This window comes from Cryptosporangium sp. NPDC051539 (assembly GCF_044454545.1).
Taxonomy (GTDB): domain Bacteria; phylum Actinomycetota; class Actinomycetes; order Mycobacteriales; family Cryptosporangiaceae; genus Cryptosporangium.
Genome location: NZ_JBITDV010000005.1, coordinates 127,338 through 240,050 on the forward strand (window position 1 = coordinate 127,338; position 112,713 = coordinate 240,050).

Consider the following 112,713-nt stretch of genomic DNA (forward strand, 5'->3'; position numbering starts at 1 on the left):
GGGCGGCACGTTCAGCGGGGCGGCACGTTCAGCGGGGCGGCACGTTCAGCGGGGCGGCACGTTCAGCGGGGCGGCACGTTCAGCGGGGCGGCACGTTCAGCGGGGCGGCACGACGGGCCGCCCGGGAGGGAAGGGGGGCGGCCCGGCGGGAGTTCGGCGAGGGTCCGGCTTCAGCGAGTGACGGGCCGGACCGATTAGCTCGCGTGGAACTTCTTCACGATGTCGCTCGGGATACGGCCGCGGTCGGAAACCTTGAATCCGCGCTTCTTGGCCCATTCCCGGATGGCCTGGTTCTGCTCACGATCAGCAGTCGCCGTGGAACCGGTGGAGCGGGTGCGGGTAGCAGCAGCGGCAGCCACCTTCACCGCGGTGGCCCGGCCGGCCTTCCGGGCTGCGCCGACGTAAGGCGCAACCGCGTCCCGAAGCGTCGAGGCGTTCTTCGAAGACAGATCGATTTCGTAAGACACACCGTCCAACGAGAACGAAACCGTCTCTTCTGCGTCCCCTCCGTCGATGTCATCGACGAGAAGCACCTGCACCTTCTGCGCCACGAATTCCTCCCGGATCACCAGAAAACCTGGGTACGGCTAAATACAATCATGGCATCGACCGAATTGCCAATACCCAGTATCGTCAAAACGCTCGGTAACCGAGCGATGCCCTTATACCGGCCGGACGAACGGGAAGAGAATCGTCTCGCGGATGCCACGACCGGTGAACACCTGGAGCAAACGGTCCACGCCCAGGCCCATTCCGCCGGACGGCGGCATCCCGTATTCCAGGGCCCGCAGGAAGTCTTCGTCGAGCTGCATCGCCTCGTCATCACCCTTCGCCGCCAGCGCCGACTGAGCGAGCAGGCGCTCACGCTGAATGACCGGGTCGACCAACTCGGAGTAGGCGGTACCGCGTTCGACCCCGTCGATGTAGAGGTCCCACTTCTCCGCGACGCCGGGCAGCGAACGGTGCTGACGCGTGAGCGGGCTGGTGTCGGTCGGGTAGTCGCGGACGAAGATCGGGCCGGCGAGGCGCTCTTCACAGAGTGCCTCGAACAGCTCCTCGACCAGTTTGCCGTGTACCCAAATAGGATTCACAGCAACACCGTGCTTCTCGGCGTACGTCCGCAGCACCTCGATCGGGGTCTGCGGCGTCACCTCCTCGCCGACGGCCTCGGAGACGAGCGTGAACAGCGACGCGGTCTCCCATTCGCCGCCCAGGTCGACCTCGGTGCCGTCGAAGCGCTCGACGAGCGTCGACCCGAACACCGCGGTCGCCGCCTCCTGGTACAGCTCCCTGGTCAGCCGGGCCATCGTGTCGTAGTTGCCGTAGGCTTCGTACACCTCGAGCATGGTGAATTCCGGCGAGTGTGTGGAATCCGCCCCTTCGTTACGGAAGTTTCTATTGAGTTCGTAAACCTTCTCAATGCCACCGACGACGCAGCGCTTCAAGAAGAGCTCAGGCGCGATCCGTAGGTACACATCGAGATCGAACGCGTTGAAATGCGTGATGAAGGGCCGCGCCGCCGCTCCACCGTGCACGTTCTGCAACATCGGCGTCTCGACCTCGAGGAACTGCCTGCGGTACAGGGAATCCCGCAAAGCACGCACTGCTTCCGTACGCACTTCCACCATCCGGCGCGCCTCGGGCCGAACGATCAGATCCGCATAGCGCTGCCGAATCCGCGTTTCTTCGCTCATCGGCCGGTGCGCCACCGGAAGTGGGCGGAGCGCCTTTGCGGTGAGCACCCAGCGATCTGCCAGCACGCTCAACTCGCCGCGGCGGGAGGTGATCACTTCGCCCTCGACGCCCACGTGGTCACCGAGGTCGACCAGCGCCTTCCAGTTTTCCAGCGATTCCTGACCGACCTGCGCGAGGCTGAGCATCGCCTGCAGTTCGGTTCCGTCGCCCTCACGAAGAGTCGCGAAGCACAGCTTCCCCGTGTTCCGCACAAAAATGACGCGGCCGGTGACCGAAACCCGCTCACCGGTGTGCTCGTCCGGACCGAGTTCCGGGTACCGGTCACGGATCGAGGCCAGCGTCGTCGTCCGCGGGAACCCGACCGGATAGGGCTCGATGCCTTCGGCGAGCATCCGGGCCCGCTTCTCCAACCGGACCCGTACCTGCTCGGGCAGATCGCCGTCGACGTCTTCTGGCGCCTGCTGGTCGGGTCGGGGGTCGGTGGAGTTCTCGGTCACGGCCAAAGCCTATCGAGCCGCTCCGATCTGTTTTGACCGGTGGTTCGCCGTCTCAGCTCCCGGACGCGATGCGCAGGCGCCTGCGCAGGGCCGCGCTCGCCACCGGCCCCAGGTCGTCGGCGACCTCGAGCAGGATTCCGAGCCGGTCGAGCGCGTCCAGGGCACGGTTGCTGCCGGCTGGGTCGACGGCCTCGAACAGCTCCATACCGACGAACGCCGCCGAGACAGCGTGGGCCAGCCCTTCGACGTCGACGACCGATTCGATCGGCGAACCGGCGACGACCCGGCGCAGCACGCTCTCGATCTCGCGCACCCAGAGTCCGATCGCCTCGCTGGTCGCGACGGCCAGGCGTGCGTCGCCCTGGGCACCGGCCAGCATCTGGGCGAGCAGCGTGACGTTGCCGCGCTCACGCTGGTCGGAGTGCAGTTCGCGGCCGAGCGCGAGGAGTTCGCGCAGCGTCCGGACCGAGGCGAAACGGTCTCGGTAGCGTTCGACGTCCTCGGCGGTGGAGACGCGGCAGGCTTCGTTGAGCAGGTCGGCGACGCTGCCGAAGTGGTAGAAGACCAGCGCCTGGTTGACGCCGGCGGTGGCGGCCACCGTCCGCGCGGACGTCCCGGCGATGCCGTTGCGGCGCACCGTCTCGATCGCGCCGTCGATCAGCCGCCGTCGGGTGTCTTCCGCCATGTCTCTCCGTTCGCCGTCTCTCCGTTCGCCGTCTCCCCGCCCGCCGTCCCCGCCCGCCGTCTCCCCGCTCGCCCGGCCCTGTCCGTCCACCCGGTCCGGCGCTGACGGTAGCCCGCGTCCGACCGGGACCGCGCTCGGGCCGAGCCCGGCTCCGCGTGCGGCCAGGTCGACCGGCCTCCGCAGGATCGGCATCCGGCCAGCACCGCGACGCCGATCAGCGCGGCCAGGAACGACAGCAGCAGGGCCGCGCACACCCCACCGGGCTCCGGTACGAGGCAGCCAGCAGCGCCGGCAGCGGCACCCCGAGCACGAGGTACCGCACGAGCGTCACGCGGGCTCCGGCCCGAGCGAATCGAGCAGGTAGTTCTCCGCCGCGCGCACGAACGCGTCCTCCGTCGGGCCGAAGTACCAGGACGGATCGAGGCGGCGCTCGAACTGGATCTCCAGCCGGACGTCCGGTCCGCCGCCGGACCGGCCGGCCCAGGTCAGCGACGCCGCCCGGGCCGACCGCCTGGTCGGGAGTCGGGTAGCCGAGCGCGAGCAGCACCGGCCGGGCCGCGCCGAACCGCGGGCCCGCGCGTCGGTGACCTCAGCGGGCCGCGGCCCGATCGAACGCCAGGCGCAGGCCGATCAGCGTGAGGTTCGGTTCGTGCTTGGTGATCTCCCGGGACTCGCCGATGACCAGCGGCGCGAGCCCGCCGGTCGCCACGACGGCGGTCACTCCACCGAGCTCGTCCACCATCCGCCTGGCGATGCCGTCCACCTGGCCGGCGAACCCGAAGATGATCCCCGACTGCAGCGCCTCGACCGTGTTCTTCCCGATCACCGACCGTGGCCGCACCAGCTCGACCTTCCGCAGCTGGGCGGCCCGCGCGGCCAGGGCGTCCACCGAGATGTCGATGCCCGGCGCCAGAGCGCCACCGAGGAACGCGCCGTCGGCCCCGACGACGTCGAAGTTCGTCGACGTGCCGAAGTCGACGACGACGGCCGGACCGCCGTACAGGTGATACGTGGCGAGCGTGTTCATGATCCGGTCGGAACCGACCTCTTTGGGGTTGTCCATGATGATCGACACCCCGGTCCGGACGCCGGGCTCGACGATCATCGTCGGGATGTCCCCGTAGTACTTGTCGAGCATCGACCGCAGCTCGCGCAGCGTCGACGGCACGGTCGAACACGCGGAGACGCCGGTGATCTGCACCGCCTCGCTCTCCAGCAGCCCGCGGAACTGCAACGCGAGCTCGTCCGCGGTCATCCGGCTGTCGGTCCGGATCCGCCAGGAGTGCACGAGCTTCTCGTCGGCGAAAGTCGCCAGCACGATGTTGGTGTTGCCGACGTCGATGGTGAGCAGCACGGTTACGAGGCCTTCCGCGGTCGCAGGTCCAGAGCGATGTCGAGGATCGGCGACGAGTGCGTCAGCGCCCCGACCGACAGGTAGTCGACGCCGGTCTCGGCGAACTCGCGGGCGCGCTCGAGCGTCAGACCGCCGGTGGCCTCCAGCTCGGCCTTGCCGCCGACGGCGGCCACCACCTCGCACAGCAGCGCCGGCTCCATGTTGTCGAGCAGCAGGAACGTCGCTCCGGCGGTCACCGCCTCGACGGCCTCGGCCACCGTGGTGACCTCGACCTGTACCGGCACGTCCGGGAAGGCCGAACGGACCGCGTCGTACGCCGCCGTGATCGAGCCGGCCGCGAGCTTGTGGTTGTCTTTGATCATCGCGACGTCGTAGAGGCCCATCCGCTTGTTGGTGCCCCCACCAGCACGAACGGCGTACTTCTCGAGCGGACGCAGCAGCGGCGTCGTCTTGCGGGTGTCGAGCACCCGGGCACCGGTGCCCTCGATCGCGGCCGTCCAGCGCCGGGTGTGGGTGGCGATCCCGGACGTGCGCGAGATCAGGTTCAGCGCGGTCCGCTCGGCGGTGAGCAGCGCCCGCGTCGGCCCGGAGATCGTCGCGAGCACGTCGCCGCGGTGCACGACGGTGCCGTCGCCGACGCGCGCGTCGAATTCCGTGACCCCGACGGCGGAGAACACCGCCTGCGCGACCGAGAGCCCGGCGATCACGCCGGAGGCCCGCGCCACCAGGTCCACCACGTCGACCTGATCGGCCGGGATCGTGGCGACGCTCGTCACGTCGACGCCGTCGGGGCCGCCGAGGTCCTCGGCGAGCGCTCTCTGGGCCAGGTCGGCCACCCAGGCCGGATCGAGCTGGTTCATGCCATCGCCTCGTACGTCTCGGTCAGTGCGCCGTTCGGCGCGATCGCGGCCAGCAGGTGTCCCCGCCAGGTGTCTGACGCGTCCGGGAAGTCCTCGCGCCAGTGGCAGCCTCGGGTCTCTTCCCTGGTGAGCGCAGCCGTCACGAGCGCGGTCGCCACTGTATGCAGGTTGGTGACCTCCCAGTTCGCCGGGCGGGGGTCGACCGAATGCTTCCCGCCGAGCTGCGCCAGCGTGTCCGATGTCGCCTGCAGCGACGTCGCGGAGCGCAGCACCCCCGCGCCGCGCACCATCGCGTGCTGCACGTCCTCCCGGACCGTCGAGGACACCACGTAGTGGTCGAGGCCGCTGCCCTCGATGTCGACCGGTTCGGTCTGCGGCGGCAGGTCACGGGCGAGGTCCGCGCCGATCCGTCCGGCGAAGACCAACCCCTCCAGCAACGAGTTGGACGCGAGCCGGTTGGCGCCGTGCACGCCGGTGCAGGCGACCTCACCGCACGCGTAGAGGCCGGGCACGCTGGTCCGGCCGTTCAGGTCGGTCCGGACACCGCCGGACGCGTAGTGCGCGGCCGGCGCCACCGGGACCAGATCCGTGACCGGGTCGATACCCGCCTGCCTGGCCCGGGCCAGGATCGACGGGAACCGGTGCTCGAGGAACTCCCGTCCGAGGTGCCGGGCGTCGAGCCACACGTGCTCGCGGCCCGACGCGAGCATCTCGCGGGTGATGTTCTTGGCGACGATGTCTCGCGGGGCGAGTTCGGCCAGCTCGTGCCGACCCACCATGAACCGCTCGCCGTCGGCGTTGCGCAGGTAGGCGCCCTCGCCGCGCACCGCTTCACTGACCAGCGGTTGCTGCCCGGCCGGGGCGTCCGCGCCCAGGTACAGCGCGGTCGGGTGGAACTGGACGAACTCCAGGTCGGTGACCGCGGCACCGGCCCGGAGCGCGAGCGCGACCCCGTCGCCGGTGGAGACGGCCGGGTTCGTGGTGCTCGCGAAGATCTGGCCGAGTCCGCCGGTCGCGAGCACGACCGCGCGGGCCAGGACCGCGCCGACGCCGTCTTCCGAACCCTCACCGAGCACGTGCAGGCTGACCCCGGCGGCCCGGCCGTCGGCGCCGGTGAGCAGGTCGAGCACCAGCGCGTGCTCGATCAGCCGGACGCCGGGGTCGCGGCGGATCGCCGCGTGCAGCGCCCGCTGCACCTCGGCACCGGTGGCGTCACCGCCCGCGTGGACGATCCGGTCGGCGTGGTGGCCGCCCTCGCGGGTGAGCATCAGCGAGCCGTCCCGGTCGCGGTCGAACTCGGCGCCGGCCGCGATCAGTTCGTACAGTCGCCCCGGGCCCTCCCGGGTGAGGACGTCGACCGCGACCGGGTCACAGAGCCCGACGCCGGCGATCAGCGTGTCTTTCGCGTGGGCAGCCGGGGTGTCGAGCGGATCGAGCACGGCGGCGATGCCACCCTGCGCCCAGCGCGTCGAACCGTCGTCGATGTTGACCTTCGTCACGACGACGACCGACAGGCCGGCTTCCCGGGCGTGCAGCGCGGCGCAGAGCCCGGCGACGCCGGACCCGATCACGCAGACGTCCGCGGTGACGGTCCAGCCGGGCGAGGCCGCCAGCAGCCGCCTCGGGACCGTCACAGCGCGACCGGACCGTTGTCGATCAGCCGGGTCGTCCCGACTTTGGCCGCGAGCAGCAGCCGGGCCGGGCCGCTCCCCGGCGCCGGTCCGAGGTCGGGCGCGGTGACGACCGCGTAGTCGAGGTCGAGACCGTCGACGCTCAGCGCCTCGCGGGCGGCCTCCTCGACCGCGGCCACGCCGTGCGGACCCGCGGCGGCCCCGGCCTTCAGTGCGGCCGCCAGCGCCAGCGCGGTGGCCCGCTCGGACTCCGACAGGTATCGGTTCCGGCTGGAGAGCGCGAGGCCGTCCGGCTCGCGCACGGTCGGCACACCGACGACCTCGATGTCCAGGTCGAGATCCCGGACCATCTGCCGGACGAGCGCGACCTGCTGGTAGTCCTTCTCGCCGAAGAACACCACGTCGGGCCGGGTCAGGTTGATCAGCTTGAGGACGACCGTGAGCACGCCGTGGAAGAACCCCGGCCGGCTCGCGCCTTCGAGGATCTCGCCGAGCGGCCCCGGGTTGACGCGGGTGTTCGGCTGTCCGCTCGGATACATGACGTTGACGGTCGGGGCGAACACGATGTCGACGTCTTCGCGGGCACAGATCTCCAGGTCGCCCTCGAGCGTGCGCGGGTAGCGGTCGAAGTCCTCGTTCGGGCCGAACTGCAGCGGGTTGACGAACACCGTGGTGATCACGGTGGCGGCGCGCGCCCGAGCCTGGCGCAGCAGCGCGGCGTGCCCGTCGTGCAGCGCGCCCATCGTCATGACCACCGCCACCGGCCCGTCAGCGAAGTCCCGGACCCGGGCCAGCGACTCGCGGTCGCTCACCACGACAGGCGTACGGACCGTCATAACCAACTCCATCCGTGCGGGGTGCAGGTCCTCGAAAGCCTTCTTGCAGACGCCCGGCGAGCGGCGCCGCGGGCGATTGGAGCGCCGTTCAGGTCGCCGCGGAGTGGCCGCCGAGTACGTCGAGCAGACTCTCCGCGGCGGCCGGATCGAGGCGGCCGGCGGCGATCGCCCGGTCGGCGGTACGGCGGGCCATGGCCAGGTATCCGGCGACCGCGCTCGGCTGGCGTCCGCGCAGGACGTCCAGGTGGCCGACGACCGTCCCGGCATCGCCACGGGAGACCGGACCGGTCAGCGCGGCGTCGCCGGACCGCAGCGCGTTGTCGAGCGCGGCACCGGCCAGCGGCGCGAGCGCGAGCCCGGGCTGTTCGACCCCGGCCGCACGCAGCAGGTCGGCGGCATCGTTGATGAGCGTGACCAGGTGGTTCGCGGCCACCACCAGCGCCGCGTGGTACAGCGCCCGCTGCTCGTCGGCGATCCAGAGCGGCTCGCCTCCCATCTCGAGCACGAGCGCTTCGCCGACCGGACGCAACTCGGGCGGTGCGGTCACACCCCAGGACACGCCGGCCAGGCGGCTTTCGTCCTCGTCGCGGCCGCTGAACGTCATGATCGGGTGCAGTGCCAGCGGCAGCGCGCCCACCCGCGTGGCGGGCGCGAGCACCCCGAGGCCGTGGGCACCGGAAATGTGGACGACGATCTGGCCGGCCCGGAACGCGCCGACCTCGGCGAGGCCGGTGACCAGCGGCTCCAGCGCGTCGTCGGGCACCGCGAGCAGCGCGAGGTCGGCGGCCGCGACCACGGAGTCGGGCGGCACGATCGGGGTGCCGGGCAGGCGGCGGGCGGCTCGGTCGAGCGAGTCGCTGCTCACCGCGGAGGCGGCCACGGGCTGGTGACCCGCGCGTGCGAGCGCGGCGGCGAGTACCGATCCGGCGCGGCCGGCGCCGACCAGGCCGACCGCGAGCCGTGCCGGCCGGTCGGCCGGGGACGGCGGGGTGCCGTGCGAGTGATCCATGATCCAGTCCTCGAATCGGGTACCGGTCGGCCCAAGTATGCGTGCGGGTGCGAGGTCCAGGTAGGCCATGTCGGCGGTGTCACAGCACTGTTACAACGTTCGAATTACACCCCTTGCCGTAATTGTCGTATTCATCTATTAATGGGATGAAGCCGACTAAGGAGGCTGCATGGCTCGCGTGCGGACGACGCCCCGCCACACGGCTGCACCGGCGCGCTCGACCGAAGAACACCACTCGGTGTTCGAGGATCGGTCGGTGCTCGATGCGCTGTGGAGCGCGGTGGTGGCCGCCCCCACGAGCGTGATGCCCCCGATGCCCGACGCCCCGGAGCCCGACGCCCCGGAGAAAGCCGCCGACCTCGCCGCCGAGCCTTCCGACCAGCCGAACCGGCCCTCGGAGCAGCCCGCACCCGCCGAGCCCGCCGGAGCGGCTGGTCCCGGAGCGGCTGGTCCCGGAGCGGCTGGTCCCGGAGCGGCTGGTCCCGGAGCGGCTGCACCGGCTGCGCCCGCCGCGACGGCCGCACCCCCTGCGCACGCAGGAACGACTGCACCCGCTGCACCGGCGGCTGCGCAGGCGGCGGCTCGGGCGGCCACGGCGGCGCCGCCGCCGTTCGAGCCCGTGCTCGGGCGACCGGTCTTCCCGGCCGGCCTGCCCGGGATGGCCCCGCCCCACCACCCCGCCCCGGCGACGTCCGCCCCCGAGCGGGCCACGGCACCGCCGCCCACCGACCACGCGACGACGGCCGGACATCCCGCCGCCGCGGGGAACCCGGCCGAGCACCCGCCCCGGGCCACCGGGCCGTTCGACCTGAGTTACGCCGCCCCTCCGGCCACGAACCGCACGATCTGGGCCGGCCCGAGACACGCCGCCCCGCACGACTGGAACTCGCTCAGCGCGCTGCTGACGATCGAGACCCCGACCGCCGTCGCCGACGCCGGTCTGCTCGTCCTGCGCCTGGTCATCGGCCTCACGATGGCCGCCCACGGTGCCCAGAAGGCGTTCGGCGCGTTCGGCGGCGACGGCTTCTCCGCGACCGCGGACGGCTTCTCCGCCCTGGGCTACCAGCCCGGCGCCCTGTTCGCGCTGGCCGCGATCATCGGCGAGCTCTTCGGTGGCCTCCTGCTCGCGGTCGGGCTGCTCACGCCGCTGGCCGCGGGCGGCATCATCGGCGTCACGGTCAACGCGATGGTCGCGGTCAACCTCGGGAACGGCTTCTTCGCGACGAACAACGGCATCGAGCTGCCGCTGATCCTGAGCGGCGCCGCGCTCGGCCTGCTGGTCACCGGCCCGGGCCGGTACGCCGCCGACGCCCGGATCCCGTTCTGCAACGGGGCCGCCGTCCAGTGCGCCGCCGCCGCGGTAGCCCTCGTGGCCCTGCTGGCCAGTCTGGGCGCTCACCTGATCTGAGGGAGCGACCTCGCCACGGCGCCTTGACGGGCTCGTCCCGGCCCGGACGAACCCGTCAAGGCGCCATTTCTTCGTCGGTGTCGGGAACCGACAGCGGCAGGCGCACGGTGGCCAGCAGGCCGTGGGGCGACGCGTCCGCCAGCGTGATCGTGCCGCCGTGACGGCTCACGATCTCCAGGGCGATGGCCAGGCCGAGGCCCGAGCCTCCACTGTCCCGGTCCCTGGCGTCGTCCCGGCGGGTGAAGCGCGCGAACACCCGTTCCCGGTCGGCGGCCGGGATCCCGGGCCCGTCGTCGACGACCTCGAGCGTGCCCCAGCCCGACTCGGAACCGAGCCGTACCTCGACGCCGCTCTCGGCGTAGCGCACCGCGTTCTCCACCAGGTTCGTGACGACCCTGGTCAGCCCGTCCTCGTCCCCCTCGACCACGGCCGACGCCGCCCCCGGCCGATCCACCCGCACGACCGGCACTCGAGCGCCCGTGGAGCGCGCGACGGCGGCATCCGCGACCAGCGCGAGCTCGACCGGCTCGGGCGGCCGGTAGCGGGCCGGGCCGTCGTCCATGCGCGCGAGCAGCAGCAGGTCGTCGACGAGCCGGGTCAGCCGCTCGACGTCGGCGAGCAGGTCACCCGGCTCGGCCGGGGTCGCGGTCACCTCCGCCACCTCGATCTGGGTCCGCAGGCTGGCCAGCGGGCTGCGCAACTCGTGCGCGGCGTCGGCGACGAACGCCCGCTGCCTGGCCCGGGCGGCGTCCAGCCGCGACAGCATCGAGTTCAGCGTCTCGGCGAGCCGGAAGATCTCGTCGTGCGCCCGCGGCAGCGGCAGTCGCTCCGCACCACCGCCACGAACGCTCCCACCGATCCCGGAGCCGCCGGCCGCGATCGTCTCCGCGCCCCGGCGGAGTGCCTCGACCGCGTGCAGCGCCGCGCCGACCATCCGCCAGGCCAGCACCACCAGCACGACCAGCAAGACCCCGTACCCGGTCAGCAGCCCGACCCGCACCACCCTGACCGACTCGTGCACCTCGCTGGCCGGCACCGCTACCAGCACGGTCTTGGGATCCTCGGCGGTACCCGCCGAGACCGCCACGACCCGCACGACCCCGTCGACGCCGAACCGGTAGCCGGGCTCGTAGCGCTCCTCGTCCCGCAGAACGAGCTCCACTTCGCTCGACGGCAACATCGGGACCAGCCGATCCGCACCGGCCGACGCGGCCAGCACCCGGCCGTTCCGGTCGATCACCTGCACGACCGTCGTGCCGCCGGCCGGGATCGGGTCCGGCAGCCGGTCGGCGTCGACCAGCGCGGCGACGTCCGAACCGGTCTGCCTGGCCGCGCCGTCCAGCGCGCGCTCCAGCGAGGCGCGCAGCACCACGACCAGCACGACCAGGCTCAGCGCCAGCGCGACGAGCACCGCCGCCGTGGCCAGCGCCACCAGCCGCGTCCGCAGCCGGGCTCGACGCCAGACGCGTCCGGGCAGGTGCACGAACCTCATCCGCCGTCCGGCTCGAGCCGGTACCCCGCCCCCCGGACCGTCGTCACGGCCCGGCGCTCGAACGGCTGGTCGATCTTGCGTCGCAGGTAGCCCACGTACACCTCGACGACGTTCGCCTCGCCGGTGTCGTAGAGATCCCAGACGTGCTCGAGCAGCTCGACCTTGCTGACGACCTCACCGGCGTGGCGCATCAGGTACTCCAGCAGCGCGAACTCGCGCGCGGTCAGCGTGATCTCGACCCCGGCCCTGGTCACCCGCCTGGACGCCGGGTCGAGCTCCAGGTCGCCCGCGCTCAGCACGGTCGGACGCTCCGGCGCGCCCCGCCGCAGCAGCGCCCGCAGTTTCGCCACCAGCACGACGTACGAGAACGGCTTGGTCAGGTAGTCGTCGGCACCGGCGTCCAGACCGTCGGCCTGGTCGTACTCACCGTCCTTGGCCGAGAGCATCAGCACCGGGACCCAGTTCTTCTCCGCCCGCAGTGCTTGGACCACCCGGTAGCCCGAGAGCTTGGGCAGCATGATGTCGAGGATGACCGCGTCGTACTCGTTCTGGCGGGTCCGTTCGAGGCCATCCATGCCGTCGTGTGCCACGTCGACGACGAACCCCTCGGTCTGCAGGCCGCGCCGGAGCGCCCCGGCCAGCCGAATCTCGTCCTCGACGACCAATACCCGCACTTGCATCCCTTCGTTACGCCAGTTGACAGCGGGGCAAGCCTCCGGCATCCGCACTGTGAGGGTGCTGAGTACCACCCGCCATCTCAGCCCGATCTCAGCATGCACCGAGCAGCATCGGCAGGTAGCTAAGCCACCGGGAGGTGTTCGCCATGTCTCCGCGAGATTCCGGAGCGCCGCACGAGCCCGAGGTGCTCTCGTCGACCTCGGGATCGGTCGCACAGCGACCGCTCCTGGTCCGTCGTCCGTCGTTGCGCTGGGCCGTACCGGCCGTCGTGCTCGTGCTCGCGTTGGTCGGCGGCGGCGTCAGCCGCATGCTCACCGCCGACGCGTCCCCCTCGCTACCACCACGGACCGCCTCCGCGCTGCTCGTCGATCTGCAGTCGGCGCTTCCGCAGAGCTTCTCCGGCACCGTCGTCCAGAAGTCCGACCTCGGTCTGCCGAGCTTCCCGACGTCCGGAGCGCAGGGCAGTTCGGACTTTCTGTCGATGCTGACCGGCACCCACACGCTGCGCGTCTGGTACGGCGGGGAAGACAAGCAGCGCGTAGCGCTGCTCGGGTCCCTCGGCGAGTCCGACGTCGTCCGCAACGGCAACGACCTGTGGACGTGGTCGAGCACGAAGAACCAGGCCACCCACACCAAACTCGATCCGGACGACCTGAAGCACCCGTCACCGTCGGCGGCACCGTCCACACCGCAGGACGCCGCCGACTGGCTGCTGAGGTCGCTCTCGCCCAGCACCGACGTCTCGACCGACGGAACCGCCAAGGTCGCCGGCCGGGCCGCGTACGAGCTGGTGCTGAAGCCGAAGGACCGCGCGTCCCGCGTCGGGCAGGTGCGGATCGCGGTCGACTCCGAGAAGAAAATGCCGCTCCGGGTGCAGGTCTTCGCTCGCGGCGCGTCCACTCCGGCATTCGAGGTCGGGTTCACCCAGGTCTCGTTCGACGCCCCTGACCAGGCGCAGTTCACGTTCACCCCGCCGCCCGGCGCCACGGTGAGCGAGGGAAAGCCGGGCACGACTCACGAGAAGCTGCCGAAGGACCGGATCACGACGGTCGGCTCGGGCTGGACCCGCGTCGGCATCGTCAGCGACGTCACGAAGCCGACCGAGGGCCGTGGGGGCGACCTGCTGAGCGCTCTGCCGAAGGTGAGCGGCTCCTGGGGTAGCGGGCGTCTGTTCGAGTCCGACCTGCTGTGCGCGGTACTGACCGACGACGGACGGGTGGTGTTCGGCGCCGTCGATCCCGAGCGGCTCTACCAGGCGGCGGCGCGATGACAGCGCCTGCGGTCGAGCGTCCGCAAGACCTCGATCGTGCGCACGGCAGTGCGCTCGCGGTCAGCACCGCGGGTTTGACGAAGCGGTTCCGCAGCGGCCAGGTCGCGGTCGACGGCCTCGACCTGGCCGTGCCGACCGGGTCGGTGTACGGGTTCCTCGGCCCGAACGGGTCGGGGAAGACGACGACGATCCGGATGCTGCTGGGCCTGGCCCGGCCGACGGCGGGGACCGCCCGGCTGCTCGGCGGCCGAATGCCGGAGGACGCCGCGCGCGTGCTGCCGCGGGTGGGCGCGCTGGTCGAGGGACCGGCGTTCTACCCGCACCTGTCCGGGCGGGAGAACCTCCGGCGGATCGACGCGGTCGACCGGACGGCCGACCCGACGACGTCCGCGGAACGGATCGCGGCGGCGCTGGACCGGGTCGGCCTCACCGCCGCGGGCCGCAAGAAGTACCGGGCGTACTCGCTCGGGATGCGGCAGCGGCTCGGTCTCGCGGCCGCGCTGCTGCGACCGCGAGACCTGCTGGTGCTCGACGAACCGACGAACGGCCTCGACCCGCAGGGCACCCGCGAGGTCCGCACGCTGATCGCGGAGCTGGCCTCCGGCGGCACGACCGTGATGCTCTCGACGCACCTGCTGGCCGAAGTCGAGCAGATCTGCACCCACGTCGGCGTGATGAACGTCGGCCGGCTGGTCGCGCAGGCCCCGCTGGACGAGTTGCGCGCGGGCACCGCGCCCCGGGTCGAGGTCGAGAGCGACCGGCCGCTGGACGCGGTCGACACGCTGCGGCGAGTCGGGCTGACCGACATCGAGCTGGACGGGAACCGGGCCCGCGCGGTCTACCACGACATCCCGGCCGACCGGGTCGTGGCCGCACTGGTCTACGACGGCGTGCCGGTGCAGGGTTTCCGGGTGCTCTCCCCCACGCTGGAAGAGGTATTCGTCGGGCTCACCGGGGAGGGCTTCGATGTCAGCGCCTAAGGCCTACGCCGCGGTACCGGGGGCGTTCTTCCCGGTGCGCTTGCGCGAGCCCGCCACGATCGTGCAGGTGGCCGGACTGACCGCGGGTTTCCCCACCGGGCGTTTGTTGCTGTCGGAGCTCCGGCTCGTGTTCGGGCGGCGGCGCAACCAGGCCGCGCTGCTGATGCTGGCGGCGGTGCCGGTGGTGATCGCGGTCGCGGTCCGGTTCGCGGGCCCCTCGACCGGTCGCGGGCCGGCGTTCCTCGCGCTGGTGAACGGCAACGGACTGTTCGTCGCGCTGACCGCGCTCGCGGTGGCGCTGCCGCTGTTCCTGCCGCTGGCCGTGTCGGCGATCGCCGCGGACGCGGTCGCCGGTGAGGCGAACCTGGGGACTCTCCGGTACCTGTTGACCGTGCCGGTCGGGCGGACCCGGTTGCTGCTGGTGAAGTTCGCCGCGGTCGTCGCGTACACGATGGCCGGTATCGCGCTGATCGGTGCGGTCGGCGCGGGAATCGGCGTGCTGCTGTTCGGTGGCGGCTCGACCGCGCTGCTCTCCGGGACGCAAATCGGGCTCGGCGGCGCGTTGCTGCGGCTCGGGCTGGTCTGCCTGTACCTGACCGCGTGCCTGGTCGCGCTGGCCGCGATCGGGGTGTTCGCGTCGACGCTCACCGAGCAGCCGATCGCGGCGACGATCGGGGTCGTCGCGGTCACCGTGACGTTCCAGATCCTGGAGGCCGTGCCCCAGCTCGCGTTCCTGCACCCGTTCCTGCTCACGCACTACTGGACGGACTTCGGCGAGCTGCTGCGCGATCCGATCGGGTTCGGAGCACTGGTGCCGGGGCTGGTCAGCGCGGCGGTGTACACGGCGGTGTTCGCGTCGGCGGCGTGGGCGCGGTTCGGGGCGAAGGACGTCACCTCTTAGTGCCGGTGTCCTGGCGGGAGGCCGCGTCCGAGGCCCTGTACGGGCCCGGCGGGTTCTATCTGACGCACCGTCCGGGGGCGCATTTCCGCACGTCCCTGCACGCGGCTCCGGAGCTGTTCGCGGACGCCGTCGGCGAGTTGCTCTCGCGGGTGGACCGGGCGTTGGGGCATCCGGATCCGCTGGATTTCGTGGATGTCGGTGCGGGTGGTGGCGAGCTGGTTTCCGCGCTGCCTTCGCGGCTGGGCCGGCGGGTCCGGGTGACCGCGGTCGAGCGTGGGGGTCGTCCTTCGTCGCTGCCGTCCTCGGTTTCCTGGGTCGGGGAGGTTCCGGCGCTGACCGGGCTGCTGCTGGCGAACGAGTGGCTCGACAACGTCCCGGTGGAGGTGGTCGAGCGCGACCCGTCCGGGGCGGACCGGATCGTGCTGGTGGATCCGTCTTCCGGCGCCGAGTCGCCGGGGGCGGTCGTCTCCGGCGCCGACGCGGCGTGGCTGGCGCGGTGGTGGCCGCTGTCCGAGCCCGGCGACCGGGCCGAGGTCGGTTCCGCGCGTGACGCGGCCTGGGCGGCGGCGGTGGGGCGCGTACGGCGCGGTCTCGCCGTGGCGGTCGACTACGGCCACACGGTGGACGCCCGGCCGCGCGGCGGGACGCTGAGCGGGTATCGCGACGGCCGGCAGGTGGTGCCGGTGCCGGACGGGTCGTGCGATGTCACCGCGCACGTGGCGATGGATTCGCTGGCGCCCGGCCTGCCGCTGCGGCGGCAGCGCGACGTGCTGCGCGCGCTGGGGGTGTCGGGGGCTCTGCCTCCGCGCTCGCAGGCCACCGCGGATCCGGCCGGGTATCTCCGTGCGCTGAGCGCCACGTCCAGGGCCGCCGAACTGACCGCCGTACCGGGCCTCGGCAGCTTCCACTGGCTGCTGCAACCCAAGAACGTCGAAGACGCTCTGCTCTGACCCGGCCCGCTGCCTACGGAACGACCGCCTGGGCGGCTATCTGGATCAACGCTTCCTGGTCCCAGAAGCGGCGGACCTCGGCCAGGGAGAGGGCCGGGGCGGCACCGCTCAGGCGGGCGCGCCAGACGCTACCGATCGCTCTGGCGGCGGCCTTGTAGTCGTCGATCGAGGTCACCTGGATCTCGACCCGGGTCAGGTGCTCGCAGGTGCCGCCGCTGGCGGCCAGCGCGGCGAGCAGGTTCTGGATCGCGCGGTCGAACTGCGGAACGAGTCCACCGTCGACGATGCGGCCTTCGTGGTCGGCGCCGGTCTGCCCGGCCAGGAACACGAACTGTCCGGACGCGACCGTGGCGTGCGAGTACCCGCGCGGATCGGGAACCTCGAACGGGTTGACCCGGCGCCCGGCCCGCGACGGCCCGTCCGGACGGGCGGCACGCGGACGCGGCTCGGGAGCCGGGCGGCGGGCCGGGTCGGCCACGACCGCCCTCCCGGACACCGCGGCGGCCCCACGGACTCCGCGCGGCCGGTCACCCGTGTCGGCGACACCGCGCGGCCAGTCACCGGTGTCGATCGGCCCCGAACGCCGTAGCCGGTCTCCGGTATCGGCGACACCGCGCGGCCGGTCGCCGGTGTCGCGCGGGTCGGCGCGGCGCGGACGATCGCCCGGGTCGCGCACCCGGTCACCGGTGTCAGCCGCACCCCGCGACCGCTCGCCGGTGTCGATCGGTCCCGAACGCCGTAGCCGGTCGTCCGTCTCGGAGGGAGCCGACCGTCTCGGTCGGTCGCCGGGGTCGGGCATGCCTCCGCGGACGCGGTCGGTCGCCTCCGGCTCCCGGCGCGGCAGGACCCGGCCGCGATAGTCCTCCGGCTCGGGCCGACGCTGCGGCGGCACCGCCCGCCCCTCCGGGCGCACGTCCGACCGACTCTCCGGCCGGGACCGCTCGCGACTCGCCCGCGCGGCCACCCGCGCCGGATCCTCCCGGCGGATCAAGGAGTCTCCCGGCACCATCTCGTCCGCTGCCTCGAACCCCCGGGGCTCCTCCGCGTCACCGCCGAGAGGCCGGTCGAGCGATCCGTCCAGCGAGCCGATCGGGTCGGTCAACGGATCCGGTGACCGAGGAACGCTCCCGGCCGAGCGCGAACGCCGCCTGGGCTGATCCGGAGAATCCCCGTCACGCGCGTGGTGCCGCCCCTGGCCAAGGTCGTCGGTTACTCCGTAGCTCACGCCACAACCGTCCCAGCGTCGTCGGTTTCCCCTTGCCCGTCTGCGGTGCGGACGTCTTCCGCGTCGAAGCGGCCCCCGGACAAAACGAGTTGGCAGACACCTTACGATGCCCCACCCACCCCAGGTGACCAAATCGGACGACGCTCAGTGAACTCGTCACACGGTTACCTGCAACGACTCCAACCCTCGGATGATGAACCCGGGCTTCCACCGCGGCTCCTCGGCGAGCGCCAGCCCCGGCACCCGCCGGATCATCGTCTCGAACGACGCCCCGAGCTCGACCCGCGCCAGCGGCGCCCCCAGACAGAAGTGGATGCCGGCCCCGAACGAGATGTGCGGGTTCGGCGTCCGCCCCAGATCGAGACGCTCGGCGTCGGCGAAGACCGCGGAGTCCCGGTTCGCCGACCCGAACAGCAATCCGATCTCGGTACCCCGGGGAATCCGGACGCCGTGCATCTCGATGTCTTCCAGCACCCACCGCTCGAACATCTGCAGCGGCGTGTCCCACCGCATCAGCTCCTCGATCGCGGTGCCGACCCCGACCTCCCCCGATCGCAGCCGGGCCAGCTCCGACGGGTTCCGGAACAGCGACCACCACCCGTTGCCGGTCACGTTCACGGTCGCCTCGTGCCCGGCGTTCAGCAGCAGCACGCACGTCCCGACCAGTTCGCCGTCGGTCAGCTGATCACCGGCGTCGACGACCGACGCCAGCGCGCTGATCAGGTCGTCGCCGGGTTTCGCGCGCCGCTCCTCCGCCAGCCCCACCAGATACGACGAGAACTCGATGCTCGCCCGCACCGCCGTCGCCTCGGCCTGGGCCGACGGGTTCAGCTCGTACATCCCGCAGATGTCGGCCGACCAGGGCCGCAGGAGGTGCCGATCCGACTCGGGAATCCCCAGCATCTCCGCGATCACCGCGACCGGCAGCGGCTCGGCCACCGTCGAGATCAGGTCGACCGCCGACCCGTCGGACCCGGCGTCCAGCAGGTCCGACACCAGCTGCGACGCGAACTCCTGCACCCGCGGTGTCAGCCGCTGAACCGTCCGCATCGTGAACGCCTTCGAGACCAGCCGCCGCAGCCGGGTGTGATCCGGCGGCTCGACGTCGAGCATCCCGTTGCGGATCAGCGTCCAGAACGGCTCCAGGTGCTCCTGGTCCGGCTGGTGGCCCATCTCCTCGTGCGTCGCCACGTGCAGGTACGACCGGCCGAGGCGACGATCACGCAACAGCTTGTCGACGTCCTCGTGGCGGGAGAACAGGTACTGGCCCGTCCCGGGGAACTGCCAGGCCGGCGCGTTCGCACGCAAGTCGGCGTAGACGTCGTAGGGCCAGGCGACGAACTCCGGTGACCACGGGTCGAACGCGGGAGCGGGCACTACTGAACCGGTCATTGCACCACGCTAACCCCAGTTGGTTTCGATCCAGCGTGCCACCATGTCCGGGTGGAACTCACGGTCGGCATCGGTAGCGGCGCCAGCGAACTCGCGACCGCCGACATGGTGCTCAACATCGGCCCGCAGCACCCGTCCACACATGGCGTCCTACGGCTGCGCCTGGTCGTCGACGGCGAGCGGGTCGTCTCGGCCGAGCCGATCGTCGGGTACATGCACCGCGGCGCCGAGAAGCTGTTCGAGGTCCGCGACTACCGCCAGATCCTGATGCTGGCCAACCGGCACGACTGGCTCTCGGCGTTCTCCAACGAGCTCGGCGTCGCGCTGGCCGTCGAACGCATGATGGGTATCGAGGTACCGGAGCGGGCCACCTGGCTCCGGACCCTGCTCGCCGAGCTCAATCGCGTCCTCAATCATTTGATGTTCCTGGGGTCGTATCCCCTGGAGATCGGCGCGATCACGCCGATGTTCTACGCGTTCCGGGAGCGCGAGACGCTGCAGGCGGTGATGGAGGAGGCATCCGGCGGGCGGATGCACTACATGTTCAACCGGGTCGGAGGCGTGAAGGAGGAGGTCCCGGCCGGCTGGACCTCCCGCACCCGGCAAGCGGTGGCGGACGTCCGCAGGCGGATGTCCGATCTCGAGAACGTCATCCGGACCAACGACATCTTCCTGGCCCGGACGGTCGGCATCGGTGTGCTCGATGCCGGCAAGGCCGCCGCCTACGGTGCCAGCGGTCCGGTGGCCCGCGCGTCCGGGCTGGACATCGACCTACGCCGGGACGAGCCCTACCTGGCCTACGGCGAGCTCACCGACACGCTCGAGGTCGTCACTCGGACCGCGGGCGACTGCCACGCCCGGTTCGAGGTGCTTCTCGACCAGGTCCACGTCTCCCTCAATCTGGCCGACGCCTGCCTCGACCGGATTTCGACGCTGAGCGGGCCGGTGAACGTACGGCTGCCCAAGGTCGTCCGGGCGCCCGAGGGCCACACCTACGCGTGGACCGAGAACCCGCTCGGCATCAACGGGTACTACCTGGTGTCGCGGGGCGAGAAGACGCCGTGGCGGCTGAAGCTGCGCACCGCGTCTTACGCGAACGTCCAGGCGCTCGCCACTCTGCTGCCGGGCACGCTGCTTCCCGACCTGGTCGCGATCCTCGGCTCGATGTTCTTCGTCGTCGGCGACGTCGATAAATAGCGCTTACCAGCTGCGGTAGGCGCCGGTGTCGTCCTTCGCGTGACGCGCGTGACGTCCGCCCGCGCCTTCCGGGGCGGGCGAGCCGCCGCCCGCCTGGGGCAGGTGGTCGAGGCTCGGCAGCTCGAACTCGGCCGACCGCTCGTCGACCGCCGAGCCGTTCGGTGCCGACGGACCGTGCTGGGCCTGACCGTGCTGGGACGGGTCACCGAGGTTGGGGGCCTGCCAGGTCGGGGCCGGCTGCACGTCGGGCAGCTCGTCCCAGCGCTGTTGCTGTTGGCCGCCGAACCCGTTGCCGTGGCCGAACCCGTTGCCGGCACCGAAGCCGTTGCCCGCGCCGAACTCCGGCTCGGAGAGCGCCTGGCCGCCGACGGTGTAAGGGACGTCGAACACGTCTCCGGTGATCGCGCCGGTGATCACCTGCGGGTCGTCGCGGTCGTAGCGACGCTGCGAGCCGGTGTCCCACGCGTTGCCGTCGTTGTCGTTCCCGCGCTCGCGCCAGGACGACCATTCGCTGGCCGAACTCTGATCGTCGCTGCGTTCGCCCCCGCGATCGGCTCCACGGCCGTCGTCGCGGCGGCCGTTCGCCTCGGAGCGGGCCGGGGAAGCCGACCGGGCCCAGAACTCGGTGTAGTCGACCGTGCCGGACTCGCCGGACGGCTGCTCGCGGAACTCGCCGGAGTCTTCCTCCGCACCGGCGGCACGGGATCCGTAGACCCCGGCGTCCAGGCGACGGGCGGTGTAGACCGGCGGGGCGTCGTCGTAATCGATCATCTCGTAGGACGCGGAGTCTTCCTCGGCCCGGCGACGGCCACCACGGCGGCGGCTGACGTCGCCGTCGCTGGCCTCGGAGTCGTAGGCGCCGGACGCGTAGGTGCCGGCCTGGTAGGTCTGGTAGCGACCGGCCTGCTCGGCCGCGTCGTGGTCACGCTCGTTGTCACGCCGGCGGCCGTACTCGGTACCGGCCGGTGCCTCGTCGCGACGGCGGCGGCCGGGGTGGGCATCAGCGGCCTGCTCGGCCTCGGCCGGGCGGCGGGGCCAGTTGCCCGGCGCCGGGGCCGGGGTGTGCTCGGGCACCTCGGCGCGCGCCGACCCGTAGGTACCGGCGCCGTACCGGATCGGCTCCTGACGCTGCGGATCCTGACGCTGAAGATCGGGGCGCTGGGCATCGGGGCGCTGGGCGTCAGACCGGTGGGCGTCCGGACGGTGGGCCTCCGGCCGCACAGCGTCCGGGCGTTGGGGGGCGTTCGGATCGCCGTCGCCCTCGCCGTCGGTCTGGCCGAACCAGTCGTAGGCGGCTTCCGCCGACGGGGCGCCGCCCTGGGCCTCGGCGCGAGCGGTGATCGCCCGGCGTTCGCGCGGGCCGTTACCGGCTCCGTGGTACCGGCCGTCGTAGTCGTCGGCGCCCGGTAACGCGCTGGTTAAGCGCCCCATCCGGGTGGACTCGGCCCGCAGCACCGAGTCACGCCGGGTGGCCTCGAGTTCGCGGTGGACCCGCTCGAGCTCGCGGTGGACGGAGACCTCCACACCGCGGCGGAGCGAGTCGATGTCGTTGCGGAGCTGGCCGACCTCGGTGCGCAACTGCTCCTCGACGTCGTCCTTGACCATCGCGGCGTCGTCGCGCAACACGACGCTCAGCCCGATGACGACGACGGAGAAGACCGCGAGAACGGCGGCCGCGCGCAGGGGGCCGACACCGCTTCCGAGGACCAACAGCAATGCCGCGATCGGGGCAATGGCGACGCCGACCCAGAACAGCTTGCCGACGTGGCGGCGGAATCCCGGAGCCGGTGCGGCTTTCTCCGCTCGCTCCGGGGGCGGTAGGTGAGGCGGCGGCATGCGATCGAGGTTAGCGAGTCCCTCACGCGGTGTCCGCGTTCTGGATGATCCGGACGGGTTCGTTGATGCCGTTTCACCCGAGTTGTCGGTTGCAATCTGCTCCACACCAGACGGTTCGTCCGATCCGCCTCCGCCGTTTGACGGATGTTCGTTCGGTTGCGCACAGTCCGGATCCACCACATCACGGTAACCGGACGGTGTCGGCAGATTGGCTAACCGGTACCCATAGTGTCCCTAATCACCCTTATCGAGGGTGATGGTTCGATCCGCCGCAGCAGCGGCAAACGTGCTGTCCGCGGTCGCCAGTAACACTGCGCAACCGGTTCCGCCCGGCACCTCGCGTACCAGGGCGGCCAGCGCGTCCGCCTCCTCCGGCTCCAGCCCCGACGTCGGGTCGTCGAGCACGAGCAGCTCCGAGCCGGCCAGCAGGGCCCGGGCCAGCACCACCCGGCCGTGCATCTCCAGCGGAACGGCGGCCAGGTCGGCGTCGACGTACGCGGTGAGGCCCAGCCGGTTCAGACGGTCGACCGCTCGCTCGCGCAACCGGCCCGGCTCCCGGCCCAGCCCTCTGAGCACGGAGACCCCGCCCAGCAGCGCGACTCCGATCCCGGCCCGGCGTCCCGGCGGGACGATCGGTACCGGCGGCACCCCGGGCGCCCCCACCAGCACGTTGTCGAGCACGGAGAGCCCTCCGTACAGCCCGACGCCCTGCAACGTCCGGGCCAGCCCGAGCGTCGTCAGCCGGTGCGGCCGCGGACGCAGGGCCGCGCCGTGCCAGGTGACCTGCCCGGACTCCGGACGGACGAACCCGCACACGGTGTTGAACAGCGTCGACTTGCCGGTGCCCGGGCCGCCGGTGACGGCCAGCACCTCGCCCGGTCCGACCGTGAGCGAGAGGCCGGCGAGCGCGATCGTCGTACCCAGCCGGACCCGCACGTCCGCCAGGCTCAGAACGCCTCGGTCGGTAGCCACCGTCTGATCCGAAGACCCCAGAGCCATCCGTGTCTCCTCGGGCTGCGCCACACGTCAGGCTGCCGAGTATGTGGTAACCGTCACATCATCTGCAAGACATGTTCCGGCCACCAACCAGTGCCAAATCGGACGGTGCGGTGGTCAGCGTCGCCGACGTGCCGTGGTCAGCGCTGCCCGAAGCGTTCCATCCCGCGGGTGACCGCGAGCCCGAGCAGGATCGCGACGCCGGAGATCACCGCGCCGACCCATTTGTCGGCCCCGAGCAGGTCCAGGTGCAGCCGTACCAGCCCGAGCAGCGACGCCGCGAGTACGACACCGAAGATGCCGCCCCGCCGGCCGTGCGCGCTCACCCCGCCGAGCAGAGCGACGCTGAAGCCGATCATCGCCAGCTCGGCCATGCCGTTGTACCCGGCCGCGCTGGTCCCGCGGTTCGCGGTGTCGAGCAGCCCCGCGGCGGCCGCGAGCGCGCCCGATCCGGCCAGCGCTCCGGCCGCCGCGATCGACGCAACAAAACCGACGCGCCGCGCCGGGTCACCGATCGGCCGGGAGCGTCCGACGAACCGCCGGAACGCCGGCAGCGCGAGCAACAGGGCTCCGGCGACCGACAGCACGACCGCGCCGGCCAGCCACCACCCGGCCGACACGTGCACGTCGGGGGTCTCGTTCCCGACCCTGCGCGCGGCGCTGCCGGCCAGCGCGGGCACCAGCCCGGAGAGCAGCCCGGCGACCCCCAGGCTCACCGCCCAGCTCGGGACGCCGAACACCGTGCCGAACAGCGCGATGACCAGGCCGGCCAGTGCCCCTCCGGCCAGCGAGATCGCCAGCGCGGACCCGAACGGACGCCCCTCGCTGATCAGCCAGGCGTAGTCGGCACCGGCGCCGATCGCGATCGCGCCGATCGCGAGGTTCGGCATACCGGCCCGCAGCGAGAGCGCGGCCGCGCTGCCGAGCAGGATCGCGGTGGCCACCCAGAGCATCAGGGCCGAGTCGGCGCCCCCTCGGAACGCCTTCTCGTTCTCGGCGAGGATCAGCAGCACCTCGGTGATGCAGGCGGCGAGGAGAACGATCTCCCACACCAGGTGCGGCCACAGCCGGTCGCGAACGGGCCGGGGCGCGGGGGAGGCCACCGGCGGCGGCGCGGCGACGACCGGCAGCCCGAACGGGGGCGTGTCTCCCCCGAGCATCTGGGTCGGGGTGTCGTGCTCGGCGACCCGGAAGTCGTAGTCCGGCGGCTCCTCGTACGCCCCCGGCAGCGTCAGCGTGCCGCCGTCCCGGTCATCGATACCCGGGTCGTTCTCGTGTCGCTTACGCACCGTCAACCTCCTCGGTCCCGTGAGACCGAGGGTAGACGGCTGCACCCAATTGAGAACTACTCCGGGTGCTTCAGCAGATAGTCGATGAAAGCCGCACGAAAGAGTGGCTCCTGGTCGCCGTACTCGTGGCCGGTCAGCTCACGCCAGAGACCGACCACCTCTTCGATCGTGCTCCCGACGGTGCCGAGGCTCTCGTCGTTCGACTCGGTCTCGCGCGACGCGGGCAGCCGCTCGATGAGGTTCCAGAAGAATCCGATGTCGCCGTGCTTGCGGGCCCGGGAGAACGCGCGCGAACGCAGCTCCTCGGTGGACAGCGCGTCCAGCGTAGCCAGGTCACTCATGGGATCAGCTTTCCTCATCGTCCGGCGGGTCCGGAATCCGGCACGACCGTTCCAGCCAGAGCGCGGCGGCGACCAGCAGCACCGCGGCGATCAGGCCACCAGTGCATTCCGGCAGGTCGTCGGCTGCGGCCGCCAGCCGGCTCCGCTCGCTGAGCAGGTAGAGCAGCAGGCCCGCGTACAGACCGACGAACAGCGCCCCGCCGAGCGAGGACGCCTTCGCCAGCGCCGCGAACCGGGCCACGGCCAGCGGCTCCACCGGCCCGGCGTCTTCCTGCCGCTCGATCTTGGCCTTCGTCGCCCTGGCCACGATCACCTCGAAGACCGCCAGCAGCGCGATCGACAGCGCCGGGAACCAGGTGAACGTCGGCAGGTCACCGTAAAAACGGTTGGCGAGCGCCCAGGCCGCCACGCACGCGACCAACACCACCAGGGCGAGGCTGCCGGGGCGGGTCGGGGTCAACCGCGGGGTCGGCGTGGGCGGGCTGGGGGGCGGGGTCACTGCGGGTCACCTCTCCAGGCTCAGGTCGTCGCGGCGGCGGACGCTGTTGCGTTCATCATCCGGCAGCGCCGCGATCAGCTCGCGCACCGTGCCCTGCCCGGCCAGTACCGCGTCGGGTTCGACGGCCAGCCAGGGCACCAGGACGAACGCCCGCTCGGACGTTCGCGGGTGCGGCAGGGTCAGCGCGGGGTCGTCGGACATCACCGGTGCCCCGGCGGAATCGTGCACCTGCACGACGTCCACATCGAGCGTTCGCGGACCCCAGCGCACGTCCCGCACCCGGCCCGCGGCCTGTTCGGCCGCGTGCGCGAACGACAGCCAGCCGGACGCGTCGCGCTCGGGCGCGTCGGCCACCACGATCGCGTTCAAGTAGTCGTCCTGGGCAATCGGGCCCCAGGGGGCGGTCTCGTAGACCGGGGACACCCGCGCCGCGTTCAGCGCCGCGACCACCGTGGCCAGGTTGGCCAGCCGGTCTCCGAGGTTGGACCCGATCGAGAGCACCGCGCGGGTCATCGGGACCGCCGGATCGTGACGGCCACGTCGGCGAACTCCAGCGGGATCGGCGCTTCCGGCTTGTGCACGGTGACCTCGGCGGCGAGCACCCTCGAGTCTTCCAGGCACGCCTCGGCGAGCCGCGCGACCAGCTTCTCCAGCAGGTTTACCGGTTCGCCCTCCACCACCGCGGCCAGCTTGCGCGCCAGCTCGCCGTAGTGCACGGTGTCGGTCACGTCGTCGGTGGCGGCGGCCTTGCCGGTGTCGAGCTCGAGGACGACGTCGACCACGAACGGCTGTCCGTCGCGGCGCTCGTGGTCGTACACGCCGTGATAGCCGGTCACGGTCAGACCGGTGAGCGTGATCCGGTCGTTCACCGCTCCGCCTCCCGGTATGCGTTCAGGACCGCGATCGCGTCCACGCTCGCGCGCACTTCGTGCACGCGCACACCCCAGGCGCCCGCCTGCGCGGCGAGCACGGTGATCGCGAGCGTCGCGTCCTCCCGCTGGTCGACCGGGCGGGGCTTCCCGTCGAGGTCGGCCAGCAGCTTTCCGAGGAACGACTTCCGGCTCGCGCCGATCAGCACCGGAAAGCCCAACGTCTGCAGGACGTCGAGCTTGGCCAGCAACTGCCAGTTGTGGACGCCGGTCTTGGCGAAACCGAGCCCGGGATCGAGGATCAGCGACTCCGGACGCACCCCGGCCCGCAATGCCGCGTCGATGCGGGCCGACAGTTCGTCGCGCACTTCGGTCACGACGTCGTCGTAGTGCGCGAGCTGCTGCATGTCCCGGCTGTGCCCACGCCAGTGCATGAGTATCCACGGGCAGCCGGCATTCGCGACGACGGCGCCCATCCCGGCGTCGGCCAGACCGCCGGAGACGTCGTTGACGACCGACGCGCCTGCCGCCAGCGCGGCCTCGGCCACCGCCGCTCTGGTCGTGTCGATGCTGACGACGACGCCGGAGGCGACGAGCTCGCGGATCACCGGGACGACCCGGCCGATCTCCACGTCGGCGGCGACCCGCTCGGCACCGGGCCGGGTCGACTCACCACCGACGTCGATCAAGTCGGCGCCCTCGGCGACGAGCTCCTGGGCGTGCGTGACGGCCGCGTCGATGCTCTCGTAGCGGCCGCCGTCGGAGAACGAGTCGGGCGTCACGTTGAGGACGCCCATCACGCGGCACCGGTCTGGCGCGCTCACCGACCTGATCCGAGAATCAGGCTCATCGCCTCGGCCCGCGCCGCCTGGGAGCGCTGGAACCAGCCCCGGACGGCCGACGTCACAGTGCGCGCGCCCGGCTTGCGGATGCCGCGCATCGACATGCAGAGGTGCTCGCACTCCACGACGACGATGACGCCGCGGGGCTCGAGCTTCTCCATCAGCGTGTCGGCGATCTGCGACGTCAGCCGCTCCTGCACCTGCGGACGCCGCGCGTACAGATCGACCAGCCGGGCGAGCTTGGACAAGCCGGTGATCCGGCCGTTCTCGCCCGGGATGTAGCCGACGTGCGCGACACCGTGGAACGGCACCAGATGGTGCTCGCAGGTCGAGTAGAGCTCGATGTCCTTCACCAGGACGAGCTCCTCGTGGTCTTCCTCGAAGACCGTGGTGAGCACGTCCGCCGGGTCGACCCGGAGCCCGGCGAAGATCTCGTCGTAGGCGCGGGCGACCCGGGCCGGGGTCTCCCGGAGGCCCTCGCGGTCGGGGTCTTCCCCGACCGCGACGAGGATCTCCCGCACCGCCCGCTGGATCCGGGGCAGGTCGACCGTCTTCTCGGCGGTCGCACCGTTCTCACCAGCGGGCGCCTCGGCGGCAGCCGCTTCGGTGCTCAGCGGAAGTCCTCTCCCCGGTTCATCGGGCCGGAGTGTCCGCCCGGGGAGCCCGGGGAGCCCGGCCAGCCGGGCTGACCCGGAACCGGCGGGCCGCCCAGCGTGTCGCTCTGCGGCGGCATCGGGTCGGTCAGCGGGTCGCCCGGAGCCGGCACCGAGGCGTCGACGCCCGGGCCGACGGTGACGCCCGGCTCGTCGTCGGGAGCGGCGTGCGACCCACCGTTGGTGCGGAGGCCGTGGTTGCCGTTCGCCAGCCGCGCGGTCGCCTCTTCGGCGGCCTTCTTCTGCAGCTCGGCGACTTCGGCCGCGGTCATGACCGGCGGCTTGTCGCTGGGCGTGCGCTTGCCGAACCCGTTGAACGGCGACATCGGCGGACGCTTCTGCACCCGGGCGCAGATCCGGGCCATGTCGTCCTTGCTCAGCGTCTCCTTCTCGAGGAGCTCGAGCACCATCGCGTCGAGAACGTCCCGGTACTCGGCGAGGATCTCGTACGCCTCGTCGTGTGCCAGTTCGATCAGCGCCCGCACCTCGCTGTCGATCTCGGCCGCTATGGCGTCCGAGTAGTCGCGCTGGTGGCCCATGTCGCGGCCGAGGAACGGCTCGGAGTCACTGGTGCCGTACTTGATCGCACCGAGCTTCGCGCTCATGCCGTACTCGGTGACCATCGAGCGGGCCATGCCGGAGGCCTTCTCGATGTCGTTGCCGGCGCCGGTGGTCGGCTCGTGGTAAACGAGTTCCTCCGCCGCCCGGCCGCCGAGCGCGTACGCGAGCGTGTCGATCATCTCGGACCGGGTCTGGGTGTACTTGTCTTCCGTCGGGAGGATCAGCGTGTGGCCCAGCGACCGGCCGCGCGGCACGATCGTCAGCTTGTGCACCGGCGCGGAGTGCGGGAGCGCCCAGGCCACCAGCGCGTGCCCACCCTCGTGGTACGCGGTGACCTTGAGCTCCCTCTGGCTCATCGCCCTGGTCTTGCGCTCCGGACCCGCGATCACCCGGTCGATCGCCTCTTCCAGCGCGTCGTTGGTGATCGCCTTCCGGTCCATCCGGGCGGTGAGCAGCGCGGCCTCGTTGATCACGTTGGCCAGGTCGGCACCGGTGAAGCCGGGCGTCCGGCGCGCGATCGTGTCGAGGTCGACGTCGGGCGAGAACGGCTTGCCCTTGGCGTGCACCCGCAGGACGGCCTTTCGGCCCTCGAGGTCGGGACGGTCGACCGCGATCTGCCGGTCGAACCGGCCGGGACGCAGCAGCGCGGGGTCGAGGATGTCGGGCCGGTTCGTCGCGGCGATCATGATGATGCCGCCCTTGACGTCGAAGCCGTCCATCTCGACGAGCATCTGGTTCAGCGTCTGCTCGCGCTCGTCGTGCCCACCGCCGAGGCCGGCGCCACGGTGGCGGCCGACCGCGTCGATCTCGTCGACGAAGATGATCGCCGGTGCGTTCTGCTTGGCCTGCTCGAACAGGTCGCGGACGCGGCTGGCACCGACACCGACGAACATCTCGACGAAGTCGGAACCGGAGATCGAGTAGAACGGCACACCGGCCTCACCGGCGACCGCACGGGCCAGCAGCGTCTTACCGGTACCGGGCGGGCCGTAGAGCAGGACGCCCTTCGGGATCTTCGCGCCGATCGCCTGGAACTTGGCCGGGTTCTGCAGGAACTCCTTGATCTCGTGGAGTTCCTCGATGGCCTCGTCGGCGCCGGCGACGTCGGCGAACGTCGTCTTGGGGGTGTCTTTACTGACCAGCTTGGCCTTGGACTTGCCGAAGTTCATGACTCGGCTGCCGCCGCCCTGCATCTGGCTCATGAACAGGAACAGCAGAACGACCACGACGAGGATCGGCAGGACAGTGATGAGTAGCGTGACGAAGATCGATTCCTGGGTGACCTTCGTGTCGAATGCGAGGCCGGAGTCGGCCTGCGCTTTCGCCTGCAGCTGCTCGAATACGTTGTCTGCGGCCTGGGCCGGGAACGAGGCCTCGATCTTGTTCGAGCCCCGATAGTCGTTCTTCAGCTGGAGACGGAGCACCTGCTCCTTGTCTTCCAGCTGAGCCTTGCTGTAGTTCCCGTCGCGCACCTGAGCGAGGGCGACCGAGGTATCGACCTTCTTGTAGTCGCCGTCGCCGGTGAACAGAGAGCCCAACAGCAGCGCGACCAGGATCATCAGGATGATCCAGACCAGTGGCCTGCGGATGAAGCGGGTACGTTCCATGCTGCGTGCGGGGCGCTCCTAAAAACAGAGCCCCGGCCCCTCCCGATTCTCAGGCTATTTGGCGCGTGTCGGTGTGCACTTCAGGTGGTTCGACGGGCGTAATACTCGTTGTTCACCCGGTGGTGGAAGAGTACTCCGCACCCACCTGGGGTGCAGGTCGCCGGTTGGCGATCTGCCGGGACAACGGGTGAACCCTGGTCACCGTTCCCTGCCCTGCTCAGGCCGCGCCGTAAACCTCAGGCCTCAGCACCCCGACAAACGGCAATCCGCGGTACTGCTCGGCATAGTCGAGGCCATATCCGACGACGAATTCGTTCGGGATGTCGAATCCGACGTAGGGCACCTCGACCGGGACCTTCACCGCGTCCGGCTTGCGCAACAGGGCGACGACCTTGACCGACGCCGGGTTGCGGCTGGCCAGGTTGCGTAGCAGCCAGGACAGCGTCAGGCCGGAGTCGATGATGTCCTCGACGACCAGAACGTGCCGTCCGGCGATGTCACGGTCGAGGTCCTTGAGGATCCGCACGACGCCCGAGGACGTCGTCGAGGAGCCGTACGACGAGACCGCCATGAACTCGATCTCGGTCGGGAGCCGCAGTTCGCGGGCGAGGTCGGCCATGAACACGAACGCGCCCTTGAGAACCCCGACCAGGAGCAGCGGGCTCGACGGATCGACCTCATGGTCGGCCTCGATCTTCCGGGCCAGCTCGGCGATCTTTTCCTGGATGTCCGCGGCCGAGACGACCACCCGCTCGATGTCGGCCGCGTACGGGCCGTCTTCCATCTGGCTCGTCACACGCCTCACCCTACGGAACTTGGTCACCCCTACGCAGGGCACCCCGGACCCGGACGACCCGGATGCCCAGCGGCAGGTGCACCGCGCCCTGGCCCTTCCACCGGGTGACCAGCGCGTCCAGGGCTTCGACGTGGGTCGCGGCGAGGGTGCCGGCCGGGGCCCCCAGCGTGATCGCCCAGCGGCGCAGGGCCCGTCCGCGCAGCGCTCGGTGAGCGTCCGCCAAGGTCTGGACGTCGAGGCCGCCCTCGGGGGGCGAGCACTCGTCGCGGGCCGTCCCGAGGAGGGAGGCGGCGAGTTCGTCGAGCAGGTCCGCGTCGGCGCGCAGCAACGCGGCGCTCCGCGCCAGTCCGGCGACCAGCCCCCCACCGGCCGCGGCCTCCAGCGCGGGCAGCACCGCACGGATCCGCGACCGGGCGAAGGCCGGGTCGGCGTTGTGCGGGTCGTCCCAGCTGGGGAGCGACTCGCCGGCGCAGGCCGCGCGGGTGGTTCCACGGGAAACCGCGAGCAACGGACGGAGGTAGATCCCCCGCTGCGGGGCCATTCCGGCCAGCGACCGGCTCCCGGAGCCGCGGGCGAGCCCGAGCAGGACGGTCTCGGCCTGGTCGTCGGCCGTGTGCCCGAGCAGCACGGCCGCGGCGCCGTTGCGCTCGGCGGCGGACGACAGCGCCGCGTAGCGGGCCTCCCGGGCGGCCGCCTCCGGTCCCCCCTCGGTCCCGACTTCGACCCTCACCGCCTCCGACGGAGCCAGGCCCAGCTTCGTCCCCCAGGCGGCCACGTCCGCCGCACGTCTGTCCGACCCTTCCTGCAGACCGTGGTCGACGCTGATCAGCCCGGCTTTCCGGCCCGCGCGCGGTGCCTCGAACGCCGTGGCGGACGCGAGCGCGGTCGAATCCGGGCCACCGGAGCACGCGACCAGCACCAGGGCGTCCGGGGGCAACGACCGCAGCACCGCGCGCACCGCCACCCGGACCGCGGCGACGGCAGGCGGCGGCCCGGCCATCGGTGGCTAGCCGACGGCCGCGGTGCCGACGACCCGGGCCACCCAGGCGTCGGGGTCCTGGATCTCGCTGGTGCGCGGGAGCGTCTCGGCCGAGGTCCAGATCTGGTTGAAGCCGTTCATGCCGACCTTCTCGACCACCGCGGCGACGAACCGGCGGCCCTCGGCGTACTGCCGCATCTTCACCTCGATGCCGAGCAGGCGCCGCAGCAGCTTGTCGAGAGGGTTCCGGGCGCCCCGCCGCGCGTTGAACCGGGCGCGGATGCTCTCGACCGTCGGCACCACGTCGGGCCCGACGCCGTCCATCACGAACTCGGCGTGGCCCTCGACCAGCGTCATCAACGCGGTGAGGCGGTCGACGACGGCGCGCTGGGCCGGCGTCTGCACGAGGTCGAGCACCGACGCCTTGGAATCCGGGTTCCGGATCGCCTCGGAGAGCGCGGAGATGCCGTTGCGGACGCGGTCCGCGAGCGCGTCCGGGTCGAGGTCGGTGGCGTCGACGAACGCGTTGACCTCGGACAGGAAGTGGTCGCGCAGCCAGGGAACGGCGGTGAACTGGGTCCGGTGGGTGACCTCGTGGAGGCAGACCCAGAGCCGGAAGTCGGTCGGGTCGACGCCCAGCTTGCGCTCGACCTCGACCACGTTCGGGGCGACGAGGAGCAGGCGGCCGGGCGTGCCGGAGAAGACCTCGTACTGACCGAGCACCTTGCTCGAGAAGAAGCCCAGGATCGTCCCGACCTGGAGGCCGGTCGCCTTCGAGCCGACCGCCTTCACCGCGGTACCGACGGCGCCGCCGACCGGACCGAGCGCGGACGGCTTCTGCGGCGAGGCGGCCTGGAGCTTCTCGATGACCGGATCCATCACGATCTGCAGACCCTCGACGTTCGTCCGCACCCAGTCGGACCGGTCGACGACCTGGACCGGCGGATGGTCGATCCGCGCGCTCAGGCCGGTGTAGTTCGCGACGTGCCCTTCGGCGACGTCGGTGAGGCGCCGGAGCTCGAGGACGACGTCGGCCGCCTCGGTGACGCTCACCCGCGGCCCACCGGCGGTCAGCGCCGCGGCGGTGGAGACCGCCAGATCCCAGTCCACCATCTGCGTCATCTCTTCACGGTACGGGTGAATCGCACGCGTTGCCCACCGGACGACCGCTTATCGGCAGCCGCAGCGGGCGCTCATCGGCAGCCGCAGCGGGCCAGCGTGGCGGCGATCTGGTCGAGCGCGGCTTCGGCCGCCTCGGTACCGCCGTCGGGAACACCGTTGGCGACGGCGGCGAACGTGAGGATCCGCCCGTCGAGCGTGATCGTCATCCCGGCCAGCGAACTGACGCCGGAGAGCGTCCCGGTCTTGGCTCGGACCAGCCCGACTCCGGCGGTCGCCGAGGTGCCGTCGAAGCGGTCGGCGAGCGTCCCGCTGTAGGACGCCACCGGCAGGCCGGCCAGCAGCGACCGGAGCTGCGGGTGGTCGTTGCCGACCGCGGCGGTCAGCAGCGAGGTGAGCAGGTTCGGCGTCAGCCGGTCGTTCCGGGAGAGGCCGCTGCCGTCCACCAGCCCGAACCCGGCGGTGTCGATGCCGGCCTCGTCGAGCACGGCCTTCAGCGCCTGCGTACCGCCCGCGAACGTGGCCGGGAGGCCCCTCTTGACGGCGATCAGGCGCAGCATCGACTCGGCGATGACGTTGTCGGACTCGGTCAGCATCGCGTCGACGATGTGCGAGAGCGGCGGCGACTTCAGCTCCGCGAGCGGCGCGGCGCTGTCCGGCGCGGTGCCGCGCTCGACGTCGGCGTCGCCGGCCCCGAGCAGTTCGGCGAACCGCTGCCCGACGAAGAGATCGGGGTTCGTCGCCCGGACTCCCCGGTGGTCGGCGACCGGCTGGACCCGTCCGCCGTCCGCGGTGAGTGCGTTGACCGGCGCGGCGTAGTTGCCGGAAATGATGTCGGAATCCCAGCCCGGGCCCACCCCGGAGCCTTCGAACAGCGTGCTGTCGACGACGACCTTGGTGACCTTCGTATCCTTGAGCGCGGTGCGGACGGCGCCGGCCAGCGTGTCGAGGCGGGACGAGCCGGGGTAGGTCTGCTTCTCGGTGAAAGCGAGCGTCGGGTCGCCCGCGCCGATCAGCACGATCTCGCCCGGCTCGGCGCCCTGCACGACCTTCGTCGTCAGCCGGTAAGCGGGCCCGTAGGCCAGCAGCACGCCGGAGGCCGTGACGGCTTTGGTGGTCGAGGCGGGTGTGACCGGAGTGTCGGCGTTCTGGCTCAGCAGCGCCGTGCCGGTCTCCGCGTCACGGACCGATACGGCTACGCTGGAGCCGAGCCGGTGATCGGCGAGAAGGCTGGTCAACGCGGTAGTCAGCCCGGCCTCGGTGGGAGGCGCTGCGGTGTCGTCATCGGGGTTCAAGACTACTGGTGGGGCGGTGAAAACCGGCCCCGCGGCGACGGCGGGCACGAGTACCCCGACGCGCGCGTCTTCCACTTCGTCGGCGCCGCCTCGCACGAACCACAGCACGTCCGTGACCAGCACGACGGCGAGGACCCAACAGAGCGTGAGCCACAGCACAGGGTGGCGACCGTTCTGCATATCCTCCCCAAGGGCCGGTTCCGACCTGCGAGAGACTAGTAGCAATCAGTGCCCGACCCGGTGAGGAGCCCCACCCGTGGAGTTCGACGTCACGATCGAGATCCCCAAGGGTCAGCGAAACAAATACGAGGTCGACCACGAGACCGGGCGCATCCGGCTGGACCGGATTCTGTTCACCGCGACCCAGTACCCGGCTGACTACGGGTTCATCGAGGAGACACTCGGCCAGGACGGCGACCCGCTGGACGCGCTCGTGCTGCTCCAGGAGCCGACGTTCCCGGGTTGCCTGATCCGTGCCCGCGCGATCGGCATGTTCCGGATGAAGGACGAGAAGGGCCCGGACGACAAGGTCCTCTGCGTCCACGCGAACGACCCGCGACAGGAGCACCTGCGCGACATCCACCACCTGCCGGAGTTCGACCGGCTGGAGATCCAGCACTTCTTCACGGTGTACAAGGACCTCGAGCCCGGCAAGTCGGTCGAGGGTGCCTCGTGGGTGGGGCGCGCCGAGGCCGAGCTCGAGATCGAGCGCTCCCGCAAGCGGGCGATCGAGGCCCACGGCGACTTCACCGGCACCGGAGACGCGCACCCGCCGTCGGAGTAACCGACCCAGCGGGATACTGCTCAGGTGAGCGCTATCGACGGGGCGGCCGCAGTACGACCGGCCGCCGATGAGGAGCTAGCGGGTCTCGCGGAGGTCGAGAAAGCTTCCGAGGCCCCCTTCATCGAGGCGGGCATGGTTCTGCCGGCCGAGTACATGCAGGCCGATACGCTGCGGAAATGCGCGATCGTCCTGGTCGCGCCCGGGCCGACCGGTGCTCCGGTCGGCTTCGCGGCGGTGGACATCGTCGACGGTGCGGCGCACCTGACCCAGCTGTCGGTGGACGCCGCGTACGGACGCCAGGGCATCGGGCGGGGGTTACTCGCCGCGGTGATCGGCTGGGCCCGCCGGGGTGGGTTACCGGCGGTGACACTGACGACGTTCCGGGACGTGCCGTGGAACGGTCCGTTCTACCGCCGGTACGGGTTCGTCGACCTGGACGAGGCCGAGCTGACGCCGGGCCTGCGCGAGGCCAGGGCGCACGAGGTGGCCGCCGACCTCGACCAGTACGCACCCCGCTGCGCCATGCGCCGAGCCCTACGCGCTTCGTGAAGGCACGCGCGCCCCGAGGACGCGTCTCATGAGGGCGGCGCGCTTGCCCGGTTCGCGGTGGCCAGTGTTTTGACTCTGGCTATTGGGCTGGATCTGTGCGGGAGACGGCCGCCGGATGGTTCGCGGTGAGTTGAACGGGCTCGTGGCGGAACGGGCGGCCTACCCGAGTGACCTGACCGGCGCTGATCGGCCCGTTCCTCGACGCGTGGAAGGCACGGCACCCGTCGGTGTCCGGGCACATCAGGGCCGCTATTCGCTGCGGGAGGTGGGCTTCGACGGTGAACACGGTGCGTCGGCTGACCGGCACCAGCGCCCCGACCTGACGAGGAGCCTGACCAGAATGAACGCCCCATCATGAACACAGCGACGGCTCTGGACCTGATCACCGCCAGGCAGACCGCCGTCACCGAATACGCCGGCCAGCTACCCGAGCAGATCGCCAAGTTCACCGCCGAACAGCTCAATGCCCTGTACCCGACCATCGCCAGCGAGCCCTACCAGCAGATCCTCGCTGTGTTCTGCGCGGCCACCGCGCCGATCCGCGCCAAAGACGTCTGCATGGCCCTGGGCATCGAGGTCACCGTCCCCAAGGACGTCGAAGGCATCCGCGCGAAACTCAAGCGCCTGGTCAGACGACAGGCCCTGGCCGAAGCCAACCAGGCCTGGTCACCTTCGACCCGACCGGCGACTAAACCCTCACAAAACACCCTCCGGAGAGGCTAGGAAAGTGCCGGTCTAGTTCCTAGCGCGTTCGCGTCATTGCTCCGAGGATGGCGAGGACGAGGTCGTCGCCAGGCTCACGGCTACGACCGCGGCCGAACACCTCGTGCTCCACGGCCGGGCAGGCACCGGCGGAAGGCGAGCACCCGTCACCACGGAGGTAGGCAGATGGCACCGGGAACCACTGACCCAGTCCCGCCGCGGCTTGGCGCAGTCCATCACGCAGTCTTCACGGCGCTTGACTTCGTCATACGGCACGGGGAAGCGGCACTCGCTGCAGTGCGCAGCGCGATGCGTCACCCCGGATAGGCCTCGGCCCGAGAGGGCACCGGTCATACCTTTCCCTCTGAGGACCCGCTACCTGAGGCACCCGCGGCCTGAGGGCCGCCCTGTTTGAGGGCGCCCCGCTTGAGGGCGGCGCGTCCGCGGCCTGAGGGCACCGCTACCTGAGGGCGCCCTGCCGGAGGGTGCCGCCCGTGGCCCGAGGGGTGTCCTACTTGACGGCGCTCGCGGCCTGGAGCGCCCTGCCTGAGGGCCTGTGGATGGGGCCGGCGGGAGTGGCGGGGGGTCGGCCCACGCTCGGTGGATGCATCCGTCCCGTCCGGGAGAGCTACTCGGCCGGTCGGCCGTTCGTCGGCTCGGATGCCGTACGAACCGGTTGCTCACGTGGATGCGTCCGTGCCGGTCGATCACCGCCTGCGCGGTAGCGCGGCCGGATTGGTCCTCGCGCCGTTGGCCGCACTCGGCGGACCCGCCGCCTGCGCGTCGGACCTGCCGCTCGGCGACGACCTGCCTCCGGTGCTGGTCCTGATCCGGCCCGGCACCCCGGTTCTCCCGGCAGGGCTACGACGTCTGCCGCACGTCCCACCCCCGCAGGCCTCCCCGCCTGCCTCCCCCGCAGTCCTCCCCCGCGCCACCTGCGCGAAGGGATCCCCGGGCGCCCTGCCAGCGCCGGCACTAGTGGACGTTCCAGGCCGGCGGCAGCACCGGCTCCGACTTGAGTTCACCCCGCGCGATCGACCGAAGGTGCACCTCGTCGGGCCCGTCGAAGAGCCGCATCGCCCGGTGCCAGGAGTACATACGCGCGAGCGGAGTCGCGTCGCTGATGCCGGCCCCACCGTGGATCTGGATCGCCCGGTCGATCACGTTCGTGGCCGCCCGCGGCACCGCGACCTTAGCCATCGCGACCAGGTTGCGTGCGGCCTTGTTGCCGGACCCGTCGATCGTCGCGCAGGCTAGGTGACAGATCATCCGGGCTTGCTCGATCTCCAGCCGGGACTCCGCGATCTGCTGCTGCACCACGCCCTGATCGGCGAGCGGACCACCGAACGCGGTGCGTGACTTCGCCCTGTCGACCATCATCGCCAGCGCCCGCTCGGCCGCACCGAGCGCTCGCATGCAGTGATGGATCCGGCCGGGCCCCAACCGCGCCTGTGCGGCCGCGAACCCACCGCCCTCTTCGCCGACGACGTTGGTCACCGGCACCCGGACGTCGGTGAACGTCACCTCGGGGTGGCCATGCTGATCCCAGTGGCCCAGCACCGAGTGGTCACGGACCACGGTGACGCCGGGCGTGTCGCGCGGGACGAGCACCATCGACTGCTGGCGATGACTCGGTGCGTCCGGATCGGTCTTGCCCATCACGATGAAGATCGCGCAGCGGGGGTCGGACGCGCCGCTGGTGAACCACTTGTGGCCGTTGATCACGTACTCGTCGCCATCACGGACGATGCGGGTGCGGATGTTCGTCGCGTCGCTGCTGGCCACATCGGGCTCGGTCATCGCGAACGCCGACCGGATCTGACCCGCGAGCAGCGGCTTCAGCCACCGCTCCTGCTGCTCGTCGGTGCCGAGCAGGTGCAGCAGCTCCATGTTGCCGGTGTCGGGCGCCTGGCAGTTGATCGCCTCGGGCGCCAGGTCGTTGCTCCATCCGGACAGTTCGGCGATCGGCGCGTATTCGAGCTGCGTCAGCCCTGACTCGGAAGGCAGGAACAGATTCCAGAGCCCCAGCCCCTGCGCCTGCTTCTTCAACTCTTCGATGACCGTCGGCACGACGTGACCATCGGGGCCGGCGGCCCGGCGATGCTCCTCGTACGAGGCTTCGGCGGGCAATACGTGGTCGCGCATGAAGGCAGCCATCTGCTCACGCACCTGCACCGCGTGAGCTGAGGGAGCTGGCAACGTTTCGGCGGTCATCGGGCGCCTCCTGAACAGACCGATCGCTTGCTAGGTCACATTAGGGTTGGCCCCAAGGGGAGTCAACGAGGGAAACGGACGAGGTCCAAGCCGAAATCGACGTACTGCGCGGCTACGTCGGACGGTGTAGATGGGCCGGTCGGCGACCACCAGGACGGCAGCGCCGTACACATCGTGACCACCGCACGAGCCGCCTCGTGCGGCAACGGCGTCCCGATCGAACCGCGGCGCTTGGCCTCGCGGACCTCGGCGTCGACCATCCGCTGGATGCCGATGCGCAGCGCGGCGATCCGGCTGCGGTCGGGTTCGTCGAGGCTGCGCATCTCGCTCGCACCGATGAATCCGAGCTCGCGGCGGTGCGTGTGGAACAGCGCCAGGCACTCGATCAACAGCTTGAACCGCTCGACCGGCCCATCACCTTCGGCGCGCGCCGACTCGGTCCGCCGGACCAACTCGTCCATGGTCAGGTCGAGCAGCGCGACCAGCAGGTGCTGTTTCGTCGGCCAGTGATGGTAAAGACCGGGCACGGACAGGTTCGCCCGCTGCGCGATGTCACGAATGGTCGAGCCGTGGTACCCGAGTTCGACGAACGCGCTCAGTGCGCCGGCCAGCGGCGGCGCGAGTTCGAGCGGCGGGAAATCACGCCAGGTCAGCTCGGGCGCGAGGACGCCGGGCGGCTCGTGCGGCGCGGTCAGGATCTCGACCTCGACGCCGAACAGCCGCGCCGCCGCCTCCACCCGATCAGCCGTGATACGGGTTCGGCCGTTCTCGATCGCGCTCCACGTCCCGGCGCTGACCGCGAGCGCGTCGGCGGTGGCACGTAGCGTCAAGCCGGACATGCGCCTCGCCTCACGCAGGCGCGTTCCCACCAGTTCGCGGTTCATCCACACCTCCCTTGACACCGAGCTCCAGGCCCGCCATGTTCATATGAACAGATCGATCGATCGCTCGTCTTCAGGAGGATTCTATGGCCGGTCCGCCGGGTGTGGAGGTCTCTTCGCTGGAGAAGTATCTCCGCACCGAACTACCAGGGCTCCTCGCCGGCGCGCTCGAAGTCGAGTTGATCGCCGGTGGCCGGTCGAACCTGACCTATCTGTTGAGCGACGGCGTCGGCCGCTGGGTGCTTCGCAGACCACCGCTCGGGCACGTACTCGAGACGGCGCACGACATGGGCCGCGAGTACCGCGTGCTCTCCGCGCTCCACCCCACCGACGTGCCGGTCCCGAAACCGCTGGTCCTCGGTGGTCCCGAGGTGCTCGGTGCCCCGTTCTACGTGATGGACTTCGCCGACGGTGCGGTGCTGCGCACCCGCTCCCAACTCCAAGAGTTCGACGCTCCCACCGCGACGGTTCTCGCCGACCATTTGGTGGACGTACTGACCAGGCTCCACCGTCTTGAAGCCGACGCCGTGGGGCTGGGCGATCTCGGGCGGCCGATCGGGTACCTGGAGCGGCAACTGCGGCGCTGGGCCCGGCAACTCGAGTCGTCACACACCCGCGATCTGCCCGAACTCGGCCGATTGCACGATCGGCTCGCGGAGAAGCTGCCCGCGCACCAGGGCACGGCGATCGTCCACGGCGACTACCGGCTCGACAACGCAGTCGTCGACCCGGCCAGCGCATCGGTCCGGGCGGTGCTCGACTGGGAGATGGCGACGCTCGGCGATCCGCTCGCCGACCTGGCCTCGGCCGTCATGTGGTGGGACGGGTTGCGTGGGCTCGAGAGCCCGGTCGCAGCGGTTCCCGGTGACGTCGCGGGCTTCCCGGACGGGAAACACCTCACGGCCGAGTACGGACGGCGCAGCGGTGCCGACCTGAGCGAGCTGCCGTGGTACCTCGGGTTCGCGTACTACAAGATGGCGGCGATTTTCGAGGGCATCCACTACCGGTCACTCCAGGGCATGACCGTCGGCGAGGGCTTCGACCGCTTGGGCCCATTGGTGCCCGCCCTAGTAGAACGAGGCCACGCGGCCCTGACCCACTAGGCCCGCGCCGCGTTCCGGCAGTCAGCGCCGCACCGCACCGCGACGCGCTCCACCGCGCCGTCCAACCAACCTCAGAGTGAGACCAGCTCCCGAACCCGCGCGACGACACCATCCAGCGGCACCGACTCCGTCTCGCCGCTGGCTCGGTCGTTGAGCTCCAACGCCCCGGCCGATACGCCTCGCGATCCGACCGTCACCCGATAGGGGATCCCGATCAACTCGACATCCTTGAACTTCACCCCGGGACGCTCGGCCCGATCGTCGAGCAGCACGTCCACACCGGCGGCCCGCAGTTCCTCGTACAGCTTCTCCGCCGCCGCGACCGTCGCCTCGTCCTTACCGACCACCACCACCGCCACCGCGAACGGCGCGATGCTCACCGGCCAGACGATGCCGGCCTCGTCATGATGCGACTCGACCACGGCCGCGAGCGCCCGCTCGACACCGATGCCGTACGACCCCATGATCGGCGTCACCCGGGTGCTGTCGGCACCGAGCACGGTCAGGTCCAGCGCCTCGCTGTACTTGTAACCGAGTTTGAAGATGTGCCCGACCTCGATCGTCCGGATCACCTCCAGCGCCGTCCCGCACACCGAGCAGGGCTCTCCGGCCACGACCTCGCGCAGGTCGACCCATTCGCCGACCGCGATGTCCCGCGCCACGTCGACGCCACGCAGGTGCACCTCGTCGATGTTCGCGCCGGTGAACATGTTCCGGCGGCCATCCAGCGCCCGGTCGGCGACGATCCGCAGGCCGGAGACCCCGACCGCGCCCAGGCTTCCCGGAAGCGCGCCGAGCGCCTCGCGGATCTCGTCCGGATGGGCCGGCCGCGCCGCCCGCGCACCGGTCGCGTCGAGCAGCTTCTGCTCGACCAGCCCGTGGTCACCGCGCATCAGCACCAGCGTCAGCTCGTCGTCCAGCGCGTAGACCAGCGTCTTGATCTGCCGATCGGCCGGCGCGGCGAACGCTTCCAGGTCAGCGATGGTCCGCACGCCCGGCGTCGGGAACTGCTCCGGTGCGTCCGGTCCGGCTTCGTCCGAAGCTTCCGCCAGCTGCGAGGTCGCTTTCTCGACGTTCGCCGCGTACCCGCACGACGGGCACCGGACGATCAGGTCTTCACCCGCCGAGGACGGACACATGAACTCGACCGACGCGCTTCCGCCCATGCTTCCGCTGGACGCCTGCACTGCCACCGCCGGAATCCCGAGGCGGGCGAAGATCCGCTGGTAGGCGTCGTGCTGGGCGTCGAACGCGGTGTCCAGGCCGGACGCGTCCAGGTCGAAGCTGTACGCGTCCTTCATCGTGAACTCGCGCACCCGGATCAGTCCGCTCTTCGGCCGCGGCTCGTCCCGGAACTTGGTCTGGAACTGGTACCACATCTGCGGCAGGTCACGGTACGAGCGGAGTTCGAGCGCGAGCGTCGTGAAGATTTCCTCGTGCGTCATACCGAGGGCGATGTCCGCACCCTTGCGGTCGCGCAGCCGGAACATCTCGTCGCCCATGACGTCCCACCGGCCGGTTTTCTGCCAGATCTCGGCGGGGTGCATCGCCGGGAGCGAAAACTCCTGCGCACCGATGCGGCTCATCTCGTCGCGGATGACGTCGATGATCTTCGTCCGGACCCGGACGGCCAACGGCAGCAGCGTGTAGTGACCGGCCATCAGCTGCCGGATGTAGCCCGCGCGCAGCAGCAGCCGATGGCTGACCGCGTCCGCGTCCGCCGGGTCTTCACGCAACGTCGGTACGTACAACCGGGACCAGCGCACCCGAAATCTCACCTTCGCTCGTACCTATTGCTGCTGAGAGTAGTCGTGGCGCGAGAACGGTTACGCACGTGGACGTCTCGGCCGCTACCGGAGAGGTCGAGACGAACGCCCCCGCCGAGGCGGTGGCCGCCGCCGACGGTTCGATGACCGGGGCGGTGTCCGAAACGGACGGTCGAGTTGGTGGTCGGGAAACAGCGTCGGCTGTGTCGCAAGGGCTACTAGGGTGAGCGGCCGAGACTCGCGGGGTGAAGGAAGACATCGATGAGAGCCGTGCTGTCGGCAGTGATCCTGCTGTTCGTCGGGTTGGGCCTGCTCGGCTGGGGCGGGTGGAATCTGGTCGCGAGCACGACCGGCGAGAAGACCACGGCGGTGGTCGAGCAGTGCACGACGACGTACGGCCGGAAGGGCCGCTCCCACACGACCTGTACCGGGTCGTGGCAGGAGAGCGGGGTTGCCCAGCGCGGTCAGATCGAGGGCGTCGGTAGCGACGACGAGGGCAAGACCGTGGACGTGCGGGTGCACAACGGGGATGCCTACTCGTTCAGCTGGGCCGGCATTCTGGTGCCCGCGTTTTTTGGGGTGTTCATGCTGGTTGGGGCGGGGGTTTGGGCGTTCGCCGCGTCCAAGGGGCGGAGGAATCGGAGTCCGTCGGCCGGGGCACCGCATCCGGCCCACGCCCAGCCTGGGTACGGGCCGCGCCCGGGCTATCCTCCACCGGGCTATCCACAGCCGGGCTACCCGCAACGGGGCTACTCGCAATCGGGCTACCCGGCGCCGGGGTACCCGCCGGCGGCTGGGTACCCGCCTCCGCAGTACGCGGGTCACCCGCAGCCGCCGGGGTATCCGTCGCAGCCCGTTGGGTATCCGCAGGCTCAGCCCCCGGTTGCCGGCCACGCCGCTCAGCCGGGGTATCCGCCGCCGGGGTACGCACCCCCGCCCGGGTACCCGCCGCAGCAGCACCCCGGATATCCGCCCGGCCAGTACCCGCCTCCGAGCCATCCCCCGCGCTAGCAAGCGCACCAACCGCGCGCCCTGCCCACGGCCACCGGCCCGCGGCGTGTCCTACTACTGCAACGGCATTCGTGCGACGGGGTCCCATGATCCGGACTCCGTCTCGTTGACTGGGACGACCCGTCTGATTCCCGCACCAAGTCCGGGCGATTCGGCTGGTCATGGGCGAACCATTCGAGGGAACGCCGAGATCGATGGAACATCACCCGCGCGATAGCACCAGCAACTCTCCATCGACAACCATGTCCGCTGGACCGGTGCATCGGGCAGCGGCCAACTGCCGCTGCCGTACCAACCGCGCCGCGCCGCGACCCGGCCCTGCGCGAGGCGCGACCGCCCTGCGCGAGGCGCGACCGGCCCTACGCGAGACGCGACCGGCCCTACGCGAGACGCGACCGGCCCTACGCGAGACGCGACCGGCCCTACGCGAGACGCGACCGTATCCCCTAAAGAGACGACAGCCGCGCCAGTTCGTCGAACACGGCCACCACCGGCCGACGCTCGTCGTCCCGCAGACGCACCAGACCCACCTCGACCGGCTCCAACCCCTCGACCGGCACAAACGCGAGATCCGGCTGCCGGTACTGCTCCGCCACGAAACCGGACGTGATCGCCATCCCCTTCCCCGCGGCCACGAACGCGCACATCTCCTCGACAGTCCGCACCGCAGGCCCCACGACCCGATACCCGCGTCCGTGCGGCCGCGGCTCACCGAGCCAGAAATCCCGATCCACCTCACCCTCCCCCGGGTCCAGAATCGGTTCCTCAGCGAGGTCGTCCAGCGTCACCGACGCCCGCCGCGCCAACGCGTGCCCGGACGCGAACAGCGCCACCAACGGCGCCCGCACCATCCCCGCGACCACATAGGCCGGAAACACACTGCCGACCCGGTACTGCAGAAACGCCAGATCCACCCGGCCCGACGACAGCGACGCGTGGTCGTCACCCCAGTCCAGCTGCACCGGGACCATCTCGGCCCCGGCGATCCCGACCGCGGCCCGGGTCAGCGCACGCGGCGTGCTGGAGCTGAAGCCGAGAGCGATCAGCGATTGGCCGGCGCGCTGGGCCCGGCTCGCCGCCCGGTCGACCGCGTCCAGGATTCCCCGCGCGTCCGCGTAGAGCGTCGTCCCCGCCGGGGTCAGGAGCAGCCCGGCTCCCGGGTTCTGCTTGTTGCGGACGAAAAGCAGACAGTCGAGGTGCTGCTCGAGCCGCGCGATGCTCTGACTCAGCGCCGGCTGCGAGATCCCGAGCCGCACCGCGGCCACCGTGAAGCTCCGCGCGTCCGCGACGCCGACCAGATGCCGCAACTGCCGCAGCTCCACGAGAGCCTGCCTTCCGCAGGTTATTGGTGCAGCTTATAACAACAGTGACGGCGTCTATTTGCCGTCCGCACAACCCGGGCCGAGACTCCGAGGATGCCCCGCGACCTGGTCGGCCTTCCGAAGGTGCACGTCCACGTGCATCTGGACGGCTCCTATCCGGTGCGAGCCGTCCGGGCCCTGGCCGGTCGGCGGGGTACCTCGTTCGACGTGCCGGAGGACTTCCCGGACGTCTGGGAGTTTTTCGACGCCTACAGCACGGTTCCGGAGCTGGTCCGCGGCCTCGACGACCTCGCGACGCTGTGCGAAGCGCTCGTCCACGCCGAAGCCGCGAACGGCGTCCGGTACCTCGAACCCGCGATCGAGCCCCAGCTCTACGCGCCGAGGCTCGGTTCTCTTCGGGACGTCACCCGGACGATCGTCGACGCACTCCAACGAGCCGGGGACGACGCCCAGATCCAGGTCGGCGCGAACCTCACGATCAACACCGACCAGGACCTGCCGATCGCGCACGACCTCGCGACGCTCGCCGCGAGCTTCGCGGGCCGGGGCGTCACCGCGCTCGGCACGGCCGGATTCGTCGAACCCGCCGGCCTCGGCCGGTTCCGGGACGCCGCGGAAATCGCGAGATCGGCCGGCCTCCAGATCGTCGCCCACGCCGGTCAGACCGGCGGTCCGGACAGCGTCCGGGAAGCGCTCGACGACCTCGGCGCGACCCGCCTCTCGCACGGTGTCCGGTCCGTGCAAGACCCTGCCCTCGTGCGACGGCTCGCCGCCGAACGGATCGTCTGCGACGTGGCCCCGGTCTCCAACGTCCGCCTCGGGATCGTCTCCACGCTGGCCGTCCATCCGGCTCCGACGCTGATCAGAGCCGGTGTGCCGGTGACGCTCAACGCCGACGACGAGCTCTGGTTCGGCAGCAGCGTCGTCGACCAGTACCGCGTCGCGCGCGACCTGTGGGGCCTGACCGACGCCCAACTCGCTGACGTCTCGCGGGCCGGTCTGCTCGTCGAAGGCCTGAGCGAAGACACCCGGAAGAGCTACCGCAGAGCACTCGACGACTGGCTGGACGACCAATGAAACAAATCATCCTCGGCGCCTTCGAGATCAACGGCGTGAATTTGACCAGCCAGGGCGTCTGGGCCCACCCCGAGCAGCAGACGTACCGGTACAAAGAGCTCGGCTACTGGATCGAGCTGGCTCGGCTACTCGAGCGCGGCTACTTCGACTTCCTGTTCCTCGCCGACTCCTACGGCTACCCGGTGCTCTACGGCACCACGCCGACCGTCGCCTTCGAGCAGGCGGTCGAGATCCCGAAGAACGACCCGATGCTGCTCATCCCGGCGCTCGCGGCCGCCACCCGCGACCTCAGCTTCGCGGTCACGTCCTCCACCACGTTCGAGCACCCCTACGCCAACGCCCGTCGCTTCGCGACGCTCGACCACCTCACCGGCGGTCGGGTCGCGTGGAACGTGGTCACCACCAGCAGCGCCGTCGTTTCCGAACTATTCGGACGCGAGACCGTGCCGCACGATCGGCGATACGCGATGGCCCAGGACTACCTCGACCTGAGCTACCAGCTTTTCGAGGGCTCGTGGGAGGACGGCTCGGTCGTGGCCGACAAGAAGGCCCGCCTGTACGCCGACCCGACGAAGATCCACCCGATCGACCACCACGGACCGTTTTTCAGCTCGGTGGGCTACTTCAACTGCGAGCCGTCCCCGCAACGCACCCCCGTGCTCGCGCAGGCCGGGGCGTCGGAGTCGGGACGGGCGTTCGCGGCGGCCAACGCCGAGCTCGTCTTCCTACAGGGCAAGGACGCCGCGATGCTCCGTGATCAGGTCTCCGACCTGCGGCGGCGGACCTCCGAAGCCGGCCGGGGACCGGACGCGGTCAAGGCGATCTCAGGATTGTCGGTGGTGACTGCTAGAACAAAACCCGAGGCCGAGGCCAAGCTCGAGAGCTACCTCGCGTACGTCGATCCGGACGCTGCGCGGCTGTACTACGCGAGCATGACCGGCGTCGACCTCAAGGCACTCGACCCGGACGCATCGTTCGCGGACGTGCGCACCGATGGTGGTCGCACCCAGGTCGAGCGTTACCGGAACAACACCGTCCGGGAAGCCACCGCCGACTTCCTGCGCCGGGGAATGCGTGAGTTCATCCTCGTCGGCACGCCAGAGCAGGTAGCCGACGAGATCGGGCAGCTGGTCGAAGACACCGGCCTCGACGGGTTCAACTACACGCCGTTCGTGTCGCCGGGCTCGTATCGGGAGTTCGTCGACGATGTCGTTCCTGCGCTGCAGCGTCGCGGCCTGGTGAAGTCGCAGTACTCGTCCGGCACGTTCCGTGACCGGCTCTTCGGGCATGCCCGGGTGCCGGAAAGCCACCCGGCTGCACGGTTTCGTTTCGCGGCCGCAAATCAATAGTTCGAGCGCATACTCCGTTCACCAAAGCACTCCGTTCGAGGGATCCCCATGACCGATGCAGCCTTGAGCGTCGAGGTAAACGGCATCAACCAGATCTCGGAGGCCGAGCGAAAAGGCCGGCCGCGCGATCTCTTCTGGCCGTGGTTCGCCGCGAACGTCTCCGTACTCGCGGTCGCGTACGGCTCGTACGTCCTCGGCTTCGGCCTCTCGCTGTGGCAGGCGGTGCTCGTCGCGGTCGTCGGCGTGGCGCTCTCCAACGCGTTCGTCGGCATCATCGCGATCGCCGGGAAGCGGGGCTCGGCCCCGACGATGACCCTGACCAGGGCCGCGTTCGGCGTCCGGGGCGGTCGGTTGCCGTCGCTGATCTCGTGGCTGCTCACGGTGGGCTGGGAGACGTCGCTCGCAGTGGTGGCAGTGCTCGCGACCGCGACGATCTTCGACCGGCTCGGCGCCGGGGGCGGTACCGCGACGAAGGTGCTCGCGCTGATCGTGATCGTGGCGCTGATCGCTATCGGCGGCGCGCTGGGCTTCAACCTGATCATGCGCGCGCAGAAGTGGATCACCTGGATCGCCGGGGTGCTGACCGTCGTCTACATGGTGTTCGCCGCGGACGAGATCGACTTCGGGAAGCTCGGCGACCTGCCGTCCGGCTCGGCCGCGGCCGTGGTCGGCGCGCTGGTGTTCACGATGACCGGCTTCGGGCTGGGCTGGGTGAACGCGGCTGCCGACTACTCCCGCTACCTGCCGCGGTCGTCGTCCACCGGTGGCGTGGTGTGGTGGACCGCGTTCGGTGCGTCGCTCGCCCCGGCCGTGCTGCTGCTCTTCGGCATTCTGCTGGCCGGCTCGTCCGACAACCTGAACTCCGCGATCGGCAGCGACCCGGTGGGTGCACTCACCACGATCCTGCCGACGTGGTTCCTGGTGCCGTTCGCGGTGGTGACGATTCTCGGGCTGGTCTCCGGCGCGATCATGGACGTCTACTCGTCCGGGCTGGCGCTGCTCAACGTCGGGCTGCGGGCGCCGCGGTGGGTCGCCGTGTGCATCGACTCGACGCTGATGCTGATCGGCTCGATCTACGTGGTGTTCTTCGCGAACGACTTCCTCGGGCCGTTCCAGGGCTTCCTGATCACGCTGGGCGTCCCGATCGCGGCCTGGTGCGGCATCTTCATCGCCGACATCCTGCTGCGGAAGTCCGACTACGCCGAGGAAGACCTGTTCCGACGGGAAGGGCGCTACGGCGACGTGCGCTGGGGGTCGGTCGCGCTCGTCGTGGTGGCGTCGATCGTCGGCTGGGGGCTGGTGACGAACACGATGGCCTCGTGGCTCGACTGGCAGGGGTACTTCCTGGGCGTGATCGGTGGCAAGTCCGGCGACTGGGCGTTCGCGAACCTGGGCGTCGTCGTCTCGCTCGCGATCGGGTTCATCGGATACCTGCTGCTGGGACGGGGTGCGGTGCGCGCGCAGGAGGCGGTGCCGGCTGTGGAAGGCTCGCGTCGAACCACTGCGCAACCTGAGGGTGTGAATTGATGGGTTACCAGGCCGACGACGCCCGGTACGAGAAGCTGCCTTATCGCCGCACGGGCCGGAGCGGCCTGAAGCTGCCGGCGGTCTCGCTCGGGCTCTGGCAGAACTTCGGTGACGAGACGCCGCTGACCACGCAGCGGGCGATCCTCCGGCGGGCGTTCGATCTGGGCGTCACGCACATCGACCTGGCCAACAACTACGGGCCGCCCTACGGCACCGCCGAGACCAACTTCGGCCGGATCTTCGCCGAAGACTTCAAGCCGTACCGCGACGAGCTGGTCATCTCGACGAAGGCCGGGTACGACATGTGGCCCGGCCCGTACGGGGAGTGGGGGTCGCGCAAGTACGTGCTCGCCAGCCTCGACCAGTCGCTGGAACGGATGGGGCTCGACTACGTCGACATCTTCTACTCGCACCGGTTCGACCCGGAGACGCCGCTCGAGGAGACGATGGGGGCGCTGCACACCGCGGTGACGTCCGGGCGTGCGCTCTACGCGGGTATCTCCAGCTACTCGCCGGAGCGGACCGCGGAGGCGGCGCAGATCCTGCGCGAGCTGGGCACTCCGCTGCTGATCCACCAGCCGTCGTACTCGATGCTCAACCGCTGGATCGAGCCGGAACTGCTCGACACGCTCGGCGACCTCGGCATCGGGTGCATCGCGTTCTCGCCCCTCGCGCAGGGGCTGCTCACGTCGCGGTACCTCGACGGGATCCCGGCCGACTCGCGGGTGGCGCGCGAAGGCTCGGCGACGTCGTCGATGCTGACCGACGACCTGCTGGCCCGGGTCCGGTCCCTGAACGAGATCGCCGACGGGCGCGGGCAGACGCTGGCCCAGATGGCGCTGGCGTGGGCGCTCCGCGACGAGCGGGTCACGTCGGTGCTGGTCGGCGCTTCGAGCGTTGCTCAGCTCGAAGACAACCTGGCCGCGACCCAGAACCTGTCGTTCACCGAGGCGGAGCTGGCCGACATCGACAAGTACGCGGTCGAGTCCGGCATCGACCTCTGGCGCACGTCCTCGGAGGGCTGAGCCCCGCCCAGCGCCGGGCGCGCGAGCCACCCCGGCCCGCCGCGCCCGCCCTGGGCCCGGGGCCGCCCGACACGCGTCGCCCAGCAGAGGGCACCCGGCACGCGGTGCGGGGCATCCGGTGCGGGGCACGCGGCACGCGGTGCGGGGCATCCGGTGCGGGACACGCGGTGCGCGGTGCGCAGCACGCGGTGCCCGGTGCGCGGCACGCTATGCCCGGCACGCGGTGCCCGGCGCCCGGTGCCCGGTGCGCAGCACGCGGTGCGCATTGTTTGCCGACCGGTCGTGCCGCCCTTCCGCCCACCGCGGGCCGCCGCCATCCACCGGCCATCGCTCAGCCCGGCGCGCCGCCTTCGGCCGCTCCCGCGGCAGCATCCTCAGGCGCGGCCGCCGACGCCACGACCGGCGCCACGACCGGCGCTCCGCCCCCAGCACCGGCCCGCGCCTCAGGCCCCCCGCCACCGGCGGCTCCGCCACCGACCGCCCCACCACCGACCGCCCCACCACCGACCGCTCCACGGCCGATCGCTCCGCCGCCGGGCACGCCGACCCCGGCCGGCGCCCTGCCGCCGGCAGCCGAGCCCCCGACAGCCGAGCCGCCAGCAGCCGCACCCCCAACCGCCGCGCCTCCAGCCGCGGCACCGCCAGCTGCCACACCCCCAACCGCCACACCCCCAGCCGCCGCGCCGCGAGCCGCCGGACCAGCCACCCCACCCGCCACCCCAGACGCCGGTGGCCTCGTGCGAGGTAGGAGTCGGCTCGACACCGCCCGGCGCGCCGCCGCCGCCATCACCCCGGCCAGCACTCCGACGCTCAGCACGGTCAGCGCCAGTCGCCCCGGCACCCCGTCCATCCCGTCCCACAGCGCGTGCAGCACCACCACCCCGACCAACGCCAGCACGAACCGGCGCACCGCCCGCCCACTCCAGTGCTCCGCCGCCGCGAGCCACAGGGCCACACCGGCGATCCCACCCCAGGCCAGATACGCCGCCGACCCGAAGAACCCCCGCACCAGCACCGCGTGCGCGGTCGGCCCGACCGAACTCGACGCCGTCACCAGGTACGCAACGGTCTCGGCCGCGACGAACCCGCACCCGGCCGCGGCGCCGGTCAGCAGTCCGTCGGCGGCCCGCCGCGACGGCAGAGCGAACAGCACCGCCAGCGGCACGAGCATCGTCACTGACACCTTGACCAGCGCGACCGCCAGCCCGGCGACGATCCCGAGCGAGTCCAGAACCGGGTACCCGAGCAGGCCGGCGAAGGTCGCGCCGAGCACCGCGCCGGCCAGAGCGGCGAAACCCACCACCCAGGTCGGCAGCGCGAACCGCATCGATCGCGCCACGCAGCCCACCCAGAACGCGGCCGGTGCGGTGCCCAGACCGATCACCAGCACGGGGGTGACGAGACCGGGCAGGTCCGACGCGGCGAGGAGGCGTTCCCCCGCGGCGAAGAACCCCGCGCCGATCGCGAGGACAGCGAGCCACAGGTCCCGACGCCACTGCATGTCTCAAATACTGACAAAAATGTCGGAGCTTCGCTTTCCCCGAGGGGTGTGTGACCGCTACTTACCCGCGCGATCCGCATTCGCGTGGATCGCTTCCCGGACGTACGCGGCCAACCCCGGCGTCGTCGTGTCGTAGTTCGCGGTGAACCGCGGGTCTTCGACGTACATCGTTCCGAGCCCGCGGTGGAGGTCGTATCCGCAGTCGTAGAACCACCGCGTGATGTGCTGCCGGTGCTCCTCGGCCGCGTCCATCGCGTCCGGAGCCGACGCGGGCACACCGGCCAGGAACAGGGCCGTGAATCGCGACACGTTCGCGGCGGCCTCGTCGCGGATCCGTACCCAGTCGTCCTTCGTGTACTGCCCGGTCCGCTGCTGCGACTGCCGGTAGGCCGCGGTATTGCCCCAGCGCTCCCGGACCTCCTCCTCGTACTGAGCCGGATCGTGCGAACCGAACACCTCGAACATCTCCTCCGGGGTGAGTGAAACTCCCATTTTGCGAGCCTCCATCGTCTTCTCGATGGCGGTGACCATCTGTTGCAACTCCTCGATCCGGCCGGTCAGGACGGCGTGCTGCCGCCGCAGGTGATCAACCGGATCGGCGGTGTCGAGGATCGCCGCGATCTCTTCCAGTCCGAACCCGAGCCGCCGGTAGGCGAGAATTCGCTGCAGTCGCTCGAGGTCTTCGTACGAGTACCGTCGATATCCGGCGCCCGTCCGCTCACTGGGGCACAGCAGCCCCACCTCGTCGTAGTGATGCAAGGTCCGAACCGTGACCCCGGCCTCCGCGGCGACCTGCCCTACCGACCAACTCATGAGAGCGACGGTAAGGACTCACGCCGCGTGAGGGTCAACCCGGTAAATCCCGCCTACTATGCCCATAGGAAAGGGGGGCGACATGGAGCTAGTCGTAGTCGGAGCCGGCCCCGGTGCCACCGGTCTGCTCGAGCGCCTGGTCGCCAGCGCGCCCGAGCTCTTACGAGACCGCCCCCTGAACATCACGCTGGTCGACCCGCACCCGCCGGGCGCCGGCCGGGTCTGGCGCGCCGACCAGTCGCCGTTGCTGCTGATGAACTCGATGGCCGAAGACGTCACGATGTTCCCCGACGAGACCGTCCTCGTCGACGGTCCGCTCGCTGCCGGGCCCGCGCTGCACGAGTGGGCCGACGAGACCGGTACCCCCGACGTCGACGGTCGCTCGTTCGTCAGCCGTCGCGTCCAGAGCGGCTACCTCTCCTGGGTTTTTGATCGCGTGCGTTCGGCGGCTCCGCCGAACGTCCGGATAAAAGTTCTGACGGATCGGGCGACCCGCCTGGAGGACCGACCGGACGGACGGCAGACCGTCCACCTGGCCGGAGGCGGCGATCTGCAGGCCGACGTGGTGGTTCTCGCCCTCGGTCATCTGGACGCCGAACCGACCGGCGAGAGCGCGCGGCTCGCCGGGTACGCCCGCGAACACGGCCTCACCTACGTACCGCCGGCGTACACCGCAGACCTCGACCTCGACGCGCTGACCGACGACGTACTCGTCCGCGGCTTGGGCCTCGCGTTCGTCGACCTGGTCGTGCTGCTCACCGAGGGGCGCGGCGGGCGCTACCTCGACGACGGCAGCTATCTGCCCTCGGGACGCGAGCCGCGTCTGCACGTCGGCTCCGGCCGGGGCGTTCCGTACCACGCCAAGACCGGCTACCGGCTGGTCGGAGCACCACCGCCGGTCCCCCGCTTCTTCGGCCCCGAACAGATCGACGCGCTGCTCACCGCAACGACCGGTCCGCTGGAGTTCCGCCGCGACGTCTGGCCGCTGATCGCCAAGGAGATCGGCTGGGGTTACTACCACGAGCTCTTCACCGGTCACCCCGACCGGACCACGCAGCCCTGGGACGCCTTCGCCGCCGCCTACGCCGAGGTCCCGTGGTACAGCGCCGCACGCGTCGAACTGGTGGCCGCGGCCGTTCCGGCCGACGAGGACCGTCTCGACCTCGACCGGCTCGACCGACCGTTCGCCACCACCCACTTCGCGGACGACGCCGAGGTGCAGAACGCCCTCCGTCATTACATTCAGGCGGACGTCGAACGGCGCAACGATCAGGCCTACAGCGCCGATCTCGGGGCGTTCCTGGCGCTGCTGTCGATCTACGGGCAGTTGCCGCGAGTGGTGGGAAGGCTCAGCGGCCGCAGCCAGGTCGAGGAACTCGACGGCTGGTGGCACGGCTTCTTCAGTTTCCTCGCCAGCGGGCCACCGGCGTTCCGCCTCGATCAGCTGCTCGCGCTGTCGCGGGCGGGCATCGTCCACTTTCTCGGGCCGGACGTGCGGTTCGAGGCCACGGACGGCCGCTTCCGCGCGTGCTCGCCCGCGGTGCCGGGCGTCGTCGAAGCGGACGCTCTGGTGGAGGCGCGCCTGCCCCGGCCGACAGTGGTGTCCACCGCGGACGACCTGCTGCGCGACCTGCTCGCCACCGGCCGGGGCGTCGAAGAAGTCGTCGACACGGTCTCCACCGGGCGCTTGCGCACGAGCCGGCACTACCGGGTGATCGACGCGGACGGCGACGAACACCCCCGCCGGTTCGCGATCGGCTGGTACACGAGTTCCCGGGGCGCAGCGGCGTTCGCCCGGCCCCGGACCAACGCCGCGCCGTTCCGGATGGCCGACCAGGTCGCCCGCGAGGTGCTGACCGCACTGGCCGAGAGTGTGGGCAGCGCCACCGGAAAGCGCTAGCGGAGCGCTTGCTGGCAGCTAGCACTCCGGGTAACGTGGCTGCTGTCGGGGAGGATCGGCGGAAGGGGCGAGGCTCATGACCCCGCTCAAGTCGCCACAGGATGCGGTCCGGACGCTCGGCGAGTTCATCCGTGAGCAGCGGTCGGGCTCGCAGATCTCGCTCCGTCAACTGGCCAAGCAGGCCGGCATCAGCAACCCGTACCTCAGCCAGATCGAGCGCGGGCTCCGCAAGCCGTCGGCCGAGATCCTGCAGCAGATCGCGAAGGCGCTGCGCATCTCCGCCGAGACGCTGTACGTGCATGCGGGGCTCCTCGAGAGCACCGATGGGGTGCGCACCGACGCAGCACCCGGACCGACCGCGTCCGCGATCGAGGCGGACGAGTACCTGACCGAGCGTCAGAAGCAGATCCTGCTCGAGATCTATCACTCGTTCCGGCGCGAGAACTCCGCCGGGAACACCCAAGACTGAGTATCTGGCTGTCCAGCCAGGGAGGAAATCTGTCATGGCTACTGCCAAGACCCAGACCACGAAGACCGGCAACACCGTCGAGGCCAAGGGCGACGTGAAGTTCGCACTCCCGGACGCCCGCCGGGGCCTCTACGCCTACGTCGGTGCCGCCGACTACGCGGTGGAGCAGCTCCGCGCACTGCCCCGTTACCAGGGCCAGGTCGTGGGCGTGATCCGCGCGCTTCCGCAGACGCTGCGCACCTCGTTCAGCGGCCTGCAGGGGCGGGTCAACGAGACCTACGTCGACGTGAGCGGCCGCGTGACCGACGCTTACTCCGACTTCGCGAACCGCGGCGAGAAGGTGGTCGGCAGCATCCGCAAGGACCCGGCGACCGAGAACGCCGTGGAGCAGGCCAAGACGGCCAAGTCGCAGGTCAAGGCCGCCCGCACGTCGGTGAGGAAGGCCGCGTCGGAGGCCGGGACCGCCACGGGGAAGGCCGGCGACAAGATCGGCTGATCTGTCAGGGAATGGCCGGGGCGCCGTTGGCGCCCCGGCCTTTCTGTGTCGAGAGTCACAGTTGACCTTTACGTCAGTGGGGCCCACCCTCGATCGCACCCCCGTCGGCACCATCAGGAGGTGGGACGATGAAGTCCACTCTCGGTTCAGCCTGGACCTGCGTCGACGATCGAGGGCCTTCGGCCTGATTCGGACGGGCGTGGGGGCCGTTCGGGGGTTCCGGCTCCTCTGACCTTTGTGGTCCGATACGGCACGTGTCCTGGCGCGAGCGCGACCCAGTACAGCGCGGCCTGTACGAGACCGTCCCGGCCGAGACGATGCGCCTGCTCGAAGCACGCGGACGCCGGGCCGAACTCCGCTCGGGCGAACGCCTGATGACGATCGGCGATCCGTCGGAACACGTCTACCTGGTCCAGTCCGGCTACGTGAAAGTGCTGGTCGACGGCCCGGACGGCGACGTCGCGCTGGTCGCGGTGCGTGGGCGCGGCGACCTGCTCGGCGAGTTCGGCGCGTCCACGGGGCGGCTGCGGACGGCGTCGGTGATCGCGGCCGGCCCGGTGCGGGCGGTGGTGCTCGCGGCGTCCGAGTACCGCGAGTTCCTGAGCGCCCGGCCCGAGGTGCACGCCGCGGTCGACGCGGCGGTGATCGACAAGATGAGCCTGTCCACCCGGCGCCGCCTGGAGTACGCGCGCGGGCACGGCGCGGTGCGTCTGGCCCGGGCGATCCGGGACATGGCGCTCGACTTCGGCCGGTTGGAGAAGGGTGTCGTCGTGATCCCGGTACCGCTGTCGCAAGCGGACTGGGCGGCGATCGTCGGCGTGACCGAGCGGCGGCTGAGCACGCTGCTCGCAGGGCTCGTCGAGGCCCGGGCCGTGCGGACCCGGACGAACTCCGTGATGGTGTCGGACTTCCCGCTGCTGGAGAGCCTGGCGAAGTCCCAGCGCTAGATCCCGAAATTCTTCGGGGGCGGTTGCCTGCGCGTCGGCTGCAATAGGAATGTCCGATCCGGCGCGAAGGCGACGGTCGCCCTCGGCGGGGAGGGGGAGCGGAGGGCGACGGTCGTCGTCGCGGTCGGGCGGCGTGTGACGGGGGACGGGCCGGCCGTCGGATGGGGGTGGACGGTCGGCCCGGGCGGGGGGCGGGCGCGGGCCGGTCGTCGGATCGGGGAGGACGACGACCGGCCCGACGCCCGGAGAATCTTCCGCTCAGAGGCGTTCGCCGGCCCGGATTCGTTCGAGGCCCAGCCAGATGAACTCGACGGCCATCGACTCGGCGCGCTCGCGCGGCACCTCCGGATGGTCCAGCCACCAGGAGATCAGCGACATCAGGCCGCCGGTGACTATCGGGGCGAACAGCGTCACCACCGGCTCCGCCGCAGCCAGCCGGGTCGGGTTGTTCCGCCGGTTCAACAGCATCAGGTCGACGATGATCGCGCCCAGGTCGTCGCGCAGGCCACGCAGCTCGTCGCCGACCTCCGGCTTGTCGAAGTGCCGGATGATCACCGCCCACGCGCTCGGCTGCTCGGTCGCGAAGTCGAACAGGGTCTTCGCCAGTACCCGCATCCGGTCGAGTCCCGGGTCGCCGGGCTTCGTCACCGCGTGCAGTTGCCGCGACAACCCGTCGACGATGGCCGCGGTGACCGCGGCGAACAGCTCCTCTTTCGACTCGAAGTGCTGGTAGAGCAGACCCTTCGACACCCCGGCGGCGGCCGCCACGTGCTCCATCTGCGTCAGATGGAACCCGCGGCGGCCGAACTCGTCGACGGCCGTGGCCAGCAGCTGTTCCCGGCGCGAGGCCGAGGTGAGCCGGCGCCTCACTTGCCCAGGTAGGGAGCTAGCTCGGTACGCGCGACCGACATGATGTGCACTTCGTCCGGGCCGTCGGCCAGGCGTAGCGTCCGCAGGCCGGCGTACGAGCGCGCCAGCGGGAAGTCGCCGCTCACGCCGCCGCCGCCGTGCACCTGGATCGCTTTGTCGAGCACGGCCGTCGCCATCTGCGGCACGACGACCTTGATCGCCGCGACCTCGGTGCGGGCGGCCTGGAACCCCTTCTTGTCGATCAGCCAGGCCGTCTTGAGCGTCAGCAGCCGGGCCTGCTCGATCGCCATCCGGGATTCCGCGATCCACTGCTGGACGACGCCTTGGCGGGCCAGCTCCTTGCCGAACGCCACCCGCGAGACGGCGCGGCGGCACATCGCGTCCAGAGCGCGTTCGGCCATACCGATCGCCCGCATGCAGTGGTGGATCCGGCCGGGACCCAGACGCTTCTGGGCCAGCGCGAAAGCGCTGTTCTCCTCGCCGAGCCGGTTCGTGACCGGAACCCGGACGTCGGTGAGCCGGATCTCGCAGTGGCCGTGCTGGTCGTGGTAGCCGAAGACGGAGAGGTCGCGGACGACCTCCAGACCGGGCGAGTCCATCGGGACCAGCACCATCGACTGCTGCGCGTAGCTCGGACCGTCCGGATTCGTCTTGCCCATCAGGATCATGACCTTGCACCGCGGGTCGGCCGCGCCGCTGGTCCACCACTTCCGGCCGTTGATCACGTAGTCGTCGCCGTCGCGGACGACGCTCGTGCTGATGTTCCGGGCGTCCGAGCTGGCGACGTCCGGCTCGGTCATCCCGAAGCAGCTACGGATGTCGCCGTTGAGCAGCGGCTCGAGCCAGGTCTTCTTCTGCTCGTCGGTGCCGAACAGGTGGAGGAGCTCCATGTTGCCGGTGTCGGGCGCGGCGCAGTTCGTCGCCTCGGGCGCGAGGTGGATCGAGCGTCCGGTGATCTCGGCGAGCGACGCGTAGTCGGTGACGCTCAGGCCGTGCGCGGGGTCGTCCGCGTCCGGAAGGAACAGGTTCCACAGGCCGCGGGCGCGCGCTTCGCGCTTGAGGTCCTCGACGATCGGCGGGACGTCGTGCGGCCGATCGGCGGCGATCAGCTCGGCGCGCTGGGTCTCGTAGACGGGTTCAGCGGGGTAGACGTGCGAATCCATGAACTCGGTCAGGCGGACGATGTACTCCTGCGCTCGGGCGCTCGGATCGAAATCCATCGGTGCTCCCCTCGAAGTACGTCCCAAAGTAACCGACGAGTCAGTAAGTTAATAGGGACTCGAGGACGCGGAGGAGGATCCGATGGCTAAGGCAGCCTGGGTTACCGGTGGCGCCGGCGGGATCGGCGCCGCCGTCGCGCGCCGACTGGCCGCGCAGGACTATCGCGTGCTGGTCACCGACGTCGACGAAGACGGTGGCGCGGCGGTGGCGGAAGAAATCGGCGGGGTGTTCCGCCGTTGTGACGTGACCGTGCCCGACGACAGCCTGTCCGCCGTGTCGGCCGCGGTTTCCGAGTTCGGGGGGCTGGACCTCGCGTTCCTGAACGCGGGCGTCGCCACCCGGTTCGGGCTCGAGGAGGGGTTCTCGCCCGAGGCGTACCGCAAGGTCATGGCGATCAACCTCGACGGGGTCGTCTACGGCGTGCACGCGGCGCTGCCCGCGTTGAAGGCGCGTGGTGGCGGCAACATCGTCGCGACCGCGAGCCTCGCCGGGCTGACCGCGGTGCCGTTCGACCCGATCTACGGCGCGAACAAGGCCGCGGTGGTCGGGCTGGTGCGCGCGCTGGGGCCGGTGTACGCGGAGTCGGGGATCCGGGTGAACGCTCTGTGCCCCTCGTTCGCGGAAACGGCGATCATCTCCACCGTCCGGGACGCTCTGATCGGTGCCGGGGTCCCGCTGCTCGAGGTCTCCGACGTAGTGGCGGCGTTCGACGCGATCCTGGCCGGTCAGGGCACCGGCGAAGCCTGGTTCGTGCAGGTGGGGCGGGCCCCGGAGCCGTTCGCGTTCCGCAACGTCCCCGGCCCGCGGACCGGCGCCGGCGACAAGGCACCGTCGGCCGATACTTCTGTTCAAGCTGCCTTCCAGGAGGGCTGATGAAGGCCGTTCAGATCACGTCGTTCGGTGGACCCGAGGTCCTGGTGGTGCGGGATCTGCCGGATCCGGAGGCGTCCGAATTTCTTCTGGACGTCTCCCGGGCCGGCGTCAATTACGCCGACACCCACCAGGCCGAGAACTCGTACCTGTCACCGGCCTCGTTGCCGCTGGTACCGGGGGCCGAGGTCGTCGGGCGGCTGCCGGACGGCCGGCGGATGGTCTCGCTCCTGGCCGGCGGTGGCGGGTACGCCGAGAAGGCGCTGATCGAGCCGGCGCTGTCGTTCGACGTCCCGGACGGGATCGACGACACGACCGCGCTGGCGATGGTGGTGCAGGGCGCGTCGGCGTGGCTGCTGCTGCGGCGCTCGGCGGTGCTGAACCCCGGCGAGTCGGTGGTGGTGCACGCCGCGGCCGGTGGCGTCGGGTCGCTGGCCGTGCAGCTGGCGCGGGCCTGGGGAGCCGGGCGGATCATCGCGACGGCGTCTTCTTCGTCGAAGCGCGAATTGGCCCTGTCGCTCGGGGCCGACGTCGCCATCGATTCGCGGTCGGAGGACATGACGTCCGCGCTGCGCGAAGCGAACGGCGGGAAGCGGGTCGACGTCGTGCTGGACATGACCGGCGGACGGGTCACCGACCAGAGCCTGAAGGCGCTGGCGCCGTTCGGGCGGCTGGCGTTCTACGGCATGGCGAGCCGGGAGCAGCCGAGCCCGGTCGCTCCGGGCAACCTGCTGGCGCACTCGACCACGGTGGCCGGCATGTGGCTCGCACACGCCTTCCTGCTGCCCGGCGACGTGCTGCGGCCGGCGATCGCGGAGCTGTTCGAGATGGTCCTCGACGGTCGGCTGAAGGCCGTGCCCGGCGGGGAGTACCCGCTGTCCGAGGCGCGGCTGGCCCACGAGGCGCTGCGTTCCCGGGCCACCGTCGGCAAGCTCGTTCTCGACCCGTCTCTGTGAAGGAGTCCGTGTGGACATCAACCTCGAAGGACGCGTAGCGGTCGTCACCGGCGCCTCCCGCGGCATCGGTGCGGCCATCGCGACGGCCTACGTCCAGGCCGGCGCGCAGGTCGTCATCACCGCTCGCAAGCCCGAGGGGCTGTCGAAGGCGGCGGCCGAGATCGGCGGGGACGTGCACGCGATCGCCGCGCACGCGGGCAAGGAAGACGACGCCGCGCGGGTGGTCGCGGAGACGCTCGAGAAGTTCGGGCGGCTCGACATCCTGGTCAACAACGCGGCGACCAACCCGTACATGGGCCCGGTGATCGACGCCGAGCTCCCGGCCTGGGACAAGACGTTCGAGGTGAACCTGCGCGGTCCGCTGATCTGGGCGCAGGCCGCGTACCGGGGGTGGATGAAGGAGCACGGCGGCTCGATCATCAACATCTCGAGCATCGACGGGCTGAGCGCGGGCGGGCCGCTCGCGGTGTACGGCGTCACGAAGTCGGCGCTGATCTTCCTGACCCAGCAGCTCGCGACCGAGGTCGGCCCGGGGGTGCGCGTGAACGTGCTCGCGCCCGGCCTGGTCAAGACGGATTTCGCGCGGGCGCTCTGGGAGGGGGCCGGCGAGGACGCCAAGTTCCCCTGGCCGCTCCAGCGCCTGGGCCGGCCGGAAGACATCGCCAACGCCGCGCTGTTCCTGGCCAGCGACGCGTCGTCGTGGGTGACCGGAGGCCTCTTCGTCATCGACGGCGGCGGCTCCCTAGGCGGCCCCTTCTCCTGAAGTGGGCGGCCCGCCGAGAACGAGGCTGACGGCCTCGCGCGACGACTTGAGACACCGAGGCCAAGGTCGCGGCGTCGTCGCGCGAGGACGTCAGCCTCGCCCTCGGCGGGCTCCAGGTCAGTACGCCGGGCTTCGGGCGTCGGGGTCAGGGGGCGTAGGGCGTAGCGGGGGGCGGGGCGGACGCTGTGGGACGGTGACCGTTGAGCCGGCCCATCCCCGCCGGGCCGGCCCAACGCTCCGAGGTCAGCCGGCTGAGGTCGAGAGCCCGGTCTCCTCGGCCCCCGCCGTTCCGGACCCCGTCGTCCCGGACTCTGCCGTGCCGGAGTCGGGGGCGGGTCGGGCGTGCCTCAGGTCTTGCTTCTGACCGCCCTTCGGCAGGTACTTCTGGCAGGCCCGCTCAGCAGCCTTGTACTTCGAACTCTCCGGGTCGATGCCCAGCTTGTTCGCGTCGATGGACAACTCGCCGGTCGACTTCGGCATCGGGAAGTTCGAGATACCGCGCGCCCGCATGCACCGGGCCAGCTTCACGAGCTGTCCCCGGTTCTTGGTGCCGACCTTGACGCCCTTCTTCGCGCCCTTGGGCGGCGCGTATTTGCGACATTTCTCGGTCGCTGCGTCGACCTTGTCCGTGCGGAAGCCCTCGGGCAGTCGCAGGCTGATCGTGGTTTTACCGCCGGACTCCTCGGTGACCTTCGGGTCGGGAAAGTCCGGGACGCCGTTTCGCCGCACGCAGGCCGAGAACTTCCGGGCCTCTGCCACCGCGTCACCGCCGGTCGACGTGTAGCCGAACGACGTCGACCCTCCGGCGTTGCCCGACGGGGGCGGGGTGCTCTCGCCGGCGACCGCAGCGCTCGCCGACCCGATGAGGGTCACCGCCGTCAGTGCTCCTACTGCCAGCATCGTCTTGATTCGCATCTACCTTCTCCTTTCGAACTGAAGTGGTGGATGGATTCGAGCGAACGGCGTGCTTCTGAGGCGTTTCTGATTTTGGTAACGCCGGAGAAACGCCCGCACGGGTCACTATGGAGGGATGCGGATCCTGGTCGTCGAGGACGAACCGCTGCTCGCCGATGCGATCGCGGAGTGGTTACGCGGCGAGGCGCACGCAGTGGACATCGCTCACGATGGTGGCGCCGCTCTCGAACGGGTCGAGGTGCACGGCTACGACGTCATCGTGCTCGACCGCGACCTGCCGATCGTCCATGGCGACGACGTCTGCCGCAGCGTGGTCGGCGCGCACCCGGACGTCCGAATCTTGTTGTTGACGGCCGCGGCGGAGATCGACGACCGGGTCACCGGTCTCGCGCTCGGCGCGGACGACTACCTACCGAAACCGTTCGCGTTCCCCGAGCTGGCCGCGCGGGTGACCGCGCTCGGCCGGCGCTCGCGGCCGGCCGCGCCACCGGTGCTGCAGAGAGCCGGTATTCGGCTGGATCCGCATCGGCGGGAAGTGTTTCGCGACGGTCGGTACGTACCGTTGTCGCGGAAGGAGTTCGCCGTGCTGGCGGAGTTGTTGCGGGCGGACGGCACCGCGGTGTCAGCGGAGCACCTGCTCGAGAAGGCCTGGGACGAGAACGCGGATCCGTTCACCAACGCGGTGCGGCTGACGATCCTGAAGCTACGCCGCAAGCTCGGCGAGCCTCCGATCGTGCAGACCGAGACCGGGGTGGGGTATCGGATCCCATGAGCGGGCTCACGCTGCGGTTGCGGTTGGCGATGGTGTACGGCGGTCTGTTCCTGCTGTCCGGGGTGTTGCTGCTCGGGGTGACGTACGCGCTGGTCGCGCAGCAACTGCCCCGGACGACCGAAGGCACGGCGCTCCAGACGGGCGGCGGTCCGGCGTCCGATCCGGAAGGGCTGGTACGCGAGGTTCGCGGCGATGCCGCGCACGACGCACTCACCGCGCTGCTGACGCAGGGTGGGATCGCGTTGGTCGTGGTGGCAGTGGCGGCGACCGCATTCGGGTGGCTGATCGCCGGTCGGATGTTGCAGCCGTTGCAGCAGGTCACCGAGACCGCGCGGCGGATCGCTGACGCGCCGGCGGCCAATCGTGGTCTGCACGAACGGATCGCCCTGTCCGGTCCGGACGACGAGATCAAGGAGTTGGCCGACACTTTCGACGTCATGCTCGAGCGGCTCGACCACTCCTTCGACAGTGAGCGTCGATTCATCGCGAACGCGTCGCACGAGCTGAGGACGCCGCTGACGCTGAATCGAGCGTTGCTGGAGGTGACGCTGCATCGGCGGGCGCCGTCGCCGGAGGTCCGGGCGTTGGCCGAGACGCTGCTGGCGATCAATGGGCGGCACGAACGGCTGATCGATGGGCTGTTGTTGTTGGCGCGCTCGGACCGGGAGCTCGAGGAGAGGTATCCGGTTGATTTGGCGGATATCGCCGACCATGTGCTGGGGGCGGTTTCTGCGGGGTCGGTGACGGTGTTGGCGAAGCTGGAGGAGGCGCCGACGGCGGGGAATCCGGTGTTGCTGGAGAGGTTGGTGCAGAACCTGGTGGAGAACGGGTTGCGGTACAACCTGGAGGAGGGTGGTCGGTTGGAGGTCTTGACCGGGCGCTTCGGGGGTGGGGTGCGCTTGGAGGTCCGGAACACCGGGCCAGTGGTCCCGCGCTACGAGATCCCGGGCCTCTTCCAGCCCTTCCGACGTCTCTCGTCCGAGCGGGTCGCCGGTACTCCAGGCACTGGTTTGGGCCTTTCTATCGTGCAGGCCATCGCCCATGCCCACGACGGCTCGATCTCTTCCGCACCCGGCGCGGCCGGAGGCCTGACGATAACGGTGTCGTTTCCAGCCGATCCCCCGGAGACATCGCCCTACGACACTTCTCCGACGACCTGATACGGCAGCGGCAGTTGGCCGCGGCCGGGTGCTCCGGTCCCGCGGACATGGTTGTCGATGGAGAGTTGCTGGTGCTATCGCGCGGGTGATGTTCCATCGATCTCGGCGTTTCCTCGAATGGTTCGCCCGCAGTACTAAGGGACGTCTCGCCTGTCGCCGGCCGAGTTCGCCGGCTCGTGCGGCTGGTCGCCGACCGCAGCGGCGAGGAGATCCAGCACCCTGGCCGCCCTTCCCGAAGAACTACCGGACCCCACCAACCTCCAGCCGGGACCCGCCGGGTCCTCGCGGTCGGCCAGCCGCAGCCGGGCAACCGCAGCGACGCCCTCGCCTTCCGCGACTCCTGAATGACAGCGGCGTCCAGTCGTGGTCGGCGGCGCCTACCTAGGCGATCGCGAAGTTGTCTCGTTCCGTCATCACCTTGCTCCACAACCGAGCCTCGCCAGATGACCTCCGGCCCCACCACTGGCCGCGATCGAGTTGGCCCATTGGGGGGCTTGACAATCTATTCGCTGGGTCAAAATGCGGCAGCCAAACGCGTTGAGCCGACCCATCACCCATTGGTACGTAGGAATCTTCGATAGAAGATCTGCTTACTGCGATTGTCGGTCAATGGGTTCGAATCTCCGGTGCGCTTTCGACATTGGCCATCCCCTCCTGATTCCTGAACCGGCCACCCAATCGGGGCTCAGGCAGTCGACGTCGGCCCTACTCGGGTAGCTGGAGCGGATTCCATGCCATCTCGCGAGGGACAGCCATGGTCGCTCGACGAATACCTCATCGTCGGCGAACTCTGGAAGCGTAGGGGTCGCGCAGTTGGGCGAAGCGACTCCGAGGTACTCGAACTGGCCGACCTGCTGGGGCGCTCTCCAGGCTCGATCAGCTATCGGGTCGGCAACTTCGCGGGCACGGACCACCCGGGCCGAGGCCTCAAACCCCTCACCGGCACACCCTTGCGGGAGTGGGAGAAGGTCCGCGACGATCCCGCTGCCCTGCTCGCGGCGGTTCGAGACGCACGCGCGCGACTCGCGTCGGCCCGTGGCGGCCAGCCCGCCAACGAACTCCGCAGCGAACGAGACCTTCGCATCGTTCCGCCGGAAAAGCCCAGTACCGAGGCCATTTTCTATTTGAGTGAAGAGCGCGCGACAGAAGCCACCCAGACCGAGGCGATTCTCCGAGAGAAGTTCCGGAGCTGGCGAGATCCGAACGGTGATCGACTCGAGGGTATCGAGATCCCCGTGGGAGGGTCGACACTTCGAGTCGATCTGTACGATCAGGCCAGCAGCCTGCTTATCGAGGTCAAGGCCAAGCCTGACCGCTTTCACCTTCGACTGGCGGTCGGGCAGCTCTTCGATTACAGGCGCTACTTGAAGCGATCCGATATCGACGCCAACTTGGCCGTCCTTGTGCCCGAACCACCCTCCGCCGATCTCATGGACCTCCTGAACTCGGCGAACATCGGGGCCATCTGGCCGACTGCGGACAGCTTCTCGGATTCCGAAGGCGGACTCCTGCTGAATCCAACGACTGATACGACGTGGGTTGGCACCGCGGCGGCCATACAGCTGGAGGCGGAGGGCGAGTGACAAGTCCAGTCCCAGGAGAGACGGGCACGGACACGAGTTGTCGGTCAAGCAGTTCCGCCGGCTGGTGAGAATGGTGTAGTGCCGAGCCGCGAAGGCCGCGGGGATGGGTGCCCAGGCCGGCCTTGGTGTCCGCCACTGACCGATCGGGCGCGACTTTGCTAATTGGCGCTACCTCGATTTCCGTGGCTCGAGGATCGCGGCAAACTGTGGCCCGACAATGGTGAGTCTACTCACTAGTAACGGCTAAGGCTCATTAAGAACGTCGTCCAATAGCTTTGCGTTTGCGGCTCTGACAGATGAATGAAGCACCTGTCAGATTTATCAGGCTTCTCACCTGGTCGTCGGGACGACGTGACACAGCTGCCAATCTCCAGAAAAGCTCCGTCGTTGCTCCGCAAGCGAGAGCGACTGCTCGTCTGCCATCGGCTCCGCGGCGCAAACTCCTGTGGGTGGTCCACCGTCGGTCCGCTACTGGCCGCAGCAGGCTCGGCGCAACCCGGGACGACGAAACGCCCCTCGCGAGGGGCGTTTGTGCTGGCCAAGAGGGAGCCGCCTCCGGGAATCGAACCCGGGACCTACGCATTACGAGTCAGTGGGCTTGAGGTCCGCTGACATCCGTCGTTGCAGGTCAGGCCAGCTTCCAGATGTCGGCTTACCTCCGCGTACGTCAGCGTACTGCAACTGGCCCTGCAACTGGCCCATCGTGCTTTGACCCCATCACGGTCGGTAGACCTCGTCACGGGGAGTGAGCGGCGCCGGCAACCTCGCCTCGCTGAGCGAGATCAAGGACCCATTCCGCCCAGCGGTGCTGCCTGCACGGCCAGGATGGCGTCACGATGAGGTGTGTGGCGCTCGCGCAGACCGGCCGGTCAGGGTCGATGCCGGTTGGGCAATGCAGGTCGACGATTCCGCGCGCGGTTTCGACGTCGTCCGGCACGAGTTCGCGATGCCAACGGGGTGGAATCGGGAAGCTGTCGTCGTTCATCGCTCAGTCGTCCGTACGGCTGTCGAGTGGGCATCGGTCAGGCTGTGAATTCCGTGCATCATCGGGTCTCCAAGACGAGTGGGCTCGCCGGACGCGGGGTGAGCCGGGACGGGACCAGCGCTGCCGGGATTGGCTGGTCCCGTCCCGACGTGTCACCCGGCGACGCCGAGTCGGCATCAGGCGTCGTCGGGGTTCTGCGGCAGCCGGTTGAGCGGACGTGCGGTCAGCGAGCTGACATGTCGCTTTCGATGGCAGTCAAGAGCGCGGTGAACGTCTGGCCGGCCGCAGTGGTTGATCGGCATGCCGCTTCCAGGAGCGCCCATGCCAGCTCGTCGCCTCCGGCGCTCTCGACCCAGTGCGCGGCGGCATCGACAACGGCGATGCGCTGTAGGACGGTCAGACGCGGTTCGTGGCACTCCAGGACGGCGACGGCGGAGAGGCGCTGCGCCGTGGTGACCTTCTGCGGCACAGCGGTGCACCCAGACGCGGAGCGCTGCACCGGGACGATCGCCGAGGATGTTGTGTCGACGTCCATCAGGGGCGCTGCCCGTCGTCCTCGGTGAGCGTTGCTTCTATGGCTCGCCGCTCACCGCATGGATAGGGCACTCCGCAGGCACGACAGGTCGGCTCTTCGATCGTGGGATGCCTGCTATGGCGCCCCAGAATGCCGGCGAGTACGCCGTCACTCGCGTGGTTGGCCTCGACGTCGTCTGCCATCCGAGGTCGGACTGTCGGCTCGTCAACGTCGATCCTGATGGGTGGCCGGTTCATCGCTGGCACCTCCCGGAGTCCGTCAGTCGCGATGCGACTTGAGTGGAACCCGGGGCATTAGTACGGCTGAACCTCGTTCCGGGACGTTCTAGGGACGTCCCAAGCGTCCCGACGGGCGTGCTACGACACGGGGTCGGCAGCGACCCACACGCGTTCGAAGCTCTCCAGGTACGTAGCTGTCAGAGACTCTGGTTCGGCTGAGCGCAGGTGGAGTACCGGCGCGCGCGAAGCACCAACGCCGTACACGTGAGCGTTCACCAGTACCTCGTCGTCAGCCCGGTACAGCGAGTTGTAGAGAACGGTCGCGTGCCGGCGGATCTCGACGCGCGGCGCGTCAAGCAGGGGCCGGCAGAGCACCAACGCGCTACGGATCTTCGCGCCCAACGCGTCGTCGATACCTTCCTCCGCGCCGCGGGACCGCACGTACGGGCTCTCCGGATCGCCGAACGCCATGCGCACCCGAACTCCTCCGCGCGCACGCGAGGCAATCAGACGCATCATTTCGACGTCTTCCACCAGGAACAAGCCGCTGTATACCAAAACGTCGATGCGGTCCTGGGCGCCACCGAACAACGCGCGCCAGACCGCCGACGGGACGGATCCTCGATGCGGGTAGACCGCCACCGTCTCCTGCGAAGCTCCGCCATTCAGGTGTTCCAGGTGCGGCCACAGGTCGCTTTCGTGGCGGCCGACCATGTCGGCCAACCCCCAACGGTGGCGCGCGTGCGGGATGCGGCCGGCCACCCACCGCTGAACGGTCTTCGGGTCGACGCCGAGCCTGGTTGCTACGTCGACGTCTCGGAGACGCGCGTCGGCGAGCGCGCGCCGCAGCGTGTCGTTCACCATTCCTCCACCGAGCGTGAGGGGATGCGCACACGCTAACAGAAGACGTCCCTAGACGTCCCTCCCCGCGGTGGAAAGGTCCGCGAACGTGCCAGACACTCGGACAACACCGGACAGGCAACGAGAGGGCGGACGCGTGGGACAGCCAACGGCGTGGCGCGCGTACGTCCACATTGCCGACGCGCTCCGTCAGCGACTATTGGACGGAACGCTGTCCGCCGGCGCCTTGCTTCCATCGGAGTCGGCGTTGAGTGCGGAGTTCGGCGTCGTGCGCAACACGGTCCGCCGTGCGCTAGGCGCGCTGGAGTCCGAGGGGCTGATCGAGACGTTGCCCGGACGAGGACGCGTCGTGAAGGTCCCAGGGGACGACGCATCGCCTCGCTTGGCGTATCGACGCATCGCCGCGGACCTACGGGGCGCGATCGAGCGAGGCGACCATGCATCCGGCGGTCAACTGCCGTCCGAATCATCGCTGATGACGACCTACGGCGTCTCCCGCGGCACTGCCCGCCAAGCCCTCGCCGAACTGGCTACCGCCGGCCTGGTCGAGTCGATCCAAGGCAGAGGCTGGTTCGTCCGGACCCGGTGAATGCACCTACGCTTGCACATGTGAGACATGTGCAGGTCGGGTGGGCGCGAGCGCTCGCGGAATCGCTACTAGCGGAGCCGCTTCCTCGCCGGTGGGCTCACTCTCAGGGTGTGGGCGCACAGGCCGAGACGCTCCGCCCGATCCTCGGAACCGACGGGGATCTTCTGGTGAGCGCCGCGTGGCTGCATGACATAGGCTACGCGCCGCCGCTCGTCGCGACCGACTTCCATCCGCTCGACGGTGCCCGCTACCTGCGCGACGTCGAACACGCCGACGAGATGCTCTGCCGCCTCGTCGCCCACCACACATGCGCACACATCGAGGCTGAGGAACGAGGACTTTCCGCGGAACTCGATGAGTTCGACGCGCCACCGAGCGCACTTGCCGACGCGCTGATCTACTGCGATATGACGACCGGTCCCTCCGGCGAGCGGATGGATGTGACCAATCGCCTTGCCGAAATCGATCGCCGCTACGGCGCGGACCATCTTGTGAGCCGGTCCATCCGCCGTGCGACGCCCGTCCTGGTAGAGGCCGTTCAGGTTACGACCAAGCTGATAGCCGGGGAACCCGGCAACCGCATTGACCCGCTGCGACCTCAGGGCACTCCCGGATTGGGTGGCCTGACATGAGGTCGAGGTATCTAGCCGAATCGTAGCCCTATCAATCACTCTCACCCAGACGAATTTGATCTTCGACGAGCTTCTGCGATATTGAAGTTATCTCCGCTTTGTGCAGAAGACTCAGCGCCGCACGACGCTCCTTCTCGTCGGATAGATGAAGTTCAAGCTCTTGGCCGGCCTGAATAATTTCAGTTTGACCCCTGAGACTCCCTCTATTAAGCACCCTGTTTATCTCTGCTATGACGCGGACTCGAAGCTTTGCTAGCTCCTTTGCCTCCCAGTACTTAGATACACCATGGGTTGCGCTAGAGAGAGCGTCACGACCATCGAACCGTAGGGTGTTTGGTAACTGCGCCTGCCCGACAACGCCTATTGCGTAAATCATTATCCGCTCGGTCAATTGCGCCGAGCAATATTCTTTCTCAGAATCGACTTGATCTGGAAATGCAGTGGGATCGAAAGGAACGAGATATAGAGGCCTTGCGTCCCCATCGTCTCCTTCTGTGATAAAAATCTTTCCGACTGCACTCTCGATGTACTCATTGGTCGACGGTTGAATTAGGGTAAGAGTTCCCCACAGACCATCTCCGTCAATCTCAAGTCCCAATGTTCCTGATTCAGCCGACGCAATACTTGCGGCGTGCACAATTTCGGTCAGCTCATAAAGTGTGCGCCGATGATCCGCAGCGTCCTCGCTCGGAAGCACATAAATCACCGTGGCATGAGATGCGCCAAGGGCACTGTCCGGTTGCCCACAGGTCGCTAATAGCTTGATGCACTGCTTGGTCGCGGAGCTCTCAGCGCTAAAACCCTGTGCTTTGCATTCCAGAACTAGATGCGTCTTAGATTGCGCGTGATTGAAGAGCACATCGGGTTCCGGTGGATCGGGCGAGTAGCCCATGTCTCGTAGCTTCTTTTTCAAGTCTTCGGCTATTGCTATCCGTCGACCCACTGCTCGGAGACTAAATCCTGCTTGCAAAAGAGGTGATCTGGTTCGATCCAAGCCAACTCGCGGCGGTCGGCGGACCATCCATAGGCACGAATTTAACTGGAAAACAGGATCTCTCGTGAGCATGAATTCTTTAGCCAACGTTGACCGCGTCCGTCCTGGGGATCAAAGAGGCGTAATTGACGTCGCCAATGAAAGCCTCTACACGTGGATCCAAGAAGCGTTGCACGTTTGAGACAAGCCGATTTACCGAGTTCCCACACGTACCTCTCGGTAGCACTGCAACGATGCGCTCTGGTGTTAGTTCCATCAGCATCGGTTGCCAAAGATGCTGGTCAATCGCGTTGGCGTGTACTTTTCGAGGACTGAGCCATGTGTGAAATCCCGAAATCCTAAAGCGGTTTCGGGGGTTATTGAATAGACTAAGTACCCACCGTCTAAAGGTGGCCTCGCTTAGCGGTCGGTTGAAAACCAACTCAGCGACAGCACCGTCCATGCCGCCCTCACCATCTTCGCCAACCCAAAGTCGGTCTTCCACTGCACTCGTCAGTTGGCTATACATATCAACCACATATAGCAGCGTCGACCTGTGATTTAGGAAAGACTCACTACGATTCGTAACCTTACCGTCGTAGTAAAGGTCATGGCCTCCCCGCCCGTTAGCGGGTATACGAAGATGCGTAATGGATCCAAGTGGATCGTAAGTCTCTTGTAGCGGCCTCATGCGCTTGTCGATTTCCTCCAAGCGGTCCACCATCGTGAACCTGGAAGCGCGCCGCTCGTCTTCGAACGGGTTCGGGTCATCGACATTGTCATCTAGATCGAAGACAGACTCGTGCTCGAAGGTAAGACGACCGTACCGGCGACCGCTATTTGACTCTTTAACGTGATCCCAAAGCGCGTAAAAGCTGTCCGAAGATAGCCAGAGATGGTCGAGAAGTGGATTCGTCGAAACCGCTTTTCGCACTATTCGGTCCGAGTTTTGCGACGGCAGGAGCGTATAAAAAGACAGGAAGCGACCAGATATCCGCTCGATGAGCGCAACACCCGCTCCCGATTTATCAATGACCCTAAAGAGTTGACCGTCCGATCCAATGGATTCACTAGCCAGCTCACTACGCCTCAAAACGGACTGAAAATCACTCGCGCCATGCGCGGTATCGACTGTCTCCAGCAGATAGCTCTTAAGCAGACCGCTTGCGAGGCGTTGCTCTTTACTTCTCTCGGGCACATCCTTGGAGACTCCGTCAAAGAAGTCAAAGTATTCGGAGGCACTAGCAAGAACGGGGATGTTAGCGGTTCGCGGCACTACCACGACATCCTCCCCCTCAGTCGACCAGCGACGGTAAACTGGATAATAGCGCACACCACTGACAGAAGTAAAGATTTTCCCTCAAAGGGCTACTTTCGATTTCGTGTTTTACATCCTCTTAGATATGTCAAAGCCGGCCGCTGAAGCCGATCACTCGCCGATACAGCAAGCACCTCGACGCGGAGGTCAGTTGACACTTCACAATAGTTGCCCGAACTCCTTCGACTTCACGTGGATATTTTAGGAATCGATCATCCTATCTTTCTCTCGCGATTCTTATCGTTGCCGGGGCTTATACGTTCGGAGTTTCGCAGAAGAAATCCTTGTTCGTCGCGGGTCCAGAACCACCCCGCACTGTCCAAGAACTCGATTTGTATGGGCTCCGGCGAGTAGTACGAACTCAGCCAATCTAGAGGCGCCGCATGTGTAATCGTCTGCCCAGGTGGTACGAGGCCGATGAATTGGGACTCAGCCTGTTCGCCGGGCCGCGCGGGCAAGGGAAGCGCAGTCTCGTAGATCGGCATGTCACTCGCGTTGTGGACGAAGAACAGAAGCTCCGGCGAACCATCACGCGCGTGTCTGACCGCCACCCATGCACTCACTCTCGCTGCTTGCGCTCGGCGTGCTTCCTCTGCGTGATCTTCCTCGCGTCGATGCTCACGCCGGAACAGGAGGAAGCCGACGCCGAACGCGCCGACCGTCCCGAGCGCAGCGAACACATCCGCGCCGGCCTGGATCCAGTCGGTTACCTCCATAGGCCCTAGCCGAGGTACGGCGTCGGGCGTTGTTCGAGGAAGTGGCTAATGCGCAGCCGCATCGACCGGTCCATCGTCAACGAGTCGACGTCACCGGGCTTGACCCAGTGCACCTCACGGGACTCGCTGCTCGTCGTCGGCTCTCCACCGAGATACCGGGCCGTGAACACGGCCGAGAACTCCTGCCGTGCCTCGCCGTTGCTGGTGTAGAGGATGACGTGCTTCGGGTCGGTGTAGATCCCGACAAGCCCCGTGATCTCGCAGTCGATCCCGGTCTCCTCGCGCGTCTCGCGTACGCCGCAGTCGGGCAGAGACTCCCCCGGGTCCATCGCACCGCCCGGGACGGCCCAGTTGCCGTTGTCGGTGCGGAGGATCATCAGGATCTCGCCGGCGTCGTTGGTGACCACGACGTTCGCGGAGGGAACGAGGCTGTTCGCGGCCGGCGCTTCCGGGTCGTCGTAGTAGTCAATCCGTGCGCCCACGCGCACCGCCTTTCGCTGCTAGTCGACGCGCCGGGCGTCTGCCCAGACACGCTCGAAGCTCTCCAGGTACGTGGTGACCATGCTGCCGCCTGCGACCTTGCGCAGGTGAAGGACGGGCGCGTTCGCCGCGGGCGACCCGTAGATATGGGTGTTGACGTACAGGTCGTCGTCGGCCCGGTAGATCGAGTTGTAGAGCGTGGTGTCGTGCAACCCGATCTCGACGTTGTCCCTGCCGCGCAACGGTTTGTAGAGCGCGAGCGCGTTGCGGATGCGCGCGGACATGGACTCATCGATGCCCTCGTCAACGCCTCGCTGAGCCACGTGTGAGCTATCCGGGTCGCCCAGCAGGATGCGGACCCGGACGCCGGCTTCGGCCTTGGCGGCGAACAGGCGAATCATTCCGGTGTCGTCGGCGAGGAACAGGCCGCTGTAGACGAAGACGCTGATCTCCCGTTCTGCCGCGCCGAACAGGACGCCCCAGGTGTCCCGGGGCACGGCCCAGCGGTGGGGGTAGACGGTGACGATCTCGCTCTCCGAGGCGTCTGCTGCCTGCTCGGTCGTCATTCCGTCGGGCCAGAGGTAGCGCTCGTCGAGCTTGAGCATGGCTGCCACCGCGTACCGGTAGCGCCGGTAGGGGATCCGGCCCTGGGTGACCCAGCGCTCGACCGTTTTCGGATCTACGCCGGTCTTGGCAGCAATGTCTTCGGGCGTCAGTCCGTGCTGTAACAGGGCTGCCCGTAGCCGCTCGTTCGCCATCGCTCCCGGAACTCGTCCCTAGACGTCGCTGGACTCGATCACGCTAGCGAGACGTCTTGCACACGTCTAGTCACGTGGTGAAGTCGTCCCCCACTTTTGGCGGATTCTCGTTCACGTCCAGCCGAGAGAAGCGGACGCGATCAACCCAGCGAATAGGCGCAGAAATTACGCACTGTTCCTGCTAGATCGATTTCTTGCACATGCCTATACATGTGCATTTTCTCTCGACAGCTCACTCCGAAAGGAAGCCGCCGTGAACGCACCCGACCTCGCACTTTCGACCCGCCCTCTGTGCATCTGCGGACGCCATGCCGAACCGCAACGCGACCTGTGCCGCAAATGTCTCGGCCGTACCCGCTGGCTTCGTCGCCGTACCGGCCGCAAGAACCGCCGGCACGGCTCCGACGACGTCTGACCCAACCGACTCGCAAAGGAGGTACCTGTTGATCCTGACTCTCTCCGCCGTCCTCATCCTCGGCGCCGTCGTCTACTTCCTCATCCAGTACGCCGGCCTGCGCGTCTGGCACGCGATCCTCTGCGTCCTGTTCGGCTTCTACCTGGCGACGTCGGCCGCCGCGCCGTTCGTCCGCCAAATCGTCGCCGCCGTCCTGGGCTTCCTGTCCTGAACGGCACCCCACGGGACTGGTGGGTGATGGGCGGCATGGTCGTCTCGGCTGCGTCCGCCGCGGTGGCGAGCTTCTCCGGACTCCGTGGCTTGGCCGACGCGTCCGGATGGGCACCTGAGTTGGCCTGGCTACTTCCGGTCACGGTCGACGCCTACGCCACCACATCCGCCCGCGTCTGGCTCGCCGCCTCCACCATCTCGCCGGCCGCGCGGCGGTTCGCCCGGACCAACGCGCTGGGCGCGATCACGGTCAGCATCGCCGGCAACGCCGTTTATCACGCAGCCGAAACCGGGCTCCTCACGATCACGTGGCCGATCGTCGTCGCGGTCGGCGCAATACCGGCCGCCGTCCTCGGCCTCACAGCGCACCTACACGCGCTCCGATCCCGACCCGCACCGACGACCGACGAGCCACCGGCCGACCCCAGCACGGATCCACCCGCGCTTCCGGTACCCGCCGATCCCGGGTGGCCGACCCGGCACGTACCCGGGCCGGAACGGTCCGACGCCGACCTGTTCGCCGCCGCCCGCCTGGCCGATACCCGGTACCGCACCGAGCACAACGACCGGCCGATCACCAGAGATGCACTCCGCGCTGCCCTGCACGTCAGCGCCCGACGCGCTACCGAGCTCCGCCGGCGACTCACGGCCGAACCCGCTGTACCCGACGCCGTACCGGCCGGACCCGACCCGGTACCGGCCCTCCCTGCCCCCGAACGGAAGGAGACCCACAACGCCCATGACCAGCACTCCTGAGCAGTACCGCGCCGCACTCACCCTCCTCCGCACCTGCTACGCCAACCTCATCGCCGCCGCCCGCGCCACCCTCGCCGCGCACGCCGACGGTGAAGCCGACCCGCTGTACTACCTGCGCGACGAACTCACCGAGCACCCGACTCTGCCGCCGCACCCGGACACGGTCGGTGGGTCCGGGGAACAGCGATGAGGCGCCGGGACTACCGCCGCGCTCGTCGGCAACTCCGCCGCCGGTACGGCACCCGAACCGCCCCGGTCGTCCTCATCGACGACGCGTACCCCGGCGCCGGACTCGCCGCCGTCGCGCGACTGGCTTTCCGGTACCGATCCGAACTCGCGCCGTTCCTGCTCGCCGCCGTGACCGGGCTCGCCGGACTGTTCCTCCACGCCCGACATCCGGGAGCGTGGCCGTGGCTAATCGGGGCCACGCTCCTCGGCACGGCCGGAATCGTCCTACTCGGCCGACGCTGGCTGCCGCGCGCCATCGAACGCGCCTACGCCGTCGTCGTCGAACTCGGTCTCGGCACGTGGCTCACGCTGGCGACCGTCTACGGACCCGGTACCGGTCCGCTGCCGAAGATCCTCGGCATCGGTACGTTCGCTGGCGGTATCCCATGGTGGTGGCACCGCCGCCGCCGCGCCCGCGTCCAAGTCGAGCGAACGCTCGAAGCCTGGCCCGAGATGACCGAACAGGTTGGCCTCGCCGGCTCCCGGGTGATGTCCGCGATGGTCGACGCCTGGGGCTGGCGCGCCCGCATCGCTCTCCGCAAGGGCCAAACCATCACCGACGCACTCAACCGGCTACCTGCGCTCGAATCCGGGCTCGGCACCCGACCCGGGGCGCTCCGCATCGAGGCTGATCCGCACCGCGCTGACCACGTCCTGATTCGCGTCCTCAACCGTGACCCACACGCCGAACCATTGCCCTGGCCCGGCAACGCCGCCCGTAGCATCGCCGACCCGGTCACGCTCGGCGTATACGAAGACGCCGGCCCTACTCGCGTCTCGCTACTGCGCCTGCACGGGCTCATCGGTGGCGTTGCCGGGTCCGGCAAGAGCGGCGTACTCAACGTCGTGCTCGCCGTCCTCACCGGATGCACGGACGTCGTCCTCTGGGGCATCGACCTCAAGAACGGCATGGAGCTACAACCGTGGGCATCCTGCCTCGACCGGCTCGCCACCACACCGCACGACGCCGCCGAACTGCTCGCCGACGCCGTCCGCGTCCTCGACGCACGCGCCGCGGAACTCGCTCAACACGGCGCCCGCATCTGGGAACCCACCTCGCAACGGCCGGCTCTGGTGATCGTCATCGATGAATACGCCGAACTCGACGACGAAGCACTCCGCTACGCCGACTCCCTCGCCCGACGCGGACGCGCCCCCGCCGTGACCCTGCTCGCCGCCACCCAACGACCCACCCAAGACGCCATGGGCAACGGCGCCGTCCGGTCCCAAATGGACGTCCGCCTCTGCCTCCGCGTCCGCGAACGCCGAGACGTCGATCTCGTGCTCGGCCAAGGCATGCTCGCCGCTGGCTGGACCGCCCACACCCTCGACGCCCCCGGCAAATTCCTGCTCTCCGCCCCCGGCCTCGACATCCCGCACCGAGCGCGGGCCTATCTCGTCAACGACGACACCGTGAACCGCACCGCCGCCCGGCACGCACCCCACCGGCCCCTCCTCGACGCGCTCTCGGCGCAGGCGCTTCGCAGCCACACCAACGGCGCTCAACGACCCGCAGAGGTCATCGACGCCGAGATCGTGGGCGACACACCGACCGACCCGACACAAGCGCTCTGGAGCGCCCTACTCGCCGCCCCTGCGGCCGGGCTCTCCTTGCCGGAACTGCTGGGCGTGACCGGGCTCGGCCGCTCATGGGTCTACGCCCGACTCCACGAACACGCCAACGCCGGCCGCGCCTACCAAGTCACCCGCGGTCGCTGGCGCGCCCACATCCCCCGGTAACCGTCCGCCACCACGTGGACGTCCACGCCCTCGCGCGCGCCTGCGCGCGTAGGGACACGCACACGCCGTGGACGTCCACGTGGACGAACACCCACCGTCACCGATCGGAAGGAGGCACCTACGACGCCCAAAACCCGCGAACAACTGCTCTACACGATCCCCGAAGCCGCCGCCGCACTCCGCGTCAGCCGCACCACGATCTACGAACTCCTCGACGCACGAGCCCTCGAATCCGTGCACATCGGCCGCGCCCGACGCATCCCCACCGAAGCGCTTCTCGCCTACGTCGACTCGCTCCGGACGAACGCGTGAACGACTACCCGCGCAACTCGTCGACCTGGGCTTGCAAATCGTCCACCCGCGATTCCAACGCCCTCATCCGCGCCAACAGTTGGGCCACCTCGCTCGGCGAGTCCGCCGCACGCGCCGACGCCTCATCACGGACGAACGTCCCTCGCCCCGGGTCGGTGCGCACCAACCCCTCGTCTTGCAGCTCCCGCAACGCGCTCTTGACCGTCATCGGCGCAATGCCGTGCCGCTCGGCGAGTTGCCGAATCGACGGCACGCGCTCCCCCGCCGACAGCCGGCCGTCCGCGATATCGCGCCGAAGCTCCTCGGCCAGACGCCGATACGGCGCATGGCTGCTCTCGCTCTCCTCGGCTCCCACGAACGCAGACCTTACCGAGCACGGAGAGGCCGAGCTAGCCCAGTTGACACAGTCGAGGAATTCTGGGCACTCTGATCTAGCTGGGCTAGCCCACCTAGTCCGAACGAAAGGAGGGCTCGAAATGACTGCCACGATCCCGTGTCCCGTCGGCGACGCCTGCGAGGCCTGCGGTACGGACGCATACCTCGTCGCCTGCGAGGCGGACACCTCACTCGGCGTGCTGTGCGCAACCGTCTGCGAGCACTGCCACCTACCGTCGATCGGACTCGGCCACGCGATGGGCCGGATCCTCGCTCACTGCGAGCACATGGGCACTCGGCCAGAAGGCTGGGACGAGTGATGGCCGGCCGCCAGCCCAGCCGTCACCCGAAGATCTACCGCGGAGCCGACGGCATGTACCACGCGTACGTCACCGTCGGCGAGAAGGACGACGGCTCACCCGATCGCCGACACCGGATGGGCAAAACCCGCACCGAAGTCGCCGAGAAGGTCAGCGACCTGGAAACGAAGATCAGCCGCGGGCAGTCCCCGGAGCGCGGACGGATCCCCACCGTCGAACAGTGGATGACGACCTACTTAGATACGATCGCAGTGCAGAAACTCGCACCGCGCACGTACGACGACTACTGGTCCAAGACGCGAAACTGGATTATCCCCGGCCTCGGCAAGCATCGCCTTGACCGGCTGAAGCCGGATCACCTCGACAAGCTGTACGCCGCGATGCAGGCAGCCGAGAAGGCGCCGAGCCACATCCTCAAGGTTCACCGGATCCTGTCGCGAGCGCTCGCTGTCGCCCTACGCCGAGAGCACGTCAGCCGGAACGTGGCGACGATGGTGGACCCACCGTCAGCGTCGGAAGTCGAGATCACGCCCCTCACGGAGGGGGAAGCGCGCCACATACTCACGACCGCGCAGAAACGTCCAAGTAGCGCCCGTTGGTCATTAGGCCTCGCGCTCGGCCTCCGCCAGGGGGAGGCTCTCGGACTCCGCTGGGAGTACGTCGACCTCAAGGCGTGCCGAGTCCGCGTCTGGTGGCAGCTCCAGCGGACGACATGGCGCCACGGATGCGACGATCCGCACGCATGTGGGTGGCGCACAGACACCAAGGGCCGGACGCGACACAGGACGACGCCGTGCCCGAAAGACTGCGCCCAGCACACCCGGAAGTGCCCGCCGCCCTGCAAAAAGGACTGCAAGAAGCATGCGACCGCGTGTCCCAAGCGCGTCGGTGGCGGACTGGTGTTTCGCGAGCCCAAGGGTAAGAGCAAGCGAACCGTCGCCATCGCGCCGGAACTCGCTTCACTGCTCAAGACCTATCGCGCGGCCCAGCATCGCGAGCGCCTCACCGCCGGATTGGTCTGGGAAGACCACGATCTCGTCTTCTGCCGTCCGGATGGCCGGCCGATCGACCCGCGCGACGACTGGGACGACTGGAAGTCGCTGCTCGCCGAGGCAAGGATCCGAGACGCCCGCGTCCACGACGGACGCCACACCGCCGCAACAATTCTGCTCGAGCACGGCGTCGATGTCCGGGTGGTAATGGAAATTCTCGGGCACTCCGACCTTCGGGTAACCACCCGATACACCCACGTAGCCAGCCCCCTAGCAGAAGAGGCAGCCCGCCGTATGGGCCAAGCTCTCTGGGGAACCAAATGAGCCAAATTCTCAGCATTGCTCTAATCAGTAACTTCGCCTTCATCCCGATCAACCTGCGCACGCATCGCGGTAACTCGGTCATGCATTTCCGTCACCAGTAGTTCGAGACGATCACTTGCAGCCGCCAATGCAACTACATCTGGCGGTTCCACACCGTGGACCAGCGAATTTCTGAACCGACGAAGATAGTCAAACAGCGGGAATTGCTCCTTCGATAGGAGTTCGAGGCGTCGCACGGCGTTAGCCAGAGGCATCGGCCTGGGTACGTTAAGAAATTCGCCCGCAGCGCGCACCAAATTCTCAAGTCGGGCCCAGTTCGCCATGAACCTCCCTATGTCACGATGAATGTCAGCATCGCGCGCACTTTCGTCCAAGAATGCTCTGCTGGAACGAATTCTCTCGTAACGCAAGTAGCGCTCTGGATCTTCTTCTATCAGGGAATCAATAACCTGCTCGGCGAGTGGTCTTTGTTCAAGATTCCCATGCAACGACTCTAGATATTTCGACAAGGCGGCGGGCGTCGCAATCCCAAGGTCCGATATAAGCTCAAAAAGCAGGTCAATTCTGCCCATTCCAGCGTCGGTTACGGTGTCGCCATACTTCGGCGCCATCCGTCCCAACAAGTAAGACGCTAGGTCATAATGATTCGCGAATCCTCGGCCAGTATCGGCAACCCTAATCTCACCAGCCCGTTGAAGTCGCTCAAGCGCAATCTCACCTGATAGCACTAGACCATTAAGCTGATCGAGTATGGCATGCTCGTCCTCGGACAACTCTCCAGCGAGCGGTTTATAGGCGAGATCATGCTCGACTTCAGACCACGCGTGCATAAGCACTGAGGCGACTTGAATCTCAACGCGTGCGACCGAGTATCGTTTATCGGACTCACCTAGATCCTCGTCGCGCAGCCTGACACGATAGTGCGTCGCGCCATACCCAGTAAATCTCTTTCCGGGCCTGCTGGGCGCTTCCCCTGGGAATTCCTTGCATTCAAGTACGTTGAAGCCAAGCCTGATCACCCGATCTACCTCAGCTCGCTCAGCGGGAAAGTAGAGCGCAACTCGGACCCCTGCTAGATCAACTATATCCTCATAGATATGGTCGGCACTCGGGTACGCACCCTTATCGGCGGCGCGCTTTGCGCACTTATCTCGCAGCCTCACGATTGACTTTGCCCTATAAGTAACGATGCAGCGAATCCCTGCGGACTGAAGCGTGGTCTCTAGCGACTGAGCAGCCATCTGCGCTACGCGACGGTAGAAATCGAATTCCTTGGCATAGCGAGCAATAAAGGTCTCGATCGCTTCCATTCAATACCCCCAGTCACGTCTGTCGCGGGATAGTTGCGGCGAGTTCGCTTCTTAGCCAGCCGTAGACGCCAGATTTTTCAATTTTCTCGAAGACCACCTCCGGCGCGCCCGAATCTCTGAGCATGCAAATCACGAAGAGGAAGTATGCCGACTCTCCCAGATAGTAGAGATTCCCTTCTTGTTCGTAGAGCCTCCGCCCGTTGTGATGCGCAATATCGTTCCTCGCGCTCCTAATTCTCTTGCACCAGGCGTCGACGTCGCCAACCAGACGAACAAACGGATCTCCAGCAAGATTCGCCAGAGCCAGAAGTCGCTTAACATAAGTGAACTGACCAGGCCCCGCAGATCGATCCTTATGGAAGCCCTCAAGCGCCATGAATCGATTCCCAGCCCGGTCTTCCGAAAAGGCCGACGGTAGATACCTCATCGCCATTACGCGACCGAGCGCGCTACGGTGCTTCTGCGCCGTCTCAAGCCAACGCTGAACGCCGGGCATACCACCCAGGTCGTCGATGGTGAAGAGCATCCTGCGTCGAGAGGTCCTACTATCCTCGCAACTTCGAGCTATCCATTGAACGAATACCTCGCCAGAAATGGGAATCGGATCATCGTCCACGAGCTGAAACAATTCGGGGTGCCTGAACGAGACCTGGCGAAACCCAGCGGTCGAGTCGGTAGCGATGCTTACCAAGTCTTGAAGGTCGCTTGCAATCTCGACGGCGTCTTTAAAAGGGGTCAATTGATCGAATACCAGGGAAAATACAAAATCTTGAGTTACTCGTACCTCGGCCCGATGGTCGCCAGTCTGCGACCACGTCTGGCCTAACTCTAGTCGGCCCCAAGCGGTATCTATCCGCTCGGATGGGAGAGATTCGACTGTAAACGCTGGACTATGCCCTGCCGATCGATCCTGTATTCCGGAACGATTGGCCCAATAGACGAGGCCGTCCAGCCTAACCGACAGATGACCAACGGCGAACTGCCCGGTCGAGGTAAGCTCTGCACCCTTGATGATCTTCCCTACCCGGAGGACTTCCCTACCGCCATGGCTTCCCATCAACCATCTGGTTTGGAAAGAGTCTTCAAGCGTGTACGGACCACTTTCTGCATGTCCAAATATTCGACGGTAGTTTCCGGACTCCGATGATCTCGACGCGGGCGGAAAACTGTCAAAGCTCCCGATTAGAGACAGGCGACCGCCCGTCTTCTCGTCAAAAGTCAGTGTGCCCGAAACACGGCGGCTCGGATTCTCCGCTGTCCAGAACTCGCCTTCGACATCCAACCGTTCCACCTGATGGATCCACCCCCACCATTCGCGCACAGCGACGTCCGCTCATCAGTGGACGGACGTGATGGAAGATTACACTGGGTGATCAGAGTCTTGTGAACAGCCGACAGTCCGGTTACGTCTAGCCCTATTGGGTTTGGCTGAGCTGCAACTGGCCGTGCAACTGATCGCGCCCCGCAGCTAGGAGCTACGGGGCCTAGATGCTGGTCAGAGCTGGAGCCGCCTCCGGGAATCGAACCCGGGACCTACGCATTACGAGTGCGTCGCTCTGGCCGACTGAGCTAAGGCGGCAACGTGCGAGCCAAGTGTAGCGGGTCCCTCGCCACTGACCGAATCGGTGCACCACCCCGTACGGTTGGGGGCATCCCTCATCACCGGAGGTCAGTGCATGGACCACAGTACGGAACGCCTCCGCTACCTTCTGTTGACTAGCCCGGACGGTGACGATTTGGCCGAACGGGTGAGCGAGGCGCTCGACGAGGGGTACGAGCTGTACGGCTCGCCGGCGATCACGTTCGCGAGTGACCGCGTGCTGGTGGCCCAGGCGGTGGTCCTTCCGGCATACGCGGCGGGCCGCTATCGTCGTCCGGACGCCTGAGCCACCCGCCACTCCACTGGGGGCTGCGAAGGGTCGAGGAAGGGGCGCCGGTGCCACGGAGGTCGGCCTGGTTGGCGGTGGCCAGCCTGGTCCTGGGTAGTGCCTCGGGCGCAACCGTGTCGGCCCCGGCAGCATGTGCGTGCGAGTGCCTTCCGATCAGTCCGGTGGAGGCCCAGCGCGAGGCCGGTGCGGTGTTCGTGGGTACGGCGCTTCGGATGGTCGGTACCCCTGATCCAGACTCTCCGGAGCCGGTGACCTACGAGTTCTCCGTGGACAGCGTGGTGAAGGGGACTCTGGTCGCCGGGCCGCGGTTCCGCGTCCAGACGAACGCGAGCTCCGACGCGTGTGGGGTCAGCTTTGTGATCGGCCGGCGCTATGTGGTGTACGCGATCGACTCCGATGGGGTCGCGTTCGTGAGCGAGTGCGGCGGTACGCGGCAGCTCGCGGTCGGGGATCCCGGCCCCCGCGAGCCCGCCGGGCCCCTCGCGCCTGCCGGGGTTCCCGCATCCGGCGGGACCACGGAGTCCACCGCGAACGCCCCGACTACCAAGAACACCACGGCCGCCGAGAAGACCAAGGCCGTCGAGCAAACCCGGGCCGCCGTGAATGCCGGGACCGCCGAGGCCCCGGGCGGCTCGGGCTCCACGGCGAAGCAACCCGCCACGAACTCGCCGCAGAAAGCCCCGAGGAAGTCCCCCGCAGAGCCGGCCTCATTACGGTTCTCGGGATCGCTCAGACGCGCCACCGCACTTCCGTCGGCTGCCTCACCAGCCGGCTTTTCCTGCCGAGGCCATCTAGGAGGCCCGCCACATGCCGATCGAGGGCGTCATCGCCGCCGTGGGGATCATCGTCGTGCTACTCGTCGCGATCGTCCTGGTCTCCCGAGCTCGCCGGCACCGCGACTGACGATCCCGCGACCGGCCCCCCGTTCTGACGAGGACGCGAGGCCTCCCTCCGGCACCACGTACGGCGGAGCGGAACGTCCCGGCCGCCCCCACTACCTCACGGTTGCGAGCCCCCAAAACCCAGCCATGCAGGCGTAATAAAACCCCTAAGACCGCAACCGAAACAGGCCGTAAGCCGCGATCGAGTGCGCATCCCTCAACTCGCCCTCGCGGATCATCCGCTCGACCTCAGCCACCGACACCCATCTCTGCCGCATGTCCTGCTCCGACGCCTCCCGTGCCACCTCCCCCGCCACCAGATCCGTGGCCAGGTACACGTCGAAGTACTGACTCATCACGCCCGGCGCGGCCTGCAGGAACCCCAACGAGGTCCAGGTCGAGGCGCGGAACCCCGTCTCCTCGGCCAGCTCCGCCTGCGCCAGCTCGAGCCCGGTCCCTCCGGCCGAGCCGGGCGGCCAGCCGCCCTGCGGGAACTCCCAGCAGCGCTCCTGCACCGGATACCGGTACTGCTCGACCAGGTGGAACCCGCCGTTGTCGAACGGGACGACGAGGGCGAAGTCGCGTTTGTCGATCACTCCGTAGATGCCGGTCGAGCCGTCGGGCCACCGGACGGTGTCCTCGCGAACGCTCAGCCACGGGTTCGCGTAGGCGACCCGGGTATCAACTTGCTCCATGGACAGGAATCATCCCCCGACCGGTCCGTCCGACACGGCCGAGGACTCGTACTCCTGACGCGAACCGCAGACGCTGGCGCGGCTGCAGACGCAGCGGGAGCCGTCGGCGTCGAGGCGCACGGTCACCGAATCGGTCGGCACCGACCGGCCCACCACGCGCCCCGGACCCGAATCGGTGGAAACCCGCGAACCCACCGCCGGGGCGGACTTGTCGAACTCCTGGTAGAGCGGGTGCTCGTACTTCAGGCAGCACATCAGCCGGCCGCAGGCACCGGAGATGCGCATCGGGTTGAGCGGCAGGTCCTGGTCCTTGGCCATCCGGATCGTGACCGGCTCGAAGTCGGTCAGGAACGTCGAACAGCACAGGTCACGGCCGCACGGACCGATGCCACCCTGCGCCTTCGCGGCATCGCGCGCGTTGAGTTGCCGTAACTCGACCCGGGCGGCCAGCGTGGCGCCCAGATCCCGGACGAGTGCGCGGAAGTCCACGCGGTGCGGCGCGGTGAAGTAGATCGTGGTGCGGTTGACGTCGAGCGCGTGGTCGACGGCGACCACTTTCATCGGGAGCCGGTGGTCGCGGATCAACCGCCGTGCGGCGACCTTGCCCTGCGCTTTCTTGCGCCTCAGCACGCGATCGCGCTCCAGATCGGAATCCGTGGCCGGCCCTGCGAGCACCGGGAAGCCGTCGGTCTCCTCGGAGACCCACTGCGGCGCCCAGACGCACTCGGCGACTTCGACGCCGTCGTCGGTCGGCACCAGGACCCGGTCGCCCACCGCCGGGGAGAACTCCCCGGGATCGCAGTAATAGAGCTTTCCGTGCCGGGTGAAGCTCACCGCACACAGCATGCCCATCCGCTTACGGTACGTCCCGCCACCCCACAGGTGGGGCCTTTCGGACAGCAAAGACGGGACAGTACACCGCTTATCGTCGCCGGACCGTCACGGCGCGCCGCGGTGCTTCGTTGATTTGCCCGTACTGTCCCCTCCGGAGAACAGGGTTTTTTATGCACCAGTGGTCTCGCAGAGCGGCACGAATGGCTCTCACGGCCGTCTGGGCGGTCAGCGTCGGCTCCATCGGACTAAGCGGTATGAAGACTCCCGAACTCGCGCCTGTTGCCCACGTCTCCGACCGACCCGATTCGTCGACCGCTCGCGCGTCCGCGAGCGTGCTGCGTCTGGCCACTTCGGACGCCGGTCCGCACGACACCGTGCTCGCCGGCCTCCGGTTGGGCCGCTCGGACGCGCGCTTGACCGCGGGCCGGGTGTCGTCGTCCGCGGCGCAGGCCGTCGGACCTCCCGGTCTGCCGCCGGCGACCGCCGACCGGTCCGAGGAGGAGCCCGGTTCCGTCACGCGCACCAGCTCGGGTTTCGAACTTCCTTTCTTGACGCTCGGCAGCGCGCGGTTGACGGCGACCGCGCATCCGGGGACGTCGAGTTCAGCGCTGGCCCGCCCGGGCGAGCTGGTGCTGAACCTGGAGGACGACACGCCGCTGATGCACGTGTGGCGCGGGAGCCAGTCGTTCTCGCAGACGCAACGGGTCGCGGTACCCGGGCAGACGTCGCTGGGGCTGCGTGCGACGGCGCGCGCCGAGCTGACCGCGGTGACGCTGTTCCGGGGGTCGCCGAGCGAGCTGACGATCCGGTTCCTGTCGGCGCCGTCGCTGGTGGCGGTGGCGGCGGGCACCTCGCGGACGTCCGTGCGGTACGCGGCTCCGGCGGTGGCCGTGACCGCGGCGCACGGGCGTAGTTACCGGCTGGACGCGGCCGGCGAGAAGGTGGAGATCCCGCTGAACGGTCCCGGGTGCTGCGCGGACACGGAGACGGGTGGCGTGGTGCGGATCAGCATCGGTGGGGTCCGGGAACGGGTCGGGCACACCAGCGTGGACGCCACCGCGGCGGCGGTGCGGCTGCAGGTGCTGGGGGCGTCGGGCGGGTTGCTGGACACGACGTTCGGTGACCTGGACGTGTCGGCGCGGGTGCCGATGGGGGGAATTGGCTGCGAGTGCGCACCCTCGCGCGTCGTCGCACCCTCGCGCGTCGTCGCGTCCGGGCGAGCGGCGCCCGCCCCGGCCGGCCGGCCGAACGGCGACCGCGACCGCCCAGCCACGACGGAGGAGGACGGGAGCGCGCCGGACGCGGGCTCGGTGGCGCCCAGTTCCGAGGTGGCCTCGCCACCGGCCCAGGTGAGCCCGACGCCGTCGGAGGCGCCCAGCGCGGGTCCCGCGCTGCCGACGACGGGGACGAACCTGGCCCTACTCGCCGCGGTGGGCCTGGCCCTGCTCGGCGCGGGCTGGATCGTCGTGCGCTTCGCGCGCCGCCGAGCCTGAGCCGACAGCCGCTCCTGAGCCGACAGCCGCTCCTGAGCCGACAGCCGCTCTTGGGCCAACAGCCGTCGTCGCGGCCCCACCCGCGGCGGCGGCTGTTTCAGCCCTGTAAGAGCGTGACCATCATCGCTTCGACCGCGATGCGCGGCTTGACGTTCTCCTCCAGCGCCGTCCGGCAGCTCAGTACCGCCTCGATCCGGCGGAGGATCGACTCCGGCTCCCAGCGGGCCGCCGCCGCCCGGACGGTGTCTTCGATGTCGACGTGCACCAGCGGCACCGCCGCGCCCAGGCGCACCATCAGGACGTCCCGGTAGAACGCGGCCAGGTCGACGAGCGCGCGGTCGAGGGCGTCGCGCTGGGCCCGGGTCGCTCGGGACTTCTGTTTGCGCTCGAGCTCCTTGATCTGGCCGGCCGTGCCCCTGGTCGCCGCGGTGGCTCCCTTGCCGGTGCCGCCCGCGCCGAGCGCGCGTTCCAGCGCGGCCTTCTCGGTGGCCGCCTGGCCCTCGGTAGCGGCCGCGGCCTCCGCTTCGGACGCCGCGATCAGCGCTTCGGCGGCGTCGTAGCAGGCCGCGATGTTGCTGAGGGAGCGCGGCACCGCCAGCACGGCACGGCGCCGGGCCTGGGCGTCCGGATCGCGGGCCAGCCGGCGGGCTCGGCCGACGTGGCCCTGAGCGACGGCGGCGGCCCAGCGGGCGGTGGTCTCGTCGGCGCCGTCGCGGCGGACCAGGACGTCGGCGACCGCGACGGCGGAGGGCGTCCGGAGCGGGACCACCCGGCAGCGGGACCGGATCGTCACCGAGACGTCGTCGGGGTGCGCGGACGGTGCGCAGAGCAGGAAGACCGTGCGGTCGGTCGGCTCCTCGACGGCTTTGAGCAGGGCGTTCGAGGCCTGCTCGGTGAGGCGGTCGGCGTCCTCGACGAGGACGATCTGCCAGCGCCCGCCGGTCGGGGAACTCGCGGCGCGCAGCACCAGCGCGCGCATGTCGTTGACACCGATCGAGAGGCCCTCGGGCACGACGACCCGGACGTCGGAGTGGGTGCCGCCGAGGGTCGTGTGGCACTCGACGCACTCGCCGCAGCCGCCGCGGGGGCACTGCAGTGCGGCCGCGAACGCGCGGGCGGCGACCGAGCGGCCGGATCCGGGTGGGCCGGTGAAGAGCCAGGCGTGGGTCATCTCGCCGGGCGCAACCGGCTCACCGGCGACGATGCGGCCGGCTGCGGCGGCGGCGCGGGCCAGTACCGCGACTGCCTCGTCCTGCCCGACGACGTCCGCGAACACCGCGGGTGTCAGAGCCACAGTCATTTCGCCTCCGTGGGCGCGTCCAGCTCAGCCGACTCGTTCTCCGCCACCGCGGGCGGTTCCGGCCCGGCCGGAACCGTGGCCGGTACGTCCGCGTGGACTTTCAGCATCGGGGCCACCCGTACCTTGATGCGGTCGGCCAGCATCCCGGCCGAGGCCGCCGCGTCCAGCACCAGGTATCGCTTCGGCTCGGCCGCCGCGCGGTCCAGGAACGCTCGGCGCACCCGCTTGTGGAACGCCAGCGACTCGGCCTCCAGCCGGTCGGCCGCTCCTCGGCTCTCCACCCGGGAGAGCCCGATCGACGGGTCCACGTCCAGCAGGATGACCAGGTCGGGAACCAGCGAAGCCGTTGCCCAGCGCGAGAGCCACTCGATGTCTTCGACCGCGAGTTCTCGCCCCGCGCCCTGGTAGGCCAGCGACGAATCCACGTACCGGTCGCACACCACCACGGCCCCGCGCGCCAGCGCCGGCCGGATCACGGTCGCCACGTGGTGCGCCCGGTCGGCGGCGTACAGCAGAGCCTCCGACCGCGGCGACGGCGCGTCGTCCGAGTGGTCGAGGATCAACGACCGAATCTGCCGGCCCAGCGTGGTGGCACCGGGCTCCCGGGTGCGCACCACCTCGAAACCCCGTGCCCCGAGCCACTCCGCGAGCGCGATGGCCTGGGTCGACTTCCCTCCGCCCTCGCCCCCTTCCAGCACCAGGAACAGCCCGTCACCGGACCGGTCTCCCGGCACCGGCAGCGAGCGCCCGCGCAGCGTCGCCCATAGGTCGCGGAACAGCGGAACACCAGGTTTGTCATCCATCGCCCGAAATGAGAACACACTCGCGACGATCGCCAGCAGACCGCTCAGCAGCAGCAGGCCCCGGGCGGACGACAGGTCGAGGGCGAACGCGCCGAGGTGCACTTTCCGCCCACCCCAGAGCCCCACCAGTAGCGACGACACCGCGATCGACAGCAGCAGCACGACCCGCACTGTCGACTGCACGAACGCGAACACCCGCCCACGCATACCGTCGGGCACCTCGGCCCCGAGCAACGTCGTACCGGCGAGGTAGGCCATGCCGGCCCCGGCGCCGGCCAGCGCCGTCAACGGCAGCGCCATCACCAGGTGCACCGACAGCGGCAGCAGCGCGACCGCCACCCCCGACAACCCGATGCTCGCGCAGAACCACCGCCGACGCGACAGCCCACGCACCAGCGTGGGACCCAGTCCCATCCCCGCACCCAGGCCGACGAACAGCGCGCCGAACAGCAGATAGAACGTGGCGTCTCCGCCGCCGAGGCCGCGCGCGAAGAACTGCCCGACGCCGACGACGACCCCGCCGGCCGCGAACGCGCCGAGGATGCCGAGCACCAGACCGCGGACCAGCGGCGTCCGCCCGGCGTACTTCCAGCCGTCGAGCAGCGCGTTCGGCAGGCTCGGCTCCGGAACTCCGGCCGGCCCCGCGCGGCGCAACCGGCCCTCGCCGGTGCTGATCTCGCGGATGAAGAAGACGACGACCGCGGCGACCAGGAACGTCAGCGCGTTCAAGTAGAGCGCCGCGTCGTTCGGATTCAGGAGCACCTGCGCCGGGTCGTCACCGGCCAAGGACAGCAGCAGCCGGTTCAGCCCGGCCCCGATCAGCACCGCCAGCAGCGGCGTCACGCCGTAGGTCGCGATCAGGCTGAGCTGGTTCGCGGCCTCGAGCTGGTCACGCGGCACCAGGTTCGGCACCGACGCTTCCTTCGCCGGATTCCAGAACATCCCGACGACCTCGATCGCGAACGTCGCCACGAGAGCCCAGACGACCGCTACCGGCGCCGATCCGACGACTGCGACCAGCGGAATCGAGGCGAACAGCACAAAACGCACGAGGTCGCAGACGACCATCGTGAGACGCCGGTCGAACCGGTCGACGAAGGCACCGGCCAGCGGGCCGAGCACGATCGTGGGGAGCAGCCTCGCGACCACGACCCCGCCGAACGCGAGCCCCTTGGCCGTGGAGCCGGTCACCTGGCCGGCCGCGAAGAGGCTGGTCGCCAGGAGGCCGAGCCAGTCACCCAGGCTCGAGAGGCCGAACGTCAGCCACAGCCGGCGGAAGGGCCGGTTACGCAGGACCGCCCGGACCTGCGACGCATCGGTCGCGAGGGGCCCGGGATCGGGAGGGCCTGGTGGCCCCGGTGCCGCGCTGATGGCTACATCTCCTGGATACGGGGGTCGAGGTCCGAATCGTATCCGGGCGGAGGCAGCTCAGCGGGCTACGTCCAGGCACTGCCCGGAACCGCGGGGCGGCAGGTCAACCGAAAGCGCGACATTCGAAATCCTCCACAGGTTGCGTCGAGACGTGGACGCCCGCCCCGGCGTCCACGTTCCATTCTGCAACCGACTCGGGGGCACGTGTCGGCTGAGGCTCGTGGGTCTGCGGTGACCGGCTGACTATTCGCGCCGGACGGTCACGAGTTCTCCACCGGTCGGCCGATAAGAGCCCTGAACCAGGTCGCTGACGTGCGGTAATGCTGTGAATTGCTCCGATTTAGGGGCGCCCATCCGATGGGTTCCCCACAGGTGCGAGGCACGCGATGGAGGGCTCATGACCGGATCAGCGCCGGCCACTCCGCATTTCTACGTCCATCGCCCGATCAGGGTCGCACCGGCCCGCCAGGCTCCGGACATCCCGGCCTACCTGTTCTTCGGTGGCCTCGCGGGTGCGTCCGCGGGGCTCGGGGCACTGGCCGGGCTCACCGGCGAGCGCCGGCTCGCCACGGCTGCCCGTTACGCGGCCGCCGGGTGCGCGGGGGTGGCGGTGGCGGCCCTGGTCCGCGATCACCGCCGGCCCGAGCGGTTCCTCAGCGGGCTCCGCGCGCAGGATCCCAGCTTCCCGTTGAGCCTGGGGACGTGGTTGACGGTGCCGTTCGCGGGATTGTCGATCGTCACGGCGGGCGCCGAGGCCGCGGGCTGGACGATGACCGCCACGATCACCGGCGCGGCCGCGGGCGTGCTCGGGCCGGCCGTCTGCACGTACACGGCCGTGGCGCTGGTCGACACCGAGGTGCCCGCCTGGCACGAGGCCTACCGCGAGCTGCCGTTCCTGTTCGCCGGCAGCGGCATCAGCGGCGCGGCCGGGATCGGCCTCTTCGCCACGGTGACCGGCGATCCGGCTCCGGCACGCCGGCTGGCGCTCGCCGGAGCGGCGATGGAGCTCGCCGCGACGGCCCGGCTGCGGGCCGCGCCCGGACCACTCGGCGCCGCGTTCCGGAGTGGCCGGGCCAACCGCCTGCTCACCGGCGCGGCGGCTCTGACCGCGGCCGGGGCCGGTCTCGCGATGCTCGGCCGGGATCGTTTCGGCCGGCCCGGCCGCTGGGCCGCGCTCTGCGGGGGTGTCGCGCTGCTCGCGTCCGGCGCGCTGAGCCGGCTGGGCGTCTACTACGCCGGCCAGCAGTCCGCCGAGAGCGCCGGGCGGTAAACTGGCATAAGGTACATAACACGCGGGGGGCGCGCGCATGGCCAACAACCCGATGGCCGCACACCACAATCCGGGCCTGGTCCGCCCGCACCCGCCGCTGCCCGGAACCGGAAGCCCGCTCATGGACCTGCTGGCCGAGCCGCACGAGGAGCCGCCGGTCCCGTCGGAGCCGGGGAACCGCGACCCGATCGCGATGGCACTCGCCGGTGTCGCCGCGCTGTTCGCCACGGTCGCGCTCGGCGTCGCGGTGCTGACCTGGCTGTCCGTAGCCGACCTCCAGACGATCGTGGCCGCCTCCGACACCAACCCCACGGTCGATTCTCCGGCGTCGGCCGCACCGGAGGAGGCCGCCACTCCTCAGGCCGTCGCTCCGCAGGCCGAGGAGCCGCTCGACCGGGTGGCCACCGTTCCCACGTTCTCGCAGGCCTACGGCTCCCAGACGCTCCGCCTCGCGCTCCCGCCCTGCCAGACGACGCTCACCCGCTACGTCGACCTGGACGAACCCCGGGTGGACGCCGACCCGTCCCGCGCCGACCTCTACTACAAAGCCCGCACCGGCTGCTGGGGCACACCGCAGCTGTACCTGATCAACGGCATCACCGCCTCGGTCGTCAACCGGCCGAACGTCCGGCCGGCGCAGTGCGCGACCAGCATCAAGAACGCACCGGCCGACAACCCGATCTCGCTGGACGGCACCAAGGTGATCTGCGTGATGACCTCGGCCGACAAGTCGATCGGCGAAGACATCCCGCAGAAGATGGTCGTGCTGGTCGTCTCGGCCCCCACCGCGACCGGCCAGACCACGATCCGCGCCAGCGCCTGGAACATGACGACGTGACGCACGGCATGCTTGGAGCGTGGCAACCAGCAGGACGACGAACCCGAACAAGCGACAGCGTGCCAAGGCCGGTCCCGCGCCCGGCACCCACCACCTGACCGACGTCACCGCCGAGATCGTCCAGGACCTCGACGCCGACAACGGCTGGATGCTCCTGCTGGACGGCGTCCCGAACTCGTATCTGAACCTGGACGACCCCACGCACCTCGAGTTCGAGTACCAGCAGTGGATGGGCCGAGCCGTCGACCTGCACAAACCGGGTACGGAGCCGCTCAGCTTCGTGCACGTCGGCGGCGGCGCCTGCGCGTTCCCCCGCTACGTCGCCGCCACCCGGGAGAACGCCCGGCAACTGGTCGCCGAGTACAACCCCGAGCTGATCGCGCTGATCCGCGAGGTCTTCGGCATCCGCACCGGCCCCGGGCTGCGCATCCGCGCCGGTGACGGCCGCGACGTCGTGGCCGGCCAGCGCAGCGCGTCCGCCGACGTGCTGGTCCGGGACGCGTTCATCGGGCCGATCGTCCCGCCGCACCTGACGACCGTCGAGTTCATGGCCGACGTCGCCCGGGTGCTGCGTCCGGACGGCCTCTACCTGGCCAACGTCACCGACGGGCCGCCCCTGGGGCTGGCCAGGGCCGAGGTGGCCACCGCGCGAGCCACGTTCGAGCACGTCGCGATCGTCTCCGAGACCCCGGTCCTGAAGGGACGCCGGTACGGCAACCTCACGCTGATCGCGTCACCGGCGCCGCTGCCGACCCTGGAACTCGCCCGGCTGCTGGCCCGCTCGGTCGCGCCCACCCGGGTGCTGCACGGCGACGAGCTGACCCGGTTCGCCGCCGGTGCCGCCGTGACGACCGACGACTCCCCGCTCGTGCCGCTGCCACCGCCGAAGCACCTGATCAGGTAGGGCGGGCGAACGCGCGGCCGAGGAACGCCAGCGCGTCCGGGGCCACCGAACGCCAGAACGTCGAGTCGTGGCACCCGTCGCCCTCGTGCACCTCGGTGGCGGCGGGCAGCGCGTCCTTCAGCGCGGGCATGTTCGGCGCGAACGAGTCGTCGCGGCCGTAGTCGACGCGTACCGGGATGCCCGCCAGCGCCGGACCCCGCGCCCGCACGTCGTAGCGCGACCAGTCCGCCGCCGAGTCGAACGCCTTCGGGGACGCCTTCCGCGCCTCGTCGTACGAGAGCCATACCGCCGGGCTGCCGGCCGCGCAGGCAGCGACGCGCGTCGGGTAGGTCTGGGTGAACAGCAGGGCGCCGTAGCCGCCCATCGAGTAGCCGAGCACGCCGATCCGCTGCCCGGCGCCGGTCTGCAGCCCCCGCCCGGCCAGCAGCGGGAGGAACTCGTCGGCGAGCATGCCGAGCGAGTCGTCGCCGGTGGCGCGGGGATGCCAGTACCCCAGCCCGCCGTCCGCGGCCGCGAGCACGAAGGGGGGGACGCCGTTCGCCACGACGTCGGCGAGGTAGCCGGGCAGCGCGATGCCGCCACCGAGCACCCCCTCGTCGCCCCGGAAGCCGTGCAGCACGAGGCAGACCGGCAGCGAGTCGGTGTCGCGAGCACCCGGCGGGTACGCGATGCGGTAGTTCACCGTGGTCCGGCGGTGCGTCGACCGGAACGCGCCCCTGACCACCGCACCGGCCGCCGAGCGCGGCGCCGGCGCGTACACGTCGCAGGCGCCGAGCGCCCGCCGCAGCTGGTGCTGGCCGGGGAGCACCCCGGCACCGACCAGTCCGACGCCTCCGGCCGCGACCAGCCCCAGCCCTGCGACCCCACCGCCGAGGACGGCGCGTCTGCTCACCACGGCGAGCAGACTAATTCGACAAGTGCCGTGATTTCAGCCCTTCCAGGCGCACGCGAGGGCCAACTGCTCGAGGTCGGCCGCGTTCAACCCGGGCCAGCCGTGCACGATCGCCCGCCACTCGGCCGGCACCGCGGACGCCCCGCACGCCGCGCCCAGCAGCGCACCGGCGATCGCGGCGACCGTGTCGGTGTCTCCCCCGCCGTTCACCGCCGCCACCAGGCCGGCCCGCAGCCGCTGGGCCGGGTCGGCGACGTCCCGGACGCCGTACACCGCCGCCCAGGCCGCCTGCAGCGCCGCGACCACCCAGCCCGATTTCGCGGCGAACGCCGACACCGGCGCCGCCTCGGCCTCGGCGATCCGGGCGCCCCAGCCCGGCGAGACCCGTGACAACCCCGCCGACACGTCCAGCGAACCCGTCCGGATCGCGTGGTCGATCGCCAGGCACCACAGCACGCACGCCTCGCCGGCGATCGGGTCGTGGTGGGTCAGTGCGCTCACCGCCATGGCCGCTTCGGCCATGGCGTCCGCCTGGCCGGAGAACGCGAGCGCGACCGGGGCGGTGCGCATCAACGAGCCGTTTCCGGCCGTCCGGCCGGTCTCCCGGTGCAGGTCGGCGCCGATCGAACGCAGCCGCGCGGCGGCTCCGGACGGCGCGAAACCGGCCGCCGCCCGGCCGAGCAGCGAACGGGTCTGCGCCCCGACGTCGGTGGCGCCGCCGCCGAACCAGTCGACGACGAACCCGGACGCGACGCGGTCGAGCGCTTCTTCCGACCGGAGATCGGACGAGACCGCCACCCGGGCGATCACGACGGCCATCTGGGTGTCGTCGCTGTACTCCCCCGGCGCGTACGCGCCGTAACCGCCACCGAGCATCCGCGGGTCGCCGTCGGCCGGGCCCCGCTGCGCCGGCTCGTAGTGCACGCCCAGCGCGTCTCCGCAGGCCGCGGCGAGCAGGACACCGGCGATTCGATCACTCACGTGCACACCATCCCCATTGGACTCGTCGTACCCACTAAGTACCGCAAGCACCGTTCGCGACTTGCATTACACCCGATCAGTCTGCGAATGTCGCAAGAGGTAGTTCTGGATTAACCCAGAGTGACTGCCAGATGCACCGGGAGACCAGTCGTGACGTTCAGCGGTTACAGCAAGAAGCAGCCGCCTCCGATGGATCCTCCGCCGCAGGCCCGGGTGCGGACCTATTGGCGAGGATGCGTCCAACTCTGGCAAGCACATCAGCCCGACGCCAACGGCCGATGCCTCGCCTGCGGCCGCCAGGGCGCGTGCCCCACTCTCACTGCCGTCGACGCCCTGCTCGCGGATGCGTTGGGCCGCGGAACCGACTGATACGTTTCCGCCGCGGGCCAGCAAGGTAGGTCACAGAGGAGAGCACCGCATACGCAGGAGGCGGCATGACGATCCTGGGCATCGACATCGGCGGATCCGGCATCAAGGGCGCGCCGGTCGACCTCGACTCGGGCGCGTTGTCGGCCGAACGGTTCCGGCTGGAGACGCCCAAGGGTGGCGCCCCGGACGACATGATGCCGGTCATCGCCGAGGTCGTGAAACACTTCCCCGGTGACGGCCCGATCGGCGTCACGTTCCCCGGCGTCGTGGTCCGCGGCGTCATCAAGACCGCTGCCAACCTGCAGAAAGACTGGATCGGCATCGATGCCGGGACCGTCTTCACCGAGCTGACCCACCGTTCGGTGACCGTTCTCAACGACGCCGACGCCGCCGGGGTGGCCGAGATGGCGTTCGGCGCCGGCCGCGACCGGAAGGGCACGGTCCTGCTCTTCACGTTCGGCACGGGCATCGGCAGCGCGCTGTTCCACAACGGTGCCCTGGTGCCGAACACCGAGCTCGGCCACGTCGAGCTGCACGGTAAGGACGCCGAGCTCCGCGCGTCCGACCGCGCCCGCGAAGAGGGCGAGATGAGCTGGAGCAAGTGGGCCGGCCGCGTCAACGAGTACCTGAACCACCTGGAGATGCTGTTCTCGCCCGACCTGATCATCGTCGGCGGCGGGGTCAGCAAGAAAGCCGACAAGTGGCTGCCCGAGGTGTCGGTCAACGCCGAGATCGTGCCCGCGATGCTGCAGAACAACGCCGGGATCGTCGGCGCGGCGATGGCTGCCTCGACGGCCTAGTGCAACACCTCGGTCGGTGGTGGCCACTCCACGGGTGTGACGACCTCCCCGCCTACCGACCGGCAGCTCTGGGCTGACGCGGCCGCCGGGAATCAGGACGCCTTCGGGACGCTGTTCGACCGGCACGCGAAGGCGGTCTACAACCACTGTTTCCGGCTGACCGGCAATTGGACGCTCGCCGACGACGCGACGTCCGCGACGTTCCTGGCCGCCTGGCGCCGCCGACGCCAGGTGGCCCTGGTGCACGACTCCGCACGCCCCTGGTTGCTGACCGTCGCGACCAATACGGTCCGCGACGAGCGCAGATCCCTCCGGCGACGACTCTCCCTGCTGGAACGCCTCCCGGCGGCGCCTCCGGCACCGGACCACGCCGACGCCGTCGTCGAGCGTCTCGCCGAGGAAGAACAGATGGCGCGGCTCCTCGCCGCGACCCGCGACTTACCCACGGCCGAACGCGAGGCGCTCGCGTTGTGCGTCTGGTCCGGCGTCTCCTATGCGGACGCCGCCGAGGTGCTCGGAATCGCCGAGGCCAGCGTCCGCTCCCGGGTCAGTCGCGCGAAGTCCCGTCTGACCAGAGCTCTCGCGCCCGCACACGCCGGGAAGGAGGACCGATGATCGACACCATGCTGCCGCCGCCGGAGCGTGACCTGCCGCCCGGCCGGCACCACGCGATGCGGGCGGAGATCCTGCGCGACCTGGCCGGAGTCCGGGCCGTGCGCCCGATGGGCCCGCGGACCGCGAGGTTCGTTCGCGTGGCCGGCCCGGTCGCCGCGGCCGCCGCCGTCGCCGCGGTGGTCTTCGTCGCCGGCGTCTTCGTGGGCGCGACGACGGACGACGCCGCTCCGTTCGCCGACCACCCCGCCGTCGAGAAGCCGGTGCCGGGGTTCACCGACGCCCAGCTGACCGAGTACCGCCAGGCCTGCGTGAAGGCCCGGCAGGCGGACGAGGACACGTCGATGGGCTTCGGCGTCGTTCCGATGCGCGACAAGATCGACGTCGCCGGTCTGCGGGTCTACAACGCGGTGTCCGATCGGGTCGGCACGATGGTCCTGCTCTACACCGGCGACGGATGGGCCGATTGCGCGTGGCAGGGCCCCCGCACCGCCCAATGGCCCGCCCAGCCGACTTCCGGCGGCTGGAACAACGAGGATCCGAACTGGCTTCCCGGCGCGGCGAGCATCGACGCCGAGAGCACGGGCCCGCGCGGCGGAAAGTATTGGGCGCGGTTCGGCGGCCGGGTGCCCGCCGGAGTGACCCGCGTCGAGGCCACGCTCGACGGCGCCACCGCGTCCGCGGACGTGGTCAACGGGACGTACCTCGTGACCCTCGAGATTCCCGGCGAACCGGCCCACGGCCGGCCGGCGATCCGGACGTACGACCGGAGCGGGAAGCCGGTCGGTACCTACGCCGAGAAACGCGGCGGCTCGGGCTGCCTGGTGACGCCGGACGGGAAGCAGGTCGCCGGCGAGAAGACGACCGACACCTCGAAATGCACGGAGGCAGTGCCATGGCGATGAGCCCGTTCGTGTCCGACCACCGGCGACGCTGGCCATGGCTGGTGGGGGCGATCGTCCTGGTCCTGGCGACCGCGGTGGGGATCGCGGTCGCGGTGCGCCCGTGGTCGGGCCCGGCACCCGCGCGGGCGGCAGTCCGGTTACCGGCGGTCGGCCTGCCGCCGGGGCTCACCGCGGCCCAGGCGCAGAAGATCCTCGACACCTGCCTGAACACCCGGGCCAAGCAGCAGGCCACCGACGCGAAGCTCTTCAACGCGGTGGTGACCGGCTACGCGACCGACGCGCTGATCTACAGCGGCAGGTGGGCCGTCGGCTGCCAGATCAACCCGATGGGCTCCGGCGGGATGACGACGATGCCCCTGCCCGGCGACGTCCGGTGGCTGGACGGCCCGCTCTCGGTCGACCTCACCGACGGGAAGGACTCCCGGCCCTGGATGAAGCAGCCGGGCTTCGACGTGATCGGCGGCCGGGTGCCGCCCGGCGTCCGCAAGGTGACCGTCGACCTGCACGGGAAGACGTATCCGATCGCGGTCGTCAACGGCACGTACCTGGCCCGGATCCCCCGTGACCGGCTCTACCGGGACGAACACGGCGAGGAACCGGCGCGGAAGGTGATCAGGGCCTTCGACGCGAACGGGAAGCTGGTCGGGACCTACGAAACCGGGTACCGGGCGCGGCACTGCGTGGTGACACCGGACGGAGAGCGGCTCGACCGGGATCCGCAGTATCCGAAGCCGTGCGTCACCGCCGCGTCGTGGGTGTGACGGTTCCGGCCAAGGCGTGTGCGGTGGCCCGGGTGGCTCCGTACAGGTCCCGGTAGAGGCGGTACCGCTCGTCGTAGGTGCCGGCGGCGTCGGGATCGGGGTGCACCTCGGACGCGATCGGGTTCCAGGATCCGGCGTCCGTGACCAGCCCGGTCCCGAGGCCGGCCAGCAGCGCGTCGCCGTACCCGGCGCCGATCGCGTAGGTCGGTAGCTGCTGGGTTTCCTGCAGCACGTCCGACACGATCTGCGTCCAGAGGCCGCCCTGCAGCCCGCCGCCCACGGCGACCAGCCTCCTGTCGGCCGTGCTCCCGCCCGCGTCGGCCATCGCTTCCAAATTGTGGCGGACGCCGAACGCGGTGGCTTCCAGGGCGGCGCGATAGAGGTGCCCGGCACCGTGCCGCAGCGTCAGCCCGATCACGACACCCCGGGCGTCCGGGTCGAACAGCGGCGTCCGCTCACCGGCGAAGTACGGGAGCATCAGCAGGCCCTCGGCGCCCGGACCGGCGTCCCGGGCGGCGGCGGTCAGGTCCGGGTAGGACCGGCCGGTCAGATCGCGCAGCCAGCCGGTGATCGCGCCGGACGTCGCCATGCCACCGGCCATCGTGTAGGTGCCGGGGAACGCGCCGACCGTGCCCCAGAGCCGGCTGGAGCTGCGTGGCTCGGGCACGACCTCGACCAGGAACATCGTCGTGCCGTACATCAGCATGACGTCGCCGGGGTCGCGCACGCCGACGCTGACCGCCTCGGCCCAGGCGTCGATGGTGCCCGCGACAACCGGGATGCCCTCCGGAAGTCCGGTCTTCTCGGTCGCGGCCTTGCCGACCCGGCCGACGACCTCGCCGGGCCAGGCCAGCTCCGGGAGCCGCAGGCCCGGGGCGATGTCGGTGGCCCAGTCGTCGGCCCAGGCCAGTGCGGTGGCGTCGTAGAGCGGGCTGGACTGGCTGGCCGAGTGGTGGTCGAGGACGTATTCGCCGGTCAGCTCGTGGACGAGCCACGAACTGGCCATGAAGAGACGTTCGGTCCGCGCCCAGACGTCGGGCTCGTGCCTGCGCAGCCAGGCCAGCTTGGGCCCGACCGCCTGGGTGGTGAGCGGGGAGCCGCCGCGGGCCAGGATCCGCTCGGCTCCGTACCGGTCGGTGAGCTCGGCGATCTCCGCGGTGGCGCGGGTGTCGACGCCGTAGAGGATCGCCGGCCGGAGCGGACGCCCGGCCGCGTCGGTGACCAGCACGCACGGCCCGATGCCGGAGATGCCGATCCCGTCGATCGGACCGGGCGCCGCCGCTCGGAGCTCGGTGACCAGCGCGAGGAAGTCGGCCCACCAGACGTCGACCGGGTCGTGTTCGACCCAGCCGGGCCGCGGCGTACCGGCCCCGTGCTCGCGGCTCGCACCGGCCACCACCGTTCCGTCCGGCGTGACCAGCACGCCCTTGGAGCCGGACGTGCCGATGTCGATTCCCAAGAGCATCAGCGCATCAGCTCGATCGTCGTCGTCCGCAGTTCGCCGCCGCGGACGTCCAACCTGACCTCGTCGTCCTCGGTGACCGTGAACGTGCCCCACCCGGTACCGGCGACAAAAGGGTAGGTGCCGGGCTTCGCGCCTACCCGCAGGTGCCGGGTCACCGCGGAGTACCGGAAGCCGGTGAACGCGTCGAGCAGCGACCACCCGGCCATCGCACGCGCGTAGTGGTCACCGCACTCGACCTCGTTGAACGGGTTGCGGCGCTCCCCGTCGTGACGTCCCCGGAGTGCGGTGACGATGCGTCCGGCCTGATCGTCAAGGCCCTCGGCCAGGCACAACGCGGCCACCGTGTATTCGACGCCCGTCCACACCTCGTCGCAGTAGCGCAGCGGGACCTCGGGGCGGCCTCCGTGCGGCCACGAGCACACGACCAGGCCGGTCTCGTCGCCGTCGGCGAAGACCCGGTAGCCGTGGTCGTCGAAACCGGTGCGCAGGTTGTAGCGGACGATCGCCTCCAGCGCGGCCCGGATCCGGTCGCCCGGCAGCAGGTGGCCCAGGTCGAGCTGGTTCGCCCACCACTGCCCGAGCAGCTGATCGGAGAGGCACCCGGAGCCGAAGTCGTAGGCCTCGCCGGTCGTCGGCTGTCCGTAGTACTCGCCGTTCCACAGCAGCTCGTCGTAGCCCTTGCGAGCCAGCTCGAACAGCGCGCGATCGGCGTCCGCCCCGGTGTGCTCGGACAGCAGGCGACCCATCTCCTCGGCCGCGCGCAGGGCGGCGAGCCACAGACCACCGACGAACATGTTGGGCCCGTGCAGCGCGATGTCGTACGTGACCGGCTGCTGGCCCCGCAGGACGCCGTCGCCGTCGGCGTCCCAGCGGTCGCGGACGTGGTCGAGCAGCTGACGCAGCGCGGGCCAGTGACCGCGCAGCCAGTCGAGACCGGCACCGTCCCGGACCGACCGGTAGGTCTTCAGTACCGCGCCGAGCATGCCGTCGAGCGCCGGTGCGGCCGGTCCCCCGATCTCGACGCCGTGCAGCTGCGGCAGCCAGGTCGGCAGCACGGCCCGGTGGGGTAGATAGCCCTCGGGCGCGCGGATCGACCACTCGGTGTCGCGCATGCTCGTCCCCAGCTGCGGGAACAGACGGGACAAGGCCTGCTCGTAGTTGTAGACGTGGTTGCAGTCGACCGGGCAGGAGCCGCCGACGTCGCCGTCGAAGTTGCGGGTCGACGCGCCGAGACCACCCTCGAACCCGTGCACGACCCCGTCGGCGGTGCGGAAGATCGTGGGCGAGCGGACGAGCGTGCCCTGGGCGGAGATGACCTCGGCGAGCGGTTCGGGGAGCGTCTCGACCGCGGTGGACCAGTCGGCGCCGGCCCGCGGGTTCGCCCGGTAGTGGTCGAGCACGTCGAGGGCGCCGCCGAACCGGGTGGCGTAGTGGGTGCCGAGCCAGAGCTGGGACCGGCCGTAGGGGCGCTCGGGTCCGAACTGGTCCCAGTCGACGTAGCGGTTCGGGAAGTACCAGGCGTGCACGACCTCGATCGTGGTCTCTTCACCCGGGGCCAGGACGAACGGCACGGCGAGGGCGGCGTCCCAGGTCTGGCCGGCCGGGCTGGGGCCGTGGGCGCCCCGCACGGTCGGAGGCATCGACTCGAGTGCGCGATCGATGGTCTCGCGGGAGAAGTCCCAGAGCTGCACCGGGGTGACGAGCTTGATCGCTTCGGCCCAGCGGAGCGTCTCGGCGGCACTGCCCGCGCGGGGCAGCACGGCGGCGGGGCGATCGGACCAGAGCAGCATCTCGCCCGCGGTCGGGTCACCGTCGGCGAGCGCCGGGTTGTCCATTAGGACGCCGGACTGGCCGTTCCGCTTCAGGAGGCGGTTGACGTTGCCGCCGTAGCCCGGCGAGCGGACGCCGTCGATCGGTGCGACGCCGTCCCAGCCGGTGGCGTTCTGCAGGCTCGCGACGAGCCAGCCGTGCCGCAGCTCGGCCGTCCGGTTGCGGATCGCGAACACGTAGCTGACCAGCGGCAGGCCGGACGCGTCGGCGTCGAGGGGTACGAAGGGGGTGTGGGCTTCCAGCCGGACGTCCACCGGTAGGGCGGCGTCCTGGTATCCCACCCGGGCGAACGGATAGCTCGCGGAGAACTCGGTGCTCTCGACCGTCGGCCAGGGCGGGAGGTGGTCCGCGTCCGGGACGAGGTCGTCGTTGACGTTCGGCGCCGGGTGCGGGTGGGGGGCGATCGGCGCCGACCGGAGCAGGCGGCAGACGTCGCCGGGCGGCTCGATCGAACTGACGCGGAGCGCGAAGAAGCTGTCGGGCAGGAACCCGCGGTGGTTCGGCCGGTGGTGCAACTGCCACTGGCGGAGCGCGCCGTCGGCGCCGAGAGCGACGTGGCCGGCGCCGAGGCCGCCGAGGCCGAACGCGACTGCGCGGCGCTGGTCTCCGGTGTAGGTCCTCACTTGTCGGACTCCTTCAGCAGGTGCACCTGGGTGGCCGTGGCGACCGCGATGACGGCCGGAAGCAGCAGGAGGAACGGTGGGCCGAGCACTTTCGCGACCGCGGACGCGAGCGCGACCAACGACAGCAGCGCGAGAACGAACGCGGGGCTGGCGGCGGTGAGCCCGGCGCCGCGGCGCCAGCCACCGGCCGCGTACGCGAACGGCGCGATGAGCAACGCTGCGCCCAGGACCGTCAGGTTGACGGCCAGCGAGGCCGTGAACAGCGGGCCGGCGCCCCGAGCGGCCAGGCTCGCGACGACCAGCGTGGCCGCCGCCGCGATCGGCACCGCGCGCCGGACGCCCGGCCCGGCGGCGGAGCCGAGCAGCCGGGGCAGCGCGCGCAGCGGAACCGACTCCGCGCCCACCAGGTCGACGCCGTCGGCCGGGGCGACCGTGGGCAGCCGACGGAGGACGGAAACGACCGTGAGGAGCTGGAAAGCCGGGCCCAGCGTGAGCGCGGCGACGGCCGGGGCCAGGAGCGGGCCGCCGCCGAGACCGACCGCGGCCGTAACCAGGACGGCCATCGCCATCGGCAGCGACGCCACGACGAGCACGGGCAGCCCGCGCCACAGCCGGGGACCGGTCTCGCGGGCCAGGACACCCAGCGGTACCCGGGCCGGTACCGGAACGGATCGTGTCGACATCGGGTCAGTCCTTCAGACCGGTGCTGGCGATGCTGTCGACCAGCGCGCGTTGGAACACCAGGAAGATCAGCAGCAGCGGAGCCACCACCAGCGTGATCGCCGCGAACACGACCGCGGCTTGCCCCTCGCCCTGCGCACCCTGCAGCGACGCCAGTCCGAGCGGCAGCGTGAGCTTCTCCGGCGAGGACAGGAACACGTTGGGCCAGAAGAAGTCGTTCCAATACATCTGGAACAGATAGATCGCCAGCGCCGAGATCGCCGGTGCCCCCAGCGGCAGGATCACCCGCCGCAGGATCGTGAGATGCCCGGCGCCGTCGATCCGCGCGGCCTCGTCCAGATCCTTCGGAATCCCGAGGAAGTACTGCCGCAAGAGGAAGATCCCGAGCGCGTTCACCATCCCCGGCAAATACACCGACGCGTGCGTGTCGACGAGTTGCAATTCGCGCATCAGCAGGAACACCGGGATCACGGTGATCTGCGGCGGGATCATCAGCCCGGTGAGGAACAGCAGGAACAACGCCTCCCGCCCCCGGAACCGCAACCGGGCGAACGCGTAGGCCGCCAGCACCGACGTCAGCGTCGCCCCGATCGTGATCAGCGACGTGATCTTGACGCTGTTGAAGGCCATCTGCCCGAGCGGGATCAGCTCCGACACCTTGCTGAACGGGCTGAAGTCGAACGACCGGGGGATCCAGTGCGGCGGCAGCGCGAACCGGTCGTCGGGACCCATGATCGCGGTGACGAACAGCCAGAAGACCGGCGCCACCATCAGTACCGCGAACGCGGAGAGCAGAGTCGTGGTCAGCAAACGGCGGATCATTCGTGCACCCACCTCCGCCGCAGCCGGAATTGGATCAGCGTGGCCAGCAGCACGATCACGAACACCAGCAACGCGATCGCGGAGGCGTAACCGACCTGGAAGTCGCGGAACGCGGTCTCGTACAGGTACTGGACGACGCTGATCGTGGCGCCGTCCGGCCCACCGCGCGTCATCAGGAACATCGGTTCGAAGATCTGGAACGCGCCGATGAAGCTGATCACGGTCACGAAGAACAGCGTCGGCGAGAGCATCGGCAGCGTGACGTGCCAGAACCGGCGCCAGGCGTTCGCGCCGTCGATCAGCGCGGCTTCGTACAGATGCGAGGGGATCGCCTGGAGCCCGGCGAGGATCACGACGAACGAGAAGCCGATCGTGTGCCACAGATCGACGAGGATCAGCGCCGGCATCGCCCAGTGGGCGTCGACCAGGACGCCGCCGGGCAGGCCGATCTTGTCGCCGTAGTACGTGAACACGCCGAACGCCGGGTCGTAGGCGTACTTCCAGATCAGGGCCGTGGCCGCCCAGGAGACCAGGAACGGGAAGAAGTACGCGGTGCGCAGGAAGTAGCGGGTGACGCGCCAGGTCTTGCGGCTGACGCCCAGCGCGAGGATCAGGCCGAGCCCCACGTGCAGGACGATCGACCAGAACGTGAACTCGAACGTGTTGCCGAGGGCCTTGCGGAGCGTCTCGTCGTCGAGGAGCTTCGAGTAGTTGTCGGTGCCGGCGAAGGTCGGTTCGCCGAGCAGGTCCCAGTGGAACAGGCTGAGGACGAGCGTCCCGATCATCGGGCCGAGCACGAAGATCAGGAACAGCACCATCGCGGGGCTGAGGAACAGGTACGGGGCCACGCGCTCCACCAGCGCGGCAGCACCACCCCGGGCCGGCGGCGGGGTGGCCGCCGGCTCGACCGAGGGGGGCGAGGCCGCCGGTGCGGGCCCCGGGAGGGGGCCCGCACCGGGTGCGGCCGCCAGCTCAGACATTCGCGGCGACCTTTTCCTGCATTTTTTTCATGCCGCCGGCCGGGTCGGTGTTGCCGGCGAGGATCTGGCCCCAGGTGTCCTCGATGTCCCGCTGGATCAGGTTGCCCTTCGGCGGTGCCGGGATCACCGTCGCGTAGTCCAGCGCGGCGTACAGGTTCTCGGTGCCGGTCGGCGAGTCGTCGAGATACCCCTGGCTGTCCGCGACCGACTTCCGGGCGGGCACGACCGTGCCGCCGAGCTTCGCGAAGAACGCGTCGCCCTCGGCCGACACGAGGAACTTCAGGAACTCGAACGCCTTCTCGGGCTTGTTCGAGCTCTTCATGATCGGGATCCCGTTCCACCCGACGGGCGACCCCTGCCCGACCTTCTTCGGCCAGGGGACGATTCCGAACTTGTCGACCGCGTTCTGCTGCCGGATGTTGACGATCGGCCAGCGTCCACCACCGAACGTCGCCAGCTTGCCCTGGACCGCGAGCGTGAAGCGGTCGAACGATCCACCCGGCGGCGGGCTCAGCTTCTCCGCGACCAACTGCCGGACGAACTCCGCCGCCTCGATCGCGGCGGGCGAGTCGCAGGTGGGCGTCTTCCAGTCTTCGGACATCGTGCTGGCACCGTTCGTGAGCAGCCACGGCATCACACCGATGAAGTACTCCGCGGTGGCCGGGTAGAAGAACGCGCCGGTCTTCTGCTTGATCGTCCGGCCGGCTTTGAGGAAGTCGTCCCACGTCCACTCGTTCGTGGGTGCCTCGACGCCGGCCTTCTGGAAGACCTCCTTGTTGAACCAGAGGCACATCGTGTTGAAGTCGCCCGGCAGGAAGTAGGTCTTGCCGTCCGGCGATCCGTACTGCTTGTTCCACTTGACCAGGTTCGGGTGGGCGTCGGCGAGGAAGTCGTCCAGCGGAGCCTGGTTGGCCTTGACCAGATCGTCCAGCGGGTGCAGCAGGCCTTTCGAGGCGAACAGCTGCATGCCCTCGGTGGCGACCTGGATCAGGTCGTACCTGACCCCGCCGGCGAGCTGGGTCGAGATCTTGTCGAAGTACGCCGCCCAGTTGTCCACCGGCGACGGCGTCGCCTTCAGCTTGATGTCGGGGTTCTTGCGCTGGAACTCGGTGAACAGCTTGTTCCAGACCTGCTGTTGGTCGGCGGTACCCAGGTAGGTGAGCGTCAGATCGGAGCTGCTGGCGGCGGAGTCGGTGCCGCCGCACGCGGCGATCAACGGAGCAGCGGCCAGCGCGATCGCGCCGAAGCCGGAGGCACGCAGCAGGTCCCGTCTGGTGACCATTGTGGGGTTCTCCTCGTCGTTGAGAGCGGAGTGTCAGGCGAGCGGGCCCATGCCCGCGAAGTCGATGTCGAGCAGGCGCGCGACGGCGCGCAACTCGGCGACGCGGTCACCGGGCACCGCGTGGATGTGGTTCGCGCCGAACGTCGAGAGGAATTCGGACGCGTCGACCTGCAGGCGGGTGAACGCGTGCGGCCACTCGAACGTCGAGAGGCGCGCGAGGCGCTCGTTCTCGGCGTCGTCGTAGCTCTCGAACGCACCGCGCGCCACGTGCAGGCGGTAGCGGCCGTTCAGCCGGGTCAGTCGCGCGAACGTGGCGTCGCCGGGGGCCGCGATGTGGTGCACCGACGCGCCGCCGGCCGGGAAGAAGAACACCTCCGGGTAGAGGTGCGTGCGGGCGAGGTTCTCGGCCGGGTCGTCGCTGCGGGCCGCGTACCAGGTGGCGTGCTGGCCGGAGTTGGCCAGATCCCAGATGTCCAGGTCGGAGTGGTAGTGCCGGACGTCGGCGAACAGCACCGGGTCGCCGGAGATCAGCTTGAGGATCTGCATCGTCAGCGCGCCGTCCATGTCGGCCTCGGTCGCGGTGACGTGGGTTTCCTTCGGCCCTTCCCAGTCGTACGGGTCGTTGAGGAACGCCTCGGTGATGTCCATCGTGGTGAAGTGACTGGTCAGCTCCGGCTGGCCCTTGATGCCGGAGAAGTCGAGGTTCCACTCGTCGATCAGCTCGCGCATCGCGTAGTACGAGCGGATCTGACGCTCGAGCAGCGCGGGCGTCAGCTGCTTGCCGTCGTAGTGGACGCCGGCCGCGTACCGCTCGAGCCACTCGCGACCGGCGGTGACCCGCGACTGCTCGACGTGGTCCGACCGGCGGACGATCTCCCACTGGTCGATCTCTTCGACGTCGACGCCGAACGTCGCCATCCACTGGTCGGTGTTCGCGGTCGCGGTGTTCATTCCCATCGGACGGCCGCCGATCCGGCCGAACGTCGAGCCGCGCAACCGGCTGACCGCGGTGGCGGCCCGGATCTGGGCCAGCACGGCGGGCTCGGAGACGCTCCCCCAGGCCCGGCTGTGGACACGGCCGATCTGGTCGAGCGCACCTCCGCCGGCCAGCATGCCGACCATGCCCGGCTGCACCGGGTCGAGGCTGGCCAGCAACAGCAGTGGCCCGGTGGTCGACGCCGCCGCCAGCATCGTGAAGTGCGGGAACGCCCACACCGGGTAGTGGAAGATCGTCAGGTCGGGCTGGGACGCGGCGACGCGCCGGGCCTCCGACGTCGCCAGCGAGTTCGTCCAGACCATGTCGGTTGCGACGACGACCTCGTGGCCCTCCGCCTGCAACGCGCTGACCAGCGCCTTCTCGGCGGACTCCACGAACTCGCGGATGTCGTTCGCGACGTAGTCGCGGCCGTCGGACATCGTCAGCAGCCCGATCTTCGCCACGGAACCTCCTGAAATCGTTTTCTCAACGGGTCTCGGCGTTCGGTAGCCAAAACCGACAAGGGGGAGTTATGGTGCCTGAAATCGATTTCTGAAATCGATTTCTCAGAAATTAGAGCCGGGTTGTGGCTGTGTCAAGGGTCACTAGGCTCAGATGCCGATCCGGGTTCGAGCTGGACCGGTGCAGGGGGAGCCCACATGGAGAACGTGACGATCGGCGATGTCGCGCGAGCGGCCGGGGTGTCACCCGCGACCGTGTCGCGAGTACTCAACGGCCACCACGGGGTCGCCGACGAGTTGCGTCAGCGGGTGGTCACGGCGGTCGCGGAGCTCGGCTACCGGCCGAACAGCCAGGCCCGAAGCCTGCGGACCAGGGCGACGAGCGTCCTCGGGCTGATCATTTCCGACATCACGAACCCGTTCTTCCCGGAGATCGCCCGGGGCGTCGAGGACGCCGCCCACGCGGCCGGGTTCTCGGTGGTGCTCGCGAACACCGACGAGGATCTGGCCAAGGAGCAGCGCTACCTCGAGGTCGCGGCGGCCGAGCGGATGGCCGGAGTCGTGCTGGCTCCAGCGTCCAGTGCCGAGACCGACATCAGCGTGCTGACCGGCCGCGGCATCCCGGTGGTGGCGGTCGACCGGCGGCTGCCCGGCCACCGGGTCGACAGCGTGACCGTCGACAACCTCACGGCCGCTCGTGACGCCACCCGGCACCTGGTGTCGATCGGGCGCACCCGGATCGGGTTCGTCGGCGGGCCGCTGGCCACCACGACGGCGTCCGACCGGCTCGCCGGGTATCGCGAAGGCCTGGGCGACCTGCCCGAACTCATCGCCTACGGCGACTACCGGATCGACGGCGGGCGGGTGGCGGCCCGCAAGCTCCTCGAGCGCGAGGAACGCCCGGACGCCTTGTTCGTGTCGAACAACCTGATGACGATCGGGGCGATCACCGCGCTGGCCGACGCGGGCCTGAAGCACCCGGACGACGTCGCGCTGGCCGGGTTCGACGACCAGACCTGGCAGACCGGGCTGCTCCCCCCGCTGACGCTGGTCACTCAGCCGACGTACGAGCTGGGTAAGCGGGCGGCGACGGTGCTGCTCGAGCGGATCCGCACCCCCGATGCGCCCCCGGCGGACGTGATTCTGCCGGCGACCCTGGCGGTGCACCGCTCCTGAACGTCGGATGGCTGTAGGAGCGCTCGGCCCCTACAGCCATTCGACGTTCGGCTACGCCTTCTTGGCGGCGGTCTTCTTTTTCGCCGGGGTTTTCTTCGCGGCCGTCTTCTTCTCGGGGGCGGCCTCGCCGGTGGCGGCCTTCTTCGCCGCGGTCTTCTTCGCGGGCGCGGCCTTCTTGCGGGTCGTCTTCTTGGCCGGCCCGCGGGCCCGGCGGTCGGCCAGCAACTCCGACGCCCTGGCCGGGGTCAGATCGGCCACCTCGTCGCCCTTGCGGAGGCTCGCGTTCGTCTCGCCGTCGGTGACGTACGGCCCGAACCGGCCGTCCTTGATCACCATCGGCTGGCCGCTGACCGGATCGTTCGCACCCATTTCGCGCAGCGGAGCGGCCGGCGCGGCCCGACGGCCCCGGGTCTTGGGCTGGGCCAGCAGCGCCAGCGCCTGCTCCAGCGTCACCGAGAACAGCTCGTCTTCGGAGCCCAGTGACCGCGACTCGGTGCCGTGTTTGACGTACGGCCCGTAGCGTCCGTTCTGCGCGGTGACCGGCTCACTGTCGGTCGGGTGCGCCCCGAGCGTCCGCGGCAGCGAGAGCAGCTTCAGCGCGTCGTCGAGCGTCAGCGTGTCCAGCGACATCGAGCTGAACAACGACGACGTCGTCTCGCCGCTCTGCACGTAGGGCCCGAACCGCCCGGCCTTCGCGACGACCGGCTCACCGGTGACCGGCGACGTGCCCAGCTCACGCCCGCCCTGCGGGGCCGAAAGCAGCTCCTCGGCGCGCTCGACGGTCAGCGAATCAGGCTCGAGGTCGTCGGGCAGCGAGGCCCGGTCGCCCTCGTCGTCGGGGCCGGCGGTGCGCTGCAGGTACGGCCCGTACCGGCCGACCCGGACCACGATCGTGCGGCCCTCGTCGTCGGTGAACAGCGGGATCGAGTTCACGCCCCGGGCGTCGATGTCGCCCAGGTTGAGCGCGACCAGGTGCTTGAGGCCACCCGCCTTGGAGACGCTCTCCTCACGGACGTTCGCCCCGTCGGGGGCCCCGAAGTAGAACCGGGTCAGCCAGTCGACCCGACGCCGCTCACCGGCCGCGATGTCGTCCAGGTCTTCTTCGACGTTCGCGGTGAACTTGTAGTCGACCAGCCGCGGGAAGTACTGCTCGAGCAGCTGGACGACCGCGAACGCCACGAACGACGGCACCAGCGCGGTGCCCTTCTTCCAGACGTACCCGCGGTCCTGGATCGTCCGCATGATCGACGCGTACGTCGACGGGCGTCCGATGCCCAGCTCCTCCAGCGCCTTCACCAGGCTGGCCTCGGTGTACCGGGGCGGTGGCTGGGTGTTGTGACCCTCGGCGGTGAGGTCGTGGGCGGTCAGCGGGTCGTCCTTGGCCAGGCGGGGCAGCCGGCGCTCTTCGTCGTCCTGGCCGTCGCCCCCGGAGCCGTCGTGCGACTCGTCGAGGTCTTCGACGTAGGCCCGCAGGAAACCGGGTTCGGTGATCGTGCGGCCCGACGCGGCGAAGTCGGCCACCTCGGCCGTCGACGACGTGCCCGACAGCCGCACCGAGACCGACTGGCCCACCGCGTCGATCATCTGGGACGCGATCGTCCGCTTCCAGATCAGCTCGTAGAGCCGGAACTCCTCGCTGGAGAGCTCGCGGGCCAGCTCGCCGGGCGTCCGGAAGTGCTCACCCGACGGACGGATCGCCTCGTGTGCCTCCTGGGCGTTCTTGACCTTGCGGGTGTACCGGCGCGGCTCGGTCGGCACGTAGCGGTCGCCGTAGAGCTCGCGGACCTGCTGCCGGGCGGCGTTCAGCGCGGTCTCGGACAGGTTCGTCGAGTCCGTCCGCATGTAGGTGATGTAGCCGTTCTCGTACAGCCGCTGAGCGATCCGCATCGTCTGCTCGGGGGTCAGCCGCAGCTTGCGACTCCCTTCCTGCTGCAGCGTCGAGGTCATGAACGGCGCGTACGGCTTCCGCCGGTACGGCTTCTCCTCGACCCGGACGACCTTGAACGCGGCGCCCTCGAGCCGGGCCGCGAGCCCGCGGGCCCCGGCCTCGTCCAGCTGGATGACGTCGCCGCGCACCTCGTTCTTGAGCTGCCCGGTCGTCGGTTCGAAGTCGCGGCCGGTGGCCACCCGGTCGCCGTCCAGGCCGACCAGCGTCGCCAGGAAGTCGCCCGGCTCGCCGGCCGGAAGTTCTCCGTTGACGGCGAAATGACCGCGGATGTCCCAGTACTCGGCCGACCGGAACTTCATCCGGGCGCGCTCGCGCTCCACCACGATGCGCGTCGCGACCGACTGGACCCGGCCCGCCGAGAGCCTCGGCATGACCTTCTTCCACAGGACCGGCGACACCTCGTAGCCGTACAGCCGGTCGAGGATCCGGCGGGTCTCCTGCGCGTCGACCAGCGAGAGGTTCAGCTCGCGGGGGTTCGCGACGGCCTCGAGGATCGCCGGCCGGGTGATCTCGTGGAACACCATCCGGCGCACCGGCACCCGGGGGCGCAGTTCCTCGACCAGGTGCCAGGCGATCGCCTCGCCCTCGCGGTCTTCATCCGTCGCCAGGAAGACCTCGGTCGCGTCCTTGACCAGCTGCTTCAGCTTGGCGACCTGCGCCTTGCGGTCTGGGCTGACCACGTAGAGCGGCGCGAAGTCGCGATCGACGTCGACGCCCAGGCGCGCCCAGGACTCGCCCTTGTACTTGGCCGGTACGTCGTCGGCGTTGCGGGGCAGGTCACGGATGTGACCGATGCTCGCCTCGACGACGTAGCCGGGGCCGAGATAGTCGGCGATCTTCTTCGCCTTGGCGGGCGACTCGACGATCACCAAACGCAGGCCGTCGACGCCGGCGGGCGTGCCGGTACGCCGGCTCCGCTTGGCGGCGCCGGCAGTCGTGGTGGGAGCGCTCACGGGTCTCCAAGGTCAACATGGCTCGGGTGGACAGCCGCTGGGCAGTGTGCAACCCAGTGGGCGTCCGCTGTCAAACGTAACGCGCCGACGTGGCCGTTCGATGTCCGCCCGCCCGCCGGTCGGGTAGGCGATTGCTGCCGGCCCGGCCGATCGACGCGGTACGAGTGGCCACCCCGACGCCGAACACAGGTCTCCCACAGTGGCACTCCGCGACGAATTTTTCGCCGATATCCACCGGGTCAGGTGGTGGATTTACCCTTCGCCTGGGCCTTCGCCTTGGCCTTGGCCCGGGCTCGGACCCGTGCCAGCGCCTCGGCTCGGATCTTCGCCTTGGCCTCGGCGATCCGCTCCTCGACCTCGGCTTTCTCGAGGACAGCGGCGTCCTCCGGGGTGGGCGCCGTGCCGCCACGGGACGATGGCAGCCACCACAGATCGTCCGGACCGGTCGAGCGGTAGGTGTCGCCCTCGATGGCCTCGTCGAGCAGCACCACCATCCGGGATTTCATTTCCTCGGTGACTTCGGCCGGGTCGTCGTCGCGCGTCGGGTGCAGCGGCTCGCCCACCCGCAGTTGCACCGGGTTGTTCCGGCGCGTCAACCGGCGCGGGTTCTCCTTCGACCAGTACCGCTGGGTGCCCCAGACGATCATCGGCACCAGCGGGACCCCGGCTTCGGCCGCCATCCGCGCCGCGCCGAACTTGAAGTCCTTGAGCAGGAACGACCGGCTGACGGTCGCTTCCGGGAACACGCCGACGATCTCGCCGCCGCGCAGGGATTTGACCGCCGTGCTGTAGGCACCGGCACCGGCGGCCCGATCGACCGGAATGTGCTTCATCCCGCGCATCAGCGGCCCGGACACTTTGTGGTCGAAGACGGACTTCTTCGCCATGAACCGGACCAGCCGCTTCGAGGGCTGGGCGGCCAGGCCGCAGAACAGGAAGTCGAGGTAGCTGACGTGATTGCTCGCCAGTACCGCCCCGCCCGTCCGCGGGATGTGCTCGCCACCCACCTCGGTCACTTTCACGTTGATCGCCGCAAAAGCACCTCTGGCGATGGTGATGACCGGTGGGTACACGAATTCGGCCATGCGGCGCCCTCTGCTCCTCGGTTGCTACGGACCCGTAGGTTACCGAACCGTAGGAAAGGCGTCGACCTCTACGGTTGCCGCCAGATGAACGCCTCCGGACGCCGTTTGGTTCCTCAGCCGTGAGCGTGTTCACGAGCGGCGAGCCAGGCCGCGGCCGGCTGCCCGGCGGTGATCGCCGCCAGCAGCCGCCGATGCTCTTCCACGAGGTCGGGCGAGAGCACCGGGGCGGCCAGCCTTCCGGAGCCGCCGTTCTCCGCGTGCTCCTCGTCATGGGCGGACGCCAGGCCGCTCACGTCGTCCGTGAGCGTTTCCAGATGGACGCCGTTGGTCCCGTTGGCAGCCACACCGACCGGAACCTTCGCCGCGGGCAGTGGCAGCGCGACGACTTTGCGAATTCCGGCCCGGGCCCGCTCGGCCCGGGAGTCGGCGGCCAGCCGGGCCACCTCGAGCCGGTCGGCCAGCCGGTCGAGCATCTGCAGCGCAACCGGGTTTCCGGCCATCTCCGCGATCTGCCGGTGCAGTCGCTGGTCGTGCTGGTACGCCTCGTCCGCGTCGCCCCGGACGTGCGCCGCCTCGGCGTCCGCCGCGGCCTCTTCGGCCGCACGCAGCGCGGCGGGAGAGATCTCTCCGGCCTTCTGCCGCCGCGCGGCGAGCTCGGTCACGAGCACGTCGAGCGCGGCGCGCACGGCGCGGGCGTGCCGCGCCTCCGCGTCGTCCATCAGGTCGACGATGACCCCGCGGTCGGAAGCACGGACCAACCCGTCGCCGGCCAACCGCCGGAGGGCCTCCCGGACCGGGGTGCGGGACATGCCGAGAGCCTCGGCCAGTTCCACCTCGGTCAGACGACTCCCCGCAGGGTACTGACCGTCGACGATGGCCTCCCGCAACCGCGTATACGCGGCATTCGCCTGCACGGGCGGGACGTTAACACGATAAAAGGGACTAACTCCCGGAACGACTCACGTTTCGCGGAGGGGAACCATCGGGATCACCCGATCGATGCCCGCGAGCGAGATCGTCCGGGCCACCGGCCCGCTCGCGCCGGTGAGCGTGACCTCGCGGGCCCGGGCCGACACCGTCCGATGCAGCCGGACGAACGCGCCCAGGACGCTGGAGTCGATGAACGTCGCGGCCGAGAGATCCACGGTGACGTCGGAGGGGGCCGCGTCGGCCAGCACCACGAAGACCGGTTCCCACTCCGCGGCCAGCGTGAGGTCGACCTCGCCGACCAGCACGACCCGGTATCCGGACCAGGCGGGCTCGCATCGGATCTGTCCGGCGTTGTCCCAGCCGGTGGCGTCGTCGGCGACGGTCTGGAAACCGGGATTCACCCGGTGACCTCGGCCGCCGGATGCCCGTTCATCGCCCGGGTGGCATCCTCGACCGATCGATACACCGGCAGCGCACGGGACAGATTCGTGATCGTCAGCAGACGCACCAGCGCGGGGCGCGCACCGACGAGCGCGACCGCACCCGAATTGTCCCGCAAACGGCGATG

108 protein-coding genes and 1 tRNA gene (1 of these 109 cut by a window edge) are annotated in these 112,713 nt (G+C 69.6%); 44 read left to right on the forward strand and 65 right to left on the reverse strand.

Annotation, left to right across the window (positions count from 1 at the left end):
* Positions 1–194 precede the first annotated feature (194 nt).
* The 8 genes from ACIBZJ_RS17065 to ACIBZJ_RS17100 form a co-directional block, all read right to left on the reverse strand.
* Positions 195–551: an Lsr2 family protein gene (locus tag ACIBZJ_RS17065; RefSeq protein WP_395931232.1), complete on the reverse strand. Its 357-nt coding sequence runs from the start codon at positions 549–551 to the stop codon at positions 195–197.
* Positions 552–662: 111 nt separating this feature from the next.
* Complete coding sequence (gene lysS / locus ACIBZJ_RS17070) at positions 663–2,192, reverse strand: lysine--tRNA ligase (RefSeq protein ID WP_395930444.1); 1,530 nt, start codon at positions 2,190–2,192, stop codon at positions 663–665.
* Between the two features lie 52 nt (positions 2,193–2,244).
* Positions 2,245–2,877 (reverse strand): TetR/AcrR family transcriptional regulator, encoded by a 633-nt coding sequence (locus tag ACIBZJ_RS17075; protein ID WP_395930446.1) that lies wholly within the window; start codon positions 2,875–2,877, stop codon positions 2,245–2,247.
* Positions 2,878–3,466: 589 nt separating this feature from the next.
* On the reverse strand, positions 3,467–4,231 hold the full coding sequence (locus tag ACIBZJ_RS17080) for a type III pantothenate kinase (RefSeq protein ID WP_395930448.1): 765 nt from the start codon (positions 4,229–4,231) through the stop codon (positions 3,467–3,469).
* A gap of 2 nt (positions 4,232–4,233) precedes the next feature.
* Entirely contained in the window at positions 4,234–5,091 is an 858-nt protein-coding gene (gene nadC, locus ACIBZJ_RS17085; protein ID WP_395930450.1) for a carboxylating nicotinate-nucleotide diphosphorylase, read from the reverse strand.
* The gene (locus ACIBZJ_RS17090; protein ID WP_395930452.1) at positions 5,088–6,725 is read right to left on the reverse strand and encodes an L-aspartate oxidase; all 1,638 of its coding nucleotides are present in this window, start codon (positions 6,723–6,725) and stop codon (positions 5,088–5,090) included. The genes nadC and ACIBZJ_RS17090 overlap by 4 nt, the downstream gene beginning before the upstream one ends.
* Complete coding sequence (gene panC, locus ACIBZJ_RS17095; protein ID WP_395930454.1) at positions 6,722–7,558, reverse strand: pantoate--beta-alanine ligase; 837 nt, start codon at positions 7,556–7,558, stop codon at positions 6,722–6,724. Before panC ends, ACIBZJ_RS17090 begins: the two co-directional genes overlap by 4 nt.
* Before the next feature lie 88 nt (positions 7,559–7,646).
* Positions 7,647–8,567 (reverse strand): Rossmann-like and DUF2520 domain-containing protein, encoded by a 921-nt coding sequence (locus ACIBZJ_RS17100; RefSeq protein WP_395930456.1) that lies wholly within the window; start codon positions 8,565–8,567, stop codon positions 7,647–7,649.
* Positions 8,568–8,736: 169 nt separating this feature from the next.
* Between ACIBZJ_RS17100 and ACIBZJ_RS17105 the strand changes: the two genes are divergently transcribed.
* The gene (locus ACIBZJ_RS17105; RefSeq protein ID WP_395930458.1) at positions 8,737–9,975 is read left to right on the forward strand and encodes a DoxX family protein; all 1,239 of its coding nucleotides are present in this window, start codon (positions 8,737–8,739) and stop codon (positions 9,973–9,975) included.
* Positions 9,976–10,030: 55 nt separating this feature from the next.
* Here the strand turns inward: ACIBZJ_RS17105 and ACIBZJ_RS17110 are convergent, their stop codons facing one another.
* Positions 10,031–11,467, reverse strand: coding sequence for a sensor histidine kinase (locus ACIBZJ_RS17110; RefSeq protein WP_395930460.1), 1,437 nt, complete (start codon positions 11,465–11,467; stop codon positions 10,031–10,033).
* Entirely contained in the window at positions 11,464–12,141 is a 678-nt protein-coding gene (locus ACIBZJ_RS17115; protein ID WP_395930462.1) for a response regulator transcription factor, read from the reverse strand. The genes ACIBZJ_RS17110 and ACIBZJ_RS17115 overlap by 4 nt, the downstream gene beginning before the upstream one ends.
* Before the next feature lie 149 nt (positions 12,142–12,290).
* Here ACIBZJ_RS17115 and ACIBZJ_RS17120 point away from each other — a divergent pair, with 149 nt between their 5' ends.
* The 4 genes from ACIBZJ_RS17120 to ACIBZJ_RS17135 are packed head-to-tail and all read left to right on the forward strand — an operon-like array spanning position 12,291 to position 16,246.
* A complete protein-coding gene (locus ACIBZJ_RS17120) occupies positions 12,291–13,415 on the forward strand; it encodes an outer membrane lipoprotein carrier protein LolA (RefSeq protein WP_395930464.1) in 1,125 nt (374 codons plus the stop codon).
* Positions 13,412–14,395 (forward strand): ATP-binding cassette domain-containing protein, encoded by a 984-nt coding sequence (locus tag ACIBZJ_RS17125; protein ID WP_395930466.1) that lies wholly within the window; start codon positions 13,412–13,414, stop codon positions 14,393–14,395. Before ACIBZJ_RS17120 ends, ACIBZJ_RS17125 begins: the two co-directional genes overlap by 4 nt.
* Positions 14,382–15,296 carry an ABC transporter permease gene (locus ACIBZJ_RS17130; protein WP_395930468.1) on the forward strand — a complete coding sequence of 305 codons (915 nt, stop codon included), beginning with the start codon at positions 14,382–14,384 and terminating at the stop codon, positions 15,294–15,296. Before ACIBZJ_RS17125 ends, ACIBZJ_RS17130 begins: the two co-directional genes overlap by 14 nt.
* Complete coding sequence (locus ACIBZJ_RS17135; protein ID WP_395930470.1) at positions 15,296–16,246, forward strand: SAM-dependent methyltransferase; 951 nt, start codon at positions 15,296–15,298, stop codon at positions 16,244–16,246. The genes ACIBZJ_RS17130 and ACIBZJ_RS17135 overlap by 1 nt, the downstream gene beginning before the upstream one ends.
* A gap of 13 nt (positions 16,247–16,259) precedes the next feature.
* Here ACIBZJ_RS17135 and ACIBZJ_RS17140 read toward each other — a convergent pair whose 3' ends face one another.
* Together ACIBZJ_RS17140 and ACIBZJ_RS17145 are read right to left on the reverse strand one after the other, a co-directional pair.
* Complete coding sequence (locus ACIBZJ_RS17140; RefSeq protein ID WP_395930472.1) at positions 16,260–17,348, reverse strand: Rid family hydrolase; 1,089 nt, start codon at positions 17,346–17,348, stop codon at positions 16,260–16,262.
* A 279-nt stretch (positions 17,349–17,627) separates the two neighbouring features.
* Entirely contained in the window at positions 17,628–18,863 is a 1,236-nt protein-coding gene (locus ACIBZJ_RS17145; RefSeq protein ID WP_395930474.1) for a cytochrome P450, read from the reverse strand.
* Between the two features lie 105 nt (positions 18,864–18,968).
* Here ACIBZJ_RS17145 and ACIBZJ_RS17150 point away from each other — a divergent pair, with 105 nt between their 5' ends.
* Positions 18,969–20,060, forward strand: coding sequence for an NADH-quinone oxidoreductase subunit D (locus tag ACIBZJ_RS17150; RefSeq protein WP_395931234.1), 1,092 nt, complete (start codon positions 18,969–18,971; stop codon positions 20,058–20,060).
* 3 nt (positions 20,061–20,063) lie between these two features.
* On the opposite strand, the gene ACIBZJ_RS17155 is transcribed toward ACIBZJ_RS17150, so the two are convergent.
* The 14 genes from ACIBZJ_RS17155 to dacB all read right to left on the reverse strand — a co-directional run bounded on the left by ACIBZJ_RS17155 (position 20,064) and on the right by dacB (position 33,865).
* Positions 20,064–21,896 carry a hypothetical protein gene (locus tag ACIBZJ_RS17155; RefSeq protein WP_395930476.1) on the reverse strand — a complete coding sequence of 611 codons (1,833 nt, stop codon included), beginning with the start codon at positions 21,894–21,896 and terminating at the stop codon, positions 20,064–20,066.
* 234 nt (positions 21,897–22,130) lie between these two features.
* Positions 22,131–22,868: an ATP-binding cassette domain-containing protein gene (locus ACIBZJ_RS17160; protein WP_395930478.1), complete on the reverse strand. Its 738-nt coding sequence runs from the start codon at positions 22,866–22,868 to the stop codon at positions 22,131–22,133.
* A gap of 164 nt (positions 22,869–23,032) precedes the next feature.
* Entirely contained in the window at positions 23,033–24,181 is a 1,149-nt protein-coding gene (locus tag ACIBZJ_RS17165) for an ABC transporter permease (RefSeq protein ID WP_395930480.1), read from the reverse strand.
* Between the two features lie 56 nt (positions 24,182–24,237).
* Positions 24,238–24,522, reverse strand: a complete 285-nt coding sequence (locus ACIBZJ_RS17170) for a hypothetical protein (RefSeq protein ID WP_395930482.1) — start codon at positions 24,520–24,522, stop codon at positions 24,238–24,240.
* Positions 24,523–24,526: 4 nt separating this feature from the next.
* The gene (locus ACIBZJ_RS17175; RefSeq protein WP_395930484.1) at positions 24,527–25,021 is read right to left on the reverse strand and encodes a DUF3180 domain-containing protein; all 495 of its coding nucleotides are present in this window, start codon (positions 25,019–25,021) and stop codon (positions 24,527–24,529) included.
* A gap of 6 nt (positions 25,022–25,027) precedes the next feature.
* Positions 25,028–25,534 carry a 2-amino-4-hydroxy-6-hydroxymethyldihydropteridine diphosphokinase gene (gene folK / locus ACIBZJ_RS17180; protein WP_395930486.1) on the reverse strand — a complete coding sequence of 169 codons (507 nt, stop codon included), beginning with the start codon at positions 25,532–25,534 and terminating at the stop codon, positions 25,028–25,030.
* Positions 25,531–25,890 (reverse strand): dihydroneopterin aldolase, encoded by a 360-nt coding sequence (gene folB, locus ACIBZJ_RS17185; RefSeq protein WP_395930488.1) that lies wholly within the window; start codon positions 25,888–25,890, stop codon positions 25,531–25,533. The genes folK and folB overlap by 4 nt, the downstream gene beginning before the upstream one ends.
* Entirely contained in the window at positions 25,887–26,687 is an 801-nt protein-coding gene (folP, locus tag ACIBZJ_RS17190) for a dihydropteroate synthase (RefSeq protein ID WP_395931236.1), read from the reverse strand. Before folP ends, folB begins: the two co-directional genes overlap by 4 nt.
* Before the next feature lie 23 nt (positions 26,688–26,710).
* Positions 26,711–27,346: a GTP cyclohydrolase I FolE gene (gene folE / locus ACIBZJ_RS17195; RefSeq protein WP_395931238.1), complete on the reverse strand. Its 636-nt coding sequence runs from the start codon at positions 27,344–27,346 to the stop codon at positions 26,711–26,713.
* Complete coding sequence (gene ftsH, locus ACIBZJ_RS17200) at positions 27,343–29,553, reverse strand: ATP-dependent zinc metalloprotease FtsH (RefSeq protein WP_395930490.1); 2,211 nt, start codon at positions 29,551–29,553, stop codon at positions 27,343–27,345. The genes folE and ftsH overlap by 4 nt, the downstream gene beginning before the upstream one ends.
* 217 nt (positions 29,554–29,770) lie before the next feature.
* Positions 29,771–30,337, reverse strand: a complete 567-nt coding sequence (gene hpt, locus ACIBZJ_RS17205) for a hypoxanthine phosphoribosyltransferase (protein ID WP_395931240.1) — start codon at positions 30,335–30,337, stop codon at positions 29,771–29,773.
* 22 nt (positions 30,338–30,359) lie between these two features.
* Positions 30,360–31,349 carry a tRNA lysidine(34) synthetase TilS gene (gene tilS, locus ACIBZJ_RS17210; RefSeq protein ID WP_395930492.1) on the reverse strand — a complete coding sequence of 330 codons (990 nt, stop codon included), beginning with the start codon at positions 31,347–31,349 and terminating at the stop codon, positions 30,360–30,362.
* A gap of 6 nt (positions 31,350–31,355) precedes the next feature.
* Positions 31,356–32,450 (reverse strand): zinc-dependent metalloprotease, encoded by a 1,095-nt coding sequence (locus ACIBZJ_RS17215; protein ID WP_395930494.1) that lies wholly within the window; start codon positions 32,448–32,450, stop codon positions 31,356–31,358.
* A gap of 71 nt (positions 32,451–32,521) precedes the next feature.
* Entirely contained in the window at positions 32,522–33,865 is a 1,344-nt protein-coding gene (gene dacB, locus ACIBZJ_RS17220) for a D-alanyl-D-alanine carboxypeptidase/D-alanyl-D-alanine-endopeptidase (RefSeq protein ID WP_395930496.1), read from the reverse strand.
* A gap of 133 nt (positions 33,866–33,998) precedes the next feature.
* On the opposite strand from dacB, the gene ACIBZJ_RS17225 reads away from it, so the two are divergent.
* The 3 genes from ACIBZJ_RS17225 to ACIBZJ_RS17235 all read left to right on the forward strand — a co-directional run bounded on the left by ACIBZJ_RS17225 (position 33,999) and on the right by ACIBZJ_RS17235 (position 35,798).
* Positions 33,999–34,526 carry an inorganic diphosphatase gene (locus tag ACIBZJ_RS17225; protein ID WP_395930498.1) on the forward strand — a complete coding sequence of 176 codons (528 nt, stop codon included), beginning with the start codon at positions 33,999–34,001 and terminating at the stop codon, positions 34,524–34,526.
* A 24-nt stretch (positions 34,527–34,550) separates the two neighbouring features.
* A complete protein-coding gene (locus ACIBZJ_RS17230; RefSeq protein ID WP_395930500.1) occupies positions 34,551–35,075 on the forward strand; it encodes a GNAT family N-acetyltransferase in 525 nt (174 codons plus the stop codon).
* Between the two features lie 354 nt (positions 35,076–35,429).
* A complete protein-coding gene (locus ACIBZJ_RS17235; RefSeq protein ID WP_395930502.1) occupies positions 35,430–35,798 on the forward strand; it encodes a hypothetical protein in 369 nt (122 codons plus the stop codon).
* A 954-nt stretch (positions 35,799–36,752) separates the two neighbouring features.
* Here the strand turns inward: ACIBZJ_RS17235 and ACIBZJ_RS17240 are convergent.
* On the reverse strand, positions 36,753–37,991 hold the full coding sequence (locus tag ACIBZJ_RS17240) for an acyl-CoA dehydrogenase family protein (RefSeq protein WP_395930504.1): 1,239 nt from the start codon (positions 37,989–37,991) through the stop codon (positions 36,753–36,755).
* A gap of 62 nt (positions 37,992–38,053) precedes the next feature.
* Complete coding sequence (locus tag ACIBZJ_RS17245; RefSeq protein ID WP_395930505.1) at positions 38,054–38,875, reverse strand: helix-turn-helix domain-containing protein; 822 nt, start codon at positions 38,873–38,875, stop codon at positions 38,054–38,056.
* A gap of 83 nt (positions 38,876–38,958) precedes the next feature.
* On the opposite strand from ACIBZJ_RS17245, the gene ACIBZJ_RS17250 reads away from it, so the two are divergent.
* Complete coding sequence (locus ACIBZJ_RS17250) at positions 38,959–39,975, forward strand: phosphotransferase family protein (RefSeq protein ID WP_395930507.1); 1,017 nt, start codon at positions 38,959–38,961, stop codon at positions 39,973–39,975.
* Between the two features lie 71 nt (positions 39,976–40,046).
* On the opposite strand, the gene ACIBZJ_RS17255 is transcribed toward ACIBZJ_RS17250, so the two are convergent.
* A complete protein-coding gene (locus tag ACIBZJ_RS17255) occupies positions 40,047–41,741 on the reverse strand; it encodes a proline--tRNA ligase (protein ID WP_395931242.1) in 1,695 nt (564 codons plus the stop codon).
* Between the two features lie 261 nt (positions 41,742–42,002).
* Between ACIBZJ_RS17255 and ACIBZJ_RS17260 the strand changes: the two genes are divergently transcribed.
* Positions 42,003–42,752, forward strand: coding sequence for a hypothetical protein (locus tag ACIBZJ_RS17260; protein WP_395930509.1), 750 nt, complete (start codon positions 42,003–42,005; stop codon positions 42,750–42,752).
* Positions 42,753–43,198: 446 nt separating this feature from the next.
* Here the strand turns inward: ACIBZJ_RS17260 and ACIBZJ_RS17265 are convergent, their stop codons facing one another.
* Positions 43,199–44,074, reverse strand: a complete 876-nt coding sequence (locus tag ACIBZJ_RS17265) for a LysR family transcriptional regulator (protein ID WP_395930511.1) — start codon at positions 44,072–44,074, stop codon at positions 43,199–43,201.
* A gap of 93 nt (positions 44,075–44,167) precedes the next feature.
* Between ACIBZJ_RS17265 and ACIBZJ_RS17270 the strand changes: the two genes are divergently transcribed.
* From ACIBZJ_RS17270 to mgrA, 4 genes are read left to right on the forward strand one after another with little or no spacing between them, the layout of a single operon-like run.
* A complete protein-coding gene (locus ACIBZJ_RS17270) occupies positions 44,168–45,151 on the forward strand; it encodes an adenosine deaminase (RefSeq protein ID WP_395930513.1) in 984 nt (327 codons plus the stop codon).
* On the forward strand, positions 45,148–46,500 hold the full coding sequence (locus ACIBZJ_RS17275; RefSeq protein WP_395930515.1) for an NtaA/DmoA family FMN-dependent monooxygenase: 1,353 nt from the start codon (positions 45,148–45,150) through the stop codon (positions 46,498–46,500). Before ACIBZJ_RS17270 ends, ACIBZJ_RS17275 begins: the two co-directional genes overlap by 4 nt.
* A 48-nt stretch (positions 46,501–46,548) precedes the next feature.
* On the forward strand, positions 46,549–48,027 hold the full coding sequence (locus ACIBZJ_RS17280) for a purine-cytosine permease family protein (RefSeq protein WP_395930517.1): 1,479 nt from the start codon (positions 46,549–46,551) through the stop codon (positions 48,025–48,027).
* Positions 48,027–49,052, forward strand: coding sequence for an L-glyceraldehyde 3-phosphate reductase (mgrA, locus tag ACIBZJ_RS17285; RefSeq protein WP_395930519.1), 1,026 nt, complete (start codon positions 48,027–48,029; stop codon positions 49,050–49,052). The genes ACIBZJ_RS17280 and mgrA overlap by 1 nt, the downstream gene beginning before the upstream one ends.
* A 331-nt stretch (positions 49,053–49,383) precedes the next feature.
* On the opposite strand, the gene ACIBZJ_RS17290 is transcribed toward mgrA, so the two are convergent.
* Together ACIBZJ_RS17290 and ACIBZJ_RS17295 are read right to left on the reverse strand one after the other, a co-directional pair.
* Positions 49,384–50,553 carry a PrsW family glutamic-type intramembrane protease gene (locus tag ACIBZJ_RS17290; protein ID WP_395930521.1) on the reverse strand — a complete coding sequence of 390 codons (1,170 nt, stop codon included), beginning with the start codon at positions 50,551–50,553 and terminating at the stop codon, positions 49,384–49,386.
* Between the two features lie 57 nt (positions 50,554–50,610).
* A complete protein-coding gene (locus ACIBZJ_RS17295; RefSeq protein ID WP_395930523.1) occupies positions 50,611–51,366 on the reverse strand; it encodes a MerR family transcriptional regulator in 756 nt (251 codons plus the stop codon).
* 82 nt (positions 51,367–51,448) lie between these two features.
* On the opposite strand from ACIBZJ_RS17295, the gene ACIBZJ_RS17300 reads away from it, so the two are divergent.
* The 4 genes from ACIBZJ_RS17300 (at position 51,449) to ACIBZJ_RS17315 (ending at position 55,178) form a co-directional block, all read left to right on the forward strand.
* Complete coding sequence (locus ACIBZJ_RS17300) at positions 51,449–53,266, forward strand: FAD/NAD(P)-binding protein (RefSeq protein WP_395930525.1); 1,818 nt, start codon at positions 51,449–51,451, stop codon at positions 53,264–53,266.
* A gap of 76 nt (positions 53,267–53,342) precedes the next feature.
* Positions 53,343–53,735: a helix-turn-helix domain-containing protein gene (locus ACIBZJ_RS17305; RefSeq protein ID WP_395930527.1), complete on the forward strand. Its 393-nt coding sequence runs from the start codon at positions 53,343–53,345 to the stop codon at positions 53,733–53,735.
* A gap of 34 nt (positions 53,736–53,769) precedes the next feature.
* On the forward strand, positions 53,770–54,231 hold the full coding sequence (locus ACIBZJ_RS17310) for a hypothetical protein (protein WP_395930529.1): 462 nt from the start codon (positions 53,770–53,772) through the stop codon (positions 54,229–54,231).
* Positions 54,232–54,485: 254 nt separating this feature from the next.
* Positions 54,486–55,178 carry a Crp/Fnr family transcriptional regulator gene (locus tag ACIBZJ_RS17315; RefSeq protein ID WP_395930531.1) on the forward strand — a complete coding sequence of 231 codons (693 nt, stop codon included), beginning with the start codon at positions 54,486–54,488 and terminating at the stop codon, positions 55,176–55,178.
* Between the two features lie 258 nt (positions 55,179–55,436).
* Here the strand turns inward: ACIBZJ_RS17315 and ACIBZJ_RS17320 are convergent, their stop codons facing one another.
* Together ACIBZJ_RS17320 and ACIBZJ_RS17325 are read right to left on the reverse strand one after the other, a co-directional pair.
* On the reverse strand, positions 55,437–56,048 hold the full coding sequence (locus tag ACIBZJ_RS17320) for a TetR/AcrR family transcriptional regulator (RefSeq protein ID WP_395930533.1): 612 nt from the start codon (positions 56,046–56,048) through the stop codon (positions 55,437–55,439).
* Complete coding sequence (locus ACIBZJ_RS17325) at positions 56,045–57,268, reverse strand: acyl-CoA dehydrogenase family protein (protein WP_395930535.1); 1,224 nt, start codon at positions 57,266–57,268, stop codon at positions 56,045–56,047. Before ACIBZJ_RS17325 ends, ACIBZJ_RS17320 begins: the two co-directional genes overlap by 4 nt.
* 82 nt (positions 57,269–57,350) lie before the next feature.
* Here ACIBZJ_RS17325 and ACIBZJ_RS17330 point away from each other — a divergent pair, with 82 nt between their 5' ends.
* From ACIBZJ_RS17330 to ACIBZJ_RS17340, 3 genes are read left to right on the forward strand one after another with little or no spacing between them, the layout of a single operon-like run.
* Entirely contained in the window at positions 57,351–58,142 is a 792-nt protein-coding gene (locus ACIBZJ_RS17330) for an SDR family oxidoreductase (protein ID WP_395930537.1), read from the forward strand.
* A complete protein-coding gene (locus ACIBZJ_RS17335; RefSeq protein ID WP_395930539.1) occupies positions 58,142–59,095 on the forward strand; it encodes a zinc-binding alcohol dehydrogenase family protein in 954 nt (317 codons plus the stop codon). Before ACIBZJ_RS17330 ends, ACIBZJ_RS17335 begins: the two co-directional genes overlap by 1 nt.
* A gap of 10 nt (positions 59,096–59,105) precedes the next feature.
* Positions 59,106–59,858, forward strand: a complete 753-nt coding sequence (locus ACIBZJ_RS17340; protein WP_395930541.1) for an SDR family oxidoreductase — start codon at positions 59,106–59,108, stop codon at positions 59,856–59,858.
* Positions 59,859–60,101: 243 nt separating this feature from the next.
* Here the strand turns inward: ACIBZJ_RS17340 and ACIBZJ_RS17345 are convergent, their stop codons facing one another.
* Positions 60,102–60,773: a hypothetical protein gene (locus tag ACIBZJ_RS17345; RefSeq protein WP_395930543.1), complete on the reverse strand. Its 672-nt coding sequence runs from the start codon at positions 60,771–60,773 to the stop codon at positions 60,102–60,104.
* Between the two features lie 115 nt (positions 60,774–60,888).
* Here ACIBZJ_RS17345 and ACIBZJ_RS17350 point away from each other — a divergent pair, with 115 nt between their 5' ends.
* The 3 genes from ACIBZJ_RS17350 (at position 60,889) to ACIBZJ_RS17360 (ending at position 64,288) form a co-directional block, all read left to right on the forward strand.
* On the forward strand, positions 60,889–61,545 hold the full coding sequence (locus tag ACIBZJ_RS17350; protein ID WP_395930545.1) for a response regulator transcription factor: 657 nt from the start codon (positions 60,889–60,891) through the stop codon (positions 61,543–61,545).
* A 29-nt stretch (positions 61,546–61,574) separates the two neighbouring features.
* Entirely contained in the window at positions 61,575–62,705 is a 1,131-nt protein-coding gene (locus ACIBZJ_RS17355) for a sensor histidine kinase (RefSeq protein WP_395931244.1), read from the forward strand.
* 731 nt (positions 62,706–63,436) lie between these two features.
* On the forward strand, positions 63,437–64,288 hold the full coding sequence (locus tag ACIBZJ_RS17360) for a hypothetical protein (protein WP_395930547.1): 852 nt from the start codon (positions 63,437–63,439) through the stop codon (positions 64,286–64,288).
* 736 nt (positions 64,289–65,024) lie between these two features.
* On the opposite strand, the gene ACIBZJ_RS17365 is transcribed toward ACIBZJ_RS17360, so the two are convergent.
* The 3 genes from ACIBZJ_RS17365 to ACIBZJ_RS17375 form a co-directional block, all read right to left on the reverse strand.
* Positions 65,025–65,273: a hypothetical protein gene (locus ACIBZJ_RS17365; RefSeq protein ID WP_395930548.1), complete on the reverse strand. Its 249-nt coding sequence runs from the start codon at positions 65,271–65,273 to the stop codon at positions 65,025–65,027.
* A 223-nt stretch (positions 65,274–65,496) separates the two neighbouring features.
* On the reverse strand, positions 65,497–65,808 hold the full coding sequence (locus tag ACIBZJ_RS17370) for a hypothetical protein (RefSeq protein WP_395930550.1): 312 nt from the start codon (positions 65,806–65,808) through the stop codon (positions 65,497–65,499).
* Between the two features lie 356 nt (positions 65,809–66,164).
* Positions 66,165–66,890: an XRE family transcriptional regulator gene (locus ACIBZJ_RS17375; RefSeq protein WP_395930552.1), complete on the reverse strand. Its 726-nt coding sequence runs from the start codon at positions 66,888–66,890 to the stop codon at positions 66,165–66,167.
* A 133-nt stretch (positions 66,891–67,023) separates the two neighbouring features.
* Between ACIBZJ_RS17375 and ACIBZJ_RS17380 the strand changes: the two genes are divergently transcribed.
* Both ACIBZJ_RS17380 and ACIBZJ_RS17385 read left to right on the forward strand, forming a co-directional pair.
* Positions 67,024–67,476, forward strand: a complete 453-nt coding sequence (locus tag ACIBZJ_RS17380; protein ID WP_395930554.1) for a GntR family transcriptional regulator — start codon at positions 67,024–67,026, stop codon at positions 67,474–67,476.
* A gap of 20 nt (positions 67,477–67,496) precedes the next feature.
* Entirely contained in the window at positions 67,497–68,108 is a 612-nt protein-coding gene (locus ACIBZJ_RS17385) for an HD domain-containing protein (RefSeq protein WP_395930556.1), read from the forward strand.
* Between the two features lie 31 nt (positions 68,109–68,139).
* Here the strand turns inward: ACIBZJ_RS17385 and ACIBZJ_RS17390 are convergent, their stop codons facing one another.
* The 5 genes from ACIBZJ_RS17390 to ACIBZJ_RS17410 all read right to left on the reverse strand — a co-directional run bounded on the left by ACIBZJ_RS17390 (position 68,140) and on the right by ACIBZJ_RS17410 (position 72,353).
* Positions 68,140–69,051, reverse strand: coding sequence for a hypothetical protein (locus tag ACIBZJ_RS17390; protein ID WP_395930558.1), 912 nt, complete (start codon positions 69,049–69,051; stop codon positions 68,140–68,142).
* Positions 69,052–69,181: 130 nt separating this feature from the next.
* Complete coding sequence (locus tag ACIBZJ_RS17395; RefSeq protein ID WP_395930560.1) at positions 69,182–70,363, reverse strand: hypothetical protein; 1,182 nt, start codon at positions 70,361–70,363, stop codon at positions 69,182–69,184.
* Between the two features lie 248 nt (positions 70,364–70,611).
* Positions 70,612–71,115: a hypothetical protein gene (locus tag ACIBZJ_RS17400; protein WP_395930562.1), complete on the reverse strand. Its 504-nt coding sequence runs from the start codon at positions 71,113–71,115 to the stop codon at positions 70,612–70,614.
* A gap of 5 nt (positions 71,116–71,120) precedes the next feature.
* On the reverse strand, positions 71,121–71,597 hold the full coding sequence (locus ACIBZJ_RS17405) for an NUDIX hydrolase (RefSeq protein WP_395930564.1): 477 nt from the start codon (positions 71,595–71,597) through the stop codon (positions 71,121–71,123).
* An 18-nt stretch (positions 71,598–71,615) separates the two neighbouring features.
* Positions 71,616–72,353 carry a helix-turn-helix domain-containing protein gene (locus ACIBZJ_RS17410; protein ID WP_395930566.1) on the reverse strand — a complete coding sequence of 246 codons (738 nt, stop codon included), beginning with the start codon at positions 72,351–72,353 and terminating at the stop codon, positions 71,616–71,618.
* 443 nt (positions 72,354–72,796) lie between these two features.
* On the opposite strand from ACIBZJ_RS17410, the gene ACIBZJ_RS17415 reads away from it, so the two are divergent.
* The 5 genes from ACIBZJ_RS17415 (at position 72,797) to ACIBZJ_RS17435 (ending at position 76,014) form a co-directional block, all read left to right on the forward strand.
* A complete protein-coding gene (locus ACIBZJ_RS17415; protein WP_395930568.1) occupies positions 72,797–72,979 on the forward strand; it encodes a hypothetical protein in 183 nt (60 codons plus the stop codon).
* Positions 72,980–73,014: 35 nt separating this feature from the next.
* Positions 73,015–73,734, forward strand: a complete 720-nt coding sequence (locus ACIBZJ_RS17420; protein WP_395930570.1) for a DUF2637 domain-containing protein — start codon at positions 73,015–73,017, stop codon at positions 73,732–73,734.
* Positions 73,718–73,924, forward strand: coding sequence for a hypothetical protein (locus tag ACIBZJ_RS17425; RefSeq protein WP_395930572.1), 207 nt, complete (start codon positions 73,718–73,720; stop codon positions 73,922–73,924). Before ACIBZJ_RS17420 ends, ACIBZJ_RS17425 begins: the two co-directional genes overlap by 17 nt.
* The gene (locus tag ACIBZJ_RS17430; RefSeq protein ID WP_395930574.1) at positions 73,921–75,702 is read left to right on the forward strand and encodes a cell division protein FtsK; all 1,782 of its coding nucleotides are present in this window, start codon (positions 73,921–73,923) and stop codon (positions 75,700–75,702) included. The genes ACIBZJ_RS17425 and ACIBZJ_RS17430 overlap by 4 nt, the downstream gene beginning before the upstream one ends.
* Positions 75,703–75,858: 156 nt before the next feature.
* The gene (locus tag ACIBZJ_RS17435) at positions 75,859–76,014 is read left to right on the forward strand and encodes a helix-turn-helix domain-containing protein (protein ID WP_395931246.1); all 156 of its coding nucleotides are present in this window, start codon (positions 75,859–75,861) and stop codon (positions 76,012–76,014) included.
* 4 nt (positions 76,015–76,018) lie between these two features.
* Here ACIBZJ_RS17435 and ACIBZJ_RS17440 read toward each other — a convergent pair whose 3' ends face one another.
* Complete coding sequence (locus tag ACIBZJ_RS17440) at positions 76,019–76,369, reverse strand: GntR family transcriptional regulator (RefSeq protein ID WP_395930576.1); 351 nt, start codon at positions 76,367–76,369, stop codon at positions 76,019–76,021.
* Positions 76,370–76,490: 121 nt separating this feature from the next.
* On the opposite strand from ACIBZJ_RS17440, the gene ACIBZJ_RS17445 reads away from it, so the two are divergent.
* Both ACIBZJ_RS17445 and ACIBZJ_RS17450 read left to right on the forward strand, forming a co-directional pair.
* Positions 76,491–76,709 (forward strand): hypothetical protein, encoded by a 219-nt coding sequence (locus ACIBZJ_RS17445; protein WP_395930577.1) that lies wholly within the window; start codon positions 76,491–76,493, stop codon positions 76,707–76,709.
* Entirely contained in the window at positions 76,709–78,025 is a 1,317-nt protein-coding gene (locus ACIBZJ_RS17450) for a tyrosine-type recombinase/integrase (protein ID WP_395930579.1), read from the forward strand. The genes ACIBZJ_RS17445 and ACIBZJ_RS17450 overlap by 1 nt, the downstream gene beginning before the upstream one ends.
* A gap of 20 nt (positions 78,026–78,045) precedes the next feature.
* Here the strand turns inward: ACIBZJ_RS17450 and ACIBZJ_RS17455 are convergent, their stop codons facing one another.
* The 3 genes from ACIBZJ_RS17455 to ACIBZJ_RS17465 form a co-directional block, all read right to left on the reverse strand.
* Positions 78,046–79,335, reverse strand: a complete 1,290-nt coding sequence (locus tag ACIBZJ_RS17455; RefSeq protein WP_395930581.1) for a hypothetical protein — start codon at positions 79,333–79,335, stop codon at positions 78,046–78,048.
* Positions 79,336–79,348: 13 nt separating this feature from the next.
* Complete coding sequence (locus ACIBZJ_RS17460; RefSeq protein ID WP_395930583.1) at positions 79,349–80,626, reverse strand: HEPN domain-containing protein; 1,278 nt, start codon at positions 80,624–80,626, stop codon at positions 79,349–79,351.
* Positions 80,627–80,837: 211 nt separating this feature from the next.
* Positions 80,838–80,914, reverse strand: a tRNA-Thr gene (locus tag ACIBZJ_RS17465).
* A gap of 97 nt (positions 80,915–81,011) precedes the next feature.
* Here ACIBZJ_RS17465 and ACIBZJ_RS17470 point away from each other — a divergent pair.
* Positions 81,012–81,221, forward strand: a complete 210-nt coding sequence (locus tag ACIBZJ_RS17470; RefSeq protein ID WP_395930585.1) for a DUF1737 domain-containing protein — start codon at positions 81,012–81,014, stop codon at positions 81,219–81,221.
* A gap of 1,051 nt (positions 81,222–82,272) precedes the next feature.
* On the opposite strand, the gene ACIBZJ_RS17475 is transcribed toward ACIBZJ_RS17470, so the two are convergent.
* Complete coding sequence (locus tag ACIBZJ_RS17475; RefSeq protein WP_395930587.1) at positions 82,273–82,800, reverse strand: NUDIX domain-containing protein; 528 nt, start codon at positions 82,798–82,800, stop codon at positions 82,273–82,275.
* Between the two features lie 9 nt (positions 82,801–82,809).
* The gene (locus ACIBZJ_RS17480) at positions 82,810–83,652 is read right to left on the reverse strand and encodes a stage 0 sporulation family protein (RefSeq protein ID WP_395930589.1); all 843 of its coding nucleotides are present in this window, start codon (positions 83,650–83,652) and stop codon (positions 82,810–82,812) included.
* A gap of 236 nt (positions 83,653–83,888) precedes the next feature.
* On the opposite strand from ACIBZJ_RS17480, the gene ACIBZJ_RS17485 reads away from it, so the two are divergent.
* Positions 83,889–85,127 (forward strand): LPXTG cell wall anchor domain-containing protein, encoded by a 1,239-nt coding sequence (locus ACIBZJ_RS17485; protein ID WP_395930591.1) that lies wholly within the window; start codon positions 83,889–83,891, stop codon positions 85,125–85,127.
* Between the two features lie 97 nt (positions 85,128–85,224).
* On the opposite strand, the gene ACIBZJ_RS17490 is transcribed toward ACIBZJ_RS17485, so the two are convergent.
* Together ACIBZJ_RS17490 and tmk are read right to left on the reverse strand one after the other, a co-directional pair.
* On the reverse strand, positions 85,225–86,427 hold the full coding sequence (locus ACIBZJ_RS17490; RefSeq protein ID WP_395930593.1) for a DNA polymerase III subunit delta': 1,203 nt from the start codon (positions 86,425–86,427) through the stop codon (positions 85,225–85,227).
* Positions 86,424–88,643 (reverse strand): dTMP kinase, encoded by a 2,220-nt coding sequence (gene tmk, locus ACIBZJ_RS17495; RefSeq protein WP_395931248.1) that lies wholly within the window; start codon positions 88,641–88,643, stop codon positions 86,424–86,426. The genes ACIBZJ_RS17490 and tmk overlap by 4 nt, the downstream gene beginning before the upstream one ends.
* 355 nt (positions 88,644–88,998) lie before the next feature.
* On the opposite strand from tmk, the gene ACIBZJ_RS17500 reads away from it, so the two are divergent.
* The 3 genes from ACIBZJ_RS17500 to ACIBZJ_RS17510 are packed head-to-tail and all read left to right on the forward strand — an operon-like array spanning position 88,999 to position 91,613.
* Positions 88,999–89,871 (forward strand): polysulfide reductase, encoded by an 873-nt coding sequence (locus tag ACIBZJ_RS17500; RefSeq protein WP_395930595.1) that lies wholly within the window; start codon positions 88,999–89,001, stop codon positions 89,869–89,871.
* A 37-nt stretch (positions 89,872–89,908) separates the two neighbouring features.
* Positions 89,909–90,709: a hypothetical protein gene (locus tag ACIBZJ_RS17505; RefSeq protein WP_395930597.1), complete on the forward strand. Its 801-nt coding sequence runs from the start codon at positions 89,909–89,911 to the stop codon at positions 90,707–90,709.
* Positions 90,710–90,728: 19 nt separating this feature from the next.
* A complete protein-coding gene (locus ACIBZJ_RS17510; RefSeq protein WP_395930599.1) occupies positions 90,729–91,613 on the forward strand; it encodes a spermidine synthase in 885 nt (294 codons plus the stop codon).
* Here the strand turns inward: ACIBZJ_RS17510 and ACIBZJ_RS17515 are convergent.
* Together ACIBZJ_RS17515 and ACIBZJ_RS17520 are read right to left on the reverse strand one after the other, a co-directional pair.
* Complete coding sequence (locus tag ACIBZJ_RS17515; RefSeq protein WP_395930601.1) at positions 91,606–92,508, reverse strand: alpha/beta hydrolase; 903 nt, start codon at positions 92,506–92,508, stop codon at positions 91,606–91,608. The two genes, ACIBZJ_RS17510 and ACIBZJ_RS17515, sit on opposite strands and share 8 nt — an antisense overlap.
* A gap of 33 nt (positions 92,509–92,541) precedes the next feature.
* Positions 92,542–93,486: an ADP-ribosylglycohydrolase family protein gene (locus ACIBZJ_RS17520; RefSeq protein WP_395930603.1), complete on the reverse strand. Its 945-nt coding sequence runs from the start codon at positions 93,484–93,486 to the stop codon at positions 92,542–92,544.
* Positions 93,487–93,920: 434 nt separating this feature from the next.
* Between ACIBZJ_RS17520 and ppgK the strand changes: the two genes are divergently transcribed.
* Genes ppgK through ACIBZJ_RS17540 form a run of 4 tightly spaced genes read left to right on the forward strand, consistent with a single transcriptional unit; the run spans position 93,921 to position 96,933 of the window.
* Entirely contained in the window at positions 93,921–94,655 is a 735-nt protein-coding gene (gene ppgK, locus ACIBZJ_RS17525; protein ID WP_395930605.1) for a polyphosphate--glucose phosphotransferase, read from the forward strand.
* 36 nt (positions 94,656–94,691) lie between these two features.
* Positions 94,692–95,270, forward strand: coding sequence for an RNA polymerase sigma factor (locus ACIBZJ_RS17530; RefSeq protein WP_395930607.1), 579 nt, complete (start codon positions 94,692–94,694; stop codon positions 95,268–95,270).
* Positions 95,267–96,172, forward strand: a complete 906-nt coding sequence (locus tag ACIBZJ_RS17535) for a hypothetical protein (protein ID WP_395930609.1) — start codon at positions 95,267–95,269, stop codon at positions 96,170–96,172. The genes ACIBZJ_RS17530 and ACIBZJ_RS17535 overlap by 4 nt, the downstream gene beginning before the upstream one ends.
* Positions 96,169–96,933: a hypothetical protein gene (locus tag ACIBZJ_RS17540; protein WP_395930611.1), complete on the forward strand. Its 765-nt coding sequence runs from the start codon at positions 96,169–96,171 to the stop codon at positions 96,931–96,933. Before ACIBZJ_RS17535 ends, ACIBZJ_RS17540 begins: the two co-directional genes overlap by 4 nt.
* Here ACIBZJ_RS17540 and ACIBZJ_RS17545 read toward each other — a convergent pair.
* From ACIBZJ_RS17545 to ACIBZJ_RS17575, 7 genes are read right to left on the reverse strand one after another with little or no spacing between them, the layout of a single operon-like run.
* A complete protein-coding gene (locus ACIBZJ_RS17545; protein WP_395930613.1) occupies positions 96,911–98,398 on the reverse strand; it encodes an FGGY-family carbohydrate kinase in 1,488 nt (495 codons plus the stop codon). The genes ACIBZJ_RS17540 and ACIBZJ_RS17545 overlap by 23 nt on opposite strands.
* Positions 98,398–100,851: a GH116 family glycosyl hydrolase gene (locus ACIBZJ_RS17550; protein ID WP_395930615.1), complete on the reverse strand. Its 2,454-nt coding sequence runs from the start codon at positions 100,849–100,851 to the stop codon at positions 98,398–98,400. Before ACIBZJ_RS17550 ends, ACIBZJ_RS17545 begins: the two co-directional genes overlap by 1 nt.
* A complete protein-coding gene (locus ACIBZJ_RS17555) occupies positions 100,848–101,534 on the reverse strand; it encodes a hypothetical protein (protein ID WP_395930617.1) in 687 nt (228 codons plus the stop codon). Before ACIBZJ_RS17555 ends, ACIBZJ_RS17550 begins: the two co-directional genes overlap by 4 nt.
* A gap of 4 nt (positions 101,535–101,538) precedes the next feature.
* The gene (locus tag ACIBZJ_RS17560; protein WP_395930619.1) at positions 101,539–102,354 is read right to left on the reverse strand and encodes a carbohydrate ABC transporter permease; all 816 of its coding nucleotides are present in this window, start codon (positions 102,352–102,354) and stop codon (positions 101,539–101,541) included.
* Positions 102,351–103,334, reverse strand: a complete 984-nt coding sequence (locus tag ACIBZJ_RS17565; protein ID WP_395930621.1) for a carbohydrate ABC transporter permease — start codon at positions 103,332–103,334, stop codon at positions 102,351–102,353. The genes ACIBZJ_RS17560 and ACIBZJ_RS17565 overlap by 4 nt, the downstream gene beginning before the upstream one ends.
* Positions 103,327–104,616 (reverse strand): ABC transporter substrate-binding protein, encoded by a 1,290-nt coding sequence (locus ACIBZJ_RS17570; RefSeq protein WP_395930623.1) that lies wholly within the window; start codon positions 104,614–104,616, stop codon positions 103,327–103,329. Before ACIBZJ_RS17570 ends, ACIBZJ_RS17565 begins: the two co-directional genes overlap by 8 nt.
* Before the next feature lie 33 nt (positions 104,617–104,649).
* Positions 104,650–106,056 carry an L-fucose/L-arabinose isomerase family protein gene (locus ACIBZJ_RS17575; protein ID WP_395930625.1) on the reverse strand — a complete coding sequence of 469 codons (1,407 nt, stop codon included), beginning with the start codon at positions 106,054–106,056 and terminating at the stop codon, positions 104,650–104,652.
* A 195-nt stretch (positions 106,057–106,251) separates the two neighbouring features.
* Between ACIBZJ_RS17575 and ACIBZJ_RS17580 the strand changes: the two genes are divergently transcribed.
* Complete coding sequence (locus ACIBZJ_RS17580) at positions 106,252–107,229, forward strand: LacI family DNA-binding transcriptional regulator (protein WP_395930627.1); 978 nt, start codon at positions 106,252–106,254, stop codon at positions 107,227–107,229.
* A gap of 51 nt (positions 107,230–107,280) precedes the next feature.
* On the opposite strand, the gene topA is transcribed toward ACIBZJ_RS17580, so the two are convergent.
* The 5 genes from topA to ACIBZJ_RS17605 form a co-directional block, all read right to left on the reverse strand.
* Positions 107,281–110,130 (reverse strand): type I DNA topoisomerase, encoded by a 2,850-nt coding sequence (gene topA, locus ACIBZJ_RS17585; RefSeq protein ID WP_395930629.1) that lies wholly within the window; start codon positions 110,128–110,130, stop codon positions 107,281–107,283.
* 239 nt (positions 110,131–110,369) lie between these two features.
* Positions 110,370–111,215 (reverse strand): lysophospholipid acyltransferase family protein, encoded by an 846-nt coding sequence (locus ACIBZJ_RS17590; protein WP_395930631.1) that lies wholly within the window; start codon positions 111,213–111,215, stop codon positions 110,370–110,372.
* A 113-nt stretch (positions 111,216–111,328) separates the two neighbouring features.
* Positions 111,329–112,129, reverse strand: a complete 801-nt coding sequence (locus ACIBZJ_RS17595) for a GntR family transcriptional regulator (RefSeq protein WP_395930633.1) — start codon at positions 112,127–112,129, stop codon at positions 111,329–111,331.
* Between the two features lie 45 nt (positions 112,130–112,174).
* Entirely contained in the window at positions 112,175–112,546 is a 372-nt protein-coding gene (locus tag ACIBZJ_RS17600; protein ID WP_395930635.1) for an STAS domain-containing protein, read from the reverse strand.
* Positions 112,543–112,713 carry the end of an STAS domain-containing protein gene (locus ACIBZJ_RS17605; protein ID WP_395930637.1) on the reverse strand. 198 nt of this gene lie beyond the right edge of the window, so 171 of the gene's 369 nt are visible here — the last part of the coding sequence; its start codon lies beyond the right edge, outside the window; its stop codon occupies positions 112,543–112,545. The genes ACIBZJ_RS17600 and ACIBZJ_RS17605 overlap by 4 nt, the downstream gene beginning before the upstream one ends.

What these genes read in the sequence shown, in the direction of transcription:
- ACIBZJ_RS17075 (WP_395930446.1), bottom strand. Translation starts at nt 2,877, where the DNA reads ATGGCGGAAGACACCCGACGGCGGCTGATCGACGGCGCGATCGAGACG.
- nadC (WP_395930450.1), bottom strand. Translation starts at nt 5,091, where the DNA reads ATGAACCAGCTCGATCCGGCCTGGGTGGCCGACCTGGCCCAGAGAGCG.
- panC (WP_395930454.1), bottom strand. Translation starts at nt 7,558, where the DNA reads ATGACGGTCCGTACGCCTGTCGTGGTGAGCGACCGCGAGTCGCTGGCC.
- ACIBZJ_RS17100 (WP_395930456.1), bottom strand. Translation starts at nt 8,567, where the DNA reads ATGGATCACTCGCACGGCACCCCGCCGTCCCCGGCCGACCGGCCGGCA.
- ACIBZJ_RS17105 (WP_395930458.1), top strand. Translation starts at nt 8,737, where the DNA reads ATGGCTCGCGTGCGGACGACGCCCCGCCACACGGCTGCACCGGCGCGC.
- ACIBZJ_RS17110 (WP_395930460.1), bottom strand. Translation starts at nt 11,467, where the DNA reads ATGAGGTTCGTGCACCTGCCCGGACGCGTCTGGCGTCGAGCCCGGCTG.
- ACIBZJ_RS17120 (WP_395930464.1), top strand. Translation starts at nt 12,291, where the DNA reads ATGTCTCCGCGAGATTCCGGAGCGCCGCACGAGCCCGAGGTGCTCTCG.
- ACIBZJ_RS17125 (WP_395930466.1), top strand. Translation starts at nt 13,412, where the DNA reads ATGACAGCGCCTGCGGTCGAGCGTCCGCAAGACCTCGATCGTGCGCAC.
- ACIBZJ_RS17130 (WP_395930468.1), top strand. Translation starts at nt 14,382, where the DNA reads ATGTCAGCGCCTAAGGCCTACGCCGCGGTACCGGGGGCGTTCTTCCCG.
- ACIBZJ_RS17145 (WP_395930474.1), bottom strand. Translation starts at nt 18,863, where the DNA reads ATGACCGGTTCAGTAGTGCCCGCTCCCGCGTTCGACCCGTGGTCACCG.
- ACIBZJ_RS17150 (WP_395931234.1), top strand. Translation starts at nt 18,969, where the DNA reads ATGGTGCTCAACATCGGCCCGCAGCACCCGTCCACACATGGCGTCCTA.
- ACIBZJ_RS17155 (WP_395930476.1), bottom strand. Translation starts at nt 21,896, where the DNA reads ATGCCGCCGCCTCACCTACCGCCCCCGGAGCGAGCGGAGAAAGCCGCA.
- ACIBZJ_RS17170 (WP_395930482.1), bottom strand. Translation starts at nt 24,522, where the DNA reads ATGAGTGACCTGGCTACGCTGGACGCGCTGTCCACCGAGGAGCTGCGT.
- folK (WP_395930486.1), bottom strand. Translation starts at nt 25,534, where the DNA reads ATGACCCGCGCGGTGCTCTCGATCGGGTCCAACCTCGGAGACCGGCTG.
- folP (WP_395931236.1), bottom strand. Translation starts at nt 26,687, where the DNA reads ATGGGCGTCCTCAACGTGACGCCCGACTCGTTCTCCGACGGCGGCCGC.
- ftsH (WP_395930490.1), bottom strand. Translation starts at nt 29,553, where the DNA reads ATGGAACGTACCCGCTTCATCCGCAGGCCACTGGTCTGGATCATCCTG.
- hpt (WP_395931240.1), bottom strand. Translation starts at nt 30,337, where the DNA reads ATGGAAGACGGCCCGTACGCGGCCGACATCGAGCGGGTGGTCGTCTCG.
- tilS (WP_395930492.1), bottom strand. Translation starts at nt 31,349, where the DNA reads ATGGCCGGGCCGCCGCCTGCCGTCGCCGCGGTCCGGGTGGCGGTGCGC.
- ACIBZJ_RS17215 (WP_395930494.1), bottom strand. Translation starts at nt 32,450, where the DNA reads ATGACGCAGATGGTGGACTGGGATCTGGCGGTCTCCACCGCCGCGGCG.
- ACIBZJ_RS17235 (WP_395930502.1), top strand. Translation starts at nt 35,430, where the DNA reads ATGAACACAGCGACGGCTCTGGACCTGATCACCGCCAGGCAGACCGCC.
- ACIBZJ_RS17240 (WP_395930504.1), bottom strand. Translation starts at nt 37,991, where the DNA reads ATGACCGCCGAAACGTTGCCAGCTCCCTCAGCTCACGCGGTGCAGGTG.
- ACIBZJ_RS17245 (WP_395930505.1), bottom strand. Translation starts at nt 38,875, where the DNA reads ATGAACCGCGAACTGGTGGGAACGCGCCTGCGTGAGGCGAGGCGCATG.
- ACIBZJ_RS17250 (WP_395930507.1), top strand. Translation starts at nt 38,959, where the DNA reads ATGGCCGGTCCGCCGGGTGTGGAGGTCTCTTCGCTGGAGAAGTATCTC.
- ACIBZJ_RS17260 (WP_395930509.1), top strand. Translation starts at nt 42,003, where the DNA reads ATGAGAGCCGTGCTGTCGGCAGTGATCCTGCTGTTCGTCGGGTTGGGC.
- ACIBZJ_RS17270 (WP_395930513.1), top strand. Translation starts at nt 44,168, where the DNA reads ATGCCCCGCGACCTGGTCGGCCTTCCGAAGGTGCACGTCCACGTGCAT.
- ACIBZJ_RS17275 (WP_395930515.1), top strand. Translation starts at nt 45,148, where the DNA reads ATGAAACAAATCATCCTCGGCGCCTTCGAGATCAACGGCGTGAATTTG.
- ACIBZJ_RS17280 (WP_395930517.1), top strand. Translation starts at nt 46,549, where the DNA reads ATGACCGATGCAGCCTTGAGCGTCGAGGTAAACGGCATCAACCAGATC.
- mgrA (WP_395930519.1), top strand. Translation starts at nt 48,027, where the DNA reads ATGGGTTACCAGGCCGACGACGCCCGGTACGAGAAGCTGCCTTATCGC.
- ACIBZJ_RS17290 (WP_395930521.1), bottom strand. Translation starts at nt 50,553, where the DNA reads ATGCAGTGGCGTCGGGACCTGTGGCTCGCTGTCCTCGCGATCGGCGCG.
- ACIBZJ_RS17295 (WP_395930523.1), bottom strand. Translation starts at nt 51,366, where the DNA reads ATGAGTTGGTCGGTAGGGCAGGTCGCCGCGGAGGCCGGGGTCACGGTT.
- ACIBZJ_RS17300 (WP_395930525.1), top strand. Translation starts at nt 51,449, where the DNA reads ATGGAGCTAGTCGTAGTCGGAGCCGGCCCCGGTGCCACCGGTCTGCTC.
- ACIBZJ_RS17305 (WP_395930527.1), top strand. Translation starts at nt 53,343, where the DNA reads ATGACCCCGCTCAAGTCGCCACAGGATGCGGTCCGGACGCTCGGCGAG.
- ACIBZJ_RS17310 (WP_395930529.1), top strand. Translation starts at nt 53,770, where the DNA reads ATGGCTACTGCCAAGACCCAGACCACGAAGACCGGCAACACCGTCGAG.
- ACIBZJ_RS17325 (WP_395930535.1), bottom strand. Translation starts at nt 57,268, where the DNA reads ATGGATTTCGATCCGAGCGCCCGAGCGCAGGAGTACATCGTCCGCCTG.
- ACIBZJ_RS17330 (WP_395930537.1), top strand. Translation starts at nt 57,351, where the DNA reads ATGGCTAAGGCAGCCTGGGTTACCGGTGGCGCCGGCGGGATCGGCGCC.
- ACIBZJ_RS17335 (WP_395930539.1), top strand. Translation starts at nt 58,142, where the DNA reads ATGAAGGCCGTTCAGATCACGTCGTTCGGTGGACCCGAGGTCCTGGTG.
- ACIBZJ_RS17345 (WP_395930543.1), bottom strand. Translation starts at nt 60,773, where the DNA reads ATGCGAATCAAGACGATGCTGGCAGTAGGAGCACTGACGGCGGTGACC.
- ACIBZJ_RS17350 (WP_395930545.1), top strand. Translation starts at nt 60,889, where the DNA reads ATGCGGATCCTGGTCGTCGAGGACGAACCGCTGCTCGCCGATGCGATC.
- ACIBZJ_RS17355 (WP_395931244.1), top strand. Translation starts at nt 61,575, where the DNA reads ATGGTGTACGGCGGTCTGTTCCTGCTGTCCGGGGTGTTGCTGCTCGGG.
- ACIBZJ_RS17360 (WP_395930547.1), top strand. Translation starts at nt 63,437, where the DNA reads ATGCCATCTCGCGAGGGACAGCCATGGTCGCTCGACGAATACCTCATC.
- ACIBZJ_RS17365 (WP_395930548.1), bottom strand. Translation starts at nt 65,273, where the DNA reads ATGAACGACGACAGCTTCCCGATTCCACCCCGTTGGCATCGCGAACTC.
- ACIBZJ_RS17370 (WP_395930550.1), bottom strand. Translation starts at nt 65,808, where the DNA reads ATGGACGTCGACACAACATCCTCGGCGATCGTCCCGGTGCAGCGCTCC.
- ACIBZJ_RS17375 (WP_395930552.1), bottom strand. Translation starts at nt 66,890, where the DNA reads ATGGTGAACGACACGCTGCGGCGCGCGCTCGCCGACGCGCGTCTCCGA.
- ACIBZJ_RS17400 (WP_395930562.1), bottom strand. Translation starts at nt 71,115, where the DNA reads ATGGAGGTAACCGACTGGATCCAGGCCGGCGCGGATGTGTTCGCTGCG.
- ACIBZJ_RS17410 (WP_395930566.1), bottom strand. Translation starts at nt 72,353, where the DNA reads ATGGCGAACGAGCGGCTACGGGCAGCCCTGTTACAGCACGGACTGACG.
- ACIBZJ_RS17420 (WP_395930570.1), top strand. Translation starts at nt 73,015, where the DNA reads ATGGTCGTCTCGGCTGCGTCCGCCGCGGTGGCGAGCTTCTCCGGACTC.
- ACIBZJ_RS17425 (WP_395930572.1), top strand. Translation starts at nt 73,718, where the DNA reads ATGACCAGCACTCCTGAGCAGTACCGCGCCGCACTCACCCTCCTCCGC.
- ACIBZJ_RS17430 (WP_395930574.1), top strand. Translation starts at nt 73,921, where the DNA reads ATGAGGCGCCGGGACTACCGCCGCGCTCGTCGGCAACTCCGCCGCCGG.
- ACIBZJ_RS17445 (WP_395930577.1), top strand. Translation starts at nt 76,491, where the DNA reads ATGACTGCCACGATCCCGTGTCCCGTCGGCGACGCCTGCGAGGCCTGC.
- ACIBZJ_RS17450 (WP_395930579.1), top strand. Translation starts at nt 76,709, where the DNA reads ATGGCCGGCCGCCAGCCCAGCCGTCACCCGAAGATCTACCGCGGAGCC.
- ACIBZJ_RS17455 (WP_395930581.1), bottom strand. Translation starts at nt 79,335, where the DNA reads ATGGAAGCGATCGAGACCTTTATTGCTCGCTATGCCAAGGAATTCGAT.
- ACIBZJ_RS17470 (WP_395930585.1), top strand. Translation starts at nt 81,012, where the DNA reads ATGGACCACAGTACGGAACGCCTCCGCTACCTTCTGTTGACTAGCCCG.
- ACIBZJ_RS17475 (WP_395930587.1), bottom strand. Translation starts at nt 82,800, where the DNA reads ATGGAGCAAGTTGATACCCGGGTCGCCTACGCGAACCCGTGGCTGAGC.
- ACIBZJ_RS17480 (WP_395930589.1), bottom strand. Translation starts at nt 83,652, where the DNA reads ATGGGCATGCTGTGTGCGGTGAGCTTCACCCGGCACGGAAAGCTCTAT.
- ACIBZJ_RS17485 (WP_395930591.1), top strand. Translation starts at nt 83,889, where the DNA reads ATGAAGACTCCCGAACTCGCGCCTGTTGCCCACGTCTCCGACCGACCC.
- ACIBZJ_RS17490 (WP_395930593.1), bottom strand. Translation starts at nt 86,427, where the DNA reads ATGACTGTGGCTCTGACACCCGCGGTGTTCGCGGACGTCGTCGGGCAG.
- ACIBZJ_RS17500 (WP_395930595.1), top strand. Translation starts at nt 88,999, where the DNA reads ATGACCGGATCAGCGCCGGCCACTCCGCATTTCTACGTCCATCGCCCG.
- ACIBZJ_RS17505 (WP_395930597.1), top strand. Translation starts at nt 89,909, where the DNA reads ATGGCCAACAACCCGATGGCCGCACACCACAATCCGGGCCTGGTCCGC.
- ppgK (WP_395930605.1), top strand. Translation starts at nt 93,921, where the DNA reads ATGACGATCCTGGGCATCGACATCGGCGGATCCGGCATCAAGGGCGCG.
- ACIBZJ_RS17535 (WP_395930609.1), top strand. Translation starts at nt 95,267, where the DNA reads ATGATCGACACCATGCTGCCGCCGCCGGAGCGTGACCTGCCGCCCGGC.
- ACIBZJ_RS17540 (WP_395930611.1), top strand. Translation starts at nt 96,169, where the DNA reads ATGAGCCCGTTCGTGTCCGACCACCGGCGACGCTGGCCATGGCTGGTG.
- ACIBZJ_RS17545 (WP_395930613.1), bottom strand. Translation starts at nt 98,398, where the DNA reads ATGCTCTTGGGAATCGACATCGGCACGTCCGGCTCCAAGGGCGTGCTG.
- ACIBZJ_RS17555 (WP_395930617.1), bottom strand. Translation starts at nt 101,534, where the DNA reads ATGTCGACACGATCCGTTCCGGTACCGGCCCGGGTACCGCTGGGTGTC.
- ACIBZJ_RS17560 (WP_395930619.1), bottom strand. Translation starts at nt 102,354, where the DNA reads ATGATCCGCCGTTTGCTGACCACGACTCTGCTCTCCGCGTTCGCGGTA.
- ACIBZJ_RS17565 (WP_395930621.1), bottom strand. Translation starts at nt 103,334, where the DNA reads ATGTCTGAGCTGGCGGCCGCACCCGGTGCGGGCCCCCTCCCGGGGCCC.
- ACIBZJ_RS17570 (WP_395930623.1), bottom strand. Translation starts at nt 104,616, where the DNA reads ATGGTCACCAGACGGGACCTGCTGCGTGCCTCCGGCTTCGGCGCGATC.
- ACIBZJ_RS17580 (WP_395930627.1), top strand. Translation starts at nt 106,252, where the DNA reads ATGGAGAACGTGACGATCGGCGATGTCGCGCGAGCGGCCGGGGTGTCA.
- ACIBZJ_RS17590 (WP_395930631.1), bottom strand. Translation starts at nt 111,215, where the DNA reads ATGGCCGAATTCGTGTACCCACCGGTCATCACCATCGCCAGAGGTGCT.